The following is a 113,674-nucleotide window of genomic DNA, read 5'->3' as shown; positions in this document are numbered from 1 at the left end:
TCCCGCAGCTGGCCGCGCACTTCTACGCGCAGGCCCTCGAGGAGCGCAACCACGCGATGAGCATGGTCCAGTACATGCTGGACAACGACCTGCAGGCCACCATCCCCGGCATCGACGCGGTCAAGAACGACTTCAGCTCCGTCGAGGACGTGGTGTCGCTCGCGCTGACCCAGGAGAAGCAGGTCACCGAGCAGATCACCACGCTCGCCCGGACCGCCCGCGACGAGGGTGACTACCTCGGCGAGCAGTTCATGCAGTGGTTCCTGAAGGAGCAGGTCGAAGAGGTCGCCTCGATGACCACGCTGCTGACCATCGTCCGCCGCGCCGGCGACGACCTGTTCCACATCGAGGACTTCGTCGCCCGCGAGCTCGCCAAGGGCGAGCCGGCCGACGCCACCGCACCGGCCGTCGCCGGTGGCCGCGTCTGAGCGAGCACCGCCGTCGGTCAGCAGGGGTCCCGGCGCCGCACCGGCACCGGGGCCCGCTGCGCGGCTAGCGCAGCGTGATCTGCTTCCCGGAGAGCACCTCGCGCGCCCGGTGCTCGGCATCGGTCAGCGGCGCATCCGCCAGTCCCGCCAGCGCCTCGTCCAGCCGCACGGCGAACTCGGCCGCCGGACCGGCCCACTCCGACGAGTGCATCTCCCGGTCGACGTCCCAGACCGGCACCAGCAGGCCGTGCGCCCGGAACGACCCCGCGTAGCGGGACCCCTCGCCCAGCTCCAGACCGCCCTGGTCGGACAGCCGGGCCAGCGCCGCCATCAGCCAGGTCTCGTCCTCGGTCCGTACCCAGCGGACGTGCGCCTTCGAGCCGGTGTCCACCCAGTACGCACCCCGCACACCCGGCGCGGTCAGCGCCTCGGTCGGCATGATCACCGAGTTGGCGCGCTCCAGCATCGCCGCCGCCTCCGGGTCCGGGCTCTCCCCGGGAAGCCACCACGCGAAGTCGGCGTGCACCGTCGGCTCCAGCGGGGTCTCCGGCTCGAGCAGGTCCTGCAGCCGCTCGCCGGTCCTGCGGTCCGGCCCGACCACCGGCAGCGACGAGCCGGGCTCCGCCGAGCGGGCCCAGGCCAGCGCGCCGGCGAGATCGGCGGACAGATCCCCGGAACGGGTCTGCACCTGCATCCCGAGCAGGATCTCGCCGTTGTCCCGGACCAGCGCCGCGGAGGCACCGGGCAGCACCGACGTCAGCGTCACGGGCCCGCCGTCGCGCAGCGGCAGCGGAGCCGTCGCCGACGGTAGGAACTCGCGCATCGCGACGAGATCGGGTTCGGCGGCCAGCCCCTCGAACGGCCGGACGACGATCACGTCGTCACCGGCGCCGTGGCAGGCCTTGTACCGCTTCCCCGAACCGCACGGACACGGCCGGCGCGGGTTGTCGGCGGTCGCCTCGGAACGGTTGGCACGGTTACGCGTCTTCTTGCCCATCACCCGGCAAGGTAGCGGGTGATGCATGCGTCCGATTCCCCAGACCCCCGGTCCCGGCCCGCCCCGGCACTGTTCGACGCCACGGACCCGGGCTTCCTCGACGATCCCTACCCCGCCTACGCCGCACTGCGCGCCGCCGGCCCGGTGCACGAACACCCGGGGCTGGGCCTGCCGGTCGCGGTCACCCACGCGGCCTGCTCCGCGGTGCTGCGCGACCGCGGTCTCGGCCGGATCTGGACCGATGCCCGCCCCGAGGCCGAGCTGGCCGCGTTCAACCTCCTGCACCGCAACTCGCTGCTGGAGCGGGAGGGCGAACCGCACACCCGGCTACGACGCCTGGTGGCCGCCGCGTTCGCCCGCGGGCACACCGAGCGGCTCGCCCCGCTGGTGCGCACCCGCGCCACCGCGCTCGTCGAGGACCTCGTCACCAGAGTGCGCGACGGCGAGCCCGCCGACCTGATCCCGCTGGTCGCCGAGCCGCTGCCGGTCCAGGTGATCGCCGACCTGCTGGGGGTGCCCGACGACCGGCGCGCCCCGCTGCGGGACTGGTCGGACGCGATCGTGCGGATGTACGAGCCCGATCCCGGGACGGACGGGCGGATCGCTGCCGAGCGGGCGTCCGCCGACTTCGTCGCGATGCTGCGGGACCTGGTCGCGCAGCGCACCCGGCACGGCTCCGGCAGCGCCACGGACCGGCCCGGACCGGCGGCGGATCCGTCCGGACGACCGGGGGACCTCATCGGCGATCTGCTCGCGGTGCGCGACTCCGGGGACCGGATCTCCGCCGACGAGCTCGTCGGCACCGCGGCCCTGCTCCTGATGGCCGGGCACGAGGCGACCGTCAACGTCATCGGCAACGGGGTGCACGCGCTGCTGCGGCACCCGGACCAGTGGCGACGCCTGGTGGCCGATCCGGAGCTGGTCGGGACGGCCGTCGAGGAGCTGATCCGGTTCGACGCGCCACTGCAGCTGTTCGAGCGGACCGCGGTCGTCGACACGACGATCGCCGGGCACCCGGTGCCCGCCGGCGGCCGGATCGGGACGCTGCTCGGCGCCGCCGGTCGCGATCCCGCCGCGTTCGGCGACGACGCCGACCGGCTCGACGTCGGCCGGTCCCCGAACCCACACCTGGGGTTCGGTGGCGGCGTGCACTACTGCCTCGGCGCCCCGCTGGCCCGGCTCGAGATCGCCGAGGTGCTGCGCGCGCTGCTGCGCCTGCTCCCGGACGCGGTGCCGGACCGCGCCCCGGTCCGCCGGCCGCGTTTCGTCATGCGCGGCTGGTCGGAACTGAGACTGTCCGGCTCGGCCGAACGGCCCTCATTGCGTTGAGCTGAACGAATCATTCCGCAGGGCCGTTCGAAGAATTGCGTTGAGCGCACCCGAATGTCTGCGACGGCGATTCTCCGAATTGTGGGTGCGGCGTCGACCGCGAGCGGGGGCCATGTTGAAATCATCCCGGTGGAATCGTGGTCGGAAGTGCTCCGGGAAGCACTCGGGGCACCCGGGGTGCGGTACGCCTGCGCGGCCGATCCGGCCACCGGGCAGGTCGTGGCCGCACACGGGACGGCCGCCACCGGTGAGCCACCACCGGCGGCGGACGACCTGCCGGACCCGTCGGCGGCCGCCCCCGGCGGTGGCGCAGTCCCCGGTGGCGGTGGCGCAGTCCCCGGTGGGGTCGCCGCGGTACTCGGCTGGGCCGGCGCCGAAGCTGCGGCGACAGATACCGGAGCGCGCTTCGAGGATGCCGTGATCACCACCGACCGGGCCTACCACCTGGTGCGCACGCTGCACCGCGACAACGCGGCGCTGCTCGCGTATCTGCAGGTCGATCGGGTGCGCGGCAATCTGGCGCTGGCCCGGCGGGCGCTGCTGACGCTCCCGTCGGAACCGATCGCGGTGCCGAACGCGGAGCCGATCGCGGTGCCGGCACAGACCGCCGCGCCGGAGGCCGAGCGGATCGACCCGGTCGCGATCCCACTCCCCCGCCGTGCATCCACCGCTGCGGTCGAGCCACCACCGCCCTCCCCTCCGGTGAGCACCGCGTCCGAACCGCCGGACCGGCCGGGGAGCCGGTGGTCCGACGATCTGCGCACGATGGCCCGGATCCTGGCCGGACTGCGGCGCCTGGACCGGCCGTCCACGACGGAGAGTTGACGTTTCGTGATTCAGGGTTATTGTTGATTCCCTCGCCGGGACATTAAGTAGAAGATCTTCTCCGTCTCCCGCGGAGAATTCCCGGTGGCCGCTCCCCGATCATCGAACACGGCCGTATCGACGCGCCGTGCGGAGGCACAGCAATGAACAACATCGATCGTTCGCTGGACATGGCAGCCAACATCAAGGGCGCCTTCGCGGTCGCGATCGTCGACTTCGAGAGCGGCATGACCCTGGGCTCGCGTGGCGGCAGCCCGGAGTTCGACCTGGACGTCGCGGCGCCCGGTAACTCCGAGGTCGTGCGCACCAAGCTCGAGGTCATGCAGAAGATCGGGCTGCGCGAGAACATCGAGGACATCCTGATCACGCTGGACAGCCAGTACCACCTGATCCGGATCATCCGCGGCACGGACGAGCAGCTGTTCTTCTACCTGGTCCTCAACCGTGCCCAGGCCAACCTGGCGATGGCCCGCCGCGATCTGCGCGTCATCGAACAGCAGTTCGCGATGTCCGCGCCGCAGTCGGCCCCGCAGCAGGCCGGGCAGGCGTTCTTCCCCGCCCAGCAGCGCTGAGCCGCCCGACCGCGTGGGACGTCACTGGCATGCGGTCACGGTCCGGACCGACGGTCTCGCCGCGGTGCTCGGACCGCTGCTCACCGACCCCAGGATCCGGTCCGCCGCGCTGATCGACGTCGACAGCGGGATGGTGCTCGACGTCTGCGGGCCGGACACCTCGGCCGGCCGGTTCGGGCTGGCCAGACCTGCCGAGCACGACCACCGCGACGAGGTCCGCGGGGCGGCGCACGCCGAGCTGGTCCGGATCGGGCTCGCGCTGGCACCCGCCGCCGGCGGGCTGATCTCGCTGGTGCTGGAGGCCGGGCCGGACCGGCACATACTGCACACCGTCGCCGATCCGCACGGCGGCCGGCTCGCGATGTCGGTCGTCGTACGCGGGTCGGAGCGGACGGTCGCGAAGGTCCGGAAGCGGCTGCGCGCGGTCTCGGAACACGCGCTCACCGCGGGACCCTCGGTCGCCGTGCGACCGGGATCCGCCGGGTGGACGGTGCCCGGTCCGGCGGGGCCCGGCTCCCCTGGTCGCGCGGCGTCCGGTCCGGCCGGGCTCAGCCATCCGGGGCCCGATCCCGCGGGGCTCGGCCACGCGGCGCCCGGTGCTGCAGGACCCGGCCACCCGAGTCCCGGGCCGAACGGGAGCAGCGGATCGGGCGGGAACCCCGGGCCGACCGACCCGAACGGTCCCGGCGGTTCCGGCGGTTCCGGCGGCACGACCGCTCCGGGCGGCGACCCGGCCGTGCACGGCGCGCGGTTCCCGGGCAGCGGGATCGGCCGCGAACCCGCTACCGGCCCGGGCACCCCGGGGCCCGGCTACACCGGAGCACCCGCGGTCGCCCTCCCCGCGCCCAGGAACACCGGACACCCGTCCACGAACGTCGGCGCCACGCACGCCGGGCAGGCGACAGCCGGTGCCCATCCGGATCCGGGCTCCGGCGATACCATCGAGGCCACCGTGCCGTCCCGTGCGGTCGCCCCGCTCAGCCCGGCCGCGGCGCCGGATCCGGTGCCGGATCCGGCTCGGCCCGATCCAGCTGCGGCTGCGGCTCCGGCCGATCCGGCGCCGGCGACGTGGGCGGCTCCCCCGCCGGGCCCGCCCGCACCAGAAGCTCCCGCGGACCACGCGGCTCCGGCTCCAGCAGACCGGTGATCCACCGCACGACGCGGATCGTCCGGTAGGCCGCTACCGCGGCGCCGACGTCGGCCCAGGCGTGCACGACGACCCCGTCGGCCAGTGCCTGGGTGCCGGTCCGGAACCGCCCGATCAACGCCAGCGCGGCGAGCAGCACGCAGGCCACCCACATCACCCACCAGACCATGAGCTCCCGCGACGGCGAGGGCCGCCGGTCGGCGGGCAGGCCCAGCGCGGTGTGCTCGGTCTCGGCGAGCAGCGATCCGGGCGCGGCCAGGTTCCAGCCCGGGACCAGCCAGCCGGCGACGATGCTGCGACGGCTGCGCCACGGCCGCGTCCCGGCCCGCTCGGCGGCCGCCTGGTAGGACCAGCGGCTCCACGAGATCGTCAGCACCCCGGCGGCGATCACCGCCGCGACCGAGGACCAGCCGCCGAACCAGACCATGGCGTCCGACCAGGCGACGGCGACCGGGGACAACGCGTCCGACCGGCTCTGCAGCAGCAGGGTGTACCGCCAGGTCTCGGCGGCGGCCGCGATCAGGCTCATCACGACCACCACCCACAGCACCGGGACGAGCTGCCCGGCGAGCCAGCGGACCCGGTCGACCGGCGCGGCCGGGCCGTCGTCCGGGCCGGGCGGCATCCGCCACGGCCCGACCGGAAGACCCCAGCGCGGCACCGAGCGGTAGCGCGGCGGGCCGGCGTACCGGTCGGGGGCCGGCTCCGGCCTGCGCGGGCGCAGCGAGTCCGGCAGGGCCGCGGGATCCGGCGGTGTCGCCACCCAGTCCAGCGCCGACAGATAACGGCCGCACCAGGGACAGAAGGCGCCGCTCCCCGGCCCGGCCTGCCGGCCGCACCGCGGGCAGGGTGGCGGTGGGTACGCCAACGCCTCAGGCGATCCGGGGTGCGCTGCCGTCGTCGGTGATCACGTCACGTCCGACGGCGGCCCAGTCCTGCATGCCGCCCGCCACGTTCACCGCGGGGAAACCCTGCTGGCTGAGGTAGGCCACCACCCTGGCGGAACGGCCACCGGAGCGGCAGACGACGTAGAGCGGATCGTCGCCCGGAACCTCGGCGACCCGCCCCGCCAGCTCGGACATCGGGAGGTGACGGGCGGACGGGGCGTGACCGGCCGTCCACTCGTCGAGCTCACGGACGTCCAGCATCGGGGCGTCGGCGGGGAGATCGGACACGCTCACGGTGGGCACCGGCTCGGACATGCCGGCCATCTTGCCACGCTGCACCGTCAACATCCGGTGAGAGACAGTGCTGTTCGGGGCCGGCCGGTGCCGCTCGGTGCCGTCCGGTGCCATCCGGTGCCATCCGGTGCCATCCGGTGCCGGTCAGCGCAGTTCAGTGCCGTCCGGTGCCGGTCAGCGCCGGCCGGTGCCGGTCAGCGCCGCGGCTCGTCGCCGAAGAGCGACCCGTGCGGCAGCGTCATCTCGTTCGCGTCCGGCGGCGGTTCGCCCGCTCCGGCGTCCGGCGGGGACCAACGGTGCCGGGCCGGGTCTCGGGGCGCCCCCGGCCGGTACGCGCCGGTCGCGCCGGATCCGCCGAACAGTTCGCCGGCCTGCCGGGCGGCCGCCTGCGGGCGCGCCTGCGACCTCCTGTGGGACGCGCGCCCGGCGCGGCTGCCGTCGTCGCCACGGTAGGTCGGGATCGCACCCACGGAGGTGGCCGTCACCGGCTCCCGCTTCGGCTCGTCCTTCGGTGCGGTGGTGGCCCGGACCGCGCCCGCACCGGTCAGCGACCGGACCTCCATCTCGGCGTAGCGGGCGGCGGCGAACCGCTCCGTGCCGCCGAGGAGGGTGCCGACGATCCCGAGCAGGAACGAAGCCGGGATCGACACCAGGCCCGGGTTGGACAGCGGGAAGATCGCGAAGTCTGCGCTCGGGATCATCGAGGTCGGCGAACCGGACACCGCGGGCGAGACCACGATCAGCCCGACGCAGATGAGCACGCCGCCGTAGATGCTGCACAGCGCCCCGGTGGTGTTGAACCGCTTCCAGAACAGCGAGAACAGGATCGTCGGCAGGTTCGCCGAGGCGGCGACGGCGAAGGCCAGCGCGACCAGGAACGCCACGTTCTGGCCGTTCGCGATGATGCCGCCGCCGATCGCGACCAGCCCGATCACCAGGGCGGTGGTCCGGGCGACCCGCACCTCGGCGTCCGGTGAGGCGTTGCCCCGGCGGATCACGTTGGCGTAGACGTCGTGCGCGAACGAGGCCGACGCGGTGATCGTCAGCCCGGCGACGACCGCGAGGATCGTCGCGAACGCGACCGCCGCGATCAGCCCGAGCATGATCTCGCCGCCGAGCGCGTAGGCCAGCAGCGGCGCCGCGTCGTTCTGGTTCGCCCGGGTGATCGTCCCGGCCGGGAGCAGCGCCATCGCGCCGTACCCGAGCACCAGCGTGAACAGGTAGAACGTGCCGATCAGCCAGATCGCCCAGACCACCGAGCGGCGCGCCTCCTTGGCCGAGGGCACCGTGTAGAAGCGCATCAGGATGTGCGGCAGGCCCACGGTGCCGAGCACCAGCGCGAGCCCCAGCGAGATGAAGTCGATCTTGTTCGTGTACTGCAGGCCCGGGGCGAGCACCGCCTCGCCGTGCTCGGAGTTCTCGGTCGCCCGCTCCAGCACCGTGGACAGGTCGAAGCCGTACCGGCCGAGCACCCAGGTGGTCATCACGGCCGAACCGACGAGCAGCAGGCCGGCCTTGATGATCTGCACCCAGGTGGTGCCCTTCATGCCGCCGAACAGCACGTAGACGATCATCAGACCGCCCACGACGACGATCACCATCGCCTGCGAGAACGCGTCGTCCTTCGGGATCTGCAGCAGCAGTGAGATCAGGCCGCCGGCGCCGGCCATCTGGGCGACCAGATAGAAGAACGAGACGACCAGGGTGGACGTCGCGGCGGCCGCGCGGACCGGGCGCTGGCGCATCCGGAACGCCAGCACGTCCCCCATCGTGAAGCGCCCGGTGTTGCGGAGCAGTTCGGCGACCAGCAGCAGCGCCATCAGCCAACCGACCAGGAAGCCGATCGAGTAGAGGAACCCGTCGTAGCCGTAGAGCGCGATCGCGCCGGCGATCCCGAGGAACGACGCGGCGGACAGGAAGTCACCGGCGATCGCGGTGCCGTTCTGCGGACCGGTGAAGGCGTGCCCGCCGGTGTAGTAGTCGGCGCGGGTCGCGTTGGTGCGGCTGACCCGGAGCACGATCAGCAGGGTCACGATCACGAACAGCAGGAAGAACCCGAGATTGGCCGTGACGCTGCCGACGGACTCGGCCTGGGCCAACGCGGAGCCGGTCATGCCCGCACCTCCGGGGCCCCGGCGAGACCGGTCTCGACCCGGGCACGCAGCTCGGCGGCCGGTCCGTCGAGCTCCCGCTCGGCGAACCGCACGTACAGCGTGGTGATCACGAAGGTGCTGACGAACTGGCCGAGGCCGATCAGCAGGCCGACGGTGATCGTCCCGACGACCCGGATGGCCATGAACTCGGGGGCGTAACCGGCGAGCAGGACATACGCCAGGTACCAGACCAGGAAGACCGCAGTCATCGGGAACACGTACCGGCGCAGCCGGGTACGGAGCGCCTGGAACTCGGGGGTGGCCTGGACCTGTTGGTACACCGTCCCGTCCGGGCCCTCTGCGGGGCTGCTCATGGCGCCGTTCACCGGCCTTTCACCTCGTACTGGCGGGGAGCCGGGTGCGTCCGGGGCCGAGCAGGCCGCGGGACACCCTTACCTCGCACAACGACGACGAATGCTGGCAGTGACGAGAGGGCGTCTCAAACGATGGGAAAGTGCCCGATTTGTACCAGCCACTCGGCCACCCCGGTTACACAGGGTCAGCGCCGAACGGGTTTCGATCAGGTCCGATCGTCGAGCCTGTCACGCATAAGGCCCAGTCGTTCGGGTGCGTGGAGTCGCAACATCACCTGACCGGCGTCCTCCGGTCGCCGCTCCCGGGTGAGCAACGAGGCGGCGATCATCGTCGCGAACGCGAGCGGCACGCTCACGATCGCCGGGCGGTACAGCAGCACCTCGACCCAGCCGGCCGCCGGCCCGAGGAAGGCGGTGTCCAGCCCGGCGAGCGCCGCGACGACCGCTGCGGCCGAGGTGATCCCGCCGACGAGGACGCCGACGATCGCGCCGACGTCGGTGAGGCCACGCCACCAGATGCCGAGCACCAGCAGCGGGCAGAACGTCGACGCCGCGACCGCGAAGACCAGCGCGACGGCCTCGGCGAAGTTCAGCCCGGTCGGGACCAGCGCCACCACGGTCGGCGGCAGCCCGGCGAGCACGGTGGCCAGCGGGAACTTGCGGGTCATCCGCCCCTTGCCGGGCAGCACGTCGGTGGACACCACACTGGCCAGGCTCACCAGCAGCCCGGACGCGGTCGACAGGAACGCCGCCCACGCCCCGGCCGCGACCAGTCCGGCCACCAGCGCACCGAGCAGTCCGCTGCCCAGGATGGCGGTGGGCAGCAGCAGTACCGCGGCGTCCGACCGGCCGGTGACCAGCAGCTGCGGCGTGTACACCCGGGACAGGGCGCCCAACAGCGTCACCAGGATGTAGAAGCCGCCGAGCATCGCCAGTACGACGACGGCGCTGCGCCGGGCCGCCCGTCCGTCGGAGTTGGTGTAGAAGCGGCCCAGCACGTGCGGCAGGCCCATGGTGCCGAGGAAGGTCGCCAGGATCAGCGAGTACGTGCCCAGCAGCTGGTGATCGCCGGAGCCGGCGAACGGGCGCAGCCAGCTCTCGTCGTCGGTGGGCGCGCCGCTGGTCACCGGGACCGGCTCGCCTGCCGCGAAGCCCAGCTCGGTGCCGGGTGCGATGTCGTGCGATGACCCGGCGACCCAGCGCAGCGGGCCGTCGACCGGCACCCCGTCCACCGTGCCGCGCGCGGTCACGTCGACGGAGAGCCGGACGTCCAGCGTGACCGGGGTCGTCACCGAGACGGTCGTCGGCTCGCGGAACTCCGGCGGCTCGTCCCGGGCGAAGGTGTGGTCGTCGCCGAACCAGATCGCGAGCCCGATCACCGCGGGGACGGCCAGCGCGGTCAGCTTGAACCAGTACTGGAACGCCTGCACGAACGTCACCGAACGCATCCCGCCGAACGCGACGGTCGCCAGCACGATGACGCCGGCCCCGGCCGAGCCGATCCAGTCCGGCAGGCCCGTCACGATGCCGAGGGTCAGTCCGGCGCCCTGCAGCTGGGGCAGCAGGTACAGCCAGCAGATCACGATGACGACGGCGGCGCAGACCCGTCGCAGGGCCGGTGAGGCGAGCCGGGCGTCGGCGAAGTCGGGCACCGTGTAGGCGCCGGAGCGGCGCAGCGGGGCCGCCACGAACAACAACAGCAACAGGTAACCGGCGGTATAGCCGACGGCGTACCAGAGCCCGTCGACCCCCTCCACCAGGATCAGCCCGGCGATCCCGAGGAACGACGCCGCGGACAGGTACTCGCCGGAGATCGCTCCGGCGTTCAGCCGGGATGGCACGGTCCGGGAGGCGACCAGGAAGTCCGAGGTCAGCCGCGTCCGGTGGGCGATCGAGCCGATGACCGCGGACACCACGGCCACCAGGACGATCGCGACCAGCGACGCGATGGCGGTCAGGCTCACCGGTCCGCCACGTCGTCGGCGAAGTCCTGTTCGACCGACTCGGCCGAGCGCACGTACCACCAGCCCAGACCGAGCAGGAACGGATAGACGAGCAGTCCGAGCAGCAGCCAGGGCAGCCGGATCCCGACCACCTCGATCTGGCCGAGCACCGGCAGCGCCATGAACAGCGCGGGCAGCATGCCGAGGGTGAACAGCGCGACCAGGCTCACCCGCAGGGCGAGCAGCAGCTGGGTCCGGACCAGCGAGTTGCGGAGCAGGGTGCCGACCGCGCCCGGGTCCTGCACGTCGGAGAGCCCGCGCGAGGAGTGCGCGGTCGACCGGCGCTCGGACAGCACGATGCGCACCCGGTTGCTGCCCGGGCCGTCGGTGCCGCCGGAGCCATCGGGGCCGGCGGTGCCGTCCTGCTCCGGTGCGACGGTCGGCGCCGCGGCGAACCGGCGGGGCCGGGCGCCGGTGTAGGGCGCGAACGAGGTGGCCGTCAGATCGGCGCCCGGGTCCGGGGCCGGGGCGGGCGCCACCGGGGTGTCGAGGCCTGGGGCGCGCCAGATGACCTCGGTGCGCTCGGCGGCCGGGCCGCGTAGGTCGTCGTGCAGGTCGTCGTGCAGGTCACCGTGGACGTCGTCGTCCAGGTCGTCGGCCAGGTCGTCGTACGAGTCACCGTACGAGTCGTCGTCGTACAGGTCGCCGTCGATGTCGCTGTGGCCGGCGCCGTGGACACGGCTGTGGACATCGCTGCGGACGTCTCCGCGCAGGTCACCGCGGACGCCTCCGCGCATGTCACTGCGGACGTCTCCGCGCAGGTCCCCGCGCACGCCTCCGCGCAGGTCGCCGCCCGCGTCTTCGGGCAGGTCGCCGCCGGCGTCTTGGTGCGGGTTGTCGGACAGTGCGTCCGGGCGTTCGCCGGGAGCGGCGGGAGCCCCGGTGGGGGGTGTGACACCGGGCGGGTCGGCGACCACATCGGGGCGGCTGCGACGGCCCGCCGCGCTCCAGCGGGTGGGGACCGGCCTGGTCTCGGGGTGCACGTCCGCGCCGGGGCCGGTCTCGGTGCCGGCGTCGGCCGGGGGCGCGTCGGCGGGGGTCGCGCCGGCACCGCCGAGCAGCGCGCTCCGGTCCGGTGCCCAGCCGCGGCTCCACTCGGTCGTCGCGCCCGGGATGCGCCGCGGCAGTCCGGCCGCGCCGGTCGCCGGCGGCCACTGCTTGCCGCTGTCGGTGGGCGCGCCGGATGTGGGACGGCCGGGCGCGGGCCAGCCGTCGGCCGCGGCGGAGTCGCGCACGCCGTCCGGGGCGTAGGGGTCCGGCATCAGCGTGGAGCGCGGACGCGGGTATCCGGAGCGCGCCCGGGGATGCTGCGGCTCTCGGTGCTCGTCGTCGGGCCCGGTGCCGTCCGATCCGGGATCGGTCGGCCCCTCGGGAGGCGACGGTGTCGCGGTGGGGAGCGGGGCGGCCCCGCGTTCCGCGTCGGGGCGCTCGGCCCCAGGGTGCTCGGCCCCAGGGTGCTCGACGAGGGGGAGCTCGGCAGCAGGGTGCCCGGCAGCGGGATGCCCGGCTACTGGGTGCTCAGCGGCGGAGCGTTCGGCGACAGGGTGCTCGACGGCGGGCTGCTCAGCGACAGCGTGTCCGGCGGCGGGGTGTTCCGCAGCCTGGTCGGCGCGGGCGTGCCTGCTCGCTCTTCCGGCGCGGTCCGCGACCCGGCGCGCGATCTCCTGCTGCAGCCAGTCGGCGCCGTCAGCACCGGCGCCGGTCTCGTCGGCGCCGTTCCCGGCGGCCTCGCGACGGGCGCGACGCCCTGGCCGGTCCGCGGACGCGGTCGGGGTACTGCTCCCGTCGGGTGCCGGCCCGGGTCCGGTGTTGCCCGGCTGGGCGGCGGGGGGCTCAGTGGCAGGGGGCTCCACGGCAGGGGGCTCCGCGCCGGGGCGCTCGGCTACGGGGTCCGGCTCAGCCGGCTGCCCGGCCCCGGGGTCAGGCTCAGGAGGGCGTCCGGCTCCGGGGTCTGCCGCAGCGGCGCCGTACCCGGCCTCGGCATCGCTCGCGATGGGCCGTCCGGAGCCGGCGTGCCCTGCGGCGGGGTGCCCGGCCGGCACACCGTTCGCGGCCTGCCCCCCGGAGCCGGCGTACGTGGCCGCGGGGTGCCCAGCACCGGTGTCACCCGCGCCGGTGGGTGGATCGACCGGCCGCGGGACGCCGCCGGAGAACGCCGGGCTGCGCGGGCGCGGCGCGACCGGGCCGGCCGCCCCGGCCCGCGGGTGCTGCCCACCGGCCGCCTCGGGGCCCGGTGCGCCCGGCTGTGCCGCCGGTGCCCCGGCCGGGGCACCCCCGTTGCGGTTCGCCCGGTCCGGGCCGCCGGATCCTCCGGAGCCCCCGGTGCGGGCCGCGCGGTTGGGCCACACGGCACCGTTGCGTGGCGTCGCGGAATCGTCGCGTTCGCCCGGCGTCTCCTCATCGGACGCCGGACGCACCGACGGCTGAACGCCGCCGGTGGACCTGCTCACCTCTGACTCCACGCCTGCTTGGTCGCGCGGACGAGGCGGTCCTTCAGCTCACGGGTGTGCCGGCGGCTGACCGGCAGCTCGGCGGTCTCCGGCCCGGACCCGATCCGCACGACGTACCCGGAGCCGGCCAGCCGCAGCTCGGTGACCAGCGGCAACGCGACCAGGAACGACCGGTGGATCCGGACGAATCCGGCGTCCCGCCAGCGGTCCTCCAGCACCGACAGCGGAATCCGCACGAGGTGGCTGCCGTCGGTGGTGTGCAGCCGGGCGTAGTCGCCCTGAGCCTCGACATAGCGCACGGCGGAGCGCGGCACGAGCTTGGTGGTTCCGGCCAGCTCGACCGGGATCACCTCGTCGTCGCCGGAGTCGTCGCGGGCCTGCTCGACGGGCCCGCTGCGGCGGGTCGAGAGGATCCGGTCCAGTGCCGCGGAGAGCCGCTCGGTGCGCAGCGGCTTGAGCAGGTAGTCGATGGCGCCGACGTCGTAGGCGTCGACGGCACGGTCGTCGTGTGCGGTGACGAACACGATCGCCGGCTGCACCGCCATGTTCTTCAGCACCCGGGCGAGCTCCAGGCCGTCCAGCCCGGGCATCCGGATGTCGAGGAACACGGCGTCGATGTCGGTCTGCTCGGCGACATCGCCGGCCCCACCGGGCAGTCCGCCCGCCGGAGCGCCGGCCCGGCGCCCGTTCAGGATGCGCAGCGCCTCGGTGGACTCACCGGCCTTGAGGACGGTCGTGACACGCGCGTCCTCGTTCAGCAGGAATGCCATCTCCTCGAGCGCGGGCTGCTCGTCGTCCACCGCGAGCACGACCAGTCCCCGAGTGGTCTCGTTGCTGTCCACGATCTCCTCATCCTGCTTCCGGTCCCGGACCGGGAACCCATCGACCTCGATGATCGCCCTGCGCCGCGACCATGGTGACGTGCCGACGCGCGGAGTGCCAGGGCACGAACCGGATCGGTGACCGTCCGGACACGTGGCGAGGTCCCGGCGCGGCTACGGCGACCGCCTGTCTCACAACCCGAACCGTGCCCAGGTGGCTCTCGTCTCGACCGCTGTGAGCAGCTCCGACCCGATCGCAGCAGGGTCCACTCCCGGGTGACCGACCGACGCCGCGCCACCGGCCCCCAGCCGGGCGAGCAGCGGCTTGCGCTGGTCGACCGGACGCTGCTCGGCATCCGGGAAGCGCTCGGTGAGCACGTCGTGCGCGGTGCCGATCCCGTCGATCAGCCCGAGCTCGCGGGCCCGCTCACCCAGCCACACCTCGCCGTCGAACAGCTCGGTCCCGCTGTCCAGCCGGTCCCCGCGCCGCTCCCGGACCCAGCCGACGAACCGCTCGTGCAGCTGCTCCTGCAACCCGGTCAGCCAGGCGACGTCCTCCGGCTTCTCCGGCAGGAACGGGTCCAGCCGGGACTTCGAGCCGCCCGCGGTGTGCAGCCGCCGGGTCACACCCCACCGATCGATCAGGCCCTCCAGCCCGAACCCGGCGCTGATCACACCGATCGAGCCGACGATCGACGTCGAGCAGGCGTAGATCTCGTCGGCCGCACAGGCCAGCCAGTACCCGCCGGACGCCGCGACGTCCTCGCAGAACGCGAGCACCGGCACGTCCTTCTCCGCGGCCAGGCCGCGGATCCGGTCACCGATCAGCTGCGACTGGGTCGGCGACCCGCCCGGAGAGTTGATCACCAGGGCGACCGCGGCGAGCCTGTCCGGTGCGAACGCACGCTCCAGGACCTTCTCCACCGAGGCGGCGTTGAGGACCTGACGGGGAACCGGCGCGGCCTGGGCGCTGATCACGCCGTGCAGCCGCACCACGGAGACCACCGGGGAACCGGCCGCACCGACGGTCTCCCCGAGTCTGCCCGGCAACCGGGAGGTCACGGCGGCGGGAATGCGCAGGACGTCCATGCGATCCCACCGTACGCGGGAGCGCTCCGTGACGTGGCGTGACCGGATCGGCACATCGCGGCGTGTCGCCGCTCACCCGTGCGGAGCAGCGGCATCGGCGCTCAGGCCCGGATACCCGCCCGGAACTTCGGGACCCGCAGGGTGATCTTCATACCGGCGCCGATGTTGGTGTCGACGACCAGGCCGAAGTTGTCGCCGAAGGCCGACCGCATCCGGTCGTCGACATTGCCCAGACCGACGTGCGCACCGGACAGGTGGGCGTCGTCGAGGTCCTCGTTGAGCCGCGCCGGGTCCATGCCGACGCCGTCGTCCTCCACCACGATCACGCACTCCGAGCCGGCGTTCTCCGCCCGGATGGTGACCGTCCCGCCGTTCGGCTTGCCGGACAGCCCGTGCCGGACCGCGTTCTCCACGAGCGGCTGCAGGGCGAGGAAGGGCAGCACGACGTTCTGCACCTCGGGATCGATCTGCAGCCGGATGTTGAGCCGGTTGCCGAACCGGGCCTTCTCCAGCCGGACGTAACGCTCGATGTTGTTGAGCTCGTCGATCAGCGTCGTGTACTCGCCGGCCGACCGGAACGAGTACCGGGTGAAGTCGGCGAACTCGATCAGCAGCTCGCGGGCGCGGGCCGGGTCGGTCCGGATGAACGACGCGATCGTGGTCAGCGCGTTGTAGACGAAGTGCGGTGAGATCTGGGCCCGCAACGCCCGGACCTCCGCGCGGTTCAGCCGGGCCCTGGAGTCGTCGAGCTCGGCGAGCTCCAGCTGGCTGGACACGTAGCGGGCGACCTCGCCGGTCGCCCGGAGCACCGGCGGGCCGGCGGTCGCCGGGGTGAGCGCGGCGAGCGTGCCGATGATGTTGCCGTCGCTCTCCAGCGGCACCACGACGATGCCGCGCACCTCGCAGCCGGGCTGGTTGCACTTGATGGAGGTGTGGCTCATCAGCTCCATCCGGCCGGTGGAGATCACCCGGTCGGCGAGCGTCTGCACGTCCTGCTGGTGCTGGTCGGCGCTGCCGTCCCAGCCCAGCACGGTGGCGCGGGAGTCGGTCATCGCCATCGCCGTGCTCTCCAGCAGCTGGCGCAGATAGGGCAGGGCCTGCGACGCGGAGCGCTGGGACAGCCCCTCCCGCAGCACCGGGGCGGCCAGCGCCACCGTGTGCAGCGCGGAGAAAGTGGCCTTGGCCAGCGGCGAGACCATGTTGTTGCGGCGGTTGCGCTGCCACAGGAACACGAACACCGCGATCACGAGCACGACGATCGCGACGATCAACAGCAGCACCAGGGACGGGGCGAGCCCCGTCTGCCCGTCGACGACGGCGAGTTGCACCGCCGCCCCGCCCGTCCTGCTCACCGCTGCGCCTCCTGGGACGACCTACCTCACCAGCCGGGACAACCGACGGTCCGCAAGCGGCTTGCCACCGGTCTGGCAGGTCGGACAGTACTGGAACGATCTCTCGGCGAACGACACCTCCCGGACGGTGTCGCCGCAGACCGGACAGGGCAGTCCGGTCCGGGCGTGCACCCGCAGACCGGAGCGCTTCTCGCCCTTCAGCTCGGCCGCGCCCTGGCCCACCGACCGCTCGACGGCGTCGTCGAGCACCCCGTGCAGCGCCGCGAACAGCCGGTCCCGAGCCGCCTCGTCGAGCCGGGCACCGACGGCGTACGGGGAGAGCCGCGCGGTGTGCAGGATCTCGTCGGAGTAGGCGTTACCGACCCCGGCCAGCGTCCGCTGATCGGTCAGCAGCGTCTTGAGCCGGCGGTTGTCGCCGTCGAGCAGCTCGTCGAGCCCGGGCCGGGTCAGCTCCAGCGCATCGGGCCCCAGCCGCACGATCCCGGGCACCTGCGCCGGGTCCGTCACCAGGTACACGGCGAGCCGTTTCTGGGTGCCGGCCTCGGTCAGGTCGAAACCGGGGCCGCCGACGGCGTCGAGATGCACCCGCAGCTGCAGCGGGCCGCGCCCCGGTTTCGGCGGCGTGCTGCCGGCGGTCGCGTGCCAGCGCAGCCATCCGGCCCGGGACAGGTGCGTGATCAGGTGCAACGGCTCGTCCGGCCGGTCGGCGAGATCGACCGAGAGGAACTTCCCGAACCGGGACGCGCCGGTCACGACCCGGCCGGTCAGCGCCGACACCGGCGGATCGAAGGTCTTGAGCGCGCTCATCGATGCCAGGTCCACCCGGGCCACCGGGCGGTACACGGCGTGCTCGCGCAGGTGGTGTGCGAGGGCCTCCACCTCCGGCAGTTCGGGCACCGCGACTCCTAGTTGATGGGTTGCAGCGGGCTGTCCGCGTGCCCGGGCGTCGACCGGTTCTTCAGGCTGCGGATCACCACCTTGGTCTCCTCGCGGGCGGTGGCGAGCCCGCGGACCATTCCGGTCCACTTCTCCGGCGGCAGGTCGTAGCCACCCTGGGTCTTGGCGGTGATCGTGAACGGGCGCCGCAGCAGCCAGCGCACCGGGAAGAAGCCGAGCCCGAAGATCACGACGAGCCAGAAGAACCAGGGGAAGACCACGGCACCCGGTGCCCAGACCAGCAGCACCAGCCAGAACAGACCGAGCGCCGACAGGATGAGCACGACCGCGCCGTTACCGGCGTCGACGTCGTGCTCGAACTCGTCGCCCACGGCGGGTGTGGTCCACTCGATCCGCCGCTGCACCTGCCACTCGCGGTAGTCCGCCGCGATGACCGTCTTCGTCGCCATGCATCCCGCCCCGGGTTCCGCGCCCACCGCGCCCTGCCCCGTACCGCCGTCGATGCTCCCACAGCGCAGCGCCGGATCCGAGTACGCGCGAGGACGCGCGTCAGCGGGCGGGCCGGACCATCGCCCAGGTGCGCGGGCCGTCGTGCGGCAGGTCGATCTCCGTGAGGACGCTGAAGCCCATCCGCCGGTAGATGCCCACGTTGACCGGATCGGACGTCTCCAGGAAGGCGGGCATCCGCCCGGCGTCCGCCGCGGCGAGCCCGGGTGCCAGCACCGCCCGGCCCAGCCCGCGCCCCTGCCTGCCGGGCCGCACACCGACCGGCGCCAGGAACCAGAGCGGTGTGGGTGGCCGGTACTCCGCCAGGACCGACTCCGCAGCAGTGGCCATCGCGGCCCGGTCCCCGGCCAGCTCGGCGAGCCGTGCGGCCGCGCGGGTCAGCGCCTCCTCCACCGCCGGAGTCGACGGGGTCCACACTGCGACGGCGTCGATCCCGTCCGGCCCGTCGATCACGTGCACCCGGCCGTGCGGTAGCCCCACCTCCCGGATCAGCAGCTCGTGGCAGGCACGCAGCCGCCGGACATGGTCGTCGGCGGCGATCGTGTGCCGGGTGAACGGGTAGTCGGCGAAGGCCTCGGCCAGCGCGTCCACGCAGCCGTCGAGATCGGCGGGCGTCGCCTCACGTGCGGAACTCACGGGTCGTCAGGCTACGAAACCCGGGCGCAGGACTCGAACGCGTTCCGCACCCCGGTCAGCAGGCGGGTTCGACCGGTTCCCGTTCGGCGACGTCGGGGGCGAGCAGCTGCGACCGGGTCAGTACGACCGGCTCCGGCCCGTCGTTGCGCAGCTCGTTGGGCTCGCCGTCGCCGAGGAAGAAGGCCTCGCCGGTCCGGAAGGTCTGCGGCTCACAGCGCCCGGCCCGCTGCACGGTGAGCTCACCGGACCGGACCGCGGAGGTCGCCGTGCCGGGGTGCCGGATCCAGCCGGTGACCTGGCCGGGCTGCAGCACCTCGGTGCGCACCAGCAGCTCCGCCGGCCCGGGGGTGCTGATCTCGACGGGCTGCTCGAGGGTGGCCCGGGTATCCGATCCGGCCTGCGCGACCGGCGCACCGGGCACTCCGGGCAGCGCGGTGGCGGTCGGGTCGTCCGGGCCGGTGCCGGGCTGCTCGGGTTCGGCCGGTGCCCCTGCCGCGGGGGCGTCGGCACCGGGCGCGTCGGCGCCGGACTCGTGGCCGAGCTGGCCGGACTGCGCACACCCGGCGAGGAGGGCCGCGGCGGCGAGCAGCAGCGCCGGTCCGGCGATGGCGGGACGGGGACGGGTACGCACGACGGTCCTCCCGGGGAGCGAGACGGATCGTCGCGAGGCTAGTGCCCGCCGCCCGGCGACGTCGGGGCGCACCCCTGCGTGGCGCAGGTCACCTCCACGGAGTTGCATTGCGCAACGTCACGAGCGCATAGTTGCGCCGGTCAACTAGTTGCGTGATACATGCAAGTGGAGAGCTGCGATGGCCGCCACCGCACCCGCCTCCCGGGACCCGGTCACCACCCCGGAACCGGAGGATCCCGACCTGGCGCTCGCCGACACCGTCGTCCGCCAGCTGTTCCTGCTGACCCGGCAGGTCAAGCGGTCGGCCGAACGGCACCGCCCCGAGATGATCGTCGACATGGCCGGCTACCACCTGCTGGCCCATCTGCGATTCGGCGGGCCGCAACGGGCCGGCGAGGTCGCGGCGACGCTGCACTCCGATCCGTCGACCGTCAGCCGCCAGGTCACCGCGCTGGTGAAGGCCGGACTGGTGGAGCGGCGCGCCGATCCGGACGACGGCCGGGCATCCCTGCTCGCCGCGACCGACGAGGGCTTCCGCGTGATCGAGACCGAGCGACGACGCCGGGCCCGGGCCATCGCCGAGGTGCTCGGCGAGTGGGCCGCCCCCGACCGCGCGGCCCTGACCGATCTGCTCGGCCGCTTCCTCGACGACTACCAGACCTTCGAAGCACGGGAGTCCTGAATGTCCACAGCCGCCGCCGCGTCCCGCGCGGACGGGGAGCTGACCCATCGCCAGATCCTCACCGTCCTCGGTGGGCTGCTGCTGGGCATGTTCCTGGCAGCACTCGACCAGACGGTCGTCTCGACCGCCATCCGCACCATCGCCGACGACCTGCAGGGATTGTCCCTGCAAGCATGGGCGACCACCGCGTTCCTGATCACCAGCACGATCGCGACACCGCTCTACGGCAAGCTCTCCGACATCTTCGGCCGCAAGCCGCTGTTCATGATCGCGATCACGATCTTCCTGATCGGCTCGGTCGCCTGCACCCTGGCGTGGTCGATGTACTCGCTGGCCGCGTTCCGCGCCCTGCAGGGGCTCGGCGCGGGTGGCCTGATGTCGCTGGCGCTGACCATCCTGGGCGACATCGTCCCACCCCGGGAACGGGCCCGCTACCAGGGCTTCTTCCTGGCCGTGTTCGGCACGTCCAGCGTCATCGGGCCGGTCATCGGCGGCCTGCTGTCCGGCGTGGACACCATTCTCGGGATCGACGGCTGGCGATGGATCTTCCTGGTCAACGTCCCGATCGGGCTGATCGCGCTGGTCGTCGTGCAGCGCGTGCTGAACGTCCCGCACGTGCCGCGGCCCGCCCGGATCGACTGGCCGGGCGCGCTGGCGCTGACCCTGTGCCTGGTGCCGCTGCTGATCGTCGCCGAGCAGGGCCGGGAGTGGGGCTGGACGTCGACGAACTCGATCGTGTTCTACGTCGTCGGTCTGGTCGGGCTGGGCCTGTTCCTGCTCGCCGAGCGAACCTACGGCGACGCGGCACTGCTGCCGCTGCGGCTGTTCCGCACCGGCATCTTCTCGCTGTCCAGCGTGATCAACCTGCTGATCGGCATGGCGATGTTCGGCGGGATCGCGCTGCTGCCGCAGTTCCTGCAGATCGTGCACGGCGCGACGCCGATCGAGGCCGGACTGATGATGCTGCCGCTGATGCTCGGGATCATGGTCGCCTCGATCGCCTCCGGTCAGCTGACCTCGCGCACCGGCCGCTACAAGATCTTCCCGGTACTTGGCACCGCGCTGATCACGATCGCGATGCTGCTGCTGTGGCGGACGGTCACCCCGCAGATCCCGATCTGGCAGCTCGACCTGACGATGGGGCTGCTCGGTCTCGGCCTCGGCCTGTGCATGCAGACCCTCGTACTGGCGGTGCAGAACGCGATGCCCGCCCGGGACATGGGCGTCACCACCTCGTCGGTCACGTTCTTCCGGCAGATGGGCGGCACGCTGGGCACCGCGGTCTTCCTGTCCGTGGTGTTCTCCACCGCCGGGGACCGGATCGGCGACTCCCTCCGGTCCGCGCTGGGCACCGAGACGTTCCGGTCCGCGCTCGCCGATCCGGCCGTCACGGCCGATCCGGCGAACCGCGCCGTCGTCGACGGGCTGACCGGCGGGCAACCGGGCGGGCTGAGCTCGGCGGTGCTGAGCGACTCGTCGTTCCTGCAGCAGATCGATCCGCGGCTGGCGGCGCCCTTCCAGGAGGGCTTCACCAGCTCGATGACGCTCGCATTCCTGATCGCCGGTGCCGTTGCAGCAGCGGCGTTCGTGCTGGTGCTCTTCCTGCGGGAGCTGCCGCTGCGCACGATGTCGGGCGCGCAGGCGGCCCGCGCCGAGGCCGAGGCGGAGGCGGGCTCCGCCGCCGTCCCCACCGGCGAGGTCTCCGCGGTCGCACCGGCTCCGGCACCGGCCGGACCGGTGACAGCGCCGGCCGGACCGGTGACGGCCCCGATCCCGGTGCCCGGCGGGACCTCCCGGCACTCACCGGACACGCCGGCCCTCACCGGCCGGGTGCTGCACGGCACCGGTGACGATCCGGCCGCGGCCACCGTCACCGTGCTGCGACTGTCCGGCGAGCAGATCGGCCGGACCCGGACCGACGAGGACGGCAACTACCGGATCTCCGTCGACGGTCCGGGCCGGTACCTGGTCGTCGTCGCCGCCGGCACACGACCGCCGCACGCCTCGACGGTCGAGATCAGGCCCGTGGGGAGCAGCGTCACGGGGATCGGCGCTGCGGGGATCGATGCTGGGGGGAGCGGCGCCGGGGAGGTCCGGCACGACGTGCGACTGACCGACGGCGGCGGGATCCGGGGCACCGTGCTGGACCCGTCCGGCACCGGGGTCGCCCGGGTCACCGTTTCGCTGATCGACCACGACGGCGACGTCGTCACCGCGGCCGAGTCCGCGGACTCCGGCCGGTTCTCCCTCACCGCGGTGCCACCGGGGCACTACGTGCTGGCGGCGGCCGGCGAGAGCGTCGATCCGGTGGCGCTCGGGGTGGACGTCCCGGCCGGCGGGCCGGTGACCCAGGACCTGCTGCTGCCCGAGCGTTCCCGGCTGACCGGCCGGGTGACCGCGGCACCGGACGGCCTGCCCGTGGCACAGGCGATCGCGACCCTGATCGACTCCGACGGTGCGGTCGTCGGGTCCCGGCTCTCGGGCCGCGACGGCACCTTCACGTTCGAGGGGCTCACTCCGGGCAGCTACACGCTCGCGACGAGCGGGTATCCGCCGGTGGCGGCCGTCGTGTCGCTGGAGGCGGGCCGGGTCACGCACTCCGACGTGGCGTTCCCGCTCCCGCTCGACGACGGTGCCGCGCGGAACGGCGACGGGCGGAACGGCGACGGGCGGAACGGCGACGGGCGGAACGGCGACGGGCGGCAGCTCGGGGAGCGCCCGGCGGAGGGGGCCCGGTAGCGGCGGCCATCCCGGGAGCGGCCCATGAGGCGGGCGCGGCCGGGTGTTCCGCGCGGGGGGCGGGCTGCCGCGCAGCCGGCTTCCGCGTAAGCGGGCGGCGCGGGCAAGCGGGCGGCAGCGCGGTCGGGCCGGCGGCGCGGTCGGGTTACAGCGCGATCGCGGCCGCCACCCCGGACCGGGGATCGGCGGCGGCGTGCAGCGCCCCCGCCCCTCCCCCGCCGGGCAGCACCGCACCGCGCCCCACCGCGCACATCCGGCCCAGAGCCCAGGGCCCGGCGTCGTCGACGAGATGCCCGCGCCGCGACAGCTCCGCGAGGGTGTCGGCGCCGAGCCGGGACTCCACGACCAGGCCGTGCGCCTCCCAGCCACGGGGTGCGAACGAGCCGGGGAACGCCGTCGAGTGCCAGGCCGGCGCGTCGATCGCGGCCTGCAGATCCAGCTCGCCGTGGATCAACGCGAGCAGGAAGCAGAGCTGCCACTGGTCCTGCTGGTCGCCGCCGGGGGTGCCGAACGCGGCCGCCGGCTCGCCGTCGCGGAAGGCGAGCGAGGGGCTGAGCGTGGTCCGCGGCATCCTGCCGGGGGCCAGCGAGCTCGCCAGCCCCTCCTCCAGCCAGAACATCTGGCCGCGGGTACCGAGGCAGAAACCGAGCGACGGCACGGTCGGCGACGACTGCAGCCACCCGCCGGACGGCGTCACCGAGATCATGTTCCCGGCCGCGTCGACGACGTCGACGTGCACGGTGTCCCCGCGGGTCACGCCCTGCCTGCTGACCGTCGGCTCGCCCGAACCCGGACCGTCGGTGCCGGTCGAGCGGCCCGCTCCCGGGGTCGCCGCCCAGCTCCCGATCCGGGGTTCCCGGCCGCCCGGTGCGCCGGGCCGCAGTGCTCCGTCGGACACCCGTCCGATCAGCGCGCGCCGGGCATCGGTGTAGGTGTCGGAGAGCAGCTCGTCGAGCGGGACCGGCGTCGAGTCGCCGTACCAGGCCTCCCGGTCGGCGAAGGCCAGCTTCGCCGCCTCGGCCGCGACGTGCACGGTCTCCGCGGTGGCCACCCCTCCGGGCAGCTCCAGGTCCGTGCCGGACAGCAGCCGCAGCTGCTGCAGCAGCACCGGGCCCTGCGACCAGGGACCGCACTTGGCGACCGACCAGCCGTTCCCGGCGTCGGCGAGCACCGCGGGCTCGTAGTGCGACGACCACGACGCCAGATCGTCGGCGGTCAGCAGACCGGCGTGGTCGAGGCCGGTCTCGTCGCGGGCCGGGACAGCCACGAACCGGTCGATCTCCTCGGCGACGAAACCGCGGTACCAGGCGTCGCGGGCGGCGTCGATCCGCGCCTCGCGGGACGGGCCGGTCGCCTCGCCCAGCAGCCGTCGCCAGGTCGCGGCCAGCGCGGGCAGCCGCACGAGCTCACCCGGACCGGGGATCCGGCCCTCGGGCAGCCAGGTCGCGGCCGAGCCCGGCCAGTGCGTGGTGAAGTGCTCCGCGACCGCGGACAGCACCTCCGGGACGCGCGGGAGCAGCGGGAACCCGGACGTGGCGTAGCCCAGCGCCGGTTCCAGCACGTCGGCGAGCTCCCAGGTGCCGTGGTCGCGGAGCAGGGTCAGCCAGCCGTCCCAGGCGCCGGGCACGGTCGCCGGGAGCAGCCCGGTGCCGGGGACGATCTCGCATCCCTCGCCGCGCAGCCGTTCGGGCGTCGCCGCAGCCGGGGCGACACCCTGCGCGCACAGCACCGTCGGGGTCGGGTCGGACGCGGTGACGAACACCGCGGGCAGCTCGCCGCCCGGCCCGCACAGGTGCGGTTCGACCACCTGCAGGACGAACCCGCAGGCCGCGGCGGCGTCGAAGGCGTTGCCGCCGCGGGCGAGCACCGATGCCGCCGCCGCGGTGCCGAGGTGGTGGGTGCTGCTGACCGCGCCGCGCGGGCCGATCCGGTCGAAGGTACGGGGAGCCACCCCCGCATCCTCACACGGCGGGCGGTGCCAGCTCGCTCACCAGGGGCACCTCCAGCACCCGGTCCGACGACATCCACTCCCGCAGCACCTGCGTGGCCAGCACGTCGTCGGTGTTGTAGCCGAGCAGCCGCTCCCGCTGCGCCGGATCGGGCTCGCCGCCCTCCAGCGCGACGGCGTCGCGGTACCAGCGCATCGAGTTCTCGCCGCCGGCCTCCGGATCACGCCAGCCGAACCCGGCGGCCGGCGCGATCTTCTTCAAGCCCTTGCCGTGCGCGCACAGGAACCAGCTGGAGACGACGCCGTAGAGGTCCACCCAGCACGGGTCGGAGATGAAGTCGCGCACCTCGCGCTCGGTCGGCACGCCCGGTGTGCCGGCGAACCGCTGCACCGAGGAGAGCATCCAGCGGTTCTCGGCCTGCTCGTTGTAGCAGTACGCGGTGAACGACCGGCCCGATCCGGCCGCGGCCGCCCGGATCCCGGACAGCCAGGTCCAGAACTCGCCGAACGAGCGGCCTTCGTCCGGGGTGGGCAGCGGCTCCCAGGTCGCGAACGCCCGGTATCCCGGCTCCGGGTCGCCGTCGCGCCGGCCGCCCGGATAGGACAGCAGCACCCCCCACAGGTAGGCACCGGACTCGCCGAAGCTCTCCATGTCGATGTCGACCTCGACGTCGCCACGCGGTACCGGCACCCGGGGCACCCGCCGGGCGACCGCGAGCCCCTGGCCGCGGGCCCTGGCGAGCGCGACCAGGTCGGTGAAGGGCGGCCCGGGCAGCGCGACGGCGAGCGCGGGCGGTGGCGCGGCCGGGTCGAGCGCCGCCAGTGCCGCGACGGTCGGCACGCCGGCCTCGCGCAGCAACCGTGCGGTCTCGCCGTGCGCGACCAGGCTGACGTCGTCCCGCGCGGTCAGCTCCGCCTCGCAGGTCGGCCACCACGGGCAGCGGCGGCACTCGGTGATCCGGGACGGCGCGGCGAGCGCGGGGCCACCGGCGACGGCCGACCGGGCCACCGCGGCCCGGTCTGCGAACCGGGCGTCGTACTCGTCGAGGGTGTGCCGCCCGCCCGGCCAGTGGCCGGCCCGCAGGTCGTGCCACACGACGACGTCGGCATCGAGCCCGATCACCCCGCCGAGCCGGGGAGCCGACTCCGGCGGGGCCCAGCCGGCCGCCTCGAGCAGCCGGGTGAGCTGGGCGAGCGCGAGCAGGTCGCGCGGCTGGGAACGGACCTTGCGGTCCGGATCGTGCCGGGCGCGCTGCGGCCACGGATCGGTGACGGCGGTGGTGCGGGCACCCGCACCCGGATCGGTGATCCGGCGGCGGACCACCAGTACCGGGACGTACCCCCCGCCGGGCGCGCGGACCAGCAGCTCGGCGCCGCCCCGGCGGTCACCGTCGAGCGGGAGGACGGCCCCCCAGATCATCGCCGCCCCGGCGGCGACCAGCTCGGCGGTGCGCGCGGCACGGTCGGCGCGCGAGCCGATCGCGCGGTCGGTGCCCGGCACCGGCCCGGCCGCACCCTCGGGCCAGGCGCTCGCCCAGTCGGCCCCGCTCACCTCGGCGAGCAGCTCGCCGATGCGGACCCGGTGCGCCGCCGCATCGGCCCGGCGCTGCTCGATCGCCGGATCGGGCAGCGCGCGCGGCGCCCCGGCCGCGGACGGGTCGTGATCCAGGTGCACCCGACGGCGGCATCCGCTCAACGCCGCAGCGTCGAGCAGGACCCGCTGGGCGGTACGGGATCCGGTCGAGGTGCTCACGGACGTCGAGGGTAGAGACCACCCCCGACAGTTACGACGGGTCCCGATCGGCCACCGGTCAGGTCACTCCCCGGTGTCGGGCCTGCGCGCCCGGTGGCGTGGGCCCTAGGCTGCGGCCACGATAATGCCGATCACGTGCGGTCGATGGGACCTGGAGGACACGACATGGGACTGCTGCGCAGGAAGCCGAGCGCGGGCGAGCGGGCCGCCACGGCGACCAGGGAGGCGGCGGTCGACGCGTCGGAGTGGGTCCAGGAGGCCGCCGGCTACACCCGGGACACGGCCGACCGGGCGACCGAGAAGCTGCACCACAAGGCCGCGAAGGCCAGGCGCAAGGCGGAGGCCGCAGGCCGCCGGGCCGACAAGGCGGGCCGCCGGGCCGCCCGCACCACCCGCCGGGCCGTCGGCAAGGGCGGCGACCGGGTCGCCTCCGCGGCGCAGGGCCTGCTCAGCGAGGCCGATCTGAAGGCCCGCTCGGCCGACCGCAAGGTCACCAAGGCCGCGGCCAAGGCCGATGCGAAGGCCCGCAAGGCCGAGGCGAAGGCGTCGCTCACCGCGGAGAAGGGCCGCCTCAAGAGCGAGGCGCGGGCCGCCAAGGAGGCCGAGCGCGAGCGCATCGCCCGCGAGTGGAACGCCAAGAAGGTCCAGCGCTACCTCGGGATCGCCAAGCTGCTGGCGCCGCTGCTTGCGCCGTACGCGATGGCGGCCGCCGGCTCGCTGCGGCACCGCCTCGACGACCACCGCTCGCGCAAGCTCGGGGTCTCCCCCGACGAGCTGGGCGGCTACTCCGGGCCGGGCGGCAGGCTGCACGCGCGGCTGTCCCGGATCTCGCGCACCATCGCCGAGCTGCGTGCCGACGGCACCACCGAGTCCGACGCCGCGGCCAAGCGGTTCGCCGACGGCACCGAGCCCCGGCTGCACGACCTCGCGGCCGCCGTCCGGGCCGCGGAGAACATGCCGGCCGCGCGCCGCAAGGCCGCGTACCGCACGATCTCCCGCGACCTGGACCGGATCGAGGTCGAGCTGCTGGACCACCTGGGCGTGCGGTCCTGAGCGCCGCTCAGCCCGTGCGGTAGGCCTCGAGCAGCCGCAGCCAGACCTCGCTGACGGTCGGGAACGCCGGGACGGCGTGCCACAGCCGCCGCAGCGGCACCTCGCCGACCACGGCGATGGTCGCGGCGTGCAGCAGCTCGGCCACACCCGGCCCGACGAACGTCAGCCCGACCAGCACCTCCCGCTCGGTGTCGACGACGGCGACGACCCGGCCGGACCAGCCGTCCGCGGTGAGCGACGACCCGGCCACCGCGATCGCCATGTCGAGCACCCGGACCGGCAGCCCTGCGGTGCGGGCGGCGTCGGCGGTCCGGCCGACCCAGGCCACCTCGGGATCGGTGAACACCACCTGTGGGACGGCGTGGTGGTCGGCGGTGGCGGCGTCCTCACCCCAGGGGCCGGAGTCGAGCGGACGCCCGGCGGCACGGGCGGCGATCGCGTGCGCGGCGATCCGCGCCTGGTACTTGCCCTGGTGGGTGAGCGCCGCGCGGCCGTTGAGGTCGCCGACCGCGTAGAGCCAGTCGCCGCCGCCTTCGACCAACCCCGTCTCGTCGACCGGCACGGCACCGCGGGCGGTGGTGCGCACCCCGACGGAGTCCAGGCCAAGGTCGCCGGACGCCGGACGCCGGCCCGTCGCCACCAGCAGCCGGTCCACCTCGACCACCTCACCTCCGCCGTGCAGCCGGAGCGCTCCGCCGGTGTCCCCGGCCGGTTCGACCGAGTCCAGTCCGGTGCCCGTCCGCAGGTCGACGCCCGCCCGGCGCAGCCCGTCGGCGAGCAGCTCCGAGGCGACCGGCTCGGCGTTCGGCAACACCCGGGCGCCGTGCTGGAACAACGTGACCCGCGAGCCGAGCCGGGCGAACGCCAGCGCCAGCTCGCAGCCGACGACCCCGCCGCCGAGCACCCCGAGCCGGGCCGGGATCTCCTTGGCCGAGGTCGCCTCGCGGGATCCCCAGAACGACACCGTGTCGAGCCCGTCGACCGCCGGGGTGGCCGGGACACTGCCGGTCGCGAGGACGACGGCGCGACGGGCGGTGACCGTGGTGATCACCCCGTCGTGCCCGGTGACCTGCACGGTCCGCTCCCCGGTGAGCCGGCCACGGCCGCGCAGCACCGCCGCGCCGGCGCCGCGAGCCCACTCCGCCTGGCCGGAGTCGTCCCAGCCACCGGTGAAGTAGGTCCGCCGGTCCAGCACCGCGGCCGGATCGAACTCGGCGGTCACCCCCGGCAGCCGGCGCGCGTCGGCGACCGCCTGCGGGGTGCGCAGCAACGCCTTCGACGGGATGCACGCCCAGTAGGAGCACTCGCCACCGATCAGCTCGTCCTCGACCAGGGCGGCGGACAGGCCGGCGTCGACGGCGTATCCGGCAGCGTTCTCCCCGGCCGGGCCCGCCCCGACCACGACGACGTCGTACTCGTGCTCGCTCATGGCCCCAGCATTCCCGCTCGGGCCGGGATTCTCACCCGCCGAGTGCCGCCACCGCGTCGGCCACCGTGATCTCACCCGAGTGCAGCTCCAGGGTCGACCCGATCGTGTGATCCGCGGTGAGCAGCGCGGCCAGCACGGCGGCGGTGTCGTCGCGGGTGATCTCGCCCCGGTCCAGCGGCGGCACGACCAGCTGCACCTTCCCGGTGCCCGGGTCGTCGGTGAGCAGGTGCGGGCGCAGGATCGTGGCGTCCAGCCTGCGGTCGGCCCGCACCGCCTGTTCGGCGGCCTTCTTCGCGCGCAGGTAGGCGGCCCACACCTCGCCGCGGGCCGGATCCGGTTCGGCGTCCACCCCGGTCGCGGAGACCAGCAGGTACCGGCGGATCCCGGCGGTGGCGGCCGCGTCGGCGAGCAGGGTGGCGCCGTCCCGGTCGACGGTCTCCTTGCGGGCCGCGGTGCTGCCCGGCCCGGCACCGGCGGCGAACACGACCGCATCCGCCCCGGTGAGGTGCTCGGCGAGTTCGGCTGCGGTGGCCGACTCCAGGTCGGCGAGCACGCCGCTCGCCCCGGTGGCGCGCACGTCGTCGAGGTGGTCGGGATTGCGCACGATCGAGCGCACGGTGTGTCCCTGCCCGGCGAGCAGGGTGGACAGCCGCAGTGCGATCTGTCCGTGTCCTCCGGCGATGGCGACGTCCATACCCGACGACGCTAACCGCACGGCGCTACCGGTGCGGCTTGAGCGTCCAGACGATCGTCATCGCGCCGGTCTGCACACCGTTCGGATCGGTGATCGTGACGTCGACGTTGAACTCCGGCCGGCTCCCGGCGTCGAGCTCCGCCAGAACCTCGCCTGCCGGGCGGGTCAGCACCGCCTCGGCGCGCAGGTCGCCCTTGGCGAGCTTGAGGTAGCGGATCTCGGACCGGACGACCAACGGGACCGCCCGGTCGCCTGCCGACGCGAAGGCCGCCAGCCCGACCGCACCGGACGCCGTCTCACCGAGCCCGAACATCACGGCGGCGTGCGGTCCGCCGACGTGATTGTGCTGGTCCGGACGGTCGGGGAGGAACGCCTCCACCCGATCGGTGCTGATCTCGCCGAAGGTGATCCCGGCCGTGGACACCCACGGGACGGCCTGGTTCATCGCGTCGGCCACCCAGCTCACGTCGTCTGCCATGCCCGCAGGCTACTCACCGGTAACCATCTCCGAAAGTGGCCCGTTTTGTCTTAATTCTCGAAGAGCGAGAAGGGACCCTCTTGTCCGTCGTCCGCGACGGCGTTCTGATCGCTGTGACGGGTGGCACAGCGATCGCGGTCACCCGACCGCAGTCACCGAGCCACAGCAGAACGCCGCGAGTCCCACCACACCGACACGCGTCCGACGCGCGTCCGACCCAGGAGGTACCCGAGTGAAAGCCGTGCGGGTGCACGCGTACAAGCAGGACCCCCAGATCGACGACATCGCCGAACCGAAGATCCAGGGCCCCCTGGACGTCATCGTGAAGATCGGCGGAGCCGGTGTCTGCCGCACCGACCTGCACATCGTCAACGGCGACTGGGCCGACATCCAGAACCCCGACCTGCCCTACGTGATCGGCCACGAGAACGCCGGCTGGGTGCACGCCGTCGGTGACGCCGTCACCAACGTGAAGGTCGGCGACACCGTCATCCTGCACCCCCAGCCGTCCTGCGGGCTCTGTCTCGCCTGCCGGTCCGGGCGCGACATGCAGTGCACCGGCGGGGCGTTCTTCCCCGGCCTGTCGAGCAACGACGGCGGCATGGCCGAGTACCTGCGCACCTCCGCCAGGGCCTGCGTGAAGCTCGACCCGAACACCAACCCGGCCGACGTGGCGGCGCTCGCCGACGCGGGCATCACGGCCTACCACGCGGTGCGCAAGGCGGTGCCGTTCCTGTACCCGGGCACCACGGCCGTGGTGCAGGGCGCTGGCGGGCTGGGCCACATCGGCATCCAGGCGCTCGCCGCACTGACCGCCACGAAGATCATCGTGGTGGACAAGAACCCGGCAGCACTGGAGCTGGCCCGCAAGATCGGCGCCGACGAGACCGTGGTCGCCGACGGCAACCACGTCGAGGCCGTCCAGGAGCTCACCGGCGGCGGCTCGACCGTCACCTTCGACTTCGTCGCCGAGGAGGGCGCCGAGCTCGACGCCTGGGCGATGACCGGTCCGGCGGGCTACAACTTCGTCCTCGGCTACGGCGGCGAGTTCAAGGCCCCCACCCTCGACTTCGTCGCGGGTGAGAAGAACGTGATCGGCAACATCGTCGGTACCTACAACGACCTCGCCGAGCTGATGGTCCTGGCCCAGGCCGGAAAGGTCACCCTGCACACCGTGCAGTACTCGCTCGACCAGGCGATCGAGGCACTGCACGACCTGGACGCGGGCAAGGTCCGCGGCCGGGCGATCCTCGTCCCCTAGATCCCTGATCACACGTACGTACAAGACGGACGTCTTTCCTGACCACCACCGAACGGCGGCAACGCCGGCGCAGGAGGAACCATGTACGAGAAGGATGGCGAGAAGTACTTCGTCGTCGACTCCCACTGCCACTTCTGGGACGCCTCCCGGGAGAACTGGCGCGAGGGTCGCGAGCAGTACGCCAAGGGCTGGATCGACTGCTTCTACGGCTACCACCAGCTGGGCCCGCCCGAGACCCACTGGGACTGGGAGAAGTACCTCAAGGTCTCGATCGACGACTTCGAGCGGGACATGTTCGTCGAGGGCCACGTCGACTACGCGATCTTCCAGTCGACGTACCTCAAGGAGTGGTACACGAAGGGCTTCAACACCACCGAGCAGAACTCGGCGCTGCTCGAGCGGTTCGGTGACCGGGTCATCGTCAACGGCCGGTTCGACCCGCGCGAGGGCGACGCGGGCCTGAAGCAGCTCGAGGCGGACGCGGAGAAGTTCAACCTCAAGGGCGTGAAGCTCTACACCGCGGAGTGGAACGGCGACTCCCGCGGCTTCAAGCTGACCGATCCCGAGGCGTACCGGTTCCTGGAGGCCGCGCAGGAGCTCGGCATCAAGAACGTGCACGTGCACAAGGGCCCGACGATCTGGCCGCTGGACAAGGACGCGTTCGACATCGCCGACGTCGACCACGCCGCGACCGACTTCCAGGGCCTCAACTTCATCGTCGAGCACGTGGGCCTGCCGCGTATCGAGGACTTCTGCTTCATGGCGGTGCAGGAGCCGAACGTCTACGCCGGCCTGTCGGTCGTCGTCGGCGGCCTGATGCACGCCCGCCCGAAGTTCTTCGCCAAGGTGATGGGCGAGCTGCTCTTCTGGGTCGGCGAGGACAAGATGACCTTCGGCGGCGACTACAACATCTGGACGCCGAAGTGGCAGGTCGAGGGCCTCGTCGACTGGCAGATGCCCGACGACGACCAGTTCGCCGACTACCCGCGGCTCACCACCGAGAGCAAGAAGAAGATCCTCGGCCTCAACGCCGCGAAGCTCTACGACATCCCGGTGCCCGCCGGGCTGGGGCTTCCGGACACCTCGGCCGACGAGGCGATGGCGCCGGGCGAGGAGCTCGTCGACAACAAGGCCGGGGCTCAGGCGTAATGGCCGGCGGACCTGCTGATCACCTCGACGGCGCGACGAGCACCGTCGACCGGCAGGCCGTGTGGTCCGCGCTGGGGACGGTGCTCGATCCCGAGTTGGACGAGCCCATCACGGATCTCGACTTCGTCGAGTCCTGGACCGTCTCGCCCGACGGTCACGGCGGCAGCGTCGTGACCGTCGGGCTCCGGCTGCCGACGTTCTTCTGTGCGCCGAACTTCTCGTTCCTGATGGTCGCCGACGCCTACGACGCGGTGACGGCCGTTCCCGGAGTGAGCAGGGCGCAGGTGACGCTGGCGGACCACCACGCCTCCGACGAGATCAACGGCGGGGTCGCGGCGCACGCCGGGTTCGTGAAGGCGTTCGAGGGCTCGATCAACGGCGAGGCCGCCGCCGAGCTCGACGAACTGCGCCACACGTTCCTGGCCAAGGCCGCACTGGCCGGTCAGGACCGGGTGGCCCGGCCGCTGGTCGACGCCGGCCGGACCCCGGAGGAGCTGGCCGCGCTCACGCTCGGCGAGCTCGCCGGGACCGAGGCGGACACCGACGAGCTCATCCGGATGCGCCGTCGCCGGGAGACGATCGGTCTCCCGGCCGCCGACGACGCCCCACTGCTGGTGCACTCCGACGGGTCACCGGTGACGGTCGAACAGGTCCCGCTCCACCTGCGCCGGGCGCGGCTGCAGCGGGTCGGGATCGAGACCAACGGGGAGTACTGCAAGTCGCTGCTCAAGATCCGGTACACGGATCGGGCCCCGGCAGCCGCCGGGAGCTGAGCGGAAGCGGAACCGGACCCTGCCGGGACCGCGAACCACGTGGGCCGTGCCTCGCCGCCGAGGGCACGGCCCACGTGTGTGCCCGGAGTGGGCGCCCTCGATGGTTCGTGCCGGCCCCGAGGCCGGCCTCCCGCTTCGCGCTTCCCGCTTCGCGGCTCGCGGCTCGCGGCTCGCGGCTCGCGGCTCGCGGCTCGCGGCGACCATGATCCCTGTTTCGGGAGTGCAGGTGCCGGATCGAGCACTCCACACTCCCGGAACGGGGATCTTGGACCGGGCGATGTCGCCGGCAGCCGGGCGTTGTCGCCGGCAGCCGGGCGTTGTCGCCGGCAGCCGGCCGTGGAGCCGCGCGGCGAGCCGCAACAGCAAGCCGGTGCGGGCAACGTGGCGCTGGGCCCGGAGTGGAGTTGGACCCGGAGGGGCGCTGGGCCCGGGGTCGGACTCAGCCGGGGACGGCGTCGAGCACCCGGACGGTGTCGACCAGCCGGTAGCCCTCCCCCACCCGGAACGGCTCCAGGGCGGCCAGCAGCGCCTCGCGCACGGCGCCCGGTCCGGCCGAGCGGGCGGCGTGCCTGCCCGGACCCGACGCCAGCACCCCGGCGACCAGGTCGTCCGGATCGGGATGGTCGGTCGGCACCCGGACGACGGCGATCTCCCGCACGACCAGCCCGGCCAGACCTGCGAGCTTCGCCAGCCGTTCCGGGTCGGTCAGCGGCGGTGCCCCCGTCCCGCTGCGGCCGGCTCCCGGGCGGGCGCTCGCGGCGGCGCCGGACGGCACCGGGCCCGCATCCGGGACCCCGCCCGGCACCGCGGCCCGCGGCGGGTCCTGCCGCGGCGCGGGGGCGGCCGAGGTCAGCGGGGCCAGTGCCGCGCCGATCACCGCGGCGTCGCACTCGTCGGGGGTGCCCCACACCGACACCCGCACGGCGCCACCCGGGAGGCACACCCGGCCGGCCTCGCGCAGTGCGAGCACCGGGTTCGTCAGGTGCTCCAGCACCTGGACCAGGGTGACCAGGTCGAACGCGTCGTCGTCGAACGGGAGCTCGTGCGCGTCGCCGGGGCGCAGGTCCGCGGCCGGTGCAGCCCGCTCCGCCATCGCCAGCGCAGCGCGCTCGACGTCCACGCCGGACACGGTCAGCCCGGCCGCGAGCGCCGCCGCCGCCAGCTCTCCCGCGCCGCAGCCGACGTCGAGCAACCGGGCGCCGGGCGCGGCCCCGGCCAGGACGCGCTCGTACAGGGGGGACGCGGTGGTCTCGGTCACGGTCGGACCGTAGCGGGCCTCAGCGGCCGGCCGCCGTCGACAAGCGGCCCGCTGCCGTCGACAGGGCCAGGAGCACGGCCGCCAGCACCGCGCCGCGCAGCAGGTTCCCGCCGAGCTGGGACAGCGGGACCAGCCCGATCAGGTAGACCGGCAGCAGCAGCGCGAGCGGGCCCGGCAGCGTCCGCCCGCGCCGGGCCGCGATCGCCAGCCCGAGCAGGCCGACCAGCACCGCCGCGTTGGCGACCACCGCGAGCGGCCCGAAGAACGCCGGGTCCGAGCCGTTGACGTTCGAGACGGTCGTGCCGAACGCGAGCAGCAGGTTGCCCGCGACGAGCGTTCCGCCCGCCCAGCGCGCGCCGGTCAGCACGCCGAGCCGCCACCACAGCGGGGCGGCGGCGAGCAGGGCCAGCGCGAACAGGGTGAGCACCGCGTGCACCCGGGCGTCGTGCACCCCGGCACCCGAGTCGCTCCGGGTCAGCTGCAGCACACCGACGACCGCTTCGGCGACGGCCGCCGTCGCCGCGGTGACGACGAGCGACCGGCCGACGGTGCGGGGTGGCGGGACGGTGGCGGTGGTCATGGGCGGTTCCCCTCGATCGGGCGGCGCCGCACCCGGCGCCGCGGACGACCACGAGCCTGTGCCGCCGCCCGGGGCGCCGGCGTCGGCCGCGGGCCGCGGCCGGGTCCACCGCGCGGCGATGCCCGGTACGACCTGAGGAGGACGGCAGCGCGCCCGGCACGACCCAGGACGACAGCAGCGGGCCCGGCACGACCCCAGGACCGACAGCGTCCCGGTACGACCTGAGATGGACGACGGCGGGCCCGGACCGCCCTACGGTGAGCCGGTGGACCCCGTCACCGCGCTCGCGCGCCCGCCGGCCGGGCCCCGGCGCAGCGAGTTCCTGGTGACCGCGGGCCTGCTGCTGTGGGCCGTGCTCGAGGCGGTCGCCGCGCCCCGCCCGCTGCCGCTCGCGCTGGCCCTGGCGGCGGCCTGGTCGCTGCCGACGCTGTGGATGCGGGTGGCCCCGCTGCCGTCGCTGGCCTTCCTGCTCGGGACGTTCCTGGTGGACGCGCTGCTCGCCGGCGCCCCACCGGCCGGGGCGATGCCGTTCCCGACCGTGCTGCTGCTGACGTTCGCCTGCGGCCTGTGGGTGCGCCGGACCGCGGTGTCGGTGGCCGGCGGGATGGCCGCGACGGCCACCGTCCTCGTCGTCCAGCTGTTCGGCTACTACACCGAGACGGTCGGACCGCAGTTCGCCGTCGCGGTCTTCTTCGTCGCGGGCGCGTGGACCGCGGGCCGGTTGCTGCGCCGCCGGGCCGAGGACCTGGTCCGCGCCGAACAGGACCGGGCACGGGCGAGCGCGCTGGCCGACGCCGCGGAACGGGAGGCCGCCACCGCCGCGCAGGAGGCCGTGGCCCGGGAGCGGGCGGCGATCGCGCGGGAGCTGCACGACGTCGTCGCGCACGCCGTCTCGGTCGTCGCCGTGCAGGCCGGCGCCGCGGAGGACCTGGTCGGCACCGATCCGGAGCGCGCCCGCCTGCACATCGGCCACGCCCGGGACGGCGCGCGTCAGGCGATGGTCGAGATGCGGCGGATGCTGGAGGTCCTCGACCCCTACGACGAGGCCCGCGAGGACCTCGCGCCGCTGCCCGGCACCGGCCGGATCGGCGACCTGGTGGCCGCCACCCGGAACGCGGGAACGCCGGTGACGCTGCGCGAGACCGGGGACGCCGCACCGCTGCCGCCCGCGGTGGACCTGGCCGCGTACCGAGTGGTGCAGGAGTCGCTCACCAACGCACGGCGGCACGCGCCCGGGGGCGCCGTCACGGTGCTGCTCGACCACGGCCACGACGCCATCGGGATCGAGATCCGCAACGGACCGGGCGGCCGGCCCGATCCGGTGTCCGGCGGGACCGGGACGACCGGCCGCGGCCTGCCCGGGATGGCCGAACGGGTGCGGGTGTTCGGCGGGACGTTGCGGGCCGGTCCGGACGACGACGGCGGCTTCACCGTCTGCGCGCGGCTCCCGCGCTCGACGACGGCGGCCGCGCCGTGAGCGCCCCGGTCCGTGTGCTGCTGGTCGACGACCACGAGCTCATCCGGTCCGGCCTGGCCGGGATGCTCGGCGCCCGGGACGGCATCGAGGTCGTCGGCGAGGCGGCGGACGGCGCGGCCGGGCTGGCCGAGGCGGCCCGGCTGGCCCCGGACGTCGTACTGATGGACGTGCGGATGCCGGTCCTGGACGGGATCGAGGCGACCCGGCGGCTGCGGTCGGCCCCCGGCCGGGCCCCGCGCGTACTGGTGCTGACGACGTTCGACCTCGACGAGTACGTCTACCGGGCGCTGCGCGCCGGCGCCGACGGGTTCCTGCTCAAGGACGCCCCGCCGGACCGGATCGCCGAGGCCGTCCGCACCGTGGCGGCCGGTGAGGCGCTGCTCGCACCGGCCCCAACCCGGCGGCTCATCGAGCGGTTCGTCGCCCGCACCGGCGCCGTGGACGCCGCGCGCGAGCGGCTCGCCGCGCTCACCGACCGGGAGACCGACGTGCTGCGGCTGGTCGCCCGCGGCCGCTCGAACGCCGAGGTCGGGCTCGCCCTGTTCGTCAGCGAGGCGACGGTGAAAACGCACCTGACGCGCATCTTCGGCAAGCTCGGCCTGCGCGACCGGGTGCAGGCCGTCGTGTTCGCCTACGAGTCCGGGCTGGTCGAGCCGGGCGGGGGCGGGGGCACAGACGGCTGAGCCCGGCCGGGCGTCATTTCGGCGGGAGCCCGCGCACGAACGCGACGCCCTCGGCCAGCCAGCCCGCGAGTTCGGGGCCGTCCAGGTCGTCCGGATCGGGCTCGCCGACCACCCGCAGCCAGCCCGCGAGCTCGCGGCCGTTCATCACCATCCGCGACGCCCGGGGCCTGCCCAGCAGCTCGCCGGAGCGCTCCGGATCGACCCGCAGCATCAGCCCGCCGTCGCCGACGACGGCCACCGCCATGTGCCCGCCGACCAGGAACGCGAGCCCCCCGAACATCCGCCGCTCGGCCACCCGGGGCTCGGCGGCAAGACCGGCGCGGATCCGGGCGGCGAGCCCTTCGTCGTAGGCCATGACCGGAGTATGGCCCGGCCCACCGACAGCGGCCGGGGATCAGCGCCCCCAGACGTCCTCGGCCACCGAGACGATCAGCTCCAGCTTGCGCTTCTGGTCGTCCACGGTGAGCGCGTTGCCCTCGACGGTGGAGGAGAACCCGCACTGCGGGGACAGGCAGAGCTGCTCCAGCGGGACGTACTTCGCCGCCTGCTCGATCCGCTGCTTGAGCTCGCCCGCGTCCTCCAGGTCACCGGACTTGGTGGTGACCAGCCCGAGCACCACCTTCTTTCCCGGCGGGACGAAGCGCAGCGGCTCGAAGCCGCCGGAGCGCTCGTCGTCGAACTCGCAGAAGAAGCCGTCCACGGCCAGCTCACCGAACAGCGCCTCGGCGACGTGGTCGTAGCCACCCTCCGCCGCCCAGGACGACCGGTAGTTCCCCCGGCACATGTGCGTGGTGATCTTCAGGTCGGCCGGCCGGTCGGCGATCGCGGCGTTGATCTGGCGGATGTAGCGCAGGTGCTGGGTCTCCGGGTCGTCGCCCTTCTCGGCGAGTTCGGCGCGGTGGTTCGGGTCGTTGAGGTAGGCCAGCGCGGTGTCGTCGAGCTGCAGGTAGCGGCAGCCGCGCTGGTAGACCGCGGTCAGCTGGTCGGCGTAGGCGGCCGACAGGTCCGCCCAGAAGGCCTCGATCCCGTCGTTCCCGGGGTAGACGTCCTGGTCGATCACGGCCCGCCCGCCGCGGGCGTAGACCATGCTCGGCGACGGGATGGTGAGCTTCGGCGTGGCCGCCGTGACCTGCGACGCGAGGTAGTCGAACGCGGTCGCGAAGATCGGCTCGGCGAGGTGCACCCGGCCGTCGACGGCCATCCCGGCCGAGGTGAAGTTGTTCTGGCCCGCCGAGTTGCGCATCTTCACCTCGACCCGGCCGTCGGTCTTGGTGATCCCGCCGAGCGCGTAGATGAAGTCCATGTGCCAGGACGTGCGGCGGAACTCGCCGTCGGTCGCCGACCGCAGCCCGACCGATTCCTGCAGGGCGACCACGTCGGTGATCGCCGCGTCCTCGACGGCGCGCAGCCCGGCGGCGTCGAGCGTTCCGGCGGCGTGCTGCTCGCGCGCCGCCAGCAGCTCCGGCGGGCGGAGCAGGCTGCCGACGTGGTCGGCTCGGAACGGCGCGGTGTCGTCGGTGGTGGATGCCTGCGAGGACTGCGCTGTCTCCGTCATGCCCGCGAACGTATCGCCGGGTGCGCATGCCCGCCGACCCGACTTCCGGAATATGGAAGCCCGGTCGACGGAGTGACGGCTCAGCCGGACGCCGCGATCCCCGGCCCCGGGAGGAGGTGCCGGGCGAGCCGACCGGCCGCCTCGCGCACCGCCTGCTCCAGCTCCCAGCGCCGGCCCGCGAAGTCCGCCCTGCTGACCAGCACCGCCAGCGCCGCGACCCGCTCCCCCGGCACCGCCACCGCGAGTCCGGCGCGGCCGCGGGCGTGCTCCTCCACCTCGACCGCGACACCGGCCGAGCGCACCCGCAGCAGCTCCCGGTCGAGCAATCTGCGGTCGACCAGGGTGTGCGGGGTCAGCGGGGCGAGCGGCCCCGGACCGAGCACCTCCGCGAGCCTGCCCGGCTCGAGCCCGGCGAGCAGCGCCTTGCCCGGCGCGGTCGCGTGCGCGGGCAGCGGCTCACCCGGCATCGCGCCGGGGCCGGGATGGGCGGCGCAGGTCTCGGTGTGCGCGACCACGACGTCGTCGGACCGCAGCACGGTCAACACCGCCGCGGCCCCGATCCCGGTGTGCAGCTCGGCGAGGATCTCCCTGGCCGGAGCGGGCGGCACGATCCGGTCGGTGATGCCGCGGTACAGCCCGACCACCCGGTAGCCCAGCCCGTAGCCGCGGACCGCGTGCAGCCGGACCAGGTACTCCTCCTCGACCAGCGTCCCGAGCAACCGGTAGGTCGTCGGCAGCGGCAGCTCCAGGCGCCGGGCCAACGCCTTGGCGGTCACCCCGTCGCCGGCTTCCGCGACGGCCTCCATGACCCGTAGCGCACGGCGCAACGCCATCCCGGCCGCGGTGGAGCTGTCGGACACCACCCGCCTAGTCTCGCGGCCGGGACGGATCGGCACCAGCGACCGGGAGGGCGAGTGGCGGGTGGTTTCCGCCCGGTGGACCGGGCCGGGCTCGCCGGGCATCTGGCGGACCGGATCACCGATCAGGCCGGACGGCTGCGGGTGCTGGTCGACGGCCCGCCACCGGCCGGTCCGCTACCGCTGGCCCACGCGGTCGCCGAGCTGCTGCGCACCCGGGGGCGCGACGCGCTCGCCGTCGACGCCGACGACTTCCTGCGCCCGGCGTCGGTCCGGCTCGAGCACGGCCGCACCGACGCCGCCATGTTCCTGGACGGCTGGCTGGACGAGCCGGCGCTGCGCCGCGAGGTGCTCGGGCCCGGCGGCCCGGACGGCACGGGCCGGGTGCTGCCCCGGCTGCGTGATCGGCTGCGGGACCGCGCGTTCCGCGAGGACCCGGTGCCGCTGGGGCCGGGCGGCGTCGTCCTGCTGGCCGGTGGGCGGCTGCTCGGTCGCGGCCTGCCCGCGGAGCTCACCGTGCACCTGCGGATGGGCCGGGCGGCCCTGGAACGACGGCTGGATCCCGAGGACGAGTGGACGGCCGCCGCCTACACCCGCTACGACGACGAGGGAGATCCCGGCGGGTACGCCGACGTGCTGGTGATGGCCGATCATCCGGACCGCCCGGCGCTGCGGGACGCCTGATCAGCGGGATCGGCAGGCTCAGTGGGATCGGCGGGATCGGCAGGCTCGGCGGGATCGGCAAGCCCAGCGCGCTCAGCGGGATCGGCGCGCTCGGCAGGATCAGCGCGCTCGGCGGGGTGGGCGCGCTCGGCAGGATCAGCGCGCTCGGCGGGGTGGGCGCGCTCGGCAGGATCAGCGCGCTCGGCGGGGTGGGCGCGCTCGGCGGGGTGGGCGCGCTCGGCGGGATCGCTGCCCGCGGCGCGTTCGCGACCACTGTGCACGGTGGCCCGGCGGGGCAGGTCGACCCCGGAATCTGCTGACCGGGAGCACACGACCGAACACGTTCCGCGACCGATGCGATCGATCGCCCCGCGAAGGGTGACGACGATCCTCGATCGCGTGATGGAAGAAATACGCGCCGTGGAGGAAGATCCACGGGCAGGAGGTGAAAGTGTGGGCGAGGAGGGAGTTGAACCCTCACGTCCTTTCGGACACACGGACCTGAACCGTGCGCGTCTGCCATTCCGCCACTCGCCCCGAGCGACGAGAAAAAGTTAGCACCCCGCCCGGAGGGCCCGTGCAGGGGGGTCCCCGGATGCGCGGAACAACGATCGCGGGTACATCGGAGAAGGGGACGCGAGCACTCGCCGGGCCGGTACGGTCGGGCGCCGCCGGGTCCCCCGGTTAGCACAGATACGATCGGCGAGACATCACCGACACGCCGATGCCGACGGAGGAGATCATTTGGGCCGCGTGGATCGCTTCGAGCGCCGTCTTCAGGGGTTCGTGGGCGATGCGTTCGCGCGGGTCTTCGGAGGCAGCGTCGTCCCACAGGAAGTCGCACAGGCGCTGCTGAGGGAAGCCGAGGACAACGTCGAGCAGCTCGCCGGGGGTCGCCTGCTGGCACCCAACCGGTTCACGGTGCTGCTCAGCCCCAGCGATCTCGACCGGATGGCTGGCGACGAGGACGGGGTCGTCCGATCCCTGTCGTCGCACGTGGCGAAAGAACTCACCGACCAGGGATGGGACACCTACGGTGAGGTCGTAGTCTTTCTGGAGCGCTCCGAGGCGCTGCACACGGGACAGTTCCGCACCCGCTCCGCTGTCGACCCCGATGCTTCCCGTCGGGCCGCCACCAGAGCACGCACCGCAGGAGAAGCACCCATGAGCCAGCAACCGGGCCACCCCGAGGACAACGGGCAGTACGGATACGACCGGGGCGCACCCGGCGGATACGGCCAGCAGACCTACGCGCCTCCGGGGTACGACCAGGAGCAGGGTCAGCAGGGCGGCGGCCAGTACGGCCAGCAGCAGGGCGGGTACGACCAGTACGGCCAGCAGGGCGGCTACGGCCAGCCCCCGCAGCAGGGGTACGACCAGTACCAGCAGCAGGGTGGCGGGCAGTACGGCCAGCAGCAGGGCGGGTACGACCAGTACGGCCAGCCCGGCTACCCGCAGCAGGGCGGCTACCCGCCCCAGGGCGGCTACGCGGACCCGAACCAGGGTGGGTATGCGGACCCGAACCAGGGCGGTTACGGCGACCCGAACCAGGGTTACGGCGGCGGCTACCCGCAGCAGCAGCAGCCCGGCTACCCGCAGCAGGGCTACGAGCAGGGCTACGACGGCTACGGCCAGCCCCAGGGCGGTTACGGCCAGCCCCAGGGCTATGCCCAGCCGGGCTACCCGCAGCAGGGCGGCTACGACCAGGGCTACGACGGCGGTTACGGCCAGCCGGGGTACGGCCAGCAGCCCGGCTACCCGCAGCAGGGCGGCTACGACCAGGGCTACGACGGCGGCTACCCGGCCCAGGGTGGCTGGGGCGCCCCGCAGCAGCTGAGCGCGATGCTGATCCTGGACGACGGATCGAACCGCAACTACCAGCTGACCGAGGGCACCCACGTCATCGGGCGCGGTCAGGACTCCAACTTCCGGCTGCCCGACACCGGGGTCTCCCGGCGGCACCTGGAGGTCACCTGGGACGGCCAGGTCGCGACCCTGAACGACCTGGGCTCGACCAACGGCACCACGGTGAACAACTCGCCGGTCCAGTCGTGCCAGCTGACCGACGGCGACGTCGTCCGCGTCGGGCACTCCAGCCTGGTCTTCCGGACCCAGGGCTGAGCGCGCCGCGACGGCACGTCAGACTGGACGACAGACGGCATCGGCCGCCCGCCCGGTGAAGATCCGGGCGGGCGGTTCGTGCGAGAACCGCGAGAAGGGCGAACGGGCGAAGTGCCGGAACTGGTGCTGCAGCTGACCAGAGGTGGCTTCCTGGCTCTCCTCTGGCTGTTCGTGCTGCTCGCGCTGCAGGTGGTCCGCTCGGATCTCTACGCGGCGTCCGGACTCAAGGCGGCCGTCCCCGGGCGGGGCGGCGGCAGGGCCGGCCGGGCGCGTGGCACCGGCCGCGGCAAGGTCGCCCGTCAGCTGCTGGTCACCCAGGGCCCACTGGCAGGCAGCCGGATCACCCTGGACTCCCGGCCGATCCTGATCGGCCGCGCCGACGACTCCACCCTCAAGCTCGACGACGACTACGCGTCGACCCGGCACGCCCGCATCTCCCAGCAGGGGGACGACTGGTACGTCGAGGATCTCGGGTCGACGAACGGCACGTATCTGGAGCGGGCTAAGGTCTCCGGGCCCACCCGGGTCCCCCTGGGGACACCGGTCCGCATCGGCAAGACGGTGATCGAGCTCCGATCGTGACGCGCTCGGACTGCAGATGAGCGAACGACCATGACGAAACCGCCGCGACCGCCCGCTCCCCCGGTGCCGCGGCCGCTCGACCGGTCCCGCGGTGCGGGATCTCCCCGACGTGCCCCGACCGAAGCCGGAGCCGCCCCGTGACACTGGTTCTGCGCTACTCGGCCCGCAGCGACCGCGGACTCGTCCGGCAGAACAACCAGGACGCCGTCTACGCCGGTCCGCGGCTGCTCGCGCTCGCCGACGGCATGGGCGGGCACGCCGCGGGCGAGGTCGCCTCGTCGCTGGTGATCTCCGCCCTGGCCCCGCTCGACGACGACGTACCCGGCGACGACCTGCTCGCCGACCTCCGGGACGCGACCCACGACGGCAACGACGCGATCTCCCGGCACGTCGCCGACGCCCCCGATCTGGAGGGCATGGGCACCACCCTGACCGCGATCTTGTTCGCCGGTTCACGGCTGGGCATGGTGCACGTCGGTGACTCGCGCTGCTACCAGCTGCGCGGCGGCGATTTCGCCCAGATCACCAAGGACGACACGTTCGTCCAGTCGCTGATCGACGAGGGCCGGATCACCGAGGAGGAGGCGCACACGCATCCGCAGCGTTCGCTGCTGCTGCGCGCCATCACCGGCCAGGACGTCGAGCCGTCGCTGTCGATCCGCGAGGCCCGCGCCGGGGACCGGTTCCTGCTGTGCTCGGACGGCCTGTCCGGGCCGGTCAGCGACGAGACCCTGCAGCAGACGCTGGAGGACTACCCGGACCCGCGCGAGTGCGCCGACCGGCTGATCGAGCTGGCGTTGCGCGGTGGCGGGCCGGACAACATCACGTGCATCGTGGCGGACGTGGTGGACGTGGACTACGCCGACGACGCGCCGATCATCGGCGGATCGGCCGGGCGCAACCCGCGCGCCGGCGACGGCGACTACCAGCGCGACGAGCGGGTGCCGCAGTCGTCGTCGCAGCGCGCCGCCGCGACGACGCTGCCCCGGACCGAGCCGGTCCGGCTGGAGCCCGCCCGGACCGAGGAGCCGCGCCGGCGCCGCGGGCTGCGGGCGGTGCTGGCGCTGCTGGCGGTACTCGCCGTGCTGGTGGCGGGCCTGTTCATCGCCCGGGCGATGGTGCTGCAGCAGTACTACGTCGCCGTCGACCAGGGCCAGGTCGCGATCTACCAGGGAGTCCGCGGGAACGTGCTGGGTGTCCCGCTGCAGCGCGTCGCGGAACACTCCGACATCGCGCTCGACGACCTGCCGCAGGCGGTGCGCGGCCAGATCACCGACGGCATCCTGTCCGACGACGGCGAGACCGGGGCCCGGGCGACCGTGGACCGGCTGCGCGACCGGATGCTGCCGCTCTGCTCGACGCTGAACCCGCCGCCCGAGCCGGTGGTCGTCGCGCCGCCCCCCGAGCCGGGGGCCCCGCCGGTGACCACCACCCCGTTGCCGACCGTGACCCCCGAGCCGGGCCGGAACTGCCGGCTCGACGGCTGATGGCCAGGGAGGGCTCCGTCGCGGAGCCGACCACCCCGACCGGCCGCGGGATCGAGCTGCTGATGCTCGGTCTGGCGGCGGTGCTGACGACCGGTGCGCTGGTGCTCGTCGAAGCGAACCAGGAGCAGTCGCTCACCACCGACCTGCTGTTCGTCGGGCTCGCCTACCTGGTGCTGTTCGCGCTCGCACATGTCGTGGTGCGCTGGCTCGCCCCGTACGCGGACCCGCTGATCCTGCCGTCGGTCGCGCTGCTCAACGGCATCGGCCTGGTCATGATCCACCGGCTGGACCTGGCCAGGGAGGCCCGCGCCGAGCTGCTCGGCCGGGACGTCCCGTCCGGACTGATCGGTGCGCAGATGACCTGGACGGTCGCCGGGCTGAGCCTGTTCGCGCTCGTGCTGTTCTTCCTGCGCGACCACCGGACGCTGGCCCGCTACGGCTACACCGCCGGCTTCACCGGTCTCGTGCTGCTCGCGCTGCCGGGGCTGCTGCCGTCGTCGATCTCCGAGGTCAACGGCGCGAAGCTGTGGATCCGCATCCCGGGTGGCCCCGGCATCCAGCCGGGCGAGTTCGCCAAGATCCTGCTGCTGATCTTCTTCGCGGCCTACCTGGTCCAGAAACGCAATCTGCTCTCCACCGCGGGCCGCCGGTTCCTCGGCATGGAGCTGCCGCGCGCCCGGGACATGGCGCCGCTGCTCGCCGCCTGGGGGCTGTCGGTCGGTGTGCTGGTGTTCCAGCGCGACCTGGGCAGCTCCCTGCTGATCTTCGGCCTGGTGCTGGTCCTGCTCTACACCGCCACCGAGCGGATCTCCTGGATGGTCATCGGGCTGGCCGCGTTCTCGGTCGGCGCCGCCATCGCCTACCAGTTGTTCGGCCACGTCCGGGTCCGGGTGCAGATCTGGCTGGACCCGTTCGCCGACTACGAGGGCGGCGGCTTCCAGCTGGCCCAGGCATTGTTCGGGCTCGGGACCGGCGGGGTCGGCGGGACCGGGCTGGGTGCGGGCAGACCCGATCTGGTGCCGTTCGCCGAGTCCGACTTCATCTTCTCCTCGCTGGGCGAGGAGCTGGGCCTGATCGGGCTGGCCGCGATCCTGATCGTCTATCTGGTGCTGATCACCCGGGGGCTGCGCACCGCGCTGGCGGTGCGCGACTCCTACGGCAAGCTGCTGGCTACCGGGCTGTCGTTCTCGATCGCGCTGCAGATCTTCGTGGTGATCGGCGGGGTGACCAAGCTGATCCCGCTGACCGGCCTGACCCTGCCGTTCCTGTCCTACGGTGGGTCGTCGCTGCTGGCGAACTACGCGCTGGTCGCGATCCTGCTGCGGATCTCGCACGTCGCCAGGGCACCGCTGCCCAAGCGGCCCGCGCAGCCGCGCGCGCCGATCGCGGAGGCCAGCACCGAGCTCGTCGCCCGGCCCGGCAACGGCAGTGGCAGTGGCAGCGCCGGCAGTGGCAGCGGTATCGGCAGCAGCAGTGGCAGCGGTATCGGCAGCAGCAGTGGCAGCAGCAGTGGCAGCGGTAGCACCAGTGGCGGTGGAGGCACCAGCCCGACACCCGCGTCCCCGGAGAGGAACGACCCGTGAACCGCCCGGTCCGCCGCATCGCCCTCGCCGTGATGGTCATGGTCGTCGCCCTGCTCGCGAACATCACCTACGTGCAGGTGGTGATGGCCGGCCAGTACCGCGACGATCCGCGCAACCAGCGCTCGCAGATCGACGAGTACTCGCGCCAGCGCGGGCAGATCACCGCGGGCAGCGAGGTGCTCGCGCAGAGCGTCGAGTCCGGCGGCAGGCTGCGCTACGCCCGCGAGTACCCGGCGGGCCCGGCGTTCGCCCCGATCACCGGCTTCCTGTCGACGGTATACGGCAAGGGCGCGCTGGAGCGCTCCGCCGACGACGTGCTCAACGGCACCGACGACCGGCTGTTCGTCCGCCGGATGTCGGACCTGATCACCGGCCGGGACCCGGCCGGCGGCAACGTCGTCACCACGATCGACCCGGACGTCCAGCGGGTCGCCTACGACCGGCTGAACGACCAGGGGTTCACCGGCGCCGTCGTCGCGCTGGAGCCGCAGACCGGGGAGATCATCGCGATGGCCTCCACACCGACGTACGACCCGAACCGGCTCGCCGCCGCCGACGCCGACGAGCAGCAGTCGGCCTGGCGCGAGTACAACAACGCCGACCCGAACCCGCTGACCAACCGCGCGCTCAACGAGATCGAGCCGCCCGGGTCGACGTTCAAGCTGGTCACGACCGCCGCCGCGCTGCAGAACGGCTACACCCCCGACAGCCGGCTGACCGCGGCCCGCAACATCCAGCTGGCGGACTCCACCACGACGTTGGAGAACTACAACGGCTCGGCCTGCGGTGGCGGCGACACCGCCTCGCTCGCCGAGGCGCTGGCCCGCTCCTGCAACACCGCGTTCGCCCAGCTCGGCCAGGAGCTCGGCGCCGACGCACTGCGCGCCCAGGCCGAGGCGTTCGGGATCGGTGGTTCCAACCTGCAGATCCCGATGCCGGTGACGGCCTCGCAGGTCGGCCCGATGGAGGACACGCCCTCCACCCAGCAGTCCGCGATCGGCCAGCGCGACGTCCGGCTCACCCCGATGCAGCTGGCGATGATCGGCGCCTCCATCGCGAACGGCGGCCAGACGATGGCCCCGCACCTGATCCGGGAGATCCAGAGCCAGTCGCTCGACGCCGTCGACACCACCGAGCCGGACCGGCTGGCCCGCGCGGTGCCCGCCGACGTCGCCCGGACGCTGACCGAGCTGATGGTCGGCTCGGAGGACCGGACGCAGGGCGGCGGCAAGATCACCGGCGTACAGATCGCGTCCAAGACGGGTACCGCCGAGCACGGCACCGACCCGAAGAACACCCCACCGCACGCCTGGTACGTGGCGTTCGCCCCGGCGGAGAACCCCCGGGTCGCGGTCGCGGTGCTGGTGGAGAACGGCGGCAACCGCGCGCAGGAGGCGACCGGCGGCTCGATCGCCGCCCCGATCGGCCGAGCCGTGATCGCCGAAGCGCTCCGGGACGCCCAGTGAGGCCGGGACGCACCGGGCGGCCGGCACGGCGCAGGCCCCCGGCGGCGCCGTGAGCGCGCTGGCAGCCGGACAGCTGATCTCCGATCGGTACCAGCTGGACCGGCGGATCGCGGTCGGCGGGATGGGCGAGGTCTGGGAGGCCTCGGACACCCGGCTCGGCCGCAGCGTGGCCGTCAAGGTGCTCAAGTCCGACCTGTCGGACGACCCGGAGTTCCTGCACCGGTTCCGGATCGAGGCGCGCACGGTCGCCTCGCTCGACCACGGCGGCATCGCATCGGTGCACGACTACGGCGAGGACGACGCCCCCGGCACCGGTGGGCGCACCGCCTACCTGGTGATGGAGCTCGTCCGCGGCGAGCCGCTGTCGACCCGGATCGGCCGCGGGCCGATCCCGGCGGACGAGGCGCTCGACATCCTCGAGCAGGCCGCCCGCGCGCTGCACGCCGCGCACGAGCGGGGCTTCGTGCACCGTGACGTGAAGCCCGGCAACATCCTGCTGCGCACCGACGGCATCGTGAAGCTCACCGACTTCGGCATCGCGAAGGCCGCCGACGCCGTCCCGGTCACCCGGTCCGGCATGGTCATGGGCACCGCCCACTACATCGCGCCGGAGCAGGCGTCCGGCGAGGAGGCAGGCCCCTCCGGGGACGTCTACTCGCTCGGCATCGTCGGATACGAGTGCCTCGCCGGGGTCCGCCCGTTCCGCGCGGAGAGCGCCGTCGCGGTGGCGATGATGCAGGTCCGCGACGAGCCGCCGCCGCTGCCCGGCGAGCTCCCGGAGCGGGTCCGCGAGTTGATCGCCTCGGTGCTGGTCAAGGACCCCACCGAGCGCTACGCCGACGGCGCCGAGTTCGCCGACGCGGTGGCCGCCGTGCGCCGCGGGCACCGGCCGCCGCCGGCCGGGATCCCGGCGCCCACCGGAGCCGCCCCCGGGTTCCGCCGCGACGACGAGCAACACGATCCCGGCCCCCGGCACGGCAGGCGGGACGCCGGCCAGGACAGCGGCCGGGTCCCCCGCTCACCTCGGCACGGCGTCGACCGCGATCCCGGTCCCGCCGCCGAGCGATCACGTCCGGAGTCCGGCGCCCGGCCCGTGTCCGGGCCCCCTGCCGGTCCCCCGTCCGGGCCCCTGTCCGGGCCACAGGTGCGCCCGGCCGGCGATCCGTCTGTCCGGCCACCCGGGCCGCCCTCCGGGCCGCAGCAGCGGCCCGGCTCGGGGCCGCTCCCGGTGCCGCCGCCCGCCCAGCCGGGTTCACCGCCGTACGGGGCGCCGCTCCACGGGCCGCAGCACGCCGTGCGTCCGACCGGACCGGGCCGGCCCGCGCAGCCCGGCCACGAACAGCCGGGGCGGCCGGGCCCGGCCACCCCCGGCCCGCAGCGGCCGGTGCCGTCCCGCCCACCGGTGCGCCGGCACGACGCCGCGGACCGGCCGATCGAGCAGCACCCGTCGGGGCCGCTCGATCTCACCCCGCGCCGGTCCGGGCGGGCGAAGGCCTGGCTGGCGGTGCTGTTCGTGCTGCTGACCGTCGCCGCCGTGCTGATCGCCGTGATGATCCTCCGGGAGACGTCGCCGGGCGGTACTCGGACCGGCTCGCTCGGCATCGCGCCGGGTACCGTCGCCGAAGCCGCCGGACGGGAGGCGGACCGGGCAGGACGGACGGGCGACCGGGCCCCACTCGCCGCCGCGCCGTCCCGCGGGGGACCGGAGGTCCCCCGGTGATCCCACGGAACGGACGGTCCGGCGCACGTGACGACCGCAGCGCGGTGATCCGCTCCACCGACCGGCATGATGAGTACTCCTCCGACGGCTCGATGACTACGGGAATCCTGAACCGATGACGACACCGCGACTGCTCTCCGAGCGCTACGAGCTGGGCGACCCGCTCGGCTACGGCGGCATGTCCGAGGTCCACCGTGGCCTCGACACCCGGCTCGGCCGGGACGTGGCGGTGAAGGTCCTGCGCGCCGACCTCGCCCGTGACCCGCAGTTCCAGCTGCGATTCCGGCGCGAGGCGCAGAACTCGGCCTCGCTGAACCATCCGGCGATCGTCGCCGTCTACGACACCGGCGAGATCCAGTCCGAGTTCGGGCCGCTGCCCTACATCGTGATGGAGTTCGTCGACGGGCAGACGCTGCGCGAGATCGTCAAGACGACCGGGCCGATGACCCAGCAGCGGGTCGTCGAGGTGATGGCCGACGTCTGCGCCGCACTCGACTTCTCGCACCGGCACAACATCATCCACCGGGACGTGAAACCCGCCAACGTCATGATCAACGGCGTCGGCGCGGTCAAGGTGATGGACTTCGGCATCGCCCGTGCGCTGGGTGAGGGCCAGAACGTCACCCAGACCGCCGCGGTGATCGGCACCGCCCAGTACCTGTCCCCGGAGCAGGCCCGCGGCGAGGCCGTGGACGCCCGGTCCGACGTGTACGCCGCGGGCTGCGTGCTGTTCGAGCTGCTGACCGGCGAGCCGCCCTTCACCGGGGACACCCCGGTCGCGGTCGCCTACCAGCACGTCCGCGAGGACCCGCGGTCACCGTCCGAGCTGAACCCGTCGGTGCCCCCGGCGCTCGACGCCGTGGTGCTCAAGGCGCTCAGCAAGAACCCGGCCAACCGCTACCAGTCCGCCGCCGAGATGCGGGCCGACCTGGTGCGGGTGCGCAACGGCGAGCCGGTGCACGCGCCGCTGGTGATGAGCGAGTACGAGCGCACCCAGATGATGGCGCACGACGACGCCACCGCGGCGATGGCGACCCGGCGGCTCGACGGCGGCGGCGGCCCACCGACCGGCCGGCACGTCATGCCCGGCGACTACGACTACGACGACGAGCAGCGACCCGGCCGCGGCCGCAAGATCGCCCTGTGGGTGGCCGTGTTGGCCGTGCTCGGCCTGCTCGGCTTCGTCGGCTACCAGATGTTCTCCAGCTCCGCGCCGGACCAGGTCGCGGTGCCGGACGTACTCGGCCAGACCCCGGACCAGGCCCGCGCCACGATCACGAACGCCGGGCTGCTGTTCACCCAGGAGAACCAACCCTCGGATGTCGCGCAGGTCGGCCAGGTCGTTCGCACCGACCCGGGCGGCGGCAACCAGGTCCCGGAGAACAGCCGGGTCACGGTGTTCGTCGGGACCGGCCCGGCCGAGGTGACGGTCCCCTCGCTCGCCGGGAGCACGCCGGAGCAGGCCGAGGCGCAGCTGCGCGAGGCCGGCCTGCAGATCGGCGGGCGGACCGAGCAGGACACCTCGGACTCGAGCCAGGTCGGCCGGGTCATCTCCTCGGATCCCGGCCCCGGCCAGCGGGTGCCCGGCAACTCGTCGGTGTCGCTGGTGATCGGCCGCGAGCAGCAGACGATCGCCGTACCGGACGTGTCCGGCAGCTCCGCCGAGGAGGCCAGATCCGCGCTGCGCAACGCCGGCTTCACCTCGATCGAGAGCAGCGAGGTCGACGGCGGCGGCACCGCCGGCTCGGTGGTGGGTAGCGACCCGTCGGCCGGGACGAGGGTGGCGCGCGACCAGACGATCACGATCCAGGTCAGCCGCGGCAACCAGACCCAGATCCCGAACGTCGTCGGCCAGCGGGTGGACAACGCGGTCAACACGCTGCGCGAGGCGGGGCTGTCGTTCTCCATCCAGACCACCGACGTGTCCGACCCGTCGCAGAACGGCGTGGTGCTGAGCCAGGACCCGACCGGCGGCTCGCAGGCCTCCGACGGCCGGCAGGTGACACTCACGGTCGGCCGGGCCTCCGGCGGCGACACCGGCGGCGACAGCGGCGGGGACACCGGTGAGAGTTCCCGCGGATTCCCGTTCGACTGATCCCGGCACTATCGGAGAGGGTGGGACGGTGCGCGTTCTCGTCGTCGACAACTACGACAGCTTCGTCTACAACCTGGTCCAGTATCTGGCCCAGCTCGGCGCCGACCCGGTGGTCCGGCGCAACGACGAGATCGAGCTCGACGAGCTCGACGAGTTCGCTGCGGTGCTGGTCAGTCCCGGGCCGGGGACCCCGGAGCGGGCCGGCCGCAGCGTCGAGCTGATCCGGCGGGCCGCCGGGCGAGGTACCCCGCTGCTGGGCGTCTGCCTCGGCCACCAGGCCCTGGCCACCGCCTGGGGTGGTGTCGTGGAGCGTGCACCGGAGCTGCTGCACGGGAAGACGTCGCTGGTCTTCCACGACGACGTCGGGGTGCTGCGCGGGCTGCCGTCGCCGTTCACCGCGACCCGGTACCACTCGCTGGCGATCGCACCGGACGGCCTGCCGCCCGAGCTCCAGGTCACCGGCCGGACCGAGACCGGTCTGATCATGGCGGTGCGGCACCGGGACCTGCCGATCGAGGGCGTCCAGTTCCATCCGGAGTCGGTGCTGACCGAGGGCGGGCACCGGATGCTCGCGAACTGGCTCCGGCAAGCCGGACACGCCGTGCCCGAGGAGATCGTGCAGCGGCTCTCGGACGAGATGGCCGGCCTCGTCGCGGACGTCTGAGACGCCCGGCCGCATCCGTTCGTTTCGGCCGTGTGACGCAGTCCGGCCGGTATCCGCGCTACCGTGGACACGGATCTGTCCGGGTCGGCCGCTCCCCGGTGCGTCACCCCGTCGCAGGTCCCGCCCCCGGCCGGCGCACCGGCCGGACACTGTTGCCCGACCGACGAAGTCCATGAGGTCCGACAATGCCGAAGTCGAAGGTCCGCAAGAAGGCGGCGTACACCCCGCCACCGGTGAGCCGCACCCCGCAGAAGGTGTCCGGCCCGACGCACCCGGCGTATCTCGCCGTGATGGTCGCGATGTGGATCCTCGGTCTGGGCTGGCTGGTGGTCAACTACCTCGCCGCGCCGGCGATCCCGTTCATGGCCGCGCTGGGGAACGGCAACTTCATCATCGGGTTCTCACTCATCGTGATCGGCCTGTTGATGACCATGCGGTGGCGCTGACCTGCAGAAACACATCAACGTGAGTTATCCTCACTGTGGATGGCGGCTGTGGACAACTCATAATGAGCACTCTGGGTGATCATCCTGGGCAGCGTGCCTGGTCGACTCCGGCGGGGGTCGTCGCGCTGCTGTGGGTGCTCGCCGTGGTCGCGGCCGGCTGGCTCGCGGCGCTCGTCGTCGCCGGTGCCGATCCGGCCGGGCGGCTGGTCGCCGGCGTGGCGGCGCTGGGCCTCGCACTGGCGGCTGCGTCCGGTACCCGGGCCCGGCCGCGGCTGGCGGCCGGCCCGGACGGGATCACCGTGCGCAGGCTGACCTGGACCCGGCACGTCCCGTGGTCCGGGGTCGACGACATCCGGGTGCTCCGGACCCGGCGGCTCGGCCGCGAGTCCACGCTGCTGGAGCTGGAGCTGCGCGACATCGACGGGCAGGAGCGCCTGGTCGTCCTGGGCCGCCCCGAGCTGGGCGATGACCCGCAGGACGTGGCCGAGGCGCTGACCGCACTGCGCCCCTGACAGCCGACCGGGGAGTGCGCCCCGCGGTCGTGGCCCCGGCGTCGCGGCCCAGTGGCTCGGCAGCGCGGCCCAGTGGCTCAGCCCCGCGGCCCAGTGGCTCAGCCCGCGGCTCAGCCCCGCGGCTCGGAGTCATGGCTCGGCAGCGCGGCTCAGCAGGGCGGCTCAGATCAGAGCGATGCCCAGGCCGATCAGGACGAAGGTGAGCAGGGTGAGAGCGGCGACGGCCGCGACCTGCACCCGCCGCCGGTTCGGCGATCCCACGCCGAGGTAGAGCAGCGCCGCCGTGACGGCGGCGCCGAACACCAGCCCGCCGAAGTGCCCCTGCCAGGACACGGCGGGGATGACCAGGCTGATCCCGACGTTGATCGCGATCAGCGTCAGCACCTGGCCGGCCGGCATCTTCAATCGCCGGAGCAGCACCACCAGGGCGCCCATCAGCCCGAACACCGCGCCCGAGGCGCCCGCGGTGAAGCCCAGCGGGTTGCTCAGCAGCATCACCGCGGCGGAGCCGCCGAGCAGCGAGACGCCGTACACCGCGACGAACCGGGACCGGCCCAGCACGGTCTCGACCTCCCGGCCGATGATCCACAGGGCGAACATGTTGAACGCCAGGTGCAGCGGACCGATGTGCAGGAAACCGGACGTGACGATCCGCCAGATCTCGCCCTGCCCGACCGCCGCCGGGACGAGTGCCCCGGCCCGGAACAGCCACGAGTCGTAGTTGGCGTTCAGGCTGCCGGCCATCGCCACGGTCAGCGCGAAGATCGCGACGTTGGCGATGATCAGACCGGGCACCAGCACCGACTTGCCGGTGCGGCTGGCACCGGCGATGTTGCGGGCCCGCGGCGCCGTCCGGGACGACTGCGCCAGGCAGTCGACACAGTGCTGGCCGACCGAAGCGGGCTGCAGGCACTCCGGGCAGGCCGGCCGGTCGCACCGGGTGCACCGCAGCCCGGTCGGCCGGTCCGGATGCCGGGCGCACACCGGCGGGCCGCCGTGCGCGGGCGGCGAACCACCCTGCGGCGGCTGCGAGCCGGGAGCGCCCTGCCAGGGCGGTCCCTGCCCGTACACGCCGGGACCCCACTGTGGCTGCGGGTACCCCGGCGGCGCCGGGTAGTACGGCTGTCCGCCGGCGCCGGCCGGACCCGGGGGCTCGTGTGGCCCCCGGGGCGAACCGGGACCGGGGGACTCTGGTCGCTCGGTCAGGGCGGACTCAGCTCCGCTCGATCTCGACCTTCTCGATGACCACGTCGTTGAGCGGGCGGTCGGCCTGCCCGGTGGTCGTCTGCCCGATGGAGTCCACGACGGCCCGCGACTCGGCGTCGGCCACCTCACCGAAGATGGTGTGGCGCCGGTTGAGATGCGGGGTCGGGCCCACCGTGATGAAGAACTGCGACCCGTTCGTCCCCGGGCCGGCGTTCGCCATCGCGAGCAGGTAGGGCCGGTCGAACTTGAGCTCCGGGTGGAACTCGTCGCCGAACTGGTAGCCCGGGCCACCGCGACCGGTACCGGTCGGGTCGCCGCCCTGGATCATGAAGCCGCTGATCACCCGGTGGAAGATCGAACCGTCGTAGAACGGCCCGGAGTCGCCGCCACTGGCGTTCGGCCCCGTGTAGTCCTTGGACCCCTCTGCGAGTCCCACGAAGTTCGCCACCGTCTTGGGGGCGTGGTCGCCGAACAGCTCGACGCGGATGTCGCCCTCGTTGGTGTGCAGGACGGCCGTCGTCTTGGCGTTTCCTGGTTCCGTCACGGCTACCATCGTGCCAGTCCGCAGCCGCATCCGTGGGAAGCAGGTCCGATTATGAGAGCCGACCGCAAGCGGGCCAGGGCCCGGAAGGACGCAGCCGAGGCCGTGCACACCCTCGCGGACGCCGGTCGGATCGCCGGTGGGGCCGCCGTCTCGACCGCCTCGGCACGGGTTTCGGAGCTGGGCCACGGGGTGGAGGACGCCCGCCGGGCGCTGGCCGCCGCGATCGATCCGGCCCCGGCCCGCACCCGTCGTACGCCGTGGATCCTCGCCGTCGTGCTGCTGAGCGGGCTCGCCGCGTTCGCCTGGGTGACGCTGCTGCGCCGGGAGCGTCCGGTCGATCCGGGTACCCCGGTGCCGACCGTCCCGCCCGCGGACTCGCAGATCCACGGCAAGCCGATCGGTCAGGGCGGCGGGGCGGCCTGAGCCCCGGAGAGGCTCAGAGGACCGAGCGCAGGAAGCCGGTGACCGTCGACTCGTAGGCGTCCGGATCGGCGTTCCAGCTGCCGGTGTGCTCGGTGCCCAGGAACTCGCGGTAGGTCACCGGCCAGCTCGCCGCGGGCGCGCCGGCGGCGAGCTCCCGGCTGAGGTCGACCGGGACCGCGGTGTCGGCGTCGCTGTGCAGCAGCAACGTCGGCGGCCGGACCGTCGGCGGATTGCGGATCAGGTCGAACCGGTCCAGATCGATCCCGATCCGGCGCTCGGTGAACCGGGCCGCCACCGCCGCCAGCGACGGTGGGAGCGCCCGGTTGCGGGCCTGCCGGCGCAGGGTGCGGCGCCAGTCGAGCAGCGGCGCGTCCCAGACCACCGCGGCCACCGCGGCTGCGTGTTCGGAGCGGTCCAGGAAGGCCCCGCCGACGGCGGCGCCCATCGACCAGCCGACCAGCACCAGACGGGTGGCCCCGGCCGCGAGCGCGTGCTCGGCGGCCGCGGCGACGTCGTGCCACTCGGTGTCACCGAGGTGCGACCGGCCGTCCGGGGAAGCGGGCGCCGTGCCGTCGCCGCGGTAGCTGATCACGAGCTGGCGCAGTCCGGCGGCGTGCAACGCCGGCAGCGCGCGCAGTGCCTCCCGCCGGGCCCCGCCGCGCCCGTGCACGCAGATCGCCCAGGTCCGCCCGTCGGACCAGGCGGGGGCCGGCACGTCCCAGGCCGGCGCGGGACCGATCCCGGTACGCACGACGACGTCGTCGAACGGGAGACCGCGGGCACCCGGATCGGGATCGAACGGGCCCGCGTCGAGCACCGCTGGACCGGGCTCCGGGACCGGGCCGGCCCGCAGCTCGCGGGTCACCCGGCGGCGGCTCCGGTCGAGCACCGGCCCCACGACGGTCAGTCCGGCCGGGCCGCGCAGGCCCCACACCCCGGGCTGCAGCGTCAACCGGTTAGGGGTCAGCTCGACGACGCCGGGCCCGGTCCCGAGCACCCGCTCGGGCCGGCCCGGGTGCACCGACGGGTGCAGCAGGACCGTCGAGTAGTGCCAGCTGACGGCGGCGGCCGCGCCCCCGGCGCCACCGAGGACGCCGGCCAGCACGGAGGCCGAGGCATAGCCGGGAACCGGACGACGGCGGGTCGGGGACGGGTGCACAGGGCCATCCTGCTCCCCCGCACCGGCCGCGCGCACTCCGTGCACGGTCGGCACGGAACGTCACCGGTGAATCGACCCCTGCGTGCGAGAGCACTCTCAGGTTGTCACTCCTTCGAGTGAACGTTGCATTCATGATCGCTCCGCTCCGCAACCGGCATTGCCGGTTCTCGTTGCGCCATCGGAGGGTCTTCCCTTCGCTCCCCACACACTCTGTACGGAAGGACGTGCGAATGAACTCGCTCGCCCGCAACGCGCTCCGGCTCTCCATGGCCGGTGCGGGCATCGCGGTCCTGGGTGCCGGCGTCGCCGGTCAGGCCTCGGCCGCCGAGCTCCCCGACCTGCCCGGTGTCCCCGACGCCTCGTCGCTGACCGACGCCCTGCCGACCCCGGACGGCGAGGGCACTGTCTCGACCGGTTCGTCCTCGGTGACGTTCGGCCAGCTGCAGGGCCCGGAGCTGCAGACGGCCGGGCTGCCGGAGCTCCCCTCGACGGACGCGGTCGCCGGTCTGCTGGAGCTGCCGTCCACCGACGGCCTGCCGGCTGCCCCCTCCACCGACAGCCTGCCGGCCCTCCCCTCGGCCGACGGCCTGCCGGCCGTCCCGTCCACCGACGCGCTGCCCGAGCTGCCGTCCGCCGATGCGCTGCCGGAGATCCCCTCCGCCGACGCGCTCCCCGGTGCCGACGACCTGCCCGGCCTGCCGGAGCTGTCCTCGACCGAGGCACTGCCCTCGGCCGACGCGCTCCCGCTGGACGCCGTATCCACCGACGCCCTGCCCTCGGTGGACTCGCTGCCCCTCGACGCACTGCCGCTGGACGCCCTGCCCCTGGACGCCCTGTCCCTGGACGGCCTGCCGCTCGACGGTCTCCCGCTCGACGCGCCGCTGGACGCCCTGCCGCTGGACCGTCTCCCGCTCAACGCGCTGCCCTCGGCCGAGGCGCTACCGCTGCCGAACACCGACGCGCTCCCGACGCTGGACATCCCGGGCGTCATGTACATCGAGGCCCCCGGCATCAACCTCTGACCACCGGCGTCCCCCCGAACGTCGGTCGCCGGGCTCCCCGACCGGCACCCACGGCCGTCCGCACCAGCCGTCCCACCCCCTCGGGACGGCGACGCGGGCGGCCGTGGCCGTTCACCCCGAGGTGCGCGGGTCAGCGCCGGCCGTGCCGCGGCACCGGCGGCGGCGCGGGCACCACCGGCGCCCGGACCACCAGCTCGTACCGGTCGAAGGTGCCCTCGTCGTCCACGACGTGCCGGACGAACCGGAAACCCGCCCGCCGGGCGACCCCGATCGACGGGACGTTCGCCGGATCGACGTCGATCGAGATGCCGTGCACGTCCCCCCGCTCGGCGAGGTAACGCGACGCCAGGCGCACCGCGCGCGTCGCCAGCCCCCGGCGCCGGAAGGCCGGATAGATCCCGTAGGCCAGTCCGGCCCGGCGGACATCCCGATCCAGCTCGGCATCGATCGTCCCGGCGAGCACCGTGCCGCCGTCCACCCGGATCCCGAAACTGAGCTTGGGCCCGTCGTCGGCCCACCGCTCGATCGCCCGCCGGACGTGCGCCCGGACCGTCGCCCTGGTCCCCGGTCCGCCGTTCAGCCAGCGGATCAGCTCGGCGTCCTCCCCGGCGAGATACGGCTCCACGTCGTCCCAGCCGAGCGGGCTGAGGACGACCACGCCGTCCGCCAACGTGTTCGAGGGCCGGGCCACGATTCCCATCTTGCAGCACCCGTCGCCGTCCGTGATCAGTGATCCCCGACCGGTGAACCGATCGGCAGCGTGCTAGCGGCCCGCAGGCTCCCCGACCCGGTACCGGATCAGCAGTGTGTCGTCTCCGGTGACGACGCTGACCAGGGACAACCTGGCCGGGTCCAGGCCGGCACCACGGGCGATCCGGCCGGCGTCGCCGGACACCAGGAACGGCGCCACGGTGAGCCGCAGCTCGTCGACCAGGCCCGCCTCCGCGAGGCTGCCGAACAGCCCCGGACCGCCCATGCAGTTGACCCGGCGCAGGCCACGCCGGTCGAGCTCGGTGAGCGCCGCGTGCAGATCCACCGTGCCGTCACCGGTGAGGACGACCTCCGCGCCGGCATCAGTCCACCCGGCCCGGACACGCTCCGGGACCGCCGCACAGGTGAACACGATCGTCGGGATCACGACGTCGGTGAGCACCGATGCGGACGGTGGCAGTGAGCGCCCCGATCCGGTGACGACCGCCGTCGACGGCACCTCGGAGAGCCCGAACCGGCGCCGCCGCTCCGCCATGCGCTCCCTCGGCCGGACCCCGGTGAAGCCCTCGGCGACCGCGGTCCCGGCCGCGACCAGCACGACGTCGGCGAGATCGGTGCCCAGCCGGAGCACCACCCGGTCCGGCGGGGTCGACAGACCCGCCGAGCGACCCTCCACCTCCAGCGCACCGTCCGCGCTGGAGACGAAGTTGACGCACACCCGCAGGCGTCCGTCGTCCGGGTAGGCGTAGAGCCGTTCGAGTGCCTCGACCGGCAGCGGGCCGGCACCGGCGGCCGGGAAGATCTGATGGATGTCGGTCACGCGAGCAGTCTCACCGCACGCGACGGGCTCCGCTCACCACGCACCGTGGCGACCATCTCGCAGGTCTCCCGGGTGGCCCTGGCCTGGTGCGCACGGACCATCGCGACACCCCGGTCGGCGGCGATCGCGGTCGCGGCGAGGGTGCCGGTGAGCCGCTCCTCCAGCGGGACGGCCAGCGACTCGCCGACCACGGTCTTGTTCGACATCGCCAGCAGCACCGGCCACCCGGTCGCGACCATCGCGTCGATACCGCGCAGCACCTGCAGGCTGTGCAGGGTGTTCTTGGAGAAGTCGATCGCCGGGTCGATCAGGATCCCGGCGGCCGGGACCCCCGCGGCGACGGCCTTCTCCGCCAGCGCCACCGTCTGCCCCACCACCGACGACAGGATGTCCGGGTAGCGCGGCCGGTGCGGCTCGGTGCGCGGCGTGACGTGGTCGGTGTGCGCGCTGACGTAGCCCGCGCCGTAGCGGGCGGTGACGTCGAGGATCGCCGGATCGGCCGCGGCCCAGTTGTCGTTGACCAGATCGGCCCCGGCCGCGCAGACGGCCTCCGCGGGCCCGGCCCGGAAGGTGTCGACGCTGATCGCCACGTCCGGGAACGCCTGCCGGGCCCACTCCACGGTCGGCACGACCCGGTCGATCTCCTCCTGCTCGGTGACCTCGGTGCCCGGGCTGGCCGGGACACCCCCGATGTCGATCACATCGGCGCCCTCCCGGACCACCGCGGCGATCCGGTCCCTGGCCGCCTGCTCGGCGAAGGTGATCCCGTGGTCGTAGAACGAGTCCGGGGTCCGGTTGACGATGGCCATGACCATCGCACGGTCACGGTTCCAGGTGCGCCCGCGGAACGTCAGGCTCGGCACTCGTCCTCCTCGCGGCACGGCCGGGCCACCTCGTGGGCCCGGCTCGTGCTCCATCTTGACCAGCCCGCCGCGGGCCCGGCCACCCGGCAGCGGGGTTCCGCTCCCGTCACTAGAAGAATATTCTAGTGAGGTGGGGAGCAGCAGCCGGCGCACGGCGATCCTGGACGCCGCACTGGCCTGCTTCCTCGCCGACGGGCTCGCCGGGGCCTCGATCGACGACGTGCGCGCCCGCAGCGGTGCCAGCGTCGGGAGCATCTACCACCACTTCGGTGGGCGTGACGGGCTCGCCGGGGCGGTGTACGTCCGTGCGCTGGAGGACTACCAGCGCGCATTCGTCCGGACCCTCGCCGGGCACGACGGCGCCGCATCCGGCGTCCGGGCCGCCGTCGGCACCCACCTGCGCTGGTGCCTGACCGACCGGCCGGACGCAGCCCGCTTCCTGCTGTTCTGCGGAGACGCGGCGCGGTCCGCGGCGAGCGGCGACCTGGCCACCGCCAACCGCGCGTTCTTCGGCACGGTGCTGCGCTGGTGGCGGCGTCAGGTCGACGCCGCAGCGGTACGTGACCTGCCGGTCGACGTGCTGTACGCGCTCTGGCTGGGTCCGGCGCAGGAGTACTGCCGGCTGGAGCTCAGCGGACGGTCGAGCACACCCGGTGCGAGCACCGAGCTCGCGGACGCGGCGTGGCGGGCGCTGCGCCGGGACTGATCCGACGACGAGGAGAACCCATGCACATGTCGTATGCCGAGCTGGTGGCCGACGCCCGGGCCGAGCGGACCGAGCTGGTCGAGGTGGAGCACCACGGGGACCACGCGGTGCTGCGGCTCGCCGACCCGGACCGGCTCAACGTGCTCAGCGGCCCGCTGATGGTGCAGCTGCTCGACGCCGCCGGGGCGCTCGTCCGGGATCCGGCGGTGCGCGCGGTCGTGCTCACCGGCAGTGGATCGTCGTTCTGCGCCGGCGGGGACCTGCGGATGATGCAGCAGCACGTGGAGCGCAGCAGCCGGCCCGACGACGTCGAGGGTGCGGCGATGCCCTGGCGCTGGATCCGGCAGCAGTTCGGTGCGATGGCGCGGCTGCTCGCCCGCTCGGACACCGTGTTCGTCGCCGCGCTGAACGGCCCGGCCGCCGGGGTCGGCCTGGCCTTCGCACTGAGCAGCGACATCGCGCTCGCCGCCGACGACGCCGTACTGGTCCCGGCGTTCGGCAGGCTCGGCCTGGTCCCCGAGGTCGGGACGAGCTGGGCGCTGACCAGGGCGCTCGGCTACCGGCGGGCGTTCGCGTTGCACGTGACCGGGCGGCATCTCGGCGCCGCCGAGGCGCTGGAGCTCGGCCTGGTCGACGAACTCGTCCCGGCCGCCGACCTGCCCGCGGTCGCGCTCGACTGGTGCCGCCGGATCACCGCACTGCCGCCGCACGCGGTGGAGCTGGCGAAACCGCTGCTGCGCGCCGCCGCCGACGCCCCCTGGGAGCAGGCGCTGACGATGGAGGAGTTCGCCGAACCGATCTGCTTCACCACCGGCGGCTTCCGGGACGGCGTCGCACGCGTCGTGGCCGACACCTCGAGCCGATGAGCGACGTCTACGCCGGTCTCAGCACCGGCTACGCGACCCGGCGGCGGCCCGACCCGCGGATCGCAGAACGTATCGAGACGGCCCTCGGTGCCGCCCGGACCGTGGTGAACGTCGGCGCCGGCGCCGGCTCGTACGAACCGGCCGACCGGCGGGTGCTCGCGGTCGATCCCTCGACGAGCATGCTCGCGCAGCGGCCCGCCGGTGCCGCGCCCGCCGTGCGTGCGACCGCGGAGGCGGTGCCGGTCCGCGACGACGGAGCGGACGCCGCGCTCGCCGTCCTCACCGTGCACCACTGGTCCGACGCCGGTGCCGGGCTCGCCGAGCTGCGCCGGATCGCACCCCGGCAGGTCGTGCTGACCTGGGACCCGGGCGTCATGGCGCGGTTCTGGCTGGTCGAGGAGTACCTGCCCGACATCGTGGCGGCCGAGTCGGAGCTCGCGACCCTCGACGAGGTCGTCGCCGGGCTCCGCGCCCCCGGCGGGTCGGTGACGGTCGAGACCGTCCCGGTGCCCGCGGACTGCACCGACGGGTTCCTCTGTGCCTACTGGAACCGGCCGGAGTCCTACCTCGACCCGGCCCGCCGGACGGCGATCTCGGCGTTCGCCCGGATACCGGCCGCAGCGGTGCACGACGCGGTCGGGCGACTGTCCGACGACCTGGCCACCGGCCGGTGGGACGCCCGGCACGGGCACCTGCGGAGCCTGGCCTCGGTCGACCCGGGCTACCGGCTGGTGACGGCCACCCGCGACGGCGCCGGGACCGGGCACGGCTGAACGGATGCCGCTCCCGGAGCCGGGCGGGCGGGCTCAGGACAGGTGCATCCCGGAGATCGCCCGGGCGATCACGAGCTGCTGGATCTGCTCGGTGCCCTCGAAGATGTCGTAGATCTTCGCGTCCCGGTGCATCCGCTCCACCGGGTGCTCGCGGGAGTACCCGGCACCGCCCAGGATCTGGATCGCGCGTTCGGTCGACCACACCGCCACCCGGCCGGCCTTGAGCTTGGACATCGACCCCTCGCCCGCGGTGAAGGGCACGCCGTTGCGGCCCATCCAGGCGGCCCGGTGCACGAGCAGCCGGGCGGCGTCGATCTCGGTACGCATGTCGGCGAGGGTGAAGGAGATCGACTGGTTGGCGATGATCGGCCTGCCGAACGCGACCCGGTCCTTCGCGTAGTCCAGGGCGTACTCGTAGGCGGCGCGGGCGATCCCGATCGCCTGGGCGCCGACCGTCGGCCGGGACAGCTCGAAGGTCTGCATGGCCGCGGAGCCCTTCGACCGCTCGCCGGACCGGGCACGGGCGAGCCGCTCGTCGAGCTTCTCCTTCCCGCCGAGCAGGCAGGAGCCGGGGAGCTTGACGTCGTCCAGGAAGACGTCCGCGGTGTGCGAGGCCCGCAGCCCCATCTTCTTGATCTTCCGGGTGGACTCCAGCCCCGGTGTCCCCGGCGGGACGACGAACGCCGCCTGCCCCTTGCCGCCCAGCTCCGGATCGACGACGGCCTGCACCACATGGATGTTCGCGATGCCGCCGTTGGTGGCCCAGGCCTTCTGGCCGGTCAGGGTCCACTCGTCGCGTGCCTCGTCGTACACCGCGCGGGTGCGCATGGCCGCGACGTCGGATCCGGCGTCGGGCTCGGACGAGCAGAACGCGCCGACCTTCGGGTCGGAGGCGTCGCCGTAGCACTGCGGGATGAACTCGACCATCTGCTCCGGGGTGCCGGAGGCGAAGATCCCGGCCACCGCGAGGGTGGTTCCGAAGATCGCCATCCCGATGCCGCCGTCGCCCCAGAAGAGCTCCTCGTTGACCAGCGGCATGGACAGGCCGGTCTCGTCACCCCAGAACGACGCGAGCGTCTCGAAGTTGTAGAGCTCGATCTTCGCGGCCTCCTGCAGGATCGGCCACGGGGTCTCCTCGCGCTCGTCCCACTCGGCGGCGGCCGGGCGGACCACCTCGGCGGCGAACCCGTGCACCCATTCCTGCAGCTCGCGGTGTTCGGCGGAGAGTTCGAAGGAGGTCATGTCACTGCTCCCTGGTCCGGTGTCACGCCGACGGGATCTGGAACATCTTCTGCAGGGCGGTGGCGAATCCGACGTCGCCGGCCACCTTGAGCTTGCGGGTCATGAACAGGGTCACCGGGTTCGCGTTGTTCGTGACGATCCGCAGGAACTCGGTGCCCGGCATCGTCAGCGCCGTCCGCGGCTCCTCGCTGGTGCCCTCGGTGACGGTGCAGGTGCCGCCGTGCAGAACGGTCTCGAAGCTGTCCTGCACGTCGCCGTCCTTGATGTGCCAGTGCACGACCTGACGGTTCCCGCCGGCGCCCTTCGACGAGTAGAACTCGCTCATCCGGCCGAAGATCGCCTGCAGCACCGGGCCGCGCACGTCGGACGCCATGACGGTCGCCAGCTGCTGCTTCGAGGCGCCCTTCACCAGCCGGGCGAACAACGACGGATCGACGTCGGCCGGGTCACCGTCGCGCAGGGCGGTGCCCAGGGTGGCGAGCAGCTGCTCGTCGGACAGGCTCTTCGGGTCGATGCTGCGACCCAGCTCGTTGATGTCGACCGTGTCGGCCATCGGTCACTCCACCTCGTCGTGGTCGGAAGTGCCCGGTACTTGAAGTACCCGGTTCGCTTCGGCGTTACTTTACGCAGCAGTAGTTAAGGTGTCGAGTGTGGTCCCCCCGACGAGCGCGACCGGCCGCCGCCGGCTCCCGCCGGAGCAGCGCGAGCGCCAGGTGCTCGACGCGGCCGTGCGGGTGTTCTCCCGGATCGGCTTCCACGACGCCTCGATGGACGACGTCGCAGAGCAGGCCGGACTGTCGAAGCCGATGGTCTACACGCACGGCGGCGGCTCCAAGGAGGAGCTGCTGCGCCGCTGCATCCGGCGCGAGGCCGATCGACTGCTGACGTCGGTCTCGCTGGCCGCGGGGGCCCCGGCGGACGCACCCGGCGACGACCGGACGACCGAGGACCGGCTGCGCCGTGGCCTGCGCGCGTTCTTCGCGACGCTCACCACCCACCGCGACGGCTGGTCGGTGCTCTACCGGCAGGCCCGCACCGGAACCCTCGCCGACGAGGTGCACGACGCCAGGGCACGCATCGTGGACCGGGTGGCCGAGCTCCTCTCGGCCGAGCTGACCGGCCGGGATCCGGCTACCGCCCGCGCACTCGCGACACCGCTGGCCGCCGCACTGGTCGGCGCGGCGGAGGGCCTCGCCGACTGGTCGGCCTCGGGCGGCACCGAGGACCCGGACGCGCTCGCGGAGATGCTGCTCGCCCTCGTCTGGACCGGGCTTTCCCGGCTGCGGCATCACTGAACCGACGTGTCGAATCTCGTAAAACATTTCGCCGATCGACCGTAACCCGGCATTTCCAGAAGTAACCGCAGGTTACTTCGCAGCACAGCGCATCGCGGATTTCACTCGAACGGGTATCATTTCCGGCACCCCGCCCTGAGTAGCCGGAACCGCTATGCGCGACCGTCGTGAACTGGCAATTCGACCCCTTGTTCACTCGATTGAGTAGAACTTCGGATAACTCTGGGTATCGGTTCACTGGTTCGCGTGCAGCACATGTCACCCCATCTCGTCGCGCATTTCTGTTCGATTACTACTACCTTTCACGGCAGCGCGCTCCAGTGATGATCGGAACGTGCATCGACAGCAGGAACTCAGGAAGGGAACGCGCTTGATGCGTAAGTCCGTGCGCACTCTGGCCGCCGCCGCGCTGGCCGTGCCGATGACCCTCGGTGCCGCCGGGATGGCCTTCGCCGACGACACGTTCGAGCAGAACCAGGGCTCGGAGGCGACGGCCGGCGCCGAGCAGGGTGCCGCCACCGACCAGGGCAACTCCTCGTTCGCCCCGGTCACCCAGGCGAACCCGGCGATCAACGTCAGCGATGTGCTGGGGATCAGCGACTTCGCCAACGAGGACGTCTACGAGGGCGAGGGCTCCGGCCAGTCCATCGTCCAGGACAACTCGATCGACTCCTCGACCGAGCAGGGCAACGCGGCCGAGACCGAGCAGGCCCAGAAGACCATCGTGGAGCAGCTGACCAGCCTCGCCGGCTGATCTCCCCCTGCACCGACGTTCCACCCCGCGCCGCCCGCCCCGATCAGGGCGCCGCGGGTACTTCCCCGAGAGGAAACGCTTCCCCATGCGCAAGTCCATCCGTATCGCCGCCGCGTCCGCGCTGGCGCTCCCGCTGGCCCTCGGCGTCTCCGGCGTCGCGTTCGCCGACGACGACACCACCGTGACCAGCACCCAGGAGACCGCCGGCTCCGCGACCGGCGCGCAGAGCGCCGACGTGTCCCAGGACAACGGCTCCACCGCCCCGGTCACCCAGGTCAACCCGGCCGCGAACGCCGACGGCATCGCCGGCCTGAGCAACTTCGCGAACGAGGACGTGCACGGCGGCTCCGGCCAGTCCGTCGTCCAGGACAACTCGATCGAGTCGTCCACCGAGCAGGGCAACGCCGCGTCGGTGGAGCAGGCCCAGAAGACCGTTCTCGACCAGACCGCCGGCCTGGGCTGAGAACACCCCGAACACCGGGAGCACAGCCCGGTTTCTCCGGCGAACGGGCCGGTCCGCGATCTGCGGGCCGGCCCGTTCGTTGTGCACCGGGCACGGTCGCCGCCGTGCCGCGTCCGGCCACCCGGATCGCGGCCCCGGCACCGCGACGGTGACCCCGCTCAGCCCTCCGGTGCCGGACGCGTGACGAGCCTGCGGGTCCGGTCCGGCAGCCGGTCGACGATCCGCCCGATCCGCTCGGTGGTGCCCTGCAGCGGCGCGAGCGCGTCGGCGAGCACGCCGATCTGCCGGTCGAGGGCGTCGATCCGGGCCGCGACCGAACGCAGGTCCGGGGCGACGGTGGTGAGCTGGTCGGCGGCCTGGGCGAGGTTCGCGTCGAGCGCCGCGAGGCGGGGCGTACGGTCGCCGCCCTCGCCGGCCGGATCGGCGACGGCGGACGCGAGCCGGTGCACCGCGCCGTTCTCGTCGATCGAGGCGGCGAGCGCCGACAGATCGGAGCGGACGGTCGCGAGCTCGCGCAACGGCTCCACCGCACCGGCCAGCGCCGCGAGATCCTCCCGGGTGCGGGCGAGCTCGCGCAGCGGCTCCACCGCACCGGCGAGTGAGGTGAGATCGGCGCGGGTGCGCGCGAGCTCGCGCAACGGCTCGACGGCACCGGCGAGCGAGGTCAGGTCCTCGCGGGTCTCCGACAGCGCCTGCAGCGGACCGACCGCCTCGGCGAGCCGGGCGAGATCACCGCGCGCGGCGGCCAGTGCCTGCACCGCGGGGACCGCGCCGGTGAGTGACTCCAGGTGCTCGCCGGCGCTCGCCAGCTCGCGCAGCGGGCCCACCGCTCCGGCGAGTTCGCCCAGGTCGTCCCTGGTGCGGGCGAGTTCCTCGAGCGGGCCGACCGCGTCGGCGAGGCGCTGCAGGGTGCCCACCGCACCCGCCAGTGCGGCCAGGTCGTCACGGGCCGGGGCGAGTGCCCGCAGCGGCTCGGTGGCGCCGGCGAGCTCGTGCAGGTCGTCGCGCACCGCCGCCAGCTCACGCAGGGGTTCGGCCGCGGTGCTCAGCTCGCGCAGCGACTCCACCGCCGTCGCCAGCTCGGCGAGCGGAGCGGTCGCGCCGGACAGTTCACGCAGGGGCCCGACCGCCGCCACGAGCTCGTGCAGGTCGTCGCGTACCAGCGCCAGCTCGTGCAGGTCCTCGCGCACCGCCGCCAGCTCACGCAGCGGGCCCACCGCCTCGGACAGCTCACGCAACGGCCCGACCGCCGACGACAACTCACGCAACGGCCCCACCGCGTCCGCCAGCTCACGCAACGGCTCCACCGCCGACGAGAGCTGACGCAGCGACTCCACCGCACCGCCCAGCTCGCGCAGCGGCTCCACCGCCCCGGCCAGGGTGCCGAGATCCCGGCGCGCCCCGGCCAGCTCGGTCAGCGGGCCGGCGGCCGCCGACAGTTCCACCACGGCCGCCGTCAGCCGGTCGATCCGGTCGACGGCCACCGGGTCGTCCCACAGCGTCACGACCCGCCCGAGGACGTCGTCGAGCACCGGCGCCAGACCGGTCAGTGCCGTGTCGACGCCGGCGATCCGCCGGGGCAGCGACGCGACATCCGCGGCCAGCTGCGGCATCGCCTCGACCGCACGGGGTGCCTCGGCGATCCAGCCGGGGAGCCTGCGACCGATCTCGACCGCCGCACCGACGGTCCCGAGTGCCGCGCCGATCAGCGTCCCGGTGACCCCCGCGGCCGACCACGGGGACGGACGGGACTGCTCTGCCATCGGTCTCCTCCGGTTCACGGTGCGCGTTCGCCGGGCCAGCCTCCCAGATCGGGCGCCGTCGCGTACCGATCAGTAGGAGGTGTCGTCCACCCGGGCACCGGCCGAGCCCCCGGCGTCCCGGGCGGCGGCGTCGGCCAGGATCGTCGCGGTCCCGCTGGTGCCGAACCGGGTCACCCCGGCAGCGTGGAAGGCGAGCACGGTGTCCAGGTCGCGCACCCCGCCGGACGCCTTCACCCGCACCGACGGACCGACGGACCGCCGCATCAGCGCGACGTGCGCCGGCGTCGCACCACCGCCGGCGAAACCGGTGGAGGTCTTCACGAACGACGCCCCGGCCCGTTCGGCGGCCGCACATCCGGCGACGATCTCGTCGTCGGACAGCAGCGCGGTCTCCAGGATGACCTTCACGATCCGGCCACCCGCGGCCTCGACGACCGCGCGGACGTCGGCCTCGACGTCGTCGAGCAGCCCGCTGCGCAGCCGTCCCACGTTGATCACCATGTCCAGCTCGGCGGCGCCGTCGGCGATCGCCTGCCGGGACTCCGCGACCTTGGCCGCGGTGCTGGTCGTGCCGTGCGGGAACCCGATGACGGTGCCGACCGCGACCGCGGTGCCCTCGAGCCGGGCGACCGCGCGCGCGACGTCGCTCGGCCGGACGCAGACGCTGAAGATCCGGTGCCGGGCGGCGGTCTCGAGCTGGGCGTCGACGTCGGCCCGGGTCAGTTCCGGCCGCAGGATCGCGTGGTCGATCATCCCGGCGATCTCGGCGGCGGTCAGGGTGGTGGCCACGGGGCGAGGCTACGCGTCACACCCGGCGCAGGGCTGCGCGTCACGCCCGGCGCAGGGCCGCATGTCACACGCCGTGGCAGGACAACGCGTCACACCCCGTGGCCGGGCTGCGCGCCGGAGCCCCGGGCGGGGCCGAGTCGTCACCCCGTCCCGCGGCGCCCCACAGCGCATCCGGGCACCGCCGGTCACCGCGATAGCGCATGCGAGCACCGCTGGTCACTGCAATGCTGATCCCGGCGCCGGGCGTACCGGCTCCGGAAGGGAACGCCTGCGATGGAGGACGAGACGCGGCCGCTGCCGTCGCCGGAGCCCGCCGAGCAGCTGGGCGACCATCCGGTGCTGCGGTTCGAGACGTCACGGCACCCGTCCGGGGCGACCGTGCTGCACGCGATCGGCGCAGTCGACGACGACACCTCCCCCGACCTGTGGGGCGAGCTCGGCATCTGGTCCGAGGAGAGCTCCGACCTGATCCTGGACCTGTCCGGCGTGGACTTCCTCGGCACCGCCGGGCTGACCTCGCTGCTGGAGGCGCGGGACGTGATCGGCGCCGAGGGCAAGCGGCTGCGGGTGGTCTGCGGAAGCAGCCGTCCGGCGCGGCGCGCACTGCAGGTCACCGGCGCGATGGAGCTGTTCGACGTGCAGGACCGGCTCCCCGAGGGGGCCGCCGCGTCCCGCGATGTGCTGTTCGGCGTCCCGGACCCGGATGTCCGCCTCGACGGTCGGCCGCGCGTGCACGAGTAGCTCCGCGTGCAGGTGATCCTGCTCGGCCTCGGCGGCCTGGCCCTGTTGCTCGTCGGCGCCGAGCTACTGGTGCGGGCCGGTTCCCGGCTCGCCGCCCGGCTCGGGCTGTCCCCGATGGTGATCGGCCTGACCGTCGTCTCGGTCGGGACCAGCCTCCCCGAGCTCGCGATCGGTATCGACGCCGCGCGCTCGGGCAGCGCCGGCCTGGCCACCGGCAACATCGTCGGGACGAACCTGGTCAACCTGCTGTTCGTACTCGGGCTGGGCGCGCTGCTGCGGCCGGTGCTGTTCAGCAGCCGCACGCTGCGCTTCGACCTGCCCGCGATGGTCGCCGCGACGCTGCTGTTCTTCGTACTCGCCCGGGACGGCTCGCTGGGGCCGATCGACGGCGCGCTGCTGCTCACCGGGGCCGTGGTCTACACGGTGCTGATCTTCCGGACGAGCCGCCGGGAGGACGTCGCCGCGGAGGCCGACACCGGCGGCGCCGGCGGTGGCCCGGTCGTGCAACTGCTGGTGCTCGTCGCGTCGATCGTGCTGATCGTCGTCGGTGCGGAGCTGCTGGTCGACGGCGCCGTGCAGGGGGCACGGGCGTTCGGGGTGGACGAGGCGGTGATCGGGCTGACCGTCGTCGCGATCGGCACCTCGGCGCCGGAGCTGGTCACGATGCTCGTCGCCATCGTCCGCGGCGAGACCGGATTGGCCGTCGGCAACCTGGTCGGTTCCAGTGTCTACAACATCGCCCTGGTCCTGGGCATCACCGTGCTCGCCGCACCCGGCGCGTCGATCGAGGTCCCGTCCGACGTGGTCGACGCCGATCTGGTGCTGCTCGCGGTCGCGACCGTCGGGGCCGCGATCGCGATGCGGACCGGGGCGAAGCTGACCCGGTTCGAGGGCGGCACACTCGTCACCGTCTACCTGGTCTATCTGGTCTGGCTGATCCTCACCCGCACGTAGCGGGCCGCCGTCGCTCGACCGCGGCCCGCCCGTGCGGTGGCGGGGTTCAGGCGGGGACGTTCCGATCCTCGGCCGGGGCGACCGGTGCCCCGTCCGACCGGCGACCCAGCACCACCAGGAGCCCGCCGTAGACGACGACGCCGAACACCGCGAGTGCCACCGCGAGCGTGCCGGCGAACTGCGCGTAGGCACCGGTGAGCAGCAACAACGCCGGGAACCATGCCGTCACCCAGCCCTGGATCGCGCAGACCGCACCGGTGTAGCGGCCGAGTCGCTCCTGTTTCAGACCGAGCAGCAGGAAGAACAGCAACCACAGGAACGCCCAGTGCAGCCAGATGACGCCGAACCCCGGATCCGCGAAGCGGGTGAAGTTCAGCCAGGAGAACACCAGCGCGGACAGGAACACGAACAGGCAGAAGTAGCCCAGTCCGCTGCTGTCGAGGCCGAGCGTGATGTTCAGCGCGACGTAGAGATAGGTGAAGGAGAACAGATACAGCCCGGACGCGAACAGGATGACGTCCGCGTCCCCACCCGCGGTGAAGATCAGGTAGGTGGGGGTGACGATCTGCAGCCCGCCGACGAAGAAGTTCATCGGCGCGGCCGACTTCGCATCCACCCAGCCCAGCAGCATCGCGCCGTTGATGAACAGGACGGCGCCGACGAACAGCAGCCCGACGGATCCCATGGCCGCTACCTCACGCCCGGGCCACCGGGACGCCCTGTCCCGGATCGATCCTGGTCGGGCCGTCCTTACCGGGGCGCACGTCGAAGTCGAAGATCTCGGTCGGCAGGTAGACCGTCGAGCACGAGTTCGGGATGTCGACGACGCCGGACAGTCTGCCCTCGATCGGTGCCGCACCCAGGATCATGTACGCCTGGATGTCCGAGTAGCCGAACTGCGTCAGGTAGTCGATCGCGTGCAGGCAGGCCCGCTGGTACGACAGGTGCGAGTCGAGATAGCGCTGCTCGCCGGACAGCGTCACCGAGGTACCGGAGAACGCCAGCCACTCGCTGTACTGCGGATCGGTGCGGCCCGGCATGAAGATCGCGTTCTCGGAGACGCCGTACTTCTCCATCCCGCCCTTGATGACGTCGACGTGCAGGTCCATGAACCCGCCCATCTCGATCGCCCCGCAGAAGGTGATCTCGCCGTCGCCCTGGGAGAAGTGCAGGTCACCCATCGACAGCTTCGCGCCGTCGACGAACACCGGGTAGAAGACCCGGCTGCCCCTGGTGAGGTTCTTGATGTCCTGGTTGCCGCCGTTCTCCCGGGGCGGCGCGGTCCGTGCGGCCTCGGCGGCCGCCCGGTCGAAGTCGGCGCCGGTCAGCGAGCCGAGGATCGCCAAGTCCGGGTTCGGCGGCAACGCCAGCGGCGGGACGCGCTGTGGGTCGGTGTCGATCAGGGCCTGCTCGCGGGCATTCCAGGTGCGCAGCAACTCGTGCGACGGCGCGGTACCCATCAGTCCGGGATGGACGATTCCGGTGAACGACACGTGCGGGACGTGCCGGGAGGTGGCGACACCGCCGCGGAAGTCCCAGATCACCTTGTAGGCGTCCGGGAACTGCTCGGTGAGGAAGCCGCCGCCGTTGCTGGTGGCGAAGACGCCGGTGTAGCCCCAGCCCTGCCCGGCGAGCGGGCCGGCGTCCTCCTGCGGGATCGGGCCGACATCGAGGATGTCGACGATCAGGAGGTCACCGGGCTGCACGCCCTCGACGTGGATCGGGCCGGAGAGCACGTGCACGCCCGCCAGCGGGGCGTTGAGGATGTCGTCGGCGGAGTCGTCGTTGTGGATGGCCCCGTCGAACCACTCGCGGCAGTGCACCCGGAAGCTGTCGCCGGGACGTACCCGGACCTGGGCGGGGACGTCCGGGTGCCAGCGGTTGTGGCCGACGATCTGCTGTTCGGTGAACTTCTTGCTGGAGTCGAGCGGGAACACGACCTCGGGCATGACGAACGCACCTTCCATCTCATCGGGGACCGCCCGGAGGGGCGGGACAGGCGGGGCAGGGAAGACGGGGTGAGGCAGGCAGGGCAGGCGGCACCGCGCGGCGGGCCGGTGGCCCGTCGCGGGTGGGTGCCGGTCGTGGCGGCGGCCGTCACCGGCCGGGCGCCCCGGATCAGCGGTTCAGGGGCGCGGAAGGCCCCGGGTGCGGGGATCGGGACGGGCGGCCGGGCGCGGCCCGGGCCCCGAGGACGGGAGCGAGGTCACGACCTGCGGCTCGGTCCGGCTGGCCTCGGTGCGGTCGAGCAGCCCCATCCGGTTCCGGTCGGCGAGCCCGAGCATCGGCGGGGTGATCAACCGGGCGGCCTCCGCCCCGCAGGCCGGGCAGGCCAGGGTGGCGGGAGCGGTGCCGATCGGCCGCCGGACGTCGACCGGGCCGTCGGTCCCGCAGCGGTAGGTGTAGGTCGCCATGGCAGCCCGCCGTCCTCGTCGCCCAATCAGGAAATAATTTCCCAGGAAAGCTATAGTGGGCGGCGCATGGTGTCAACGGTCACAGCTGCTGGATGACGTCCCAGCTCAGACCGTCCGCGGCGGCGAGGAACACCCGTTGCCGCAGGTGCCGGTCCCGCAGCTCGACGGTGCCGCGCGGGCTCTCGTAGGACAGCCCGTCGGACACCGAGACCATCGACCGCACGTCGGTGGAGCCGGCCCGGCGCATCAGCGCGGTCAGCAGTCGCACGCCCTCGTAGCAGGACTCGCCGAGGCTGTTCAGCACCGGCGCCTCCGGCCCGAAGCGCCGCGAGTACCAGGCCGCGAAGTCCAGCCCGGACGCCGTGGCGAGATCCTCGAAGTAACCGGCCGACGTCATCAGGCCGCGGGTGTTCTCGGCACCCGAGGCGAGCAGCACGTTCTCGTCGATCAGCGAGCTGAACCGCAGGATGTCGCGGTCCATCCCGACGGCGGTGAACGCCTTGTTGAACTCGACGGCGTCGTCGCCGATCAGCAGCATCAGTACCGCCTCGCAGCCGCTGCGCTCGACCCGCCGGAGCACCGCGTCGAACCGGGTGGTGCCCAGCGGCACGTACATCTCGTCGCACACGGTGCCGCCGATCCGGCGCAGGAACCGGCGCGCCGCATCGGCCGAGCGGCGCGGCCAGACGTAGTCGTCGCCGACGATCGTCCAGCGCCGTACGCCGGCCGCCGCGGCGAACCAGTCGAGGGCCGGGCCGAGCTGCAGATCGGGCGTCTCGCCGGTGAGGAAGACCCCGGGCCGGCGCTCGCCACCCTCGTAGAGCGCGGTGTAGGCGTACGGCACCCGGCCGCCGATCGCCGGTGCGACCGCCTCCCGCACCGCCGAGATGTGCCAGCCGGTGACGGCCTCGACGGTGCCGGCGGTGACCAGCGCGGCGACCTCCCTGGCGACCTCGTCCGGTGCGGCGCCGCCGTCGACCGGGAGCAGCCGCAGTTCCCGGCCCAGCACGCCGCCCTCGTCGTTGGTCTGCTCCATCGCGAGCGTCCCGCAGCTCTCGCAGGACGGCCCGAAGATCCCGGCCGGCCCCTGCAGGGGGACCACGAGCGCCATCGTGAGCGCGTCGCGCCGGTGCTCGGGCGGCAAGGTGAGACGCGATGGCGTCATCCGGCTACGCTAAAGGTGTTCGACCTGCATGTATTGCTCTGTTCGGGGGGATGGTCGAGTCGGATGTCCGACCGGGGTGCGTTCAGGTGAACGACGAGACCCTGCGCCTGCTCTCGATGGCCGAGCGTGGTGCCACGCAACGACTCGACGACGCGTTGCGCTCGGTCGGGGCCGATCTCGACCAGTGGCGCGTGCTGTCACTGCTCGCCGAGCGGGGCGGCTGCCCGATGAACGTCGTCGCCGAGCACGCGCTGCTGCTCGCCCCCAAGTGTTCCAAGCTGGTCGATCGCATGGTGTCGGCCAATCTCGTGCTGCGCAGGCCCGACGAGCACGACAGGCGCCGGGTACTGATCTTCGCCTCGGCCCGCGGCCGGGAGGCGCTCGCCCACTGGGACTCGGCCGTCGCCGATGTGCGGCAGCGGTTCTCCGAGATCGTCGGGCCCGATGCCGCGCTGCTGGACGAGCTGCTGCGCCGGATCACCGCCGGGCTGGAGCGGGCCGCGGAGCCCGATCCGGCGGCGAGCTGATCCCGGCGCCCCGGACCGTCCCCACTTGCGCTCCGGCCCGGTACTGGTCCACCCTCTAGACGAACGAACATTCGGTCGCTGGAGGGTGGATCTTGACGACGGCTGACGCGCACACGCCGGAGCGGCTGCAGGCGGGTTTCGACGCCACGATCGCGGCGGACCAGCGGATCGAGCCTCGGGACTGGATGCCCGATGCCTACCGCAGGACCCTGATCCGCCAGATCGCCCAGCACGCACACTCCGAGATCATCGGTATGCAGCCGGAGGGCAACTGGCTGTTGCGCGCACCGTCGCTGCGCCGCCGGGCGATCCTGCTCGCCAAGGTGCAGGACGAGGCAGGCCACGGCATGTACCTCTACGCCGCCGCCGAGACCCTCGGGGTGGACCGCGAGGAGCTGACCGAGAAGCTGATCGACGCGAAGCAGAAGTACTCGTCGATCTTCAACTACCCGACGCTGTCCTGGGCCGATATCGGCGTCATCGGCTGGCTGGTCGACGGAGCCGCGATCGCCAACCAGGTCCCGCTGTGCCGCTGCTCCTACGGCCCCTACGCCCGGGCAATGATCCGGATCTGCAAGGAGGAGTCGTTCCACCAGCGTCAGGGCTACGAGTCGCTGCTCGCGATGATGAACGGCACCGACGCGCAGCGCGAGATGGTGCAGGAGTCCACGAACCGCTGGTGGTGGCCGTCGCTGATGATGTTCGGCCCGGCCGACGGCGACTCCCCCAACACCCACCGGTCGATGGCGTGGGGCATCAAGCGGCACACCAACGACGAGCTTCGCCAGCGGTTCGTCGACATGAGCGTCCCGCAGGCCGCGGCGCTCGGCGTCACGCTGCCGGATCCGGACCTGCGCTGGAACGACGAGCGGCAGGCGCACGACTTCGGCGAACCGGACTGGTCGGAGTTCAGGGCCGTCGTCTCCGGTGCCGGGCCGGCCAACCGGCAGCGGCTGGAGCACCGGCGCCGGGCACACGAGGACGGTGCCTGGGTCCGCGAGGCGGCCCGGGCCTACGCCGACAAGCGATCGGCACGAACGGAGGCAGGCGCGTGAACGGCGGCAGCACCGGAGACGACGGGGGCAGCACCGAGGTCACCGCAGAGGGTGGGCACGGGGCCGTCCCCACCACCGGCGTCGAGACCGGATCCGGGCAGCGGCCCTCGCGCCGGGCCTGGCCGCTCTACGAGGTGTTCGTCCGCGGCAAGCGCGGCCTCAACCACGTGCACGTCGGTTCCCTGCACGCCGCCGACGACGAGATGGCCCTGCACAACGCCCGCGACGTGTACACCCGCCGCAACGAGGGCGTCTCCATCTGGGTGGTGCGGGCCGACCGGATCACCGCGTCCAGCCCGGACGAGAAGGACCCGTTCTTCGCCCCGTCGGCGGACAAGGTCTACCGGCACCCGACCTTCTACGCGATCCCGGAGGAGGTGCCGCACCTGTGAGCGGGGCCGCGCACGAGGAGAACGTCTACGACGCGCTGACCGAGGCCGACGACCCGCGCTGGGCGTTCGGCTCCGGTTTCTCCGACGCCGAGACCGACATCGTCGCGCCGGTTCCGGACGGCGCCGATCCGGCGGATCTGGCCGAGTACTGCCTGATGCTGGGCGACGACGCGCTCGTCCTCAGCCACCGGCTCACCGAGTGGGTCTCGAACGCCCCCGAGCTGGAGGAGGAGGTCGCACTCGCCAACACCGCACTCGACCTGCTCGGTCAGGCCAGGGTGCTGCTCTCGCGCGCCGGGCACGTCGAAGGGCTCGTCGAGGGGCGCACGAGCCGCAGCGAGGACGATCTCGCCCACTGGCGCGACGTCGCGGAGTTCCGCTGCGTCGGGCTCACCGAGCCGTCCGACGATCTCGACTACGCCCGCGCCGTCGCCCGGCTGCTGGTGTTCTCGGCCTGGCGGCTCGCACTGCTGCACCGGCTGCAGGGATCGGCCGATCCGGTGCTCGCCGCCGTCGCCGCGAAGGGCGTCAAGGAGGTCACCTACCACCGCGACCACGCGGCCCGCTGGGTGCTGCGGCTCGGTGACGGCACCCCGGAGTCGCACCGGCGGATGCAGGACGCGCTGGTCTGGGTCTGGCCGCACGTCGAGGAGCTGTTCCGCACCTCCGACGTCGAGCGCCGGCTGGTCGCCGCCGGGGTCGCCGTCGATCCCGCGCAGACCCGCGACGAGGTCGAGGCCGTCCTCGACCAGGTGCTCACCCGCGCCACCCTGACCCGGCCCGACGTGCCCCCGACCGGCACCATCGCCGGGCGTGGCGGCCGCCAGGGCGTGCACACCGAGAAGCTCGAGCACGCGCTCGTGGTGCTGCAGAGCCTCGCCCGCAGGCACCCGGGGGCGACGTGGTGACCGATCTGCTCCCGGGCCTGGGCGCCCGCGACGTGGTGGCGACCGTGGTCGATCCCGAGATGCCGATGCTCACCCTCGACGATCTCGGCGTGATCCGGTCGGTGACCGAGGTCGGCGGGCGGGTCACCGTCACGATCACGCCGACCTATTCGGGCTGCCCGGCGATCGAGGAGATGCGCGCCGACATCGCCGGCGCGCTGACCGGCGCCGGATACGTCCCGGTCGAGGTGCGGACGGTCCTCTCCCCCGCCTGGAGCACCGACTGGATCAGCGAGGCGGGCCGGCGCAAGCTCGCCGACGCCGGCATCGCCCCACCCGGCACGGCCACCACGCACGCACCCGGCCCGGTCCCGCTGACACTCGATCCGCCGTCGCGGGTCGTGCGCTGTCCGCAGTGCGGCTCCCCGGCCACCGAGGAGCTCTCCCGATTCGGCCCGACCGCCTGCACCGCGCTGCGCCGGTGCACCGCGTGCCACGAGCCGTTCGAGCACATGAAGGAACTCTGATGCTGCTCACCGAACCCGGCACGACCGACGCCCCGGCCGATCTCCCGGCGGGTTTCCACCGGCTCCGGGTGGCCGACGTCGAACGGCTCTGCGACGACGCCGTCGCGGTCACCTTCGACGTGCCCGAGCACCTGCGCGGGCACTACACGTTCCGGCCCGGCCAGTACCTGACGCTGCGGACCGTCACCGCCGACGGGGAGGAGCGCCGGTCGTACTCGATCTGCTCCCCCGCCGGTGCCGCGCCGCGGGTCGGGGTCCGCCGGGTCGACGGCGGCCTGTTCTCCGGGTGGCTGGTCGACCGGCTCGCCGCGGGTGACCTGGTGGAGGTCGGCCCGCCGGGCGGGTCGTTCACCCCCGAGCAGACCGCGGGCACCCATCACGCTCTGGTCGCCGCCGGTTCGGGGATCACGCCGATGCTGTCGATCGCCGCCTCCCTGCTCACCGCGCACGACGACACGCACGTCACCCTGGTCTACGGCAACCGGCGCACCGACACGGTGATGTTCACCGAGGAGATCGCCGACCTGAAGAACGCACACGGCCCGCGGCTGCACCTGATCAACGTGCTGTCCCGGGAGCCCACCGAGGCGGAGATCTTCAACGGCAGACTCGACGCCGACCGGCTGCGCACGCTGTTCGCCGGGCTGGTCGACGTGCACGACGTCGACCACTGGTGGCTGTGCGGGCCGCTGGGCATGACCGAGGACGCCGTCGCCGTGCTGACCGAGTACGGCGTCGACCGCGGCCGGGTGCATCGCGAGCTGTTCTACGTCGGCGAGCCGCCGCCCGAGCCGCACCGCGCCGAGGACGACGCGGTCCCCGACGGATCCGGGAGCGAGGTGACGATCGTCCTCAACGGACGGTCGACCACGCTGAGCCTGCCCCGCACCGAGTCCGTGCTGGACGCCGCCCAGAAGGTCCGTGGCGACATGCCGTTCGCCTGCAAGGGCGGCGTGTGCGGCACCTGCCGGGCGCGGCTCACCTCGGGCGAGGTCGAGATGCGGCGCAACTACGCACTGGAGGACGACGAGATCGCCGCCGGTTTCGTGCTGACCTGTCAGAGCAGGCCGGTGTCCGACACCGCGACCGTCGACTTCGACGCCTGAGCGGTGCTCAGCCGCGCAGCCGGGTGTTGAGCCGCGCGGCCTGCCGGATCAGGTGGTCGCGCTCGCCGAGATCGGTCGCCCTCCGGGCCGCCTCGGCGTAGAGCCCGGCCGCCGTGCCCTGGTCCCCGGCACGCTCGTGCAGGTACGCCAGCGCCGCGGTGTGGCGGGGCAGCGATCCGTCCAGCTCGGCCAGGGCCGCCAGCCCGGCCCGCGGGCCGTCGGCCTCGCCGAGCGCCACCGCTCGGTTCAGCCGGACGACCGGGCTGTCGGTCAGCCGGACCAGCTCGTCGTACCACTCGACGATCTGCACCCAGTCGGTGTCGGCCACGGTCCGGGCGTCCGCGTGCAGCGCCGCGACGGCGGCCTGGGCCTGGTACTCGCCGAGCCGATCGCGGGCCAGCGCGGCCTGCAGGATCGCCACCCCCTCGGCGATCATCCCGGTGTCCCACCGGCCGCGGTCCTGCTCGGCGAGCGGGACCAGGGCCCCGTCGGCCGCGGTGCGGGCGGCGCGCCGGGCGTGGTGCAGCAGCATCAGCGCCAGCAGCCCGGCCACCTCCGGATGGTCGACCCCGGCCGCGAGCCGGCGGGTGAGCCGGATCGCCTCGACGGCCAGGTCGACGTCACCGGTCGCGGTGTATCCCTCGTTGAACACCAGGTAGAGCACCCGCAGCACGACGGCGACGTCCCCCGGCCGGTCGAACCGCACGTGCGACACGGTGCGCTTGGCCCGGCTGATCCGCTGGGCCATCGTCGCCTCCGGCACCAGATACGCCTGCGCGATCTGGCGGGTGGTCAGTCCGCCGACCGCGCGCAGCGTGAGCGCCACCGCCGACGACGGCGTCAGCGACGGGTGGGCACACAGGAAGTACAGCTGCAGCGCGTCGTCCGTCCCGACCGCCGGGCCGGGGGCAGGCTCCGCCTCCACCAGGTCCTCGCGCCTGCGGCGCGCCGTCTCCGCCCGGGTCCCGTCGAGGAACCGCCGCCAGGCCGTGGCGACCAGCCACCCCTGGGGATCCCGCGGCGGATCCGACGGCCAGACCCGCAACGCCTCCAGGAACGCCTCCTGCACGGCGTCCTCGGCCGCGGCGAAGCCGGCACCACGGCGGACCAGGATCGCGATCACCACCGGGGTGAGCGTCCGCAGCAGCGCCTCGTCCACCGTCGGGTCAGTCGGTGATGGTCGGCGGCGCGGTCAGGAACGGGCGCAGCTCCAGCCACTCGTGGATCGGCTTCCCGCCGGCACCGGGTGCCGCCGACAGCTCCCCGGCGAGCTCGACGGCCCGCTCGTAGCTGTCGACGTCGATCACCATCCAGCCCGCGATCAGATCCTTGGTCTCGGCGAACGGTCCGTCGGTGATCGGCGGGCGACCCTCGCCGTCGTACCGGACGAACGTCCCCTCGGGGGCGAGCGCCTGACCGTCGACGTACTCGCCGGTGCCCTCCAGCCGGGTCGCGAAGTCCTGCATGTACTGCACGTGGTCGGTGATCTCCTGCGGTGTCCACTGCTCCATCGGGGCGTCGTTCACCGACGCCGGTGCGCCGCGGTAGTGCTTCAGCAGCAGGTACTTGGCCATCGTGGCCCTCCTCGGTACGGGCGTGACCCATTCTGGCCACGTTCGGAGCGGGGACGGAGCCGATGCCGCGTTCTCGACAAGGTTTGACGGGCCATGGATGTGACCCGCACCATAGCCGAGGCCTAACGATCGACCGTTCTGGATGGGATTGACGATGCCCGACGTGCCCACCATGCGTGAACTCCTCGGTGACGACACCCCCAGCAACTGGGGGAAGTGGGGCCCGGACGACGAGGTGGGTGCGCTGAACTACCTCGACGCCGACCAGGTGCTGCGCGGCGCCCGGCACATCCGGACCGGCGAGGTGTTCACCCTGCAGGCGCCGATGGGGCACCCGCACGGCGACCCGGTCTTCCCGGGCCGGGAGAGCATCAACCGGCACAACGTGCTCGACGAGTCGTCGTGGGACGAGGGCCGCGAGGGCGCACCGGCGTTCCCCGGCGGGCTGCACTACGCCGACGACAAGGCGGAGATCTTCCTGCAGGGCTCCACGCAGTACGACGCGCTCGGGCACGTCTGGTACGACGGACGCATCTGGAACGGCTACGACGCGCGGACCACCGTCGACGGCCTGACGAAGGCCTCGGTGCAGCCGATCGCCGAGCGCGGTGTCGCCGGCCGGGGCGTCCTGATCGACATCGCGCGCCACCGCGGCAAGCAGTGGCTCGACAAGGGCGAGACCTTCGACCACCACGACCTGCAGGACGCGGCGCGGGCGCAGGGCGTCGAGCTCGGCCTGCGCGACATCCTGCTGATCCGCACCGGCTTCCTGTCCTACTTCTACTCGGTCCCGGCCGAGGAGTTCTACGCCGACTTCGTGGAGCCGGGCCTGACCTACTCCCGCGAGCTGGTCGAGTGGTTCGCCGAGCAGGAGATCCCGAACCTGGTCACCGACACGATCGCCAACGAGGTCACCAGGGACCCGGTCTCCGGCGTGGTGCTGCCGCTGCACTGCGCGCTGATGCGCAATCTCGGCGTGGTGCTCACCGAGATCGTCCAGCTCGACGCACTCGCCGAGGCCTGCGCCGCCGACGGACGCTGGGACTTCCTCTACACCGCCGCGCCACTGAACGTCGTCGAGGGGACCGGCTCGCCGGTGAATCCCGTCGTCATCCGATGAGCGTCTACGACGAACGGCCCTGGCTCGCCCGCTACGACCCCGGCCAGCCCGCGGACGTCGAGCCGGAGTTCGGCGACGCGCTCGCGATGTTCGCGGCCACCGTGGCCAGGGCCCCGGAGGCCGACGCGATCCGGTACTTCGACGGACGGATCGGTTTCGCCGAGCTCGACCGGCTGACCGACGCCTTCGCCGCCGGGCTCGTCGCCGAGGGGTTCGCCGCCGGCGAGCGGGTCGCGATCTTCACCCAGAACGTGCCGCAGTTCGTGATCGCCCAGATCGGGACCTGGAAGGCCGGCGGGATCGCCGTGCCGGTCAACCCGATGTACAAGGGGCGCGAGCTCGCCGGGCTGCTCGCCGATTCGGGCGCGTCGGTGCTGGTCTGCCTGCAGTCGCTGCACCGCGACGTCGCGGCCGGGGTGCTGCCCGGCTCGGCCGTGCGAACCGTGCTCACCACCTCGGAGCTCGACCTGCACTCCGGCACCGCCACCGATGTTCTCGCCGGAGTGACACGAATCGACTGCCCGGGGACGATCGACCTGCTGGAGTTCCTGCACCGGCACCGCGGCGCGACCCCACCCGCGGCCACCACCGGACCGGACGACGTGGCGTTCCTGACCTACACCTCGGGCACCACCGGGCCGCCGAAGGGCGCGATGGCCACCCACCGCAACGTGGTGTTCAACGCCAGGACCTACCGCGACTGGATCGGGCTGGACGCCGGCGACGTCGTGCTGGGGGTCGCCCCGCTGTTCCACATCACCGGCCTGGTCGGGCACGTCGCCGTCACCCTGCTGACCGGTGCCCCGCTGGTGCTGATGTACCGGCTCGATCCGGCCCTGGCGCTCCGGACGGCCGAGCGGGAGCGGGCGACCTTCACCGTCGGGTCGATCACCGTGTTCATCGCGCTGATGAACGCACCCGGCGCGCAGCGGTCCCAGCTGGCGACCCTGCGGAAGATCTACTCCGGGGGCGCACCGATCCCGCCGAGCACGGTGCACGCGTTCCGGGAGACGTTCGGGCACTACATCCACAACATCTACGGCCTGACCGAGACGACGTCGCCGTCACACGCGGTGCCGCTGCATGCCGAAGCGCCCGTCGACGACGCCTCGGGCGCGCTGTCGGTGGGGGTGCCGGTCTACGGCACGGTGGTGCGGATCATCGACGAGGACGGCGCCGATCTCGCCCCCGGCGAGGTGGGTGAGCTCGTCACGGCCGGCCCGCAGGTCGTGGCCGGCTACTGGGAGAAACCCGAGGAGACCGCGCGGGCGCTGCCCGGCGGGGTCCTGCACACCGGCGACGTCGGCTACATGGACGCCGACGGCTGGTTCTACATCGTCGACCGCAAGAAGGACCAGATCAACGCGGGTGGCTACAAGATCTGGCCGCGGGAGGTCGAGGACGTGCTCTACGAGCATCCCGCGGTACGGGAGGCCGCGGTCGTCGGCGTTCCGGACGAGTACCGGGGCGAGACCGTGAAGGCGTTCGTGTCACTGCGGGCCGACGCCACGGCCACACCCGCCGAGCTCATCGCGTTCGCCGGCGAGCGGATGGCCGCCTACAAGTACCCGCGCCAGGTCGAGATCCTCGACGAGATCCCGAAGACCGCCAGCGGGAAGGTCCTGCGCCGCGAGCTCCGCGGCCGCTGAACGGCTGCGGAACGAACACGGCGGTGGCGCCCCTCCGAGGAGGTACGCCACCGCCGGGTGTGTCGAGGAACGTCAGATGGTGACGTTCGAGGCCTGCGGGCCCTTGGCGCCCTGGGTGACCTCGTAGGTCACGGCCTGGTTCTCGGACAGCTCACGGAAGCCCGAGGCGTCGATCGCCGAGTAGTGCACGAAAACGTCGGCGCCGCCGTCGTCGGGGGCGATGAATCCGAAACCCTTTTCGGCGTTGAACCACTTGACGGTACCGGTGGCCATGAAGGTAACTCCTTGTTGCATAGCGTGTGGACGGAACAACCACGTCCTGCGGCTGTCCGGGTCACTGCGATTCCCAGACGGCAGCCAGCTCCAGCTACACCAAAGACAGCGAATCCGCCCGCATCATCATCCCGCGAGCGCGCTCAGAGAAACGAACTTCAGAACTTACGGTGACCGGTTGTCACGCTACACCCAGCCGCCCGTGGCACCAACAACGATCACCGGGAAAGTCTGCGCGCGGGCCCTCGCCCGCCGGGCCGGCAGCGTCGTGGCGGATGGATCGACGGACCCCGACCGGTGATCCACCTGCGATGTCTCGCCCACGCGGCTCACCCGACAGACCGACGAGTGATCTGCGCCATAGCCGACTGGGCCGGGCGACCGGAGAAGCGCGTTCACTCGTTCGTGGAGTCGGGTCTTGACGAGATCTGCAGTGGCGGCTGAAGATATGGCCATCGAACAAGGCGGTCCTGACGCCACAGGGACGGCGACCGGGTCGAGAGGCTTGGGAGGGCGATTCATCAGAACAGCTCCCGAACATCTGGATCACTGAGTACGCAGTAGCCGACGAACGCGGGGCCCGGCCGACACGGCCGGGCCCCGCTCGTCGTCTCCGTCGATCGCGCGCGGGCGGCTACTGTGTGCCCGTGCCGTGGGGTGTCGTGCACATGCCGCGTGGATCACCGGACGGCCACACGGCGCCGCGGGAGAACGATCTTCGATCGCCTGCGGCGTTCCTGATCTGGCTGGCGCGTTCGCAGTGGCCGCGCATCCTCCGCGGCATGGCGCTCGGCAGCGCCTGGATGGTCGCCCTGGTGTCGCCGCCGTACCTGCTGTCCCGCGTGATCGACGACGGCCTCGTTCCGGGCGACACCACCGCCCTGCTGAGCTGGGCGGGGGCCCTGGTGGGTGTCGGGTTCCTCGTCGCCGCGCTCGGGATCGCGCGGCACCGCACGATGACCCGGATCCGGATGGACGCGTCGTTCCGGACCGTGCGCGCGACCGTGCGGCAGTGCGCACGGCTGGGCGCGTCACTGCGCCGGCGGCTGGACACCGGGGAGATCACCACCGTCGGTATCGCCGACGTGCAGGTGGTGTCCCAGGCGATGACGGTGACCGGTCCCGGGTTCGGCGCGGTCGTCGCCTACGTCGTGGTCGCCGTCGTGCTGGTCGCCATCTCGCCGCTGCTGGCCGTGGTCGTGCTGGCAGGCGTCCCGCTCCTCGCGATCACCATCGGCCCGCTGTTGCGGCGCATCGAACGCACCGCCGGCGGATACCGGGGCATTCAGGGCGGGCTCACCCACCGCCTGGTCGATCTGCTCGCCGGGCTGCCGGTGCTCAACGGATTGGGCGGCAAGGGCTTCCACCAGGAGCGCTACGAGCGACAGTCACAGCGCCTGGTCGCCGTCGGCTACCAGGTGGGAGGCCCGACGAGCTGGGTGGGCGCGCTGGCGACCGGTCTGCCCGCGCTCGCCCTGGCCGCGGTCACCTGGCTGGCGGCTCGGACCGCCGCCCAGGGCGGCATCACGGTCGGGGAGCTGGCGGCGGTGTACGGCTACCTGGCGATGCTGGCGGTGCCGGTATCGGCGCTGATCGAAGGAGCCGGGGACATCGCCCGTGGCCTGGTCTCCGCGGATCGGGTCGTGCGGCTGCTGCGTCTGGAGCCGGATCGTCGCGACGGCCCGGACGCGCTGGCGGTGCCGGACGCCGGCCCCGTGCTGGACCCCACCTCGGGGGTCGAGATCGAACCCGGGCAGCTGACAGCACTGGTCGGGGCCGACCCGGCTGCCGCGGCCGCGGTCGTCGACCGGCTGGGGCGACTGTGCGAGACCGATGCGACCGTGGCCGGTGTCCGGATCGACGCGCTGGAGCCGGCCGGGTGGCGCGAGCGGGTGGTGGTCGCCGACAACGACGCCGCCCTGTTCGCCGGCACCGTCGGCGAGATCGTCGCCGGCCGCTTCCCGATCGAACAGGAGCGGGTACGGGCAGCCGTGCACACCGCGGCGGCCGACGACGTCGTCGGGGCACTGCCCGGCGGGCTCGAGGCGCAGCTGAACGGTGGCGCCACGACGCTGTCCGGTGGGCAGCGCCAGCGGCTGCGGCTCGCCCGAGTGGTGTATGCCGATCCGCAGGTGCTGCTCGCGGTCGAGCCGACATCGGCGGTGGACGCCATCACCGAAGCCACGATCGCCGAGCGGCTGCGCGTGTACCGCAGCGGCCGCACCACGGTCGTGGTCACGTCCTCGCCACTGATCCTCGACCGTGCCGACCGGGTGGTGTTCCTCCCCGAGCGAGGCCCTGCCGCGAGCGGGACGCACAGTGAGTTGTCGGCCCGCGAGCCCGCCTACCGCGAGCTGGTCGGACGACGCTCCGGGACGGAGCCCGGCACGTGAACGGCCACGCGGGAACAGCTGACCCGACCGGTGCCGAGGACCGGACGCTGCCGGTCGCCGGATCCGCGCGGCTGCGTGCGGCGGTGCTCGGCGAGCTACGGGCCGACCGGGCCGCGGTCGCCGCGATGCTCCTGCTGAACGCGGCAGCGGCCGGTGCGGGGCTGGTCGCACCCTGGCTGCTCGGCCGGATCGTGGACGTCGTCTCGGCCGGGACGGATCCGGATCCGCTGGGCACGATCGACGTGCTCGCGCTGATCGTCGTCGTCACGACGGTGGCACAGATCGTGCTGTCCCGGATGGCGCTCGGGGTGGGTTACCGGTTCGGCGAGCGCAGCGCGGCCCGGATCCGGGAGCGCCTGCTCGACCGCGCACTGGCGCTCCCCGCGGCGATCGTCGAGGCGTCCGACCGCGGGGACCTGATCTCCCGGGGCAGCACCGACGCCACCGTCGTCGCGACAGCGCTGCGCCGCGCCGTGCCCGAGGTCGCCGTCGCCTCGGTCCAGGTGGTGTTCCTCGTCGCTGCGGTGCTGGCCCTCGATCCGCGGCTCGGGCTGTGCGGACTCGGGTGCCTCGCGGCGATGGGGGTGTCGCTGCGCTGGTATCTGCGCCGCGCCCGCTCGGCGTACCTGCACGAGGCCCGCGCCGGCGCGGCGCTGGCCGATGTCGTCACCAGCACCGCGCGCGGTGCACGCACGATCGAGGCACTGGCCCTGGAGCACGAACGGGCCGCGGCGGCGGAGAAGGTGATCGACGTCGTCCGATCCGCCCGGCTGCGCACGCTGAGGCTGCGCACCGTGCTGTTTCCGTCGGTCGACATCGCCCTGGCGCTGCCGGTCGTCGGGGTGCTGCTGGCCGGCGCGGCACTCAACGGGGCAGGCCTGGTCACCCTGGGCACGGTGATCGCGGCCACCGTGTACCTGCGCCAGCTCACCACCCCGCTGGACACACTCATGCTGTGGGTCGAGCAGCTCCAGGGCGCCGCCGCGGCGCTCGCCAGGCTCGAGGGACTGGCCGAGGTGCCCGTCCCCGACACGACTCGCACCGGCACACCTCGCGACGACCGGATCGAGGTGCGCAACGTCCACTACGCCTACGGCGCCGGACCGGACGTGCTGCACGGCATCGACCTGGTGATCCGGCCCGGGGAGCGACTCGCGATCGTCGGGGCCTCCGGCGCCGGCAAGTCCACACTGGGCCGGTTGCTGGCCGGGCTGGACCGGCCACGCACCGGCACGGTCGACGTCGGCGGTGTCCCGGTCGCGGACCTGCCGCCGGACCGGTTGCGCGCCCAGGTCGTGCTCATCACCCAGGACCACCACGTCTTCGACGACACGGTGCGCGACAACCTGCGCCTCGCCCGCCCGGATGCCGGTGACCGGGACCTGCTCCGAGCCCTCGCCGCGGTCGGTGCCCACCGGGTCGCCGACCTGCCCGAGGGGCTGGACAGCGTGCTCGGCCGCGAGACCGAGCTCGACGGTGCGAGCGCCCAGCAACTCTCCCTGGCCAGGGTGGTGCTGGCCGACCCGCACACCCTGGTCCTGGACGAGGCGACCGCGCTGCTGGACCCCACCACCGCGCGCAGCACCGAACGCGCGCTCGCCTCGGTGCTCGAGGGCCGCACGGTCGTGGCGATCGCGCACCGGCTGCAGACCGCCCGCGAGGCCGACCGGATCGCCGTCCTGCACGAAGGCCGGCTGGTCGAGCTCGGCTCGCACCGCGAGCTGCTGGCCGCCGACGGGACCTACGCACTGCTGTGGCACTCGTGGCGTTCCGGCGACGAGAGCGGTGCGGATCCCGAGCCCCTGCACGACCCGACCGCCCACCACCGGTAGTTCCGCAGCCACGCTCGCTGCTCCCCCATCCCGTACCCGGGAACGCGCGGCGAGGATTCGGGGGCGACGCCTCACCGTCGTCACGGCACGGTGCCGTCCGGCACCGCGGTCGGCCGAAGCGGACCTGCCTAGCCTGTACCCGTGACGGCCACCCCGATCGGCGCCGCATCGCCCACCCGTCCGCGGCGCGCCGCCGGCCTGTCCGCGGCGGCGAGCCCGGCGCGGGACGCGGCGGTGGCGACCGCGGTGGTGATCGGTCTCTGGTGGACGGTCCCCCCGGAGATCGGCCGGCCGGCCCAGGCCGGTCTGGCGCTGGTCGTGGTGCTGGCGGTGGTCCTGCGCCACCGCTTCCCGCGAGCCGCGACGGCAGTGGCGGCGTTGTCCACCGGGGTCGCCTGGCTGTCGGGTGCCACGGCCGACCCGGGGGTGCTCGTCGGGTGGTGTCTGTTCGCCGTGGCCGAGCGGCAGGGCGAGCGGCTCGCGCCCAACCGGATCGTTGCGGCGACGGCGGTCGTCGCCCTTCTGCTGCTGCTGACCGTGGCTCCGGGGGACCTGGGCGGGACGGTCCGCTGGGCCGTCGTCACCATCGTGGTCCTCACGGCCGCCTGGGTTCTCGGGGTACGGACCCGCCGGCTGCGCCGGGAGACAGCCGTGCGGGTGGCGACGGAGGAGCGGCTACGGCTCTCGCGCGACGTGCACGACGCCCTCGGGCACTCGCTCGGCACGATCGGGGTCCGGGCCGGCGTCGCCGCGCACGTCGACACCTTGTCGGCCGACGAGCTGCGGGAGGCGCTGCGGGAGATCGCCGAGACCGCCCGCTGTTCGGTCGCGGAGCTGCACGTGCTGCTCGGCCGGATCCGCGACGGGGAGTCCGCCGGCACGGACCTGCCGACCGACCTACGCACCCTCGCCCGGACGATGCAGCGCTCGGGTATCGACGCCGCCGCCGAGATCGAGATCGACCCCGACATCGACACCGACGCGGTGTCCGCTCTTGCGGCGCCGCTGCGCACGACGCTGTACCGCGTCGCGCAGGAGGCGACGACCAACGTCGTCCGCCACTCCGGTGCGACGCGCTGCCGGATCACGCTCACCCTGACCGGCCCGCCGGCCGACCGGTGGATCACTCTGTGTGTGACCGACGACGGACGCGGCCCCGGTGCCGCGCCGCCGGGGCACGGCCTGACCGGCATGGAGGAGCGCGTCCACGCGCACGGCGGCACGCTCCGGACCGGTGGGCCTCCCGGTTTCACCCTCACCGCGACCCTGCCGGCCACGACAGCAGCCCGGGACCCGCAGTGAACGACACCAACGCGGGACGCGGGACGAACGACACCAACGCGGGACGCGCACTGAACAACACCACCGCGGGACGCGCACTGAACAACACCACCGCGGGACGCGCAGTGAACGACACCACCGCGGGACGCGCAGTGAGCGACACCGCCGCGCGGATCCGCGTGCTGATCGCCGACGACGACCCGATCCTGCGCCGGTCGCTGCGGCTGCTCATCGACTCCGATCCCGCGATGACCACGGTCGGCGAGGCGGGTGACGGCGCGCAGGCCATCGCCCTGACCGCGCAGCATCATCCGGACGTCGTGCTCATGGACGTACGTATGCCGGTGCTCGACGGCCTCGAGGCGACCCGGCGGCTGCGCACCGGCGGCGGCGGTCCGCGTGTGCTCGTGCTGACCATGTTCGACGTCGACGGTCACGTGTACGAGGCACTACGGGCCGGCGCGTCCGGGTTCCTGCTCAAGAACGCCCCACCTGCCGAACTGCTCCGTGCGGTCCGGGTCGTCGCCGCCGGTGAGGCGCTGCTCGCCCCCGAGATCACCCGCCGTTTCATCGAACGGTTCGTGCCGGCACGCCCCGGCCCGCATCCGCGTCTGAGCACGCTGAGCCCCCGCGAACGGCACACCCTCGCCCTCGTCGGGCAGGGGCTGTCCAATCCCGAGATCGCCGCCGCGCTGGTGGTCACCCCCACCACGGTGCGGACCTATGTCAGCCGCATCCTGACCAAGCTGGACGCCCGCGACCGCGTGCAGCTCGTCATCCTCGCCCGCGAGACCGGTCTCCTCGTCGACGACCACCGATCCTGAGCTGCCGACCCCGAACCGCCGCCGCTGACCACTGAGCCGGGCTTCTCCGTGGCCGTCCGGCGGGACTGTCGACGCTCGCAGACTGTGCCCGGCGAGCGGGCGTTGTTCGCTCGACACCATGTCCGCCGTCGTCCCGTTGCTCGAGATCGTCCTGCCGTTCGTGGTGGGTCTCGCCGTGGTGCTCCTCCCCGGCCGGTTCCGCACCGTGCACCTGCTCCTGCTCGCCGGTGGGACGGTCGTGGCGACCGTCGTCCCGTGGGTGCTGCTCCCGGAGCGGTCGATCGTCGGGCTGGTCGAGCTACAGCTCGTGTGGGCGGCACCGATGGCGTTCTGGTGCGGCGTCGCCGTGCTCATCGTGAACCGGCGGCCGAGGCGCGAGCGCGGGCCACGGTCCCGCGTCGTGCGCCGCGCCGTGCGGTTCGGTCTGCTGTTCGGCGCGGGCATCGGGATCAGCGCGCTGAGCGCACTGTTCCCGTTCACGCTGTTCCTCGGCCCCCGCGAGATCACCTGGCCCGTCCGGTCCATGGTGCGCCCCGCAGAGATCGTCGAGCTCGCGCTCCCGGCGCTGACGTCGTTCCACGGTCATCTCGACGGCTGGGCCTGGAACCGGGCGCTGCTGCTGCTCGCAGGCCTGCTGCTGTGGGCCGTGGCCGGGCGGCGGGCACGTCGCGTGGCGGACGGAGCCGGTGTCGGGTCACCCGCACCGGCCCGACCGGTCGGCGCCGTCGGCGCGCTCCTGGTGCTGGCCGCCGCTGCGGTGACGGTGTCCGTGGGGTGGCCGAGCCCGGCCGGTGAGTGGCGGTGGGGCTGGGCCGAGAGCCGCATCGACGTACCGGTCGACGCGGCCGCACCGGACGGGCCGACGATCGAGATCAGCTACCTCGTCCACCCCGCCCGCGACACCACCACCCCGCACGGGGTGGTCGTCGCCGCGGTCGGCGGGCCGTCGCCCGGCAGCCAGTCCCGCGACCAGCTCGTCGGGGTGCTCGATCCGATCGCCGGCACCCATGACGTCGTGGTCAGTGACTATCGGGGCTTCGGCCGGTCCACCCCGCTCGCCTGCCCGGACGTCGACCTCGGCGGCGCCGACGCTTCCGCCGTGTCCGCCTGTTACGCCCGCCTCGGCCCGATGGCCGGGACACTCGGGGCGCAGTCCGCCGCCGGGGACCTGGAGGCCGTCCGCCGGGCACTCGGGGTCGACCGGTGGAGCCTCTACGGGCAGTCCTACGGGACCCTGTTCGCCCAGGCCTACGCCGAGCAGTACCCCCGGGCGGTGCGGTCGGTCGTCCTGGACAGCGCGCTGCCGCTCGTCTCGACACCCGATTTCACCTTCACCACGTCGCAGCTGACGCCGCCGGCCGACACCAACGCCTGGCAGGACGCGATCGACCGGGCCCGGGCAGCAGGCCCCGGCGCTCCGCGGGTCACCGACCTGGCCACGATCCAGCTGTTCTCCACCTGGTCGGAGGTCGCCGCCGGGCGGGACGCAGCACTGCGGCTCCCCCCGGAACGACGCTCGGCGGAACTGACCCGGGTCGCCGACGACCTGAACGCCCAGCTCTCGGCGATGCGCAACGATCCCCTGGCTGGCCTCGTTCCCCCGCAGCCGACAGCGCTCTACGCGTGCAACGACTACCCGATGCCCTTCGCCTTCGACGCGGCTCCCGCCGAACGCGAAGCCACCACCCGCCGTTACGCCGAGGACCGCTTCACCACCGCGGTCGCCCCGTTCACCTGGCAGGAGGTCGACGAGGCACTACGCGCAGCGAACGGACTGCGCGTGCACGGGTTCCGGTACGAGGCGTGTCTGTACGGGCAGGGCCGACCGCACTCCGTCGACCCGTCGGCGCTGCCCACCGTCCCGGTCCTGGTCATCAGCGGCTCCGAGGACTACACGACCACCCCGGCGATGGCGGACAGCATCGGGGCCCAGTGGGGCGCGACCGTCCTGAAGATCGACGGCGCCGACCACTTCGTCCTGCTCGACAACCACTGTGCCCGCCGAGCTACGGCCGCGTTCCTGGACGATCCCAGGTCCTCGGATCTGCCGAGATGCGCTGCCGAGGGATGAGCACGACCATCCGGGCACGGGCCGAGGATCATCGAGGGAGGATCGCCGAGACCTGCCCGCGGATGCTCGCGACGACCTCCGGCACGCTCACGTCCGGGTCCACCGTCGATGCCATCGCCAGGAAGATGATGGCGGAGACGACGTGTGCCAGTGTCGCGGCCTCCGCCGTGTCGAGCCCGGCGTGCTGTGCGAGGAGGCCGGCGGCCGCCTGCTCGGTCTCTCCCACGATGCACAGAGCTTCGGCGTTGTGGGGCTCCGCCGAGTCACCGAAGATCATCTCTCGGAGGTAGAGGCGTCCATTGTCGACCTGGACGCGGTTGCACTCCACGATCGGAGTGATGAGCGCTGTCACGGCGTCGAGGGCGCCACCGGCGTCGACAGCGGCGGCGCGGCCACGCTCGAGCGCTGCGGCGTAGCGGGCGTTCTGCACCAGCAGCAGCAGCTCGCCCTTGGTCTTGACGTACAGGAACAGGGTGCCGGTGCCGATGTCGGCCTTGTCCGCGATCTCCTGCGTGGTGACCTCGTCGACGCTGCGCTCGACGAAGAGCTCGCTCGCGGCCGCGGTGATGCGTTCGAGCTTGGCCTGCTTGTTCCGCTCACGCCGGCCGAGCGGCTGGGGAGCCCGCGACATCGGCTGTCCTCCTCGGAAATAAAACTCTGAGCATCCTCATTTATGAGTACAGTCATCGTCGTGTGGGTCGGACTTGCGTTCCCGATGATCCCACGACGACGCGGCGCGACCTGGCGTCGAGTCGTCGGCGATGACGGACCGGTCGACAGCAAAGGGAACCTCCCTCATGACCTCGAGTTCACTCTGGCAGCCGTTCACGCTGGGGCGGGTCCAGCTCGCGCACCGGCTGGCGTTGGCACCGATGACCCGCAACAGGGCGAACCCGGATGGCACGCCGGGCGAGCTGGCAGCGGAGTACTACGGCCAGCGCGCATCGCTGGGGCTGCTGATCAGCGAATCGACCCAGCCGTCGGAGGACGGTCAGGGCTATCTCGCAACTCCCGGGATCTACACCCCCGAGCACGTCACGGCGTGGAAGACCGTCGCCGATGCGGTGCACGCAGGCGGCGGGAACCTGTTCATCCAGCTGATGCACGCCGGCCGGATGGCCCACCCGGACAACACCCCACACCACCGCCGGCCGGTAGGACCGTCGGCGATCTCCGCCGAGCAGGACATGGTCACGATGACCGGTCCACAGCAGACGCCCGTACCCCGGGAACTCGACACGGTCGAGATCCAGGACGTGATCGCGGAGTTCCGGCACGCCGCCGCCTCGGCCGTCGCCGCGGGCGCCGACGGGGTGGAGATCCACGCCGCCAACGGGTTCCTGTTGCACCAGTTCCTGTCGCCGAACGCGAACCACCGCGATGACTCCTACGGCGGATCGGTGCAGAACCGGGCCCGGATCGTCATCGAGATCGCCCAGGCCGTGGCCGAGGAGATCGGGGCCGATCGCACCGGCATCCGCATCTCCCCTGCCCTCCCCCTCGGTGGGCTCGACGAAGGTGACGCCGAGGCGGTGCGTGCCCAGTACCGGTACCTGGTCGGTGAGCTCGCGCGGCTGAACCTCGTCTATCTGCACGTCTTCCATGTCGGGGACGACGAACTGCTGCGCAGCCTCCGCGACCTCTGGCCGAACGCGCTGCTCCTCATCCGCTACGGGCGCACGCGTGAACAGATTGCCGCTGACATCGACGCCGGCCTCGCCGACATCGCCCCACTGGGTCAGTTCGCACTCGCGAACCCCGACATCGTCGAGCGGCTCCGGACCGATTCCCCGCTGAACGAGGTGGATCCGGCCACCCTCTACGGCGGTGCCGAGGCCGGCTACACCGACTACCCGACGCTCGCCGGCAACTGATTCACACACGCACGTGAGCCGCCCGCCGCGTTACCGCTGCGCCGTGCGGGCGGCTCACGGCCTGCGCCGGACGACCCGGCTGCAGCCCGAGCGCGGCCACGCTCCCCGGCGGCTGATGCGGGAGTCGACCCGGCCGCGCAGCGCAGCCCATGGCAGCGTTACTCGCCATCGGCGATCACGTGACAGCCGGCGGCGAGTTGCTCGAAGGACTGAGCTGTGTCTGACCGACCTGAAATTGTGTGCATCTGCGGCTCCATCCGATTCACGGCGGAGATGTGTGCAGCGAGCCGTGCCCTGTCCCTTGCGGGCGCCATCGTCGTCGCGCCGAGCGCCTGCTTGCACGACGACGATCAGGAAGCGAACGAGTCCATCACCGACGAGCAGAAGACTGCGTTGGGCGCCCTTCACCTGCGCAAGATCGACTTAGCGGATCGCGTACTGGTCGTCAACCCCGGCGGCTACCTCGGCGAGTCCACGAGCAGGGAGATCGCGTACGCACGCGCCGCCGGCAAGCCGATCTCGTTCACCGACCCGGTCTGACCTGACTCGTTGCACGGGGTTCGCGAGCAACGCGTCTCGGCGGTTCGGACCAGGCAGCTTCGGAGGTAGGACGCGACCGTCCTGAAGATCGACGGCGCCGACCACTTCGTCCTGCTCTACAACCACTGTGCCGCCGAGCTACGGCCGCGTTCCTGGACGATCCCAGGTCCTCGGATCTTCCGACATGCGCTGCAGACGACCTTCCCCTTCCGTGCCCATGTGGGCTGTCCGTGCCAGAGCTCGGGTGACAGTTCCGGAGCGTGGTCGGTGACGAGGGCATGGATGCGTCGTGCGGTCGGGCTCGGCCATGCGCTCGATCTCGGCCAGGACGTCGGCCCGTCGGAGGCGGCCTTGACGGCGATCGATCAGAAATCGAGAAGCACCGGTGAGACGTCCGGTCCTAGCGTGACAATCATGGAAACCGGCCTCCACGACACATCTCTCGGGCACCGGTGCCGAGGCCGAGCGCCAGGGTCCCACCGCCACGCGCCCGGTTTCGAGATCCGCGAGGACCACGGCTCCCGCGACCGTGCCTCCGGCGGTCACGAGGGCAACCCCGTCCCGATCGACCAGGCCGACCGACAGCTGCAGGAGACGCTCGCATGACGCTCACGCTCGACACCATCACACTCGGTGCCTCGGACCCGCAGTCGGCGTGTGCCTTCTACACGTCGGTGTTCTCGGCCGCCTCCACCGACGAGGAGGTGGACCTGCACGGCACCGGACGCCTCGCGCTCCGCCCACTCGGCGAGCTCGCCGACGACGCCGGCACGGGACCGACGACTTCCGGCTTCCGCGGCTACGTCCTGTCCACCATCGTCGAGCAGCCCGCGGAGGTCGAAGCGCTCCTGCAGGCTGCGGCCGCGAACGGCGCCGTTGCTGTCCGACCGGCGAAGAAGAAGCTCTTCGGCGAGTTCACCGCCGTGTACCGGGCCCCGGACGGCGCCCTGTGGAAGCTGGCCGCAGCGACGAAGAAGAACTCCGGCCCGGTGACGACTCCGATCAGACCCACCGAGACGGCCGTCTACCTCGGCGTGGCCGCACCGAAGGCATCCAAGGTGTTCTACGAAGCCGTCGGCATGTGCGTCGACCGGGACTACGGCGACACCTTCGTCGACTTCACCGTCGCCCCCGGGGTGTGCCGGCTCGGTCTGCTGCCTCGCCGGTCCCTCGCCAAGGACGCCGGCGTCGAACCGGGTGGCGACGGTTTCGCGGGCCTCGTGCTCACCCACGCTGCCCGGTCCCGCGACGATCTGAACTCGATCCTGAAGGCCGCCGACACCGCCGGGGGCACCGTCACCGCGGCAGAGAGCCGTACCGACGACGGCCTGCACGTCGCTTCCTTCTCCGACCTCGACGGCTTCCGTTGGAAGGTCACGGCACCGAACTGAGCGCAGAAGCTCGCCGGCCGGCACCGTCCACGTCGAGCGGCTCCGGACCGATGCCCCGCTGAACGAGGTGGATCCGACCACCCGCCGGCAACTGATTCACACGCGCACGTGAGCCGCCCGCCGCGCTACCGCTGCGCCGTGCGGGTGGTTCACGGCCTGCGCCGGACGACCCGGTCCGTACCCGAGGTAGCGCTGCGCGCGGCTCTGACCACCGAGAAGAGAATCCGGACGCAGCGCGCTCCCACTCCGGTCAGACGGTCGCGGCGGCGACCACGGTGACCCATGCGCTCGCTCGGTCGCCGTCGAGTCCGCTGGTCAACGCGATGCTTCGGGCGAGCGCGTGGGCCGTGTGCAGGTCGTCGAAGCTGAGTTCGAGCGCGAGCACCGCGACGTCGTAGGCGGCCTCGCCGTTCATCCCGCGAGGGCCGATGAACCACAGTCGCGAGTCGCCGTGGAGCACGTTGCGCGGTGAGAGGTCGGCATGACACAGACCGGACCCGGACCCGGCGGCGAGCTGGTCGAGCATGTCGAGAGCCGCGCCTCGATGTGGTGGCTGGTCGTCGGCCGGCAGGTCGACGAGGCGGGCGCGCAGCCACGGAACGACGCTGGGCACCGACGGCGGACCGTCCTCGGCGGACAGGGTGCGCAGCATCGTCGTCACGGCGGTGAGGTTCGACGGGGTCGGCTCGCGCTCGGCGAACGACGTTCCCGGGGTGATCGCGTCCATCGCGGTCCACGTACCGGCCTCGGTGTGCCGCACGCCGTGCACTGCAGGTGCGAGGCCGGCATCTGCGAGCCGTTCCAGCACCGCGGCCTGCGCAGCGGCGTCGGGGTCGGGGGTCGAGCGCAGGACGACGCGCGCACCGGTACCGGTGGCCGCTTCGACGACGTGCGCGGACCCGGCCGGGAACGTGCGACCGGTGGGTGTCACCGCGAGCGAGTCGCACAACTCCGCGAGCTCGCGGGGCAGGGCGTCGATCCAGGCGGCGGCGCGGTCGGGCCATCGGGAGCGTGCGGCGTCGGCGACGGCAGGGCTGAGGGACGTCATGAGTGGAGTGCCCTGAGGTGGGTGTTCATGTCGTCGACGACGAACGCGTCCGCACCGGCGAATCCGTCTGTGTGCTGGGGCTTCGTGGCATGACCGGGGCAGGGTACCCCTGCGGCAGTTCCGGCGATGAGGTCGGTGATCGACTGGTCCGCCGGGTTCTCCTCGCGCCACCGCAGGTGCGCCGGTGGCGGTCAACTGGACCCGGGGCGCCGGCGACCGACCCGGGCCACGTCGTGCCTCGTCGCAGAAGGCTGACGTCGTAACCCTCGAAGACTGTCGCGAGCGTCGCGAGGTTGACGTGCCGCTCCGGCAGCCCGGTGTCACGGGAACCGGTCCGGGCCATCCTTGCGCGGGCGGTGCAAGACAAGCGCTTCCGACCCGATCTCGACGAACGCCACCTCGTCCAGCGCGGCGACGATCGTGTCGAGGTTCGCGGCGAACAGCGCCAACAGCGCTGCGTTGGCGATGTTGCCGGTCGCGACCACGAGCAGCCGGCGAGGCGACCCGGACAGCAGATGTCCGTCTCGGAAGTCGCGGTCCTTCGTCACGACCACCCGACCTTCTCGGTCGGCCAGAGCGGCGATCTGTGCGTCCGTCGTGCGGTTGCCGTCCGGCAGGTCGGTCGTGTGCAACGCTTGGTGGCCGGCGTCGGTCAGAGCCCGCGCCAGTCGCGCGGGCAACTGCGCGTCGACGAGGAACCTCACGCGGCGCCGAGCGGGACCACCCGACGGCGACCTGCCGCCAACGCGCCGAACTCCAAGGCCGCGAGCAGATCATCGCGTTCAAGGTCGGGATAGTCCTCGAGCACCTCGTCGATGCTCATCCCAGCCGACAACAGCTCCAGCAGGCTCTCGACGGTGTAGCGCAGACCCCGCACCGTCGGCTGGCCGTGGCACACCGCCGGGTCCGAGGTGATGCGGTCCAGACGCGTCATGAGTACAGCGTACCGGCGCGAGGGCCAGTTCCGAGCTGATCCAACTGGGCCCGCGGCCACTGCTGCGGTCCGACAGCACCGTTCCGGGCTGGCCACCCTGAGCAGTCAGACCTCTATGAGCAAGCCGACCGGCCATAAGCCGGGTGGCACGACCCCGCTCCCGTCAGGCCATTGCCAGATAATCACTATGTGATCTTAAGAACGGGCATCACTGCAGCTCAGCGCGGTGGAGACGATGGGAATCGAACCCCTACCCCCACCTTGAAAACGCGAACCGGGCTCGTCGATTGCCTGCGGGGTCCCGGACGGCGAGGTCGCGCGCTCCGTATGGCTGCTCCGTCGGCTCCTGTACAACCTCGGCGCCGCCGGCGACGACTCGCTCGAAGGCTGCGTCAAGCTCGGGCGTCGAGAGGAGAACCCGAGCGTAGGTGCCCCTGAGTTCAGCCGGTCGTAGCACTTGATCTTCGTTGGTCGGCGGGACAGGATGTCTCGTGCGTGTGATGTTGACGTTGTCGGATCGGAAGGAGATCTCCCGGGGCCTGGCCGAGGGGTTGCAGTACAGGCAGATCGCGCTCGGGTTGGGGCGCGATCGGTCGGTGATCTCGCGTGAGGTCGCTCGGTACGGCGGTCGCGCCGAGTATCGGGCGGCTGCTGATGAGCAGGATCGTGCTCGGTGGGAGCGCCCGAAGCGCCTCGCGGTGGAGCGCTCACCGCGGCTGCGGGAGGTCGTGACCGGGGTGTTGCACGATGGGCGGTCCCCTGCGTCGGTCGCGGGCCGGTTGCCGATCGACTATCCCGACGATCACGCTTGCCGGGTGTCTGAAGACCGTCGCAGGCGCAAACCTGCTGGTCAGATGGTGGAGACGAGGGGAATCGAACCCCTAACCCCCGCCTTGCAAAGGCGGTGCTCTGCCAATTGAGCTACGTCCCCGGGTGAGTGCGACTCACCGTACCCGGTGGACGGGTTCAGCGAGTCGTGGCCTCGTGCCACAGGTCATCGGACCCGACACCGCGGAGGCGGGACCAGCCGACATACGCGGCGCCGGCAACCAGGGCCAGGACGAGCAGCTTCTTCATCGACTGTCTCCTCACGAGTACTTCGGAGGCGGGAGGTGTGGGCCTAGCTGGATTTGAACCAGCGACCTCATCGTTATCAGCGATGCGCTCTAACCAACTGAGCTATAGGCCCTTGCGACAAGAGGAACAGTACCGCACGGGGTCGAGCGGGTTACCGGCGGGGTACTCCCCCAGGACTCGCCGGAACCCGTGCGGAGCAGGCCCTCAGTCGCGCTCGGACAGGGTGACCTCGACGCCACCGACGAGGTCGGCCGCGACGTTGTAGACGAAGGCGACGATCGTGATGGCGACGGCGAACAGCAGGCTGTTGACGGCGCCGACGACGGCCGCGAGACCGAAGACCCGGCCGGCGCTGATCAGCGCCCCGCCGGTCTCCTCCTGACCGGTGACGAGGTCGGCGTAGGTGCCGTTGAGCCGGTCCCACACGCCCATCCCGCCGAGCACCCCGTACAGCACGCCCGCGGCGACCATCCACACCAGCCACAGCACGATCGCCAGTGCCAGCGCCATCTTCAGCACCGACCACGGGTCGAATCGCTTGAGCTGCAGCAGCGCCTGCCGCGGTGGACGGTTGCGGACCGACGCGCGCGGCGTCTCGGCACCCGTCTCCCGCTGCTCCGGCTCGCGGACCGCGGTCGCGGCGCCACCGGCCGCCGGCGCGGTGAGGAACGCGGTCGGCGCCTCACTCAGCAGCGAGTCGGCCACGGTCGGCTGCTCCGCCTCCAGCTGCTGCTCGTTCGGGTCCGGCACCCGGCGCCACGGCGGCGGGGAGGCACCCGCCGGATCGACCGCGGCGGGCTCCTCCACCACGGGCTCGGTCCGCGGGACGGGGCTCGGCTGCACGTCGGGAGACGGTGCTGCCGGGGGTGCGCCGTCAGCGACGGGGGCCGGGTCGGCTGCCGGGACGCCGGACTGGTCCGCGTCGGTGGCGACGGTGCGGCCCTCGTCCGGCGACGACGGGGTGCGGTCGTCGGTGCTCACGAGCTGGAGCTCTCCTCGCTTGTCGGCGCTGCAGTCCTGCAGACGATCCGGGCCGGTCGACGGCGCGGTGGCCGGTCATGTCGACCGGCCACCGCGATCCGCCTACGCCTGCTGGCCCGGGTCCTCCTCGGTCTCCTCCGCGTTGCGGGCGACCGCCAGCAGCGTGGAGCTCTCGCCCAGGTTCATCAGGCGGACTCCCTTCGTCTGCCGGCCGGCCTTCCGCACCTCGCGGGCCGAGGTCCGGATGACCCCGCCGGTGGAGGTGATCGCGTACAGCTCGTCGTCGATCCCGACGATGAGTGCACCGACCAGCGTGCCACGGCGACGGTCGTACTGGAGCGTCAACACTCCCTTCCCGCCACGACCCTGGACCGGATAGTCCTCGATCGGAGTGCGCTTCGCGTAGCCGCCGGTGGTGGCGACCAGTAGGAAGGTGTCCGGGCGGATCACGCCGAGTGCGAGCAGCTGGTCACCGCTGTTGAAGCGCATGCCCAGCACGCCGGACGTCGCCCGGCCCATCGGGCGCAGCGCGTCGTCGGTGGCGGTGAACCGGATCGACTGCCCCTCCGCGGAGACGAGCAGCAGGTCGTCGTCGGGGGAGCAGAGCACGGCGCCGACCAGCTCGTCGTCGTCGCGCAGGTTGATGCCGATCAGGCCGCCGGTGCGGTTGGAGTCGAAGTCGGTGAGCCGCGACTTCTTCACCAGGCCGTTTCGCGTCGCCAGGACGAGATACGGCCGCGCCTGGTAGTCCTTGATCTGCATGACCTGGGCGATCTCCTCCTCCGGCTGCAGAGCCAGGAGGTTCGCCAGGTGCTGACCGCGGGCCGTCCGGTTGGCCTCGGGCAGCTCGTAGGCCTTGAGCCGGTAGACCCGCCCGCGGTTGGTGAAGAACAGCATCCAGTCGTGCGTGGAGCAGACGAAGAAGTGGGCGACGATGTCGTCCTGCTTCAGCGCCGCACCCTGCACGCCCTTGCCGCCGCGCTTCTGCGCCCGGTAGAGGTCGGTCTTCGTGCGCTTCGCGTAGCCGGTCCGGGTGATCGTGACGACGACGTCCTCGACCGCGATCAGGTCCTCGTCGGTGACGTCGCCGTCGTAGCCGACGATCCGGGTCCGGCGGTCGTCGCCGTGCTTCTCGACGATCTCGATCAGCTCGTCACGGACGATCGCGCGCTGCCGCTCCGGCCGGGCCAGGATGTCCTGGTAGTCGGCGATCTCGAGCTCGATCTCGGCGAGCTCGTCGACGATCTTCTGCCGCTCCAGTGCGGCGAGCCGGCGCAGCTGCATGTCCAGGATGGCCTGGGCCTGGATGTCGTCGACGTCGAGCAGGTCGATCAGGCCGGCGCGGGCGACGTCGACCGTGGCCGACGCCCGGATCAGCGCGATGACCTCGTCGAGGGCGTCGAGCGCCTTGACCAGACCACGCAGGATGTGGGCCCGCTCCTCGGCCTTGCGCAGCCGGTAGCGCGTCCGCCGGACGATGACCTCGATCTGGTGCCGCACGTAGTGCCGGACGACCTGGTCCAGGCGCAGCGTGCGCGGCACGCCGTCGACGATCGACAGCATGTTCACACCGAAGCTGTGCTGCAGCTGGGTGTGCTTGTAGAGGTTGTTCAGCACGACCTTGGCGACCGCATCGCGCTTGAGCGTGATGACGATCCGCATGCCGATCCGGTCACTCGACTCGTCGACGACCTCGGAGATCCCGGCGATCTTGCCGTCGCGGACCATGGTCGCGATCGACTCGATGAGGTTGTCCGGGTTCACCACGTAGGGCAGCTCGGTGACCACCAGCGTGGTCCGGCCCTTCGTGTCCTCCTCGACCTCGACGACCGCGCGCATCCGGATGGAGCCGCGGCCGGTCCGGTAGGCCGACTCGATGCCGTCCCGGCCGACGATCAGGCCGTGGGTCGGGAAGTCCGGCCCCTTGATGCGCTCCATGAGCGCATCGAGCAGCTCGTCGTCGGTGGCGTCCGGGTTCTCCAGCGCCCAGACGACGCCGTCCCCGACCTCGCGCAGGTTGTGCGGCGGGATGTTCGTCGCCATCCCGACCGCGATGCCGGAGCTGCCGTTGATCAGCAGGTTCGGCACCCGGGACGGCAGGACGACCGGTTCCTGGGTCTTGCCGTCGTAGTTGTCGAGGAAGTCGACGGTGTCCTCGTCGATGTCCTGCAACATCGCCATCGCCAGCGGCGAGAGCCGGCACTCGGTGTACCGCATGGCCGCGGCCGGGTCGTTGCCGCGGGAGCCGAAGTTGCCCTGCCCGGAGATCAACGGGTAGCGCATCGACCATGGCTGGGCCATCCGGACGAGGGCGTCGTAGATCGCCGAGTCACCGTGCGGGTGGTAGTTACCCATCACGTCGCCGACGACGCGGGCGCACTTGACGTACGACCGTTCGGGGCGGAAGCCGTTCTCCCCCATCGAGTAGAGGACGCGGCGGTGGACCGGCTTGAGGCCGTCCTCCACCAGCGGCAGCGCACGCCCGACGATCACGCTCATCGCGTAGTCGATGTAGGAGCGCTGCATCTCCTGCTGGATGTCGACCGGTTCGACCCGGCCCCCACCCTCTCCGCCGCCCGCGGCGGGGGCCGCGGGATCGATCGTGTCCGTCACGAAGTCTCCTGTGAGTTCATACGTCCGTCTGGATCAGATGTGTGATCAGACGTCCAGGAAGCGCACGTCCTTGGCGTTGCGGGTGATGAAGGACCGGCGGGACTCGACGTCCTCGCCCATCAGCACCGAGAACAGCTCGTCGGCAGTCGCGGCGTCGTCCAGGCTGACCTGGTAGAGGAGCCGGTTGGACGGGTCCATCGTGGTCTCCCACAGCTCCTTGGCGTTCATCTCGCCGAGGCCCTTGTAGCGCTGCACGCCCTCTTCCTTGGGCAGCTTCTTGCCCGCGGCCCGGCCGGCCTCGATCAGGCCGTCCCGCTCGCGGTCGGAGTAGGCGTACTCCGGCTCGCTGCCCCGGCCACCCCACTTGATCTTGTAGAGCGGCGGTGCCGCCAGGAAGACGTGACCGTTCTCGATCAGCGGGCGCATGAACCGGAACAGCAGTGTGAGCAGCAGCGTCCGGATGTGCTGGCCGTCGACGTCGGCGTCGGCCATCAGCACCAGCTTGTGGTACCGCAGCTTCGCGAGATCGAAGTCGTCGTGGATGCCGGTGCCCATCGCGGTGATGATCGACTGGACCTCGGTGTTCTTGAGGACCCGGTCGATCCGCGCCTTCTCGACGTTGATGATCTTGCCGCGGATCGGCAGGATCGCCTGGTGCATCGAGTCGCGGCCGGCCTTTGCCGAGCCGCCGGCGGAGTCGCCCTCCACGATGTAGAGCTCGCAGCTCTCCGGGTCCCGGGACCGGCAGTCGGACAGCTTGCCGGGCAGGCCGCCGATGTCGCCGGCGCTCTTGCGGCGGACCAGCTCGCGGGCGCGGCGCGCGGCGAGCCGGGCCTGCGCCGAGGAGACCGCCTTGTTGACGATCGTCTTCGCCTCGTTGGGGTTGCGCTCGAACCAGTCGGCGAGCCACTCGTTGGACACCCGCTGGACGAACGACTTGACCTCGGTGTTGCCGAGCTTGGTCTTCGTCTGGCCCTCGAACTGCGGCTCGGAGATCTTGACCGAGACGATCGCGGCGAGGCCCTCGCGGATGTCGTCCCCGGACAGCGCCGGGTCCTTCTCCTTGATCAGCTTCTTGTCGCGGGCGTACCGGTTGACGGTCGCGGTGAGCGCGTGCCGGAAGCCCTCCTCGTGGGTGCCGCCCTCGTGCGTGTTGATCGTGTTCGCGAACGTGTAGACCGACTCGGAGTAGCCGGAGTTCCACTGCATCGCGACCTCGACCTGGTGGCCGGGGCCCTCGCCGGTGTAGGCGACGATCTTGCGGTGGATCGGGTCCTTGGACTTGTTCAGGTGCGCGACGAAGTCCTCGAGCCCGTTCGGGTAGTGGAAGACGTACTCCTTGGGCTTCGCGACGTAGCCCTCGGCGTCCGGCTCCTCGTCGGTGTCGACCACCGGCGCGGCCTCGACCGGGTTGCCGTCCTCGTCGACCGCGTCGCTCGACGGCAGCTCGCTCGACCGCTCCGGGCGGCGCTCGTCGCGCAGGACCATCGTCAGGCCCTTGTTGAGGAACGTCTGCTCCTGCAGCCGGCGCCGGATCGTCTCCAGCGTGTAGCTGGTCGTCTCGAAGATCGTCGGATCGGCCCAGTAGGTGATCGTGGTGCCGGTGTCGGACTTCTTCGTGGTGCCGGCCTCGATCAGCTCGCCGGGCTTCGCGTGGTCGTAGTGCTGCTTCCAGATCACGCCGTCCTTGCGGACCTCGACGTCGAGCGCGGTGGACAGCGCGTTCACGACCGACACGCCGACGCCGTGCAGACCGCCGGAGACCGCGTAGGATTTGTCGTCGAACTTGCCGCCTGCGTGCAGGCTGGTCAGCACGACCTCGATGGTCGGCTTCTTCTCCGCCGGGTGCATCTCGACCGGGATGCCACGACCGTCGTCCTCCACCCGGACGCCGCCGTCGGCCTGCAGGGTCACCACGACCTTCGTGGCGTGACCGGCCATGGCCTCGTCGACCGAGTTGTCCACCACCTCCCAGATCAGGTGGTGCAGGCCCCGCTCACCGGTGGAACCGATGTACATGCCGGGCCGCTTGCGGACCGCCTCCAGCCCCTTGAGGACCGTGATGGACGACGCGCCGTAGGCGTTCTTCGCTGCCTTGTCCTGAGCCACGAGTAGCTGGTTCTCCTCGCCACGTGAACCGCCGACGATCCGCAGACGCCGCAGAGACGCGACGACCGTCGATCCGGTTCCACCGAACGGGCGCTCTGTTCATGTCAGGGGAGCCACCCGGGAACACCTCACAAGTCTACCCGTCAGCACCGACAGAAAGGCGGTCAGGACCCGCCTAGAAGCGTCACAGACGGGCGAACGGCTCTCGCTGCGGGATGTTCCGTGCGGACCCGGGGCCGAACGGTGCCGCGGACGTGTCATCTCGCGCTCACCGGCGACGTGAGCCGCGCGGCCCGGCGCACGCGTATTCCGACCTGTTTCGCGCCCCTGCGGCAGGCAGGGCGCCGTCACGCGCACGAGGCGTCCGGGCCGGGCGGTGCGAACCGTCCGCGACACCGGGTCACCGATCCCGCGCAGCGCACGGACCTTTCGTGGGCCGCACGGCTGTTCTCGTGACTCCGGGTGGATGTGACGGCCGCGGTGCCGGGCGACCGTCAGCCGTAGGTGTCACGGGGGCCGCGGCCGCGCACGTGCCGTGGTCCGTGCCGCCAGCTGGGGCCGCTGGGGCCGACCACCCGGATCCGCCGCACGACGTCCGGGCCCACCGCCGCCGACAACCTGGTCAGCAGCTGCCGCTGCAGCGTCCGCAGCTGGGTGGCCCAGGCGGTCGACTCGGCCTGCAACGTCAGCTCGCCGTCGCGCAGCGACACCGGGATGCAGTGGTCGGCGACGTCCGAGCCGACCAGCTGCGGCCAGCGCCCGAGGACGGTGGCGTCGGTGAGCCGGGACGACCAGCCCCGGTCCATCGAGACCCGGGACACCACCCGGCCGAACGGCTGCGGGTCCCGATCGTCGGGCCCGGATCCGGACCAGCGCCGGCGCCTGCCCCGCCCGGACACCACCCGCAGCTTCGGACGGGCCTCCTCGGCCCGCTCGTCCGCCTTGCGCGCCGTTGCCTCCCGCGCCGCACGCAGTGCGTCCCGGGCGAGATCGGCGCCGCGCAGACCGGCCCGCTCTCCCGCCAGGAGATCACCCTGTTCGCCCGGCACTCCGCCGCCCGTGACCGGGCCGTGATCGGTGACCGGATCATCGCCCGGCCGTCCATCCCCAGGACGAGCGCCGTTCGCTCCCCCGTCACGACGCCGTGTCCGGGGGTTCCCGGTTCCTCGGCGGCGGCCGTTCCCCGTACCTCCGGAGTTATCCACAGAATCCACAGGCTTGTCCCCAGGTCGCTGTGATGCGGTCGAGATCTCTGCGACGGTGAGTCGCTGCAACGGTCACGCCACTCCCTCGTCCGGCTCCGCGCCGGTCGATGCCCCGGTGGCTGCTCCGGTCGACACCGCTGCGGACGCTTCGGCCGGCGTCCCGGTGGCTGCTCCGGTCGGTGCCTCAGCGGGTGCTTCGGTGGCTGTTTCGAGCGACGTCTCTGCGGATGTCTCTGCGCACGCCTCTGCGGCTGCCTCGGTCGGTGCCTCGGTGGACGCCACGCTGGATGTCTCGGTGGGCGCCGCGGCCGATGCGGCGCCCTCCCGGACGACCCGGCGGTCCCCGACGTGGAACCGGACACCGTCCAGCTCGCGCGGGACGTCCTCGGCGACGGCCGCCGTCACCAGTACCTGCTCGGCCCCCGAGACCAGCCCGGCCAACGCCCGCCGGCGGGTGGCGTCGAGCTCGGCGAACACGTCGTCGAGCACCAGGACCGGTTCGACGTCGTCGGCGTGCAGCAGACGGTACGACGCCAGCCGCAGGGCCAGCGCGAACGCCCACGACTCGCCGTGGCTGGCGTACCCCTTCGCCGGGCCCTCTCCGAGCGCGAGCTCCAGCTCGTCGCGGTGCGGGCCGACCAGGCACACCCCGCGCTCGATCTCCTGGCGCCGGACGTCGGCGAGCCGGGCGAGCAACAGTGCCTCCAGCTCGTCGGTCGACGACGGCAGGTCCGCCACCCCGTCGGTGCCGAGGCTGGACCGGTAGTCCAGCCCGATCAGGTCCGACGACGGCGCGATCTGCGCGAAGGCCTCCCTGGCGTACGGGGCGAGTGCGACGACCAGCTCGCGGCGCCCGGCGAGCAGCGCGGCCCCGGTGCGGGCGAGATGCCCGTCCCAGACCTCGAGGGTGGTCAGATCGTCGGGCAGGTCCTCGGCCGCCGGCGTGTCGGCCCGCGGCCGTGGCCGCCCCCGGGGCCCGGCCCGCAGGGCCGGCTTCGCCGACTTGAGCAGCGCGGATCGCTGGCGCAGCACCTTGTCGTAGTCCGAGCGGACGCCTGCGAACCGGGGGAATCGCGCGACCAGCAGCTCGTCGAGGAAACGCCGTCGTTCCGAGGGGTCGCCGCGGACCAGCGCCAGATCCTCCGGCGCGAACAGCACGCTGCGCAGGATCCCCAGGACGTCACGCGGGCGGGACACCGGGGACCGGTTCACCCTGGCCCGGTTCTGCTTACCGGAGTTGATCTCCAGCTCGACGCCGAGCTTGCGACCGTGATGGTGCACTTCGCCACGGAGGACGGCCTGTTCGGCGCCGCGCCGGATCAACGGGACATCGGAGGTGACCCGGTGCGACCCGAGCGAGGCGAGATATCCGACGCCCTCGACCAGGTTCGTCTTTCCCGCTCCGTTCGACCCGACCAGCACCGTGACGCCGGGGTCGAGCTCCAGCTCGGCCTCCGGCCAGGACCGGAAGTCGGTGACCGAGAACCGCCTGAGGTACACCGAGCGGTCAGCCTCCCGCCCCGGACGCCGGACCAGCCTTGTCACCGGGTGCCCCGGCCGGGCCGGACCTCTTCACGGCGTGCCCGCCGAACTGCTGACGCAGCGCGGCCACCGCCTTCATCGCCGGCGACTCGTCCTGCCGGGAGGAGAACCGGGCGAACAGCGCGGCGGAGATCACCGGCAGCGGCACGGCGTGATCGATGGCCTCCTCGATCGTCCACCGGCCCTCGCCGGAGTCGTCGACCCACGCCTCGAGCTCGTCCAGGTCGGGATCGTCCTTGAGCGCGGCGACCAGTAGGTCCAGCAGCCAGGAGCGCACCACGGTCCCGCGCGACCAGGCCTGGATCACCCCGGGGACGTCGGTGATCAGCTCGCTGGCCTGCATCAGCTCGAAGCCCTCGGCGTAGGCCTGCATGAGGCCGTACTCGATGCCGTTGTGCACCATCTTGGAGAAGTGGCCGGCGCCGACCGGGCCGGCGTGCGCGAAGCCCTCCTCCCGCGCACCCTCCGGCCGGAGCGCGTCGAAGATCGGCATGGCGCGGGCGATGTGCTCGTCCTCGCCGCCGGCCATCAGGCCGTAGCCGTTGTCCTTGCCCCAGATTCCGCCGGAGACACCGCAGTCGATGTAGCCGACGCCGTGCTCGGCGAGCAGTGCGGCGTTCGGCCGGTCGTCGGTGTAGCGGGAGTTGCCGCCCTCGATGACCAGGTCGCCGGACTCCAGCACGGTGGCGAGGGTGGCGATCGTGTTCCGGGTGGGCTCACCGGAGGGCACCATGACCCACACCGTCCGCGGCGCCTCGAGGGCAGCCGCGAGATCGGCCAGCGAGCCGACGTCGCTGACCTCGGGGCGAGGGTCGAAACCGATCACTTCGTGGCCGGCGGCGCGGAGCCGTTCCCGCATGTTGCCGCCCATGCGGCCGAGCCCGATCAGACCGATCTGCACAGCGAGTGCCCCCTCCGTCCGTGCCGCCGTCCGCGTCGTGGGACCGGCGGGCGGCGTCGATCACGCCGGCAGCAAGTCTTCCCTCTCCGCCCCGGTCGTGCACCGGCGGGGCCGGGAGGCGGATCGCGGCCGGCTCAGCCCGGGAGCCGGACCGGCATCAGCAGGTGCAGGTATCCGGACTTCTCCGGCGACGGCGCCTCCTCGGCGTCGTCGGTGGCGGGCTTCGGCACCGGCCGGACGAGCGCCGGCCGGTTCGGCGTGGTGAAGGTCAGCTGCGCACGGTCGGTGTGCAGCGCGCCGAGCGAGTCGAGCAGGTAGCCCGGGTTGAAGGCGATGGTCAGCGGGTTGCCGTCCAGCGCGCAGGGGAGCTCCTCCTCGGCGGAGCCGACGTCGTCGCCGCCGGCGGCCAGGCGCAGACCGTCCTCGCCGAACTCCAGCCGGATCTGGGCGACCCGGTCGGCGACCAGCGAGACGCGTTTGATCGCCTCGACCAGCAGCGCCACGTCGAGCTCGACGGCGGTCGTGTGCTCGGCCGGGATCAGCTGGCGGAACCGCGGGAACTCGGCGTCGAGCAGCCGGCTGGTGGAACGTCGGCCACCGCCGGTCAGGCCCAGCATGCCGTCGCCGGCGGACAGCGAGATCTCGACGGTGCCGGAGCCCGCGAGCGTCTTGGCGACCTCGGCGAGCGTCTTCGCCGGGATGAGCACGGCGGTCGAGATCGACGCGTCTTCCGGGACCCACTCGAGCTCGCGGACGGCGAGCCGGAACCGGTCGGTGGCCGCCAGGGTCAGCTGGGATCCCTCGATCTCGAGCCGGACACCGGTCAGCATCGGGAGCGTGTCGTCCCGGCCGGACGCGACGGCCACCTGGGCGACGGCAGCGGCGAGCGCATCGGCCGCGACGGAGCCCGCCTTCTGCGGCATCTCGGGCAGCTGCGGGTAGTCCTCGACCGGCATCGTCGGGAGGCTGAACCGGCTGTTGCCGCAGTTGATCGTGGCGCGCGACCCGTCGACCACCAGGTCGACCGGCTTGGACGGCAGCGCCCGGGTGATGTCGGCCAGCAGCCGCCCGGAGACCAGCATGCGGCCGGGCTCGCCGACGGTCGCATCGAGCTCGACCCGGGCCGAGGTCTCGTAGTCGAAGCCGGAGACCGTCAGCCGTTCGCCGGCCTCGCCGTCGGACTGGATGAGGACTCCGCCGAGCACGGGCACCGGCGGGCGCGCCGGAAGGCTGCGGGCCACCCAGGCAGCCGCGTCCGCAAGGACGTCGCGTTCGACCCGGAACTTCATCAAGGACCTTCCCCGGTAGCGCCTCGGCCCGTGGCCCGTCCGGGCCCGGACCGCCGACGGGACGGCGGTGCGTCGGCGAACCGGTGCCCTCTCTCGCGGCGGTCGTGTCCTGCCGCCGGGAGGCGGCTGCTGCGAGATCGGGATCCGGGGTTCGCCGGGACGCTCACGGTAGAGCCTCCCACCGACAGTTTCCACGCCGCCCCGGCGGTGACCGGACGGACGTCGACGACCGGCTGTGTCGGTGGAGGGACCCCATCCGTGTTTCCTCCACACACCTCTTCTTGAGTAGTAGAGAAGAAGGAGAGAAGAACAGTCGTAGTAGTAAGTCCTGTGCACAGTGTGGATGGACTGTATCGAGGCTGGTCAGCAGGCCGCGTCGACTGGGGACGCGGCGGTGGGGGCACCCGTTGACAGGTCGCCGCGGCGGTGGACGGGTGGCCCGCTCCCCCGTCCGTCCCCGATCCATCCCGGGTTCGAGGGGGAGTTGTCCACGGATCGTGGGCCATCCGTCCACGGGCTCGGCGCGATCCATCCACAGAGTTGTCCCCAGATGTGGGTGGAAACGTGCTGGATCGTGGACCGAGGGTGATGGGGACCGCACGACGAACGGCACCCTGGCGTTGCGCCCTGAACCCACATTCGCCTCATGCGCCACAATCCGGTCGACGGAGGGTGACGACCGGGCCGGCATGGATGATCACCTGCTCGGGTGGCGGTGCGCCCAGTGCCCATTACCGGACGGCGAACGGAAGCTCCGGGAGCGACACGCCGGTGTCGGCACGCCGAACCCGATCGGGATCGCCGTGCAGCCGGGCCGGACGCCGGAACATGCCGTCGCCGAGGTACCTGATCATCCCGGGCCGGTCGCGAACGCGCCGCAGAGAGCATCTGAGGGCCGGTAACCGTGTGGGTGCGACGGAATCGGTCCCGGCGCGGCCGGTGACCGGCCCTCAGAGCGCCGGAGCTGGTCCGGGGCGCTGTGGATCGAGGCCTCGGGCGGTGGACAACTCTGTCGCCGGGCGTCCGGATGGGCGTCCGGACGGGAGTTCCGGGCGGTGTCGGCGGTGCGTTGACCGTCCCGACGCCCGACGCCCGACGCCCGACGCTCCGACCCCCGGGCTCCCCGGTTGTGGACTCCCGGACCGCGTGCTTCCGGACTCGACCCCGAGTCCCGAACTCGACGCCCGGCCCGACTCCGACGATCCGGCAGAGCGACGATCCGGCAGGGCGGCCGCAACGGGGCTGCGCCGAACCGGTTACGTCCGCGGAGGTGGTGTACGGGTTCGTCGCTGGTGAGCGGCGTGGCGTCGTGACGTGAGACGGCCACCGCGTGATCTTTCTCGAGTACCGACCAAGGAACTCCAGGAAGGACCACCACGATGGCCGCACCACACAGTGTGGACCCTGCCCAGCTTGTCGAGGAGCTCGCCTCGGCGGGTGTGTCGCCGGATCTGTTGCAGACGATGATCGCGACGATGGCGAACGCGTTGATGTCGTCGCAGGCCGATCAGCAGTGCGGGGCCGGCTATGGCGAGCGCAGCAGCGAGCGGACGAACCAGCGCAACGGCTACCGGGCCCGGGAGTGGGACACCCGAGCGGGCACGATCGAGTTGGCGGTGCCGAAGCTGCGCCAGGGCTCCTATTTCCCGGACTGGCTGCTGACCCACCGCCGCCGCGCCGAGCAGGCCCTGGTCACCGTCGTGGCCACGGCCTACCTACTCGGTGTCTCCACCCGGCGGGTGGAGAAGCTGGCCGAACAACTCGGGGTGAAGTCGCTGTCGCGTTCGCAGGTCAGCGAGATGGCCACGCACCTCGACGGGCAGGTCGCCGCGTTCCGCGAGCGCCCGCTCGACCAGGGCCCGTACACGTTCGTGTGGGTCGACGCGCTCACGGTGAAGGTCCGCGAAGACGGCCGGGTGGTCAACTTGCACGCGCTGCTCGCGACCGGGGTGAACGCCGACGGGCACCGCGAGATCCTCGGCCTGGATGTGGCCTCCAGCGAGGACGGAGCGGGCTGGTTGGCGTTCCTGCGCGGTCTGGTCGCCCGCGGCCTGTCCGGGGTCCAGCTCGTCATCTCCGACGCCCATCCCGGCTTGGTGGCGGCGATCGCCTCGGCGTTGCCGGGTGCGGCGTGGCAGCGGTGTCGCACCCACTACCTGCGTAACCTGCTCTCCCGTGTTCCGAAGTCGGCGCAGCCGCATGTCGCTACGCAGGTGCGCACGATCTTCGACCAGCCCGACGCCGACGCCGTCACAGCCCAGTACGGACGCGTGGTCGACACTCTCACCGCGCGCTGGCCCGACGCAGCCAAGCACCTCGACAACGCCCGCGATGAGCTGCTGGCGTTCACCGCATATCCGCGCGAGGTCTGGCGCCAGATCTGGTCGAACAACCCTCAAGAGCGGCTGAACAAGGAGATCCGCCGTCGCACCGACGTGGTCGGGATCTTCCCCGGCCGCGACTCCCTGATCCGCCTCGTCGGCGCCGTCCTGGCCGAACAGAGTGATGAGTGGACCGAGAACCGCCGCTACATGGGCCTCGATCTACTGGCCCGCTCACGCATCCGCATCGTCACCACCGAAGCCGCACCGACCGGCAGCGAGGCACTCATGACAACCGAGGCAATAACCGCCTAGAATCCCGAACCAAGATCACGCGGAGTCGATCTCATACACCACTCCGCCGGACGTGACCGCCGAACCAGACGAGGCGGCCGAACCGGGGCAACATCGGGTCCCGATGGCCGCGTGGGCGCACCGCCCCAGGGCGACCGCGACGCCCGCACCGCACCGGACCGCGACGACACCGGGCTGACGACCGCGTGGGCGCGCGCCGCCTCACCGCGACCGTCACGCCTGGACCGCACCGGACCGCGACGACCCACAACGACAGGGACGACCGCGCCGGCCGACAACGACTGTGCCGGTCCGGCAGGACGGCGCCGTCCGGCACGACTGCACCGCTGGCACGACTGCACCGCCGGCACGACTGCACCACCCCGCAACAACTGCGCCGCCCGCGGCGACCGCAACAGCTACAGCGACCGCGCCGCCTCGCGGCGGCGGACTCCCCCGCAGCGGCGCATGTGTTCGAGACCGGGCGCGGCCGGACCGGGGCGCGGAGGGAGCGGGAGCAGTGCGGCGGGAGTGGCGCGGAGTCAGTGCCGGGCGCGCAGCTTGATCCGCGCGGTCAGCTCCTGCACCTGTTCGAAGGTCTTCCGCCGGAGCGAGATCTCGTTGCGGATCTTCTTGTCGGCGTGCATGACGGTCGTGTGGTCCCGGCCGCCGAAGGTCTGCCCGATCCGGGGCAGCGACAGGTCGGTCAGCTCGCGACACAGATACATCGCGATCTGCCGGGCCTGCGCGAGTGCCTTCGTCTTGCCCGGGCCGGACAGCTCGTCGAGCGTGAGGCCGAAGAACTCGGCGGTCACCGCCATGATCGTCGGCGCGGTGATCTCCGAGGCCGCGGAGTCCGGGATCAGGTCGCGCAGCACGATCTCGGCGAGCTGGGTGTCGACGGCCTGCCGGTTCAGCGACGCGAACGCCGTGACCCGGATCAGCGCGCCCTCGAGCTCACGGATGTTGCGCTCGATCCGCTCCGCGATGAACTCCAGCACCTCGCCGGGGACGGCGAGCCGGTCCTGCGCGGCCTTCTTGCGGAGGATCGCGATCCGCGTCTCCAGCTCGGGCGGCTGGATGTCGGTGATCAGCCCCCACTCGAACCGGGTGCGCATCCGGTCCTCGAGCGTCTCGAGGCGCTTCGGCGGCCGGTCGGAGGAGACGACGATCTGCTTGTTCGCGTTGTGGAGGGTGTTGAAGGTGTGGAAGAACTCCTCCTGCGTCCCCTCCTTGCCCTCCAGGAACTGGATGTCGTCGACCAGCAGGACGTCGACGTCGCGGTAGCGACGCTGGAAGGCGACCTTGCGGTCGTCGCGCAGGGAGTTGATGAAGTCGTTCGTGAACTCCTCGGTACTGACGTACCGGACCCGCATCCCCGGGAACAGCCGCTGGGCGTAGTGCCCGACGGCGTGCAGCAGGTGGGTCTTGCCCAGCCCGGACTCGCCCCAGATGAACAACGGGTTGTACGCCCGCGCCGGCGCCTCCGAGACCGCGACCGCGGCCGCGTGGCTGAACCTGTTCGACGCGCCGATGACGAACGTGTCGAAGGTGTACCGCTCGTTGAGCCGGGTCTGCGAGCGCGGCGCGACCGGGTCGCCCGCCTGCGGGGCGGTATAGGCGGGCCATGCCGTGCCACCGCCGGTGTCCCGGGCCGGTGGGTCGGGCTGGGTGGCCTGCGGTGCCCAGCCGCCGGGCGACACCGGCGCCGGCTCAGCGGGATTCGGGTGGTTGCGTGCGACGGGCTCGGCGGCCGGTTCACCGACGGCGGGCTCGGCGGCCACGGAGGCGCCGGTCTCCGACTCGTCGGTGGGTACGGCGGCTGGCTCACCGAGCTGCCGGGCCGGCCGGTCCGCGACACCGGTGTCCCGGGCGCTGTCCCCGGCCGATCCGCTCCGCGCGAGGCCGAACCCGGGCGGGTCGGGCACCTCGGTGCCACCGGAGGCGGCGGAGGCGTCGACGACGACGGCCAGGTTGACCGAGACCCCGAGATGCCTGCCCAGCGCGTCACTGATCGGCCGGCGCAGGATGCGCTCGATGGCGTCCTTGGCGAACTCGGAGGGTGCGGCGAGCAACGCGGTGCCGTCGAGCAGCCCGAGCGGCCGGGTGAGCCGGAGGAAGGCGCGCTGCTGGGGGGACAGGGCGGGAGCACCGGATTCCGCCGAGGAACCCGACAGATCAGCGATGACCCGGTTCCAGACACGGCCGAGATCGCCCGGCTGGTCGGTCATCCGCGGTTCCCCTTCCCGCTCGGCCGCCGTCCGCGGCTGCTCCCCCCGGACCAACCTGCCCTCTTACGTTCGGACGCGTCCACTGCACCTGCGCGCAGCT

At 72.8% G+C, this 113,674-nt stretch carries 104 protein-coding genes, 3 tRNA genes and 3 pseudogenes (1 of these 110 cut by a window edge); 52 read left to right on the top strand and 58 right to left on the bottom strand.

The features are described from left to right. Window positions 1-428, top strand: the 3' portion of a protein-coding gene (locus tag Pdca_RS00545) for a ferritin (protein WP_085914149.1). The gene continues 109 nt to the left of window position 1, outside the view; the window shows 428 of its 537 coding nt (coding positions 110-537); its start codon lies beyond the left edge, outside the window; its stop codon occupies window positions 426-428. Between the two features lie 64 nt (window positions 429-492). Here the strand turns inward: Pdca_RS00545 and Pdca_RS00540 are convergent, their stop codons facing one another. Beyond that, window positions 493-1,425, bottom strand: a complete 933-nt coding sequence (locus Pdca_RS00540; protein WP_085914148.1) for a DUF5926 family protein — start codon at window positions 1,423-1,425, stop codon at window positions 493-495. A 21-nt stretch (window positions 1,426-1,446) separates the two neighbouring features. Between Pdca_RS00540 and Pdca_RS00535 the strand changes: the two genes are divergently transcribed. From Pdca_RS00535 to Pdca_RS00525, 3 genes are all read left to right on the top strand, one after another. Next, window positions 1,447-2,754, top strand: a complete 1,308-nt coding sequence (locus tag Pdca_RS00535) for a cytochrome P450 (protein WP_232021343.1) — start codon at window positions 1,447-1,449, stop codon at window positions 2,752-2,754. Between the two features lie 147 nt (window positions 2,755-2,901). Then, the gene (locus Pdca_RS00530) at window positions 2,902-3,579 is read left to right on the top strand and encodes a hypothetical protein (RefSeq protein WP_085914147.1); all 678 of its coding nucleotides are present in this window, start codon (window positions 2,902-2,904) and stop codon (window positions 3,577-3,579) included. Between the two features lie 143 nt (window positions 3,580-3,722). Then, window positions 3,723-4,151 carry a hypothetical protein gene (locus Pdca_RS00525; protein WP_085914146.1) on the top strand — a complete coding sequence of 143 codons (429 nt, stop codon included), beginning with the start codon at window positions 3,723-3,725 and terminating at the stop codon, window positions 4,149-4,151. 977 nt (window positions 4,152-5,128) lie between these two features. Here the strand turns inward: Pdca_RS00525 and Pdca_RS00520 are convergent. The 13 genes and pseudogenes from Pdca_RS00520 to Pdca_RS00460 form a co-directional block, all read right to left on the bottom strand. Then, complete coding sequence (locus tag Pdca_RS00520) at window positions 5,129-6,061, bottom strand: DUF4328 domain-containing protein (protein ID WP_085914144.1); 933 nt, start codon at window positions 6,059-6,061, stop codon at window positions 5,129-5,131. A gap of 109 nt (window positions 6,062-6,170) precedes the next feature. After that, entirely contained in the window at window positions 6,171-6,500 is a 330-nt protein-coding gene (locus Pdca_RS00515) for a rhodanese-like domain-containing protein (RefSeq protein ID WP_174824370.1), read from the bottom strand. 500 nt (window positions 6,501-7,000) lie between these two features. Continuing rightward, a pseudogene (locus tag Pdca_RS00510) lies at window positions 7,001-8,593 on the bottom strand (solute symporter family protein); the annotation flags it as partial. Continuing rightward, complete coding sequence (locus tag Pdca_RS00505; protein WP_085914171.1) at window positions 8,590-8,946, bottom strand: DUF485 domain-containing protein; 357 nt, start codon at window positions 8,944-8,946, stop codon at window positions 8,590-8,592. The pseudogene Pdca_RS00510 and the gene Pdca_RS00505, both read right to left, overlap by 4 nt. Before the next feature lie 206 nt (window positions 8,947-9,152). Further along, entirely contained in the window at window positions 9,153-10,910 is a 1,758-nt protein-coding gene (locus Pdca_RS00500; RefSeq protein WP_085914142.1) for a sodium/solute symporter, read from the bottom strand. Further along, window positions 10,907-12,802: a hypothetical protein gene (locus Pdca_RS36220; RefSeq protein WP_197719883.1), complete on the bottom strand. Its 1,896-nt coding sequence runs from the start codon at window positions 12,800-12,802 to the stop codon at window positions 10,907-10,909. The genes Pdca_RS00500 and Pdca_RS36220 overlap by 4 nt, the downstream gene beginning before the upstream one ends. Before the next feature lie 593 nt (window positions 12,803-13,395). Beyond that, complete coding sequence (locus Pdca_RS00490) at window positions 13,396-14,241, bottom strand: LytR/AlgR family response regulator transcription factor (protein WP_085914140.1); 846 nt, start codon at window positions 14,239-14,241, stop codon at window positions 13,396-13,398. Between the two features lie 171 nt (window positions 14,242-14,412). Continuing rightward, entirely contained in the window at window positions 14,413-15,309 is an 897-nt protein-coding gene (locus Pdca_RS00485; RefSeq protein ID WP_085914139.1) for a S49 family peptidase, read from the bottom strand. Window positions 15,310-15,410: 101 nt separating this feature from the next. Continuing rightward, on the bottom strand, window positions 15,411-16,661 hold the full coding sequence (locus Pdca_RS00480; protein ID WP_232021341.1) for a sensor histidine kinase: 1,251 nt from the start codon (window positions 16,659-16,661) through the stop codon (window positions 15,411-15,413). A gap of 21 nt (window positions 16,662-16,682) precedes the next feature. Then, complete coding sequence (locus tag Pdca_RS00475) at window positions 16,683-17,558, bottom strand: DNA-formamidopyrimidine glycosylase family protein (protein WP_085914137.1); 876 nt, start codon at window positions 17,556-17,558, stop codon at window positions 16,683-16,685. An 8-nt stretch (window positions 17,559-17,566) separates the two neighbouring features. Further along, complete coding sequence (locus tag Pdca_RS00470; RefSeq protein WP_085914136.1) at window positions 17,567-18,007, bottom strand: hypothetical protein; 441 nt, start codon at window positions 18,005-18,007, stop codon at window positions 17,567-17,569. Between the two features lie 100 nt (window positions 18,008-18,107). After that, window positions 18,108-18,701, bottom strand: coding sequence for a GNAT family N-acetyltransferase (locus tag Pdca_RS00465; protein WP_085914135.1), 594 nt, complete (start codon window positions 18,699-18,701; stop codon window positions 18,108-18,110). 55 nt (window positions 18,702-18,756) lie between these two features. After that, window positions 18,757-19,332, bottom strand: coding sequence for a cupin domain-containing protein (locus Pdca_RS00460; protein WP_125911182.1), 576 nt, complete (start codon window positions 19,330-19,332; stop codon window positions 18,757-18,759). Window positions 19,333-19,510: 178 nt separating this feature from the next. Here Pdca_RS00460 and Pdca_RS00455 point away from each other — a divergent pair, with 178 nt between their 5' ends. Next, entirely contained in the window at window positions 19,511-20,014 is a 504-nt protein-coding gene (locus tag Pdca_RS00455; protein WP_085914133.1) for a MarR family winged helix-turn-helix transcriptional regulator, read from the top strand. Continuing rightward, window positions 20,015-22,753 (top strand): MFS transporter, encoded by a 2,739-nt coding sequence (locus Pdca_RS00450; RefSeq protein WP_085914132.1) that lies wholly within the window; start codon window positions 20,015-20,017, stop codon window positions 22,751-22,753. It abuts the gene before it with no gap. Between the two features lie 145 nt (window positions 22,754-22,898). On the opposite strand, the gene Pdca_RS00445 is transcribed toward Pdca_RS00450, so the two are convergent. Next, on the bottom strand, window positions 22,899-24,704 hold the full coding sequence (locus tag Pdca_RS00445; protein WP_085914131.1) for a gamma-glutamyltransferase family protein: 1,806 nt from the start codon (window positions 24,702-24,704) through the stop codon (window positions 22,899-22,901). A gap of 10 nt (window positions 24,705-24,714) precedes the next feature. After that, window positions 24,715-26,454 (bottom strand): TM0106 family RecB-like putative nuclease, encoded by a 1,740-nt coding sequence (locus tag Pdca_RS00440; protein WP_085914130.1) that lies wholly within the window; start codon window positions 26,452-26,454, stop codon window positions 24,715-24,717. A 165-nt stretch (window positions 26,455-26,619) separates the two neighbouring features. Here Pdca_RS00440 and Pdca_RS00435 point away from each other — a divergent pair, with 165 nt between their 5' ends. Beyond that, on the top strand, window positions 26,620-27,507 hold the full coding sequence (locus Pdca_RS00435; RefSeq protein WP_085914129.1) for a DUF6474 family protein: 888 nt from the start codon (window positions 26,620-26,622) through the stop codon (window positions 27,505-27,507). A gap of 7 nt (window positions 27,508-27,514) precedes the next feature. Here the strand turns inward: Pdca_RS00435 and Pdca_RS00430 are convergent, their stop codons facing one another. From Pdca_RS00430 to Pdca_RS00420, 3 genes are read right to left on the bottom strand one after another with little or no spacing between them, the layout of a single operon-like run. Next, the gene (locus Pdca_RS00430; protein WP_085914128.1) at window positions 27,515-28,936 is read right to left on the bottom strand and encodes a dihydrolipoyl dehydrogenase family protein; all 1,422 of its coding nucleotides are present in this window, start codon (window positions 28,934-28,936) and stop codon (window positions 27,515-27,517) included. A gap of 31 nt (window positions 28,937-28,967) precedes the next feature. Continuing rightward, window positions 28,968-29,630 carry an NAD(P)H-binding protein gene (locus Pdca_RS00425; protein ID WP_085914127.1) on the bottom strand — a complete coding sequence of 221 codons (663 nt, stop codon included), beginning with the start codon at window positions 29,628-29,630 and terminating at the stop codon, window positions 28,968-28,970. Window positions 29,631-29,655: 25 nt separating this feature from the next. Beyond that, entirely contained in the window at window positions 29,656-30,108 is a 453-nt protein-coding gene (locus tag Pdca_RS00420) for a DUF4442 domain-containing protein (RefSeq protein ID WP_085914126.1), read from the bottom strand. Between the two features lie 232 nt (window positions 30,109-30,340). On the opposite strand from Pdca_RS00420, the gene Pdca_RS00415 reads away from it, so the two are divergent. The 3 genes from Pdca_RS00415 (at window position 30,341) to Pdca_RS00405 (ending at window position 33,291) form a co-directional block, all read left to right on the top strand. Continuing rightward, entirely contained in the window at window positions 30,341-31,369 is a 1,029-nt protein-coding gene (locus Pdca_RS00415; protein ID WP_085914125.1) for an NAD(P)-dependent alcohol dehydrogenase, read from the top strand. An 81-nt stretch (window positions 31,370-31,450) separates the two neighbouring features. Further along, window positions 31,451-32,518 carry an amidohydrolase family protein gene (locus Pdca_RS00410; RefSeq protein WP_085914124.1) on the top strand — a complete coding sequence of 356 codons (1,068 nt, stop codon included), beginning with the start codon at window positions 31,451-31,453 and terminating at the stop codon, window positions 32,516-32,518. Continuing rightward, window positions 32,518-33,291: an iron-sulfur cluster assembly protein gene (locus Pdca_RS00405; protein ID WP_085914123.1), complete on the top strand. Its 774-nt coding sequence runs from the start codon at window positions 32,518-32,520 to the stop codon at window positions 33,289-33,291. The genes Pdca_RS00410 and Pdca_RS00405 overlap by 1 nt, the downstream gene beginning before the upstream one ends. A gap of 439 nt (window positions 33,292-33,730) precedes the next feature. Here the strand turns inward: Pdca_RS00405 and Pdca_RS37410 are convergent, their stop codons facing one another. Continuing rightward, a complete protein-coding gene (locus Pdca_RS37410) occupies window positions 33,731-34,549 on the bottom strand; it encodes a class I SAM-dependent methyltransferase (RefSeq protein WP_085914122.1) in 819 nt (272 codons plus the stop codon). Between the two features lie 19 nt (window positions 34,550-34,568). Beyond that, on the bottom strand, window positions 34,569-35,129 hold the full coding sequence (locus Pdca_RS00395; RefSeq protein WP_085914121.1) for a hypothetical protein: 561 nt from the start codon (window positions 35,127-35,129) through the stop codon (window positions 34,569-34,571). A 265-nt stretch (window positions 35,130-35,394) separates the two neighbouring features. Between Pdca_RS00395 and Pdca_RS00390 the strand changes: the two genes are divergently transcribed. Both Pdca_RS00390 and Pdca_RS00385 read left to right on the top strand, forming a co-directional pair. Then, window positions 35,395-36,606 (top strand): sensor histidine kinase, encoded by a 1,212-nt coding sequence (locus Pdca_RS00390; protein ID WP_158092219.1) that lies wholly within the window; start codon window positions 35,395-35,397, stop codon window positions 36,604-36,606. Next, window positions 36,603-37,289 carry a response regulator gene (locus Pdca_RS00385; RefSeq protein ID WP_085914119.1) on the top strand — a complete coding sequence of 229 codons (687 nt, stop codon included), beginning with the start codon at window positions 36,603-36,605 and terminating at the stop codon, window positions 37,287-37,289. The genes Pdca_RS00390 and Pdca_RS00385 overlap by 4 nt, the downstream gene beginning before the upstream one ends. A gap of 13 nt (window positions 37,290-37,302) precedes the next feature. On the opposite strand, the gene Pdca_RS00380 is transcribed toward Pdca_RS00385, so the two are convergent. The 3 genes from Pdca_RS00380 to Pdca_RS00370 form a co-directional block, all read right to left on the bottom strand. Further along, window positions 37,303-37,644 (bottom strand): TfoX/Sxy family protein, encoded by a 342-nt coding sequence (locus Pdca_RS00380; protein ID WP_085914118.1) that lies wholly within the window; start codon window positions 37,642-37,644, stop codon window positions 37,303-37,305. 39 nt (window positions 37,645-37,683) lie between these two features. Further along, window positions 37,684-38,844 carry a 5-methyltetrahydropteroyltriglutamate--homocysteine S-methyltransferase gene (locus Pdca_RS00375; RefSeq protein WP_085914117.1) on the bottom strand — a complete coding sequence of 387 codons (1,161 nt, stop codon included), beginning with the start codon at window positions 38,842-38,844 and terminating at the stop codon, window positions 37,684-37,686. Window positions 38,845-38,924: 80 nt separating this feature from the next. Then, on the bottom strand, window positions 38,925-39,707 hold the full coding sequence (locus Pdca_RS00370) for an IclR family transcriptional regulator (RefSeq protein ID WP_232021340.1): 783 nt from the start codon (window positions 39,705-39,707) through the stop codon (window positions 38,925-38,927). A 51-nt stretch (window positions 39,708-39,758) separates the two neighbouring features. On the opposite strand from Pdca_RS00370, the gene Pdca_RS00365 reads away from it, so the two are divergent. Together Pdca_RS00365 and Pdca_RS35230 are read left to right on the top strand one after the other, a co-directional pair. Further along, the gene (locus Pdca_RS00365; protein ID WP_085914116.1) at window positions 39,759-40,385 is read left to right on the top strand and encodes a nucleoside/nucleotide kinase family protein; all 627 of its coding nucleotides are present in this window, start codon (window positions 39,759-39,761) and stop codon (window positions 40,383-40,385) included. A 116-nt stretch (window positions 40,386-40,501) separates the two neighbouring features. Then, window positions 40,502-40,684 carry a hypothetical protein gene (locus tag Pdca_RS35230; protein WP_158092218.1) on the top strand — a complete coding sequence of 61 codons (183 nt, stop codon included), beginning with the start codon at window positions 40,502-40,504 and terminating at the stop codon, window positions 40,682-40,684. Window positions 40,685-40,818: 134 nt separating this feature from the next. On the opposite strand, the gene Pdca_RS00360 is transcribed toward Pdca_RS35230, so the two are convergent. Continuing rightward, window positions 40,819-40,901: transfer RNA gene (locus Pdca_RS00360), tRNA-Leu, on the bottom strand. Window positions 40,902-41,108: 207 nt separating this feature from the next. On the opposite strand from Pdca_RS00360, the gene Pdca_RS00355 reads away from it, so the two are divergent. The 10 genes from Pdca_RS00355 (at window position 41,109) to Pdca_RS00310 (ending at window position 53,040) form a co-directional block, all read left to right on the top strand. Beyond that, window positions 41,109-42,485: an FHA domain-containing protein gene (locus Pdca_RS00355; protein WP_085914115.1), complete on the top strand. Its 1,377-nt coding sequence runs from the start codon at window positions 41,109-41,111 to the stop codon at window positions 42,483-42,485. Window positions 42,486-42,596: 111 nt separating this feature from the next. Beyond that, window positions 42,597-43,067 (top strand): FHA domain-containing protein FhaB/FipA, encoded by a 471-nt coding sequence (locus Pdca_RS00350; protein WP_085914114.1) that lies wholly within the window; start codon window positions 42,597-42,599, stop codon window positions 43,065-43,067. Window positions 43,068-43,204: 137 nt separating this feature from the next. Continuing rightward, complete coding sequence (locus Pdca_RS00345) at window positions 43,205-44,554, top strand: PP2C family protein-serine/threonine phosphatase (protein ID WP_085914113.1); 1,350 nt, start codon at window positions 43,205-43,207, stop codon at window positions 44,552-44,554. Beyond that, the gene (locus Pdca_RS00340; RefSeq protein WP_232021339.1) at window positions 44,554-46,137 is read left to right on the top strand and encodes an FtsW/RodA/SpoVE family cell cycle protein; all 1,584 of its coding nucleotides are present in this window, start codon (window positions 44,554-44,556) and stop codon (window positions 46,135-46,137) included. The genes Pdca_RS00345 and Pdca_RS00340 overlap by 1 nt, the downstream gene beginning before the upstream one ends. Next, window positions 46,134-47,603 (top strand): peptidoglycan D,D-transpeptidase FtsI family protein, encoded by a 1,470-nt coding sequence (locus Pdca_RS00335; protein ID WP_085914112.1) that lies wholly within the window; start codon window positions 46,134-46,136, stop codon window positions 47,601-47,603. The genes Pdca_RS00340 and Pdca_RS00335 overlap by 4 nt, the downstream gene beginning before the upstream one ends. A 49-nt stretch (window positions 47,604-47,652) precedes the next feature. After that, a complete protein-coding gene (locus Pdca_RS37900) occupies window positions 47,653-49,323 on the top strand; it encodes a serine/threonine-protein kinase (protein WP_373865521.1) in 1,671 nt (556 codons plus the stop codon). A gap of 115 nt (window positions 49,324-49,438) precedes the next feature. Further along, window positions 49,439-51,418, top strand: coding sequence for a Stk1 family PASTA domain-containing Ser/Thr kinase (gene pknB / locus Pdca_RS00325; protein WP_085914111.1), 1,980 nt, complete (start codon window positions 49,439-49,441; stop codon window positions 51,416-51,418). A gap of 28 nt (window positions 51,419-51,446) precedes the next feature. Then, window positions 51,447-52,082, top strand: a complete 636-nt coding sequence (locus Pdca_RS00320; protein WP_085914110.1) for an aminodeoxychorismate/anthranilate synthase component II — start codon at window positions 51,447-51,449, stop codon at window positions 52,080-52,082. A 185-nt stretch (window positions 52,083-52,267) separates the two neighbouring features. Further along, window positions 52,268-52,528, top strand: coding sequence for a cell division protein CrgA (gene crgA, locus Pdca_RS00315; protein WP_085914109.1), 261 nt, complete (start codon window positions 52,268-52,270; stop codon window positions 52,526-52,528). Between the two features lie 62 nt (window positions 52,529-52,590). Further along, window positions 52,591-53,040: a PH domain-containing protein gene (locus tag Pdca_RS00310; protein WP_085914108.1), complete on the top strand. Its 450-nt coding sequence runs from the start codon at window positions 52,591-52,593 to the stop codon at window positions 53,038-53,040. Between the two features lie 162 nt (window positions 53,041-53,202). On the opposite strand, the gene Pdca_RS00305 is transcribed toward Pdca_RS00310, so the two are convergent. Further along, entirely contained in the window at window positions 53,203-54,111 is a 909-nt protein-coding gene (locus Pdca_RS00305) for a rhomboid family intramembrane serine protease (protein WP_085914107.1), read from the bottom strand. A 142-nt stretch (window positions 54,112-54,253) separates the two neighbouring features. Beyond that, a complete protein-coding gene (locus tag Pdca_RS00300) occupies window positions 54,254-54,799 on the bottom strand; it encodes a peptidylprolyl isomerase (protein WP_085914106.1) in 546 nt (181 codons plus the stop codon). 42 nt (window positions 54,800-54,841) lie between these two features. Here Pdca_RS00300 and Pdca_RS00295 point away from each other — a divergent pair, with 42 nt between their 5' ends. Beyond that, on the top strand, window positions 54,842-55,213 hold the full coding sequence (locus Pdca_RS00295) for a hypothetical protein (RefSeq protein WP_085914105.1): 372 nt from the start codon (window positions 54,842-54,844) through the stop codon (window positions 55,211-55,213). 13 nt (window positions 55,214-55,226) lie between these two features. Here Pdca_RS00295 and Pdca_RS00290 read toward each other — a convergent pair whose 3' ends face one another. Next, window positions 55,227-56,372: an alpha/beta hydrolase family protein gene (locus Pdca_RS00290; protein ID WP_085914104.1), complete on the bottom strand. Its 1,146-nt coding sequence runs from the start codon at window positions 56,370-56,372 to the stop codon at window positions 55,227-55,229. A 230-nt stretch (window positions 56,373-56,602) separates the two neighbouring features. Between Pdca_RS00290 and Pdca_RS00285 the strand changes: the two genes are divergently transcribed. Continuing rightward, window positions 56,603-57,394: a hypothetical protein gene (locus Pdca_RS00285; protein WP_085914103.1), complete on the top strand. Its 792-nt coding sequence runs from the start codon at window positions 56,603-56,605 to the stop codon at window positions 57,392-57,394. 130 nt (window positions 57,395-57,524) lie between these two features. Here the strand turns inward: Pdca_RS00285 and Pdca_RS00280 are convergent, their stop codons facing one another. From Pdca_RS00280 to folP, 3 genes are all read right to left on the bottom strand, one after another. Then, complete coding sequence (locus Pdca_RS00280) at window positions 57,525-58,094, bottom strand: GNAT family N-acetyltransferase (protein ID WP_085914102.1); 570 nt, start codon at window positions 58,092-58,094, stop codon at window positions 57,525-57,527. A gap of 63 nt (window positions 58,095-58,157) precedes the next feature. Next, entirely contained in the window at window positions 58,158-58,925 is a 768-nt protein-coding gene (locus Pdca_RS00275) for a dihydrofolate reductase family protein (protein WP_085914101.1), read from the bottom strand. Next, entirely contained in the window at window positions 58,922-59,788 is an 867-nt protein-coding gene (folP, locus tag Pdca_RS00270) for a dihydropteroate synthase (RefSeq protein WP_174824344.1), read from the bottom strand. Before folP ends, Pdca_RS00275 begins: the two co-directional genes overlap by 4 nt. Before the next feature lie 130 nt (window positions 59,789-59,918). On the opposite strand from folP, the gene Pdca_RS00265 reads away from it, so the two are divergent. From Pdca_RS00265 to Pdca_RS00255, 3 genes are read left to right on the top strand one after another with little or no spacing between them, the layout of a single operon-like run. Next, complete coding sequence (locus Pdca_RS00265; protein WP_158092217.1) at window positions 59,919-60,494, top strand: TetR/AcrR family transcriptional regulator; 576 nt, start codon at window positions 59,919-59,921, stop codon at window positions 60,492-60,494. A 20-nt stretch (window positions 60,495-60,514) separates the two neighbouring features. Continuing rightward, complete coding sequence (locus Pdca_RS00260; protein WP_085914098.1) at window positions 60,515-61,360, top strand: enoyl-CoA hydratase/isomerase family protein; 846 nt, start codon at window positions 60,515-60,517, stop codon at window positions 61,358-61,360. Beyond that, window positions 61,357-62,133, top strand: coding sequence for a class I SAM-dependent methyltransferase (locus Pdca_RS00255; protein ID WP_085914097.1), 777 nt, complete (start codon window positions 61,357-61,359; stop codon window positions 62,131-62,133). Before Pdca_RS00260 ends, Pdca_RS00255 begins: the two co-directional genes overlap by 4 nt. Window positions 62,134-62,166: 33 nt before the next feature. On the opposite strand, the gene Pdca_RS00250 is transcribed toward Pdca_RS00255, so the two are convergent. After that, complete coding sequence (locus Pdca_RS00250; RefSeq protein WP_085914096.1) at window positions 62,167-63,375, bottom strand: acyl-CoA dehydrogenase family protein; 1,209 nt, start codon at window positions 63,373-63,375, stop codon at window positions 62,167-62,169. Between the two features lie 22 nt (window positions 63,376-63,397). Beyond that, on the bottom strand, window positions 63,398-63,928 hold the full coding sequence (locus Pdca_RS00245) for an SCP2 sterol-binding domain-containing protein (RefSeq protein WP_085914095.1): 531 nt from the start codon (window positions 63,926-63,928) through the stop codon (window positions 63,398-63,400). Between the two features lie 97 nt (window positions 63,929-64,025). Here Pdca_RS00245 and Pdca_RS00240 point away from each other — a divergent pair, with 97 nt between their 5' ends. From Pdca_RS00240 to Pdca_RS00230, 3 genes are all read left to right on the top strand, one after another. After that, a complete protein-coding gene (locus tag Pdca_RS00240; protein WP_158092216.1) occupies window positions 64,026-64,670 on the top strand; it encodes a TetR/AcrR family transcriptional regulator in 645 nt (214 codons plus the stop codon). Window positions 64,671-65,043: 373 nt separating this feature from the next. After that, window positions 65,044-65,424 carry a hypothetical protein gene (locus Pdca_RS00235; protein ID WP_085914093.1) on the top strand — a complete coding sequence of 127 codons (381 nt, stop codon included), beginning with the start codon at window positions 65,044-65,046 and terminating at the stop codon, window positions 65,422-65,424. Between the two features lie 85 nt (window positions 65,425-65,509). After that, on the top strand, window positions 65,510-65,887 hold the full coding sequence (locus tag Pdca_RS00230; protein WP_085914092.1) for a hypothetical protein: 378 nt from the start codon (window positions 65,510-65,512) through the stop codon (window positions 65,885-65,887). 158 nt (window positions 65,888-66,045) lie between these two features. On the opposite strand, the gene Pdca_RS00225 is transcribed toward Pdca_RS00230, so the two are convergent. Together Pdca_RS00225 and deoC are read right to left on the bottom strand one after the other, a co-directional pair. Beyond that, window positions 66,046-67,650: a hypothetical protein gene (locus Pdca_RS00225; RefSeq protein ID WP_085914091.1), complete on the bottom strand. Its 1,605-nt coding sequence runs from the start codon at window positions 67,648-67,650 to the stop codon at window positions 66,046-66,048. Between the two features lie 69 nt (window positions 67,651-67,719). Further along, a complete protein-coding gene (gene deoC, locus Pdca_RS00220; RefSeq protein WP_085914090.1) occupies window positions 67,720-68,439 on the bottom strand; it encodes a deoxyribose-phosphate aldolase in 720 nt (239 codons plus the stop codon). Between the two features lie 273 nt (window positions 68,440-68,712). Between deoC and Pdca_RS00215 the strand changes: the two genes are divergently transcribed. Both Pdca_RS00215 and Pdca_RS00210 read left to right on the top strand, forming a co-directional pair. Continuing rightward, window positions 68,713-69,180, top strand: coding sequence for an STAS domain-containing protein (locus Pdca_RS00215; protein WP_085914089.1), 468 nt, complete (start codon window positions 68,713-68,715; stop codon window positions 69,178-69,180). A gap of 6 nt (window positions 69,181-69,186) precedes the next feature. Beyond that, on the top strand, window positions 69,187-70,134 hold the full coding sequence (locus Pdca_RS00210) for a calcium/sodium antiporter (protein WP_197719882.1): 948 nt from the start codon (window positions 69,187-69,189) through the stop codon (window positions 70,132-70,134). A gap of 46 nt (window positions 70,135-70,180) precedes the next feature. Here the strand turns inward: Pdca_RS00210 and Pdca_RS00205 are convergent, their stop codons facing one another. The 4 genes from Pdca_RS00205 to Pdca_RS00190 form a co-directional block, all read right to left on the bottom strand. Further along, window positions 70,181-70,819 carry an AmiS/UreI family transporter gene (locus Pdca_RS00205; protein ID WP_085914088.1) on the bottom strand — a complete coding sequence of 213 codons (639 nt, stop codon included), beginning with the start codon at window positions 70,817-70,819 and terminating at the stop codon, window positions 70,181-70,183. A 10-nt stretch (window positions 70,820-70,829) separates the two neighbouring features. Continuing rightward, window positions 70,830-72,083, bottom strand: a complete 1,254-nt coding sequence (fmdA, locus tag Pdca_RS00200) for a formamidase (protein WP_085914166.1) — start codon at window positions 72,081-72,083, stop codon at window positions 70,830-70,832. Between the two features lie 177 nt (window positions 72,084-72,260). Then, window positions 72,261-72,548: an FmdB family zinc ribbon protein gene (locus Pdca_RS00195; protein WP_085914087.1), complete on the bottom strand. Its 288-nt coding sequence runs from the start codon at window positions 72,546-72,548 to the stop codon at window positions 72,261-72,263. 79 nt (window positions 72,549-72,627) lie between these two features. Next, entirely contained in the window at window positions 72,628-73,713 is a 1,086-nt protein-coding gene (locus tag Pdca_RS00190; RefSeq protein ID WP_232021338.1) for a substrate-binding domain-containing protein, read from the bottom strand. A gap of 86 nt (window positions 73,714-73,799) precedes the next feature. On the opposite strand from Pdca_RS00190, the gene Pdca_RS00185 reads away from it, so the two are divergent. The 6 genes from Pdca_RS00185 (at window position 73,800) to paaE (ending at window position 78,207) form a co-directional block, all read left to right on the top strand. Continuing rightward, window positions 73,800-74,240 carry a MarR family winged helix-turn-helix transcriptional regulator gene (locus Pdca_RS00185; protein WP_197719881.1) on the top strand — a complete coding sequence of 147 codons (441 nt, stop codon included), beginning with the start codon at window positions 73,800-73,802 and terminating at the stop codon, window positions 74,238-74,240. Window positions 74,241-74,332: 92 nt separating this feature from the next. Further along, window positions 74,333-75,295 carry a 1,2-phenylacetyl-CoA epoxidase subunit PaaA gene (gene paaA / locus Pdca_RS00180; protein ID WP_085914086.1) on the top strand — a complete coding sequence of 321 codons (963 nt, stop codon included), beginning with the start codon at window positions 74,333-74,335 and terminating at the stop codon, window positions 75,293-75,295. Next, the gene (gene paaB, locus Pdca_RS00175; RefSeq protein WP_085914085.1) at window positions 75,292-75,687 is read left to right on the top strand and encodes a 1,2-phenylacetyl-CoA epoxidase subunit PaaB; all 396 of its coding nucleotides are present in this window, start codon (window positions 75,292-75,294) and stop codon (window positions 75,685-75,687) included. Before paaA ends, paaB begins: the two co-directional genes overlap by 4 nt. After that, the gene (gene paaC, locus Pdca_RS00170) at window positions 75,684-76,595 is read left to right on the top strand and encodes a 1,2-phenylacetyl-CoA epoxidase subunit PaaC (RefSeq protein WP_085914084.1); all 912 of its coding nucleotides are present in this window, start codon (window positions 75,684-75,686) and stop codon (window positions 76,593-76,595) included. The genes paaB and paaC overlap by 4 nt, the downstream gene beginning before the upstream one ends. Next, on the top strand, window positions 76,589-77,101 hold the full coding sequence (gene paaD, locus Pdca_RS00165; RefSeq protein WP_373865519.1) for a 1,2-phenylacetyl-CoA epoxidase subunit PaaD: 513 nt from the start codon (window positions 76,589-76,591) through the stop codon (window positions 77,099-77,101). Before paaC ends, paaD begins: the two co-directional genes overlap by 7 nt. Next, window positions 77,101-78,207 (top strand): 1,2-phenylacetyl-CoA epoxidase subunit PaaE, encoded by a 1,107-nt coding sequence (paaE, locus tag Pdca_RS00160; protein WP_085914083.1) that lies wholly within the window; start codon window positions 77,101-77,103, stop codon window positions 78,205-78,207. The genes paaD and paaE overlap by 1 nt, the downstream gene beginning before the upstream one ends. Before the next feature lie 7 nt (window positions 78,208-78,214). Here the strand turns inward: paaE and Pdca_RS00155 are convergent, their stop codons facing one another. Next, window positions 78,215-79,366 (bottom strand): RNA polymerase sigma factor, encoded by a 1,152-nt coding sequence (locus Pdca_RS00155; RefSeq protein WP_085914082.1) that lies wholly within the window; start codon window positions 79,364-79,366, stop codon window positions 78,215-78,217. Window positions 79,367-79,373: 7 nt separating this feature from the next. Further along, on the bottom strand, window positions 79,374-79,781 hold the full coding sequence (locus tag Pdca_RS00150) for a YciI family protein (protein WP_085914081.1): 408 nt from the start codon (window positions 79,779-79,781) through the stop codon (window positions 79,374-79,376). A 154-nt stretch (window positions 79,782-79,935) separates the two neighbouring features. Between Pdca_RS00150 and Pdca_RS00145 the strand changes: the two genes are divergently transcribed. After that, window positions 79,936-80,901, top strand: a complete 966-nt coding sequence (locus Pdca_RS00145) for a cyclase family protein (RefSeq protein ID WP_085914080.1) — start codon at window positions 79,936-79,938, stop codon at window positions 80,899-80,901. Beyond that, window positions 80,898-82,550, top strand: a complete 1,653-nt coding sequence (locus Pdca_RS00140; protein ID WP_085914079.1) for a class I adenylate-forming enzyme family protein — start codon at window positions 80,898-80,900, stop codon at window positions 82,548-82,550. The genes Pdca_RS00145 and Pdca_RS00140 overlap by 4 nt, the downstream gene beginning before the upstream one ends. A 72-nt stretch (window positions 82,551-82,622) precedes the next feature. Here the strand turns inward: Pdca_RS00140 and Pdca_RS00135 are convergent, their stop codons facing one another. Next, entirely contained in the window at window positions 82,623-82,823 is a 201-nt protein-coding gene (locus Pdca_RS00135) for a cold-shock protein (protein WP_085914078.1), read from the bottom strand. 782 nt (window positions 82,824-83,605) lie between these two features. Between Pdca_RS00135 and Pdca_RS00130 the strand changes: the two genes are divergently transcribed. The 5 genes from Pdca_RS00130 to Pdca_RS00110 all read left to right on the top strand — a co-directional run bounded on the left by Pdca_RS00130 (window position 83,606) and on the right by Pdca_RS00110 (window position 91,224). Then, a complete protein-coding gene (locus Pdca_RS00130) occupies window positions 83,606-85,216 on the top strand; it encodes an ABC transporter ATP-binding protein (RefSeq protein ID WP_232021337.1) in 1,611 nt (536 codons plus the stop codon). Next, window positions 85,213-87,048 (top strand): ABC transporter ATP-binding protein, encoded by a 1,836-nt coding sequence (locus tag Pdca_RS00125; protein ID WP_197719880.1) that lies wholly within the window; start codon window positions 85,213-85,215, stop codon window positions 87,046-87,048. Before Pdca_RS00130 ends, Pdca_RS00125 begins: the two co-directional genes overlap by 4 nt. A gap of 141 nt (window positions 87,049-87,189) precedes the next feature. Beyond that, window positions 87,190-88,350, top strand: a complete 1,161-nt coding sequence (locus Pdca_RS00120) for a sensor histidine kinase (protein ID WP_085914077.1) — start codon at window positions 87,190-87,192, stop codon at window positions 88,348-88,350. A 131-nt stretch (window positions 88,351-88,481) separates the two neighbouring features. Beyond that, window positions 88,482-89,153 carry a response regulator gene (locus Pdca_RS00115; protein WP_085914160.1) on the top strand — a complete coding sequence of 224 codons (672 nt, stop codon included), beginning with the start codon at window positions 88,482-88,484 and terminating at the stop codon, window positions 89,151-89,153. A gap of 118 nt (window positions 89,154-89,271) precedes the next feature. Next, window positions 89,272-91,224, top strand: a complete 1,953-nt coding sequence (locus Pdca_RS00110) for an alpha/beta hydrolase (protein WP_085914076.1) — start codon at window positions 89,272-89,274, stop codon at window positions 91,222-91,224. A gap of 28 nt (window positions 91,225-91,252) precedes the next feature. On the opposite strand, the gene Pdca_RS00105 is transcribed toward Pdca_RS00110, so the two are convergent. Next, on the bottom strand, window positions 91,253-91,855 hold the full coding sequence (locus Pdca_RS00105; RefSeq protein WP_085914075.1) for a TetR/AcrR family transcriptional regulator: 603 nt from the start codon (window positions 91,853-91,855) through the stop codon (window positions 91,253-91,255). A 166-nt stretch (window positions 91,856-92,021) separates the two neighbouring features. Between Pdca_RS00105 and Pdca_RS00100 the strand changes: the two genes are divergently transcribed. The 3 genes from Pdca_RS00100 (at window position 92,022) to Pdca_RS00085 (ending at window position 95,029) form a co-directional block, all read left to right on the top strand. Beyond that, window positions 92,022-93,098 (top strand): alkene reductase, encoded by a 1,077-nt coding sequence (locus Pdca_RS00100; protein WP_085914074.1) that lies wholly within the window; start codon window positions 92,022-92,024, stop codon window positions 93,096-93,098. Between the two features lie 216 nt (window positions 93,099-93,314). Further along, window positions 93,315-93,638 carry a hypothetical protein gene (locus Pdca_RS00095; RefSeq protein WP_085914073.1) on the top strand — a complete coding sequence of 108 codons (324 nt, stop codon included), beginning with the start codon at window positions 93,315-93,317 and terminating at the stop codon, window positions 93,636-93,638. 602 nt (window positions 93,639-94,240) lie between these two features. Continuing rightward, window positions 94,241-95,029, top strand: a complete 789-nt coding sequence (locus Pdca_RS00085; RefSeq protein ID WP_085914072.1) for a VOC family protein — start codon at window positions 94,241-94,243, stop codon at window positions 95,027-95,029. Between the two features lie 250 nt (window positions 95,030-95,279). Here Pdca_RS00085 and Pdca_RS00080 read toward each other — a convergent pair whose 3' ends face one another. The 4 genes from Pdca_RS00080 to Pdca_RS36210 form a co-directional block, all read right to left on the bottom strand. Further along, on the bottom strand, window positions 95,280-96,077 hold the full coding sequence (locus tag Pdca_RS00080; protein WP_085914071.1) for a phosphotransferase: 798 nt from the start codon (window positions 96,075-96,077) through the stop codon (window positions 95,280-95,282). Between the two features lie 320 nt (window positions 96,078-96,397). After that, entirely contained in the window at window positions 96,398-96,781 is a 384-nt protein-coding gene (locus tag Pdca_RS00075) for a DUF5615 family PIN-like protein (RefSeq protein ID WP_085914070.1), read from the bottom strand. Continuing rightward, the gene (locus Pdca_RS00070; RefSeq protein WP_085914069.1) at window positions 96,778-97,011 is read right to left on the bottom strand and encodes a DUF433 domain-containing protein; all 234 of its coding nucleotides are present in this window, start codon (window positions 97,009-97,011) and stop codon (window positions 96,778-96,780) included. Before Pdca_RS00070 ends, Pdca_RS00075 begins: the two co-directional genes overlap by 4 nt. A 250-nt stretch (window positions 97,012-97,261) precedes the next feature. Next, window positions 97,262-97,540, bottom strand: coding sequence for a VOC family protein (locus Pdca_RS36210; protein WP_269462874.1), 279 nt, complete (start codon window positions 97,538-97,540; stop codon window positions 97,262-97,264). Here Pdca_RS36210 and Pdca_RS38150 point away from each other — a divergent pair. Further along, window positions 97,512-97,619 (top strand): annotated as a pseudogene (locus Pdca_RS38150) (helix-turn-helix domain-containing protein); the annotation flags it as partial. The gene Pdca_RS36210 and the pseudogene Pdca_RS38150 sit on opposite strands and share 29 nt — an antisense overlap. Window positions 97,620-97,866: 247 nt before the next feature. Here Pdca_RS38150 and Pdca_RS00055 read toward each other — a convergent pair. The 10 genes and pseudogenes from Pdca_RS00055 to dnaN form a co-directional block, all read right to left on the bottom strand. Beyond that, a tRNA-Ala gene (locus Pdca_RS00055) sits at window positions 97,867-97,942 on the bottom strand. Between the two features lie 35 nt (window positions 97,943-97,977). Continuing rightward, on the bottom strand, window positions 97,978-98,088 hold the full coding sequence (locus Pdca_RS36565) for a DLW-39 family protein (protein ID WP_211286625.1): 111 nt from the start codon (window positions 98,086-98,088) through the stop codon (window positions 97,978-97,980). 38 nt (window positions 98,089-98,126) lie between these two features. Beyond that, window positions 98,127-98,200: transfer RNA gene (locus tag Pdca_RS00050), tRNA-Ile, on the bottom strand. Between the two features lie 92 nt (window positions 98,201-98,292). Next, window positions 98,293-99,069 carry a DUF3566 domain-containing protein gene (locus Pdca_RS00045; protein WP_232021336.1) on the bottom strand — a complete coding sequence of 259 codons (777 nt, stop codon included), beginning with the start codon at window positions 99,067-99,069 and terminating at the stop codon, window positions 98,293-98,295. Window positions 99,070-99,171: 102 nt separating this feature from the next. After that, window positions 99,172-101,682 carry a DNA gyrase subunit A gene (gene gyrA, locus Pdca_RS00040; RefSeq protein ID WP_085914068.1) on the bottom strand — a complete coding sequence of 837 codons (2,511 nt, stop codon included), beginning with the start codon at window positions 101,680-101,682 and terminating at the stop codon, window positions 99,172-99,174. Between the two features lie 45 nt (window positions 101,683-101,727). Beyond that, window positions 101,728-103,791: a DNA topoisomerase (ATP-hydrolyzing) subunit B gene (gyrB, locus tag Pdca_RS00035; protein ID WP_085914067.1), complete on the bottom strand. Its 2,064-nt coding sequence runs from the start codon at window positions 103,789-103,791 to the stop codon at window positions 101,728-101,730. A 494-nt stretch (window positions 103,792-104,285) separates the two neighbouring features. Then, entirely contained in the window at window positions 104,286-104,840 is a 555-nt protein-coding gene (locus Pdca_RS00030) for a DciA family protein (RefSeq protein ID WP_197719879.1), read from the bottom strand. A gap of 480 nt (window positions 104,841-105,320) precedes the next feature. Next, window positions 105,321-106,496 (bottom strand): annotated as a pseudogene (gene recF, locus Pdca_RS00025) (DNA replication/repair protein RecF); the annotation flags it as partial. Between the two features lie 7 nt (window positions 106,497-106,503). Continuing rightward, window positions 106,504-107,439 (bottom strand): phosphogluconate dehydrogenase (NAD(+)-dependent, decarboxylating), encoded by a 936-nt coding sequence (gene gnd / locus Pdca_RS00020; RefSeq protein WP_085914066.1) that lies wholly within the window; start codon window positions 107,437-107,439, stop codon window positions 106,504-106,506. A 134-nt stretch (window positions 107,440-107,573) separates the two neighbouring features. After that, complete coding sequence (dnaN, locus tag Pdca_RS00015) at window positions 107,574-108,728, bottom strand: DNA polymerase III subunit beta (RefSeq protein ID WP_085914065.1); 1,155 nt, start codon at window positions 108,726-108,728, stop codon at window positions 107,574-107,576. Window positions 108,729-110,107: 1,379 nt separating this feature from the next. On the opposite strand from dnaN, the gene Pdca_RS00010 reads away from it, so the two are divergent. Further along, window positions 110,108-111,364 (top strand): IS256 family transposase, encoded by a 1,257-nt coding sequence (locus tag Pdca_RS00010; RefSeq protein WP_125911181.1) that lies wholly within the window; start codon window positions 110,108-110,110, stop codon window positions 111,362-111,364. Between the two features lie 521 nt (window positions 111,365-111,885). On the opposite strand, the gene dnaA is transcribed toward Pdca_RS00010, so the two are convergent. Further along, window positions 111,886-113,574: a chromosomal replication initiator protein DnaA gene (gene dnaA, locus Pdca_RS00005; RefSeq protein WP_085915073.1), complete on the bottom strand. Its 1,689-nt coding sequence runs from the start codon at window positions 113,572-113,574 to the stop codon at window positions 111,886-111,888. Between the last annotated feature and the right edge of the window lie 100 nt (window positions 113,575-113,674).

The organism is Pseudonocardia autotrophica (assembly GCF_003945385.1).
Taxonomy (GTDB): Bacteria; Actinomycetota; Actinomycetes; order Mycobacteriales; family Pseudonocardiaceae; genus Pseudonocardia; species Pseudonocardia autotrophica.
The sequence above is the reverse complement of the archived record's forward strand: the minus strand, read 5'-3'. Positions and strand labels throughout refer to the sequence as shown.

Excerpts from the sequence above, each read along its gene's own strand:
- Pdca_RS00540 (WP_085914148.1), bottom strand. The coding sequence starts at position 1,425 with ATGGGCAAGAAGACGCGTAACCGTGCCAACCGTTCCGAGGCGACCGCC.
- Pdca_RS00535 (WP_232021343.1), top strand. The coding sequence starts at position 1,447 with ATGCATGCGTCCGATTCCCCAGACCCCCGGTCCCGGCCCGCCCCGGCA.
- Pdca_RS00525 (WP_085914146.1), top strand. The coding sequence starts at position 3,723 with ATGAACAACATCGATCGTTCGCTGGACATGGCAGCCAACATCAAGGGC.
- Pdca_RS00515 (WP_174824370.1), bottom strand. The coding sequence starts at position 6,500 with ATGTCCGAGCCGGTGCCCACCGTGAGCGTGTCCGATCTCCCCGCCGAC.
- Pdca_RS00505 (WP_085914171.1), bottom strand. The coding sequence starts at position 8,946 with ATGAGCAGCCCCGCAGAGGGCCCGGACGGGACGGTGTACCAACAGGTC.
- Pdca_RS00485 (WP_085914139.1), bottom strand. The coding sequence starts at position 15,309 with ATGGACGTCCTGCGCATTCCCGCCGCCGTGACCTCCCGGTTGCCGGGC.
- Pdca_RS00470 (WP_085914136.1), bottom strand. The coding sequence starts at position 18,007 with ATGGCGACGAAGACGGTCATCGCGGCGGACTACCGCGAGTGGCAGGTG.
- Pdca_RS00455 (WP_085914133.1), top strand. The coding sequence starts at position 19,511 with ATGGCCGCCACCGCACCCGCCTCCCGGGACCCGGTCACCACCCCGGAA.
- Pdca_RS00450 (WP_085914132.1), top strand. The coding sequence starts at position 20,015 with ATGTCCACAGCCGCCGCCGCGTCCCGCGCGGACGGGGAGCTGACCCAT.
- Pdca_RS00435 (WP_085914129.1), top strand. The coding sequence starts at position 26,620 with ATGGGACTGCTGCGCAGGAAGCCGAGCGCGGGCGAGCGGGCCGCCACG.
- Pdca_RS00430 (WP_085914128.1), bottom strand. The coding sequence starts at position 28,936 with ATGAGCGAGCACGAGTACGACGTCGTCGTGGTCGGGGCGGGCCCGGCC.
- Pdca_RS00425 (WP_085914127.1), bottom strand. The coding sequence starts at position 29,630 with ATGGACGTCGCCATCGCCGGAGGACACGGACAGATCGCACTGCGGCTG.
- Pdca_RS00420 (WP_085914126.1), bottom strand. The coding sequence starts at position 30,108 with ATGGCAGACGACGTGAGCTGGGTGGCCGACGCGATGAACCAGGCCGTC.
- Pdca_RS00410 (WP_085914124.1), top strand. The coding sequence starts at position 31,451 with ATGTACGAGAAGGATGGCGAGAAGTACTTCGTCGTCGACTCCCACTGC.
- Pdca_RS00405 (WP_085914123.1), top strand. The coding sequence starts at position 32,518 with ATGGCCGGCGGACCTGCTGATCACCTCGACGGCGCGACGAGCACCGTC.
- Pdca_RS00395 (WP_085914121.1), bottom strand. The coding sequence starts at position 35,129 with ATGACCACCGCCACCGTCCCGCCACCCCGCACCGTCGGCCGGTCGCTC.
- Pdca_RS00380 (WP_085914118.1), bottom strand. The coding sequence starts at position 37,644 with ATGGCCTACGACGAAGGGCTCGCCGCCCGGATCCGCGCCGGTCTTGCC.
- Pdca_RS00375 (WP_085914117.1), bottom strand. The coding sequence starts at position 38,844 with ATGACGGAGACAGCGCAGTCCTCGCAGGCATCCACCACCGACGACACC.
- Pdca_RS00340 (WP_232021339.1), top strand. The coding sequence starts at position 44,554 with ATGGCCAGGGAGGGCTCCGTCGCGGAGCCGACCACCCCGACCGGCCGC.
- pknB (WP_085914111.1), top strand. The coding sequence starts at position 49,439 with ATGACGACACCGCGACTGCTCTCCGAGCGCTACGAGCTGGGCGACCCG.
- crgA (WP_085914109.1), top strand. The coding sequence starts at position 52,268 with ATGCCGAAGTCGAAGGTCCGCAAGAAGGCGGCGTACACCCCGCCACCG.
- Pdca_RS00310 (WP_085914108.1), top strand. The coding sequence starts at position 52,591 with ATGAGCACTCTGGGTGATCATCCTGGGCAGCGTGCCTGGTCGACTCCG.
- Pdca_RS00300 (WP_085914106.1), bottom strand. The coding sequence starts at position 54,799 with ATGGTAGCCGTGACGGAACCAGGAAACGCCAAGACGACGGCCGTCCTG.
- Pdca_RS00295 (WP_085914105.1), top strand. The coding sequence starts at position 54,842 with ATGAGAGCCGACCGCAAGCGGGCCAGGGCCCGGAAGGACGCAGCCGAG.
- Pdca_RS00285 (WP_085914103.1), top strand. The coding sequence starts at position 56,603 with ATGAACTCGCTCGCCCGCAACGCGCTCCGGCTCTCCATGGCCGGTGCG.
- Pdca_RS00280 (WP_085914102.1), bottom strand. The coding sequence starts at position 58,094 with ATGGGAATCGTGGCCCGGCCCTCGAACACGTTGGCGGACGGCGTGGTC.
- Pdca_RS00260 (WP_085914098.1), top strand. The coding sequence starts at position 60,515 with ATGCACATGTCGTATGCCGAGCTGGTGGCCGACGCCCGGGCCGAGCGG.
- Pdca_RS00255 (WP_085914097.1), top strand. The coding sequence starts at position 61,357 with ATGAGCGACGTCTACGCCGGTCTCAGCACCGGCTACGCGACCCGGCGG.
- Pdca_RS00250 (WP_085914096.1), bottom strand. The coding sequence starts at position 63,375 with ATGACCTCCTTCGAACTCTCCGCCGAACACCGCGAGCTGCAGGAATGG.
- Pdca_RS00245 (WP_085914095.1), bottom strand. The coding sequence starts at position 63,928 with ATGGCCGACACGGTCGACATCAACGAGCTGGGTCGCAGCATCGACCCG.
- Pdca_RS00235 (WP_085914093.1), top strand. The coding sequence starts at position 65,044 with ATGCGTAAGTCCGTGCGCACTCTGGCCGCCGCCGCGCTGGCCGTGCCG.
- Pdca_RS00230 (WP_085914092.1), top strand. The coding sequence starts at position 65,510 with ATGCGCAAGTCCATCCGTATCGCCGCCGCGTCCGCGCTGGCGCTCCCG.
- Pdca_RS00225 (WP_085914091.1), bottom strand. The coding sequence starts at position 67,650 with ATGGCAGAGCAGTCCCGTCCGTCCCCGTGGTCGGCCGCGGGGGTCACC.
- Pdca_RS00215 (WP_085914089.1), top strand. The coding sequence starts at position 68,713 with ATGGAGGACGAGACGCGGCCGCTGCCGTCGCCGGAGCCCGCCGAGCAG.
- Pdca_RS00205 (WP_085914088.1), bottom strand. The coding sequence starts at position 70,819 with ATGGGATCCGTCGGGCTGCTGTTCGTCGGCGCCGTCCTGTTCATCAAC.
- fmdA (WP_085914166.1), bottom strand. The coding sequence starts at position 72,083 with ATGCCCGAGGTCGTGTTCCCGCTCGACTCCAGCAAGAAGTTCACCGAA.
- Pdca_RS00195 (WP_085914087.1), bottom strand. The coding sequence starts at position 72,548 with ATGGCGACCTACACCTACCGCTGCGGGACCGACGGCCCGGTCGACGTC.
- Pdca_RS00190 (WP_232021338.1), bottom strand. The coding sequence starts at position 73,713 with ATGACGCCATCGCGTCTCACCTTGCCGCCCGAGCACCGGCGCGACGCG.
- paaE (WP_085914083.1), top strand. The coding sequence starts at position 77,101 with ATGCTGCTCACCGAACCCGGCACGACCGACGCCCCGGCCGATCTCCCG.
- Pdca_RS00150 (WP_085914081.1), bottom strand. The coding sequence starts at position 79,781 with ATGGCCAAGTACCTGCTGCTGAAGCACTACCGCGGCGCACCGGCGTCG.
- Pdca_RS00145 (WP_085914080.1), top strand. The coding sequence starts at position 79,936 with ATGCCCGACGTGCCCACCATGCGTGAACTCCTCGGTGACGACACCCCC.
- Pdca_RS00140 (WP_085914079.1), top strand. The coding sequence starts at position 80,898 with ATGAGCGTCTACGACGAACGGCCCTGGCTCGCCCGCTACGACCCCGGC.
- Pdca_RS00135 (WP_085914078.1), bottom strand. The coding sequence starts at position 82,823 with ATGGCCACCGGTACCGTCAAGTGGTTCAACGCCGAAAAGGGTTTCGGA.
- Pdca_RS00130 (WP_232021337.1), top strand. The coding sequence starts at position 83,606 with ATGGCGCTCGGCAGCGCCTGGATGGTCGCCCTGGTGTCGCCGCCGTAC.
- Pdca_RS00110 (WP_085914076.1), top strand. The coding sequence starts at position 89,272 with ATGTCCGCCGTCGTCCCGTTGCTCGAGATCGTCCTGCCGTTCGTGGTG.
- Pdca_RS00105 (WP_085914075.1), bottom strand. The coding sequence starts at position 91,855 with ATGTCGCGGGCTCCCCAGCCGCTCGGCCGGCGTGAGCGGAACAAGCAG.
- Pdca_RS00100 (WP_085914074.1), top strand. The coding sequence starts at position 92,022 with ATGACCTCGAGTTCACTCTGGCAGCCGTTCACGCTGGGGCGGGTCCAG.
- Pdca_RS00085 (WP_085914072.1), top strand. The coding sequence starts at position 94,241 with ATGACGCTCACGCTCGACACCATCACACTCGGTGCCTCGGACCCGCAG.
- Pdca_RS00080 (WP_085914071.1), bottom strand. The coding sequence starts at position 96,077 with ATGACGTCCCTCAGCCCTGCCGTCGCCGACGCCGCACGCTCCCGATGG.
- Pdca_RS00070 (WP_085914069.1), bottom strand. The coding sequence starts at position 97,011 with ATGACGCGTCTGGACCGCATCACCTCGGACCCGGCGGTGTGCCACGGC.
- Pdca_RS36565 (WP_211286625.1), bottom strand. The coding sequence starts at position 98,088 with ATGAAGAAGCTGCTCGTCCTGGCCCTGGTTGCCGGCGCCGCGTATGTC.
- dnaN (WP_085914065.1), bottom strand. The coding sequence starts at position 108,728 with ATGAAGTTCCGGGTCGAACGCGACGTCCTTGCGGACGCGGCTGCCTGG.
- Pdca_RS00010 (WP_125911181.1), top strand. The coding sequence starts at position 110,108 with ATGGCCGCACCACACAGTGTGGACCCTGCCCAGCTTGTCGAGGAGCTC.
- dnaA (WP_085915073.1), bottom strand. The coding sequence starts at position 113,574 with ATGACCGACCAGCCGGGCGATCTCGGCCGTGTCTGGAACCGGGTCATC.